This window comes from Prosthecobacter sp. (assembly GCF_044227185.1).
In the GTDB taxonomy this organism is placed as follows: domain Bacteria; phylum Verrucomicrobiota; class Verrucomicrobiia; order Verrucomicrobiales; family Verrucomicrobiaceae; genus Prosthecobacter.
Genome location: NZ_JBGAFO010000011.1, coordinates 1 through 115,343 on the forward strand (window position 1 = coordinate 1; position 115,343 = coordinate 115,343).

Annotated in this window: 86 protein-coding genes, 1 tRNA gene, 1 pseudogene and 1 CRISPR repeat array (1 of these 89 running past the window's edge); of the genes and pseudogenes, 48 read left to right on the plus strand and 40 right to left on the minus strand. The window is 62.3% G+C overall.

The features are described from left to right. Positions 1-289: 289 nt before the first annotated feature. The 6 genes from ACILSQ_RS23140 to ACILSQ_RS23165 form a co-directional block, all read right to left on the minus strand. Positions 290-1,963 (minus strand): autotransporter domain-containing protein, encoded by a 1,674-nt coding sequence (locus ACILSQ_RS23140; protein ID WP_395746044.1) that lies wholly within the window; start codon positions 1,961-1,963, stop codon positions 290-292. Positions 1,964-2,231: 268 nt separating this feature from the next. Continuing rightward, entirely contained in the window at positions 2,232-5,507 is a 3,276-nt protein-coding gene (locus ACILSQ_RS23145) for an autotransporter domain-containing protein (protein WP_395746045.1), read from the minus strand. A 102-nt stretch (positions 5,508-5,609) separates the two neighbouring features. Further along, positions 5,610-13,052: an autotransporter-associated beta strand repeat-containing protein gene (locus ACILSQ_RS23150; protein WP_395746046.1), complete on the minus strand. Its 7,443-nt coding sequence runs from the start codon at positions 13,050-13,052 to the stop codon at positions 5,610-5,612. 312 nt (positions 13,053-13,364) lie between these two features. After that, positions 13,365-14,018, minus strand: coding sequence for a DUF1801 domain-containing protein (locus ACILSQ_RS23155; protein ID WP_395746047.1), 654 nt, complete (start codon positions 14,016-14,018; stop codon positions 13,365-13,367). Positions 14,019-14,186: 168 nt separating this feature from the next. Next, positions 14,187-14,612, minus strand: a complete 426-nt coding sequence (locus tag ACILSQ_RS23160; RefSeq protein WP_395746048.1) for a hypothetical protein — start codon at positions 14,610-14,612, stop codon at positions 14,187-14,189. A gap of 66 nt (positions 14,613-14,678) precedes the next feature. Continuing rightward, complete coding sequence (locus ACILSQ_RS23165; protein WP_395746049.1) at positions 14,679-17,021, minus strand: acetylxylan esterase; 2,343 nt, start codon at positions 17,019-17,021, stop codon at positions 14,679-14,681. 147 nt (positions 17,022-17,168) lie between these two features. Between ACILSQ_RS23165 and ACILSQ_RS23170 the strand changes: the two genes are divergently transcribed. Then, positions 17,169-17,253: transfer RNA gene (locus tag ACILSQ_RS23170), tRNA-Leu, on the plus strand. Between the two features lie 426 nt (positions 17,254-17,679). Here the strand turns inward: ACILSQ_RS23170 and ACILSQ_RS23175 are convergent. The 6 genes from ACILSQ_RS23175 to ACILSQ_RS23200 all read right to left on the minus strand — a co-directional run bounded on the left by ACILSQ_RS23175 (position 17,680) and on the right by ACILSQ_RS23200 (position 25,578). Continuing rightward, positions 17,680-18,231, minus strand: coding sequence for a hypothetical protein (locus ACILSQ_RS23175; RefSeq protein ID WP_395746050.1), 552 nt, complete (start codon positions 18,229-18,231; stop codon positions 17,680-17,682). A gap of 154 nt (positions 18,232-18,385) precedes the next feature. Beyond that, positions 18,386-19,291, minus strand: a complete 906-nt coding sequence (locus ACILSQ_RS23180; protein ID WP_395746051.1) for a helix-turn-helix transcriptional regulator — start codon at positions 19,289-19,291, stop codon at positions 18,386-18,388. A gap of 123 nt (positions 19,292-19,414) precedes the next feature. Then, entirely contained in the window at positions 19,415-22,309 is a 2,895-nt protein-coding gene (locus tag ACILSQ_RS23185; RefSeq protein WP_395746052.1) for an exo-alpha-sialidase, read from the minus strand. A 21-nt stretch (positions 22,310-22,330) separates the two neighbouring features. After that, on the minus strand, positions 22,331-23,623 hold the full coding sequence (locus ACILSQ_RS23190) for a sialidase family protein (RefSeq protein WP_395746053.1): 1,293 nt from the start codon (positions 23,621-23,623) through the stop codon (positions 22,331-22,333). Further along, entirely contained in the window at positions 23,620-24,651 is a 1,032-nt protein-coding gene (locus ACILSQ_RS23195) for a bile acid:sodium symporter family protein (protein ID WP_395746054.1), read from the minus strand. The genes ACILSQ_RS23190 and ACILSQ_RS23195 overlap by 4 nt, the downstream gene beginning before the upstream one ends. 18 nt (positions 24,652-24,669) lie before the next feature. After that, on the minus strand, positions 24,670-25,578 hold the full coding sequence (locus ACILSQ_RS23200) for a dihydrodipicolinate synthase family protein (protein ID WP_395746055.1): 909 nt from the start codon (positions 25,576-25,578) through the stop codon (positions 24,670-24,672). Between the two features lie 158 nt (positions 25,579-25,736). Between ACILSQ_RS23200 and ACILSQ_RS23205 the strand changes: the two genes are divergently transcribed. Then, a complete protein-coding gene (locus tag ACILSQ_RS23205; protein ID WP_395746056.1) occupies positions 25,737-26,510 on the plus strand; it encodes a helix-turn-helix domain-containing protein in 774 nt (257 codons plus the stop codon). A 175-nt stretch (positions 26,511-26,685) separates the two neighbouring features. On the opposite strand, the gene ACILSQ_RS23210 is transcribed toward ACILSQ_RS23205, so the two are convergent. Then, positions 26,686-27,621: a GNAT family N-acetyltransferase gene (locus tag ACILSQ_RS23210; RefSeq protein WP_395746057.1), complete on the minus strand. Its 936-nt coding sequence runs from the start codon at positions 27,619-27,621 to the stop codon at positions 26,686-26,688. Positions 27,622-27,624: 3 nt separating this feature from the next. Further along, positions 27,625-29,028: a Gfo/Idh/MocA family protein gene (locus ACILSQ_RS23215; protein ID WP_395746058.1), complete on the minus strand. Its 1,404-nt coding sequence runs from the start codon at positions 29,026-29,028 to the stop codon at positions 27,625-27,627. Between the two features lie 99 nt (positions 29,029-29,127). On the opposite strand from ACILSQ_RS23215, the gene ACILSQ_RS23220 reads away from it, so the two are divergent. After that, positions 29,128-30,699: a hypothetical protein gene (locus ACILSQ_RS23220; protein WP_395746059.1), complete on the plus strand. Its 1,572-nt coding sequence runs from the start codon at positions 29,128-29,130 to the stop codon at positions 30,697-30,699. A gap of 313 nt (positions 30,700-31,012) precedes the next feature. Here ACILSQ_RS23220 and ACILSQ_RS23225 read toward each other — a convergent pair whose 3' ends face one another. Both ACILSQ_RS23225 and ACILSQ_RS23230 read right to left on the minus strand, forming a co-directional pair. Next, on the minus strand, positions 31,013-33,025 hold the full coding sequence (locus tag ACILSQ_RS23225) for an alpha/beta hydrolase domain-containing protein (protein WP_395746060.1): 2,013 nt from the start codon (positions 33,023-33,025) through the stop codon (positions 31,013-31,015). Further along, positions 33,025-34,197, minus strand: a complete 1,173-nt coding sequence (locus ACILSQ_RS23230) for an alpha/beta hydrolase family protein (protein ID WP_395746061.1) — start codon at positions 34,195-34,197, stop codon at positions 33,025-33,027. The genes ACILSQ_RS23225 and ACILSQ_RS23230 overlap by 1 nt, the downstream gene beginning before the upstream one ends. 224 nt (positions 34,198-34,421) lie before the next feature. On the opposite strand from ACILSQ_RS23230, the gene ACILSQ_RS23235 reads away from it, so the two are divergent. From ACILSQ_RS23235 to ACILSQ_RS23275, 9 genes are all read left to right on the plus strand, one after another. Then, positions 34,422-35,873 carry a hypothetical protein gene (locus ACILSQ_RS23235; protein ID WP_395746062.1) on the plus strand — a complete coding sequence of 484 codons (1,452 nt, stop codon included), beginning with the start codon at positions 34,422-34,424 and terminating at the stop codon, positions 35,871-35,873. Continuing rightward, the gene (locus ACILSQ_RS23240; RefSeq protein WP_395746063.1) at positions 35,870-36,964 is read left to right on the plus strand and encodes a dihydrodipicolinate synthase family protein; all 1,095 of its coding nucleotides are present in this window, start codon (positions 35,870-35,872) and stop codon (positions 36,962-36,964) included. The genes ACILSQ_RS23235 and ACILSQ_RS23240 overlap by 4 nt, the downstream gene beginning before the upstream one ends. 2 nt (positions 36,965-36,966) lie before the next feature. Then, on the plus strand, positions 36,967-37,764 hold the full coding sequence (locus ACILSQ_RS23245; protein ID WP_395746064.1) for a hypothetical protein: 798 nt from the start codon (positions 36,967-36,969) through the stop codon (positions 37,762-37,764). A 16-nt stretch (positions 37,765-37,780) separates the two neighbouring features. Continuing rightward, positions 37,781-39,190, plus strand: a complete 1,410-nt coding sequence (locus tag ACILSQ_RS23250; protein ID WP_395746065.1) for a hypothetical protein — start codon at positions 37,781-37,783, stop codon at positions 39,188-39,190. Between the two features lie 70 nt (positions 39,191-39,260). After that, complete coding sequence (locus tag ACILSQ_RS23255; RefSeq protein WP_395746066.1) at positions 39,261-40,034, plus strand: hypothetical protein; 774 nt, start codon at positions 39,261-39,263, stop codon at positions 40,032-40,034. Between the two features lie 106 nt (positions 40,035-40,140). Beyond that, positions 40,141-40,872 carry an HpcH/HpaI aldolase/citrate lyase family protein gene (locus ACILSQ_RS23260; RefSeq protein ID WP_395746067.1) on the plus strand — a complete coding sequence of 244 codons (732 nt, stop codon included), beginning with the start codon at positions 40,141-40,143 and terminating at the stop codon, positions 40,870-40,872. After that, positions 40,869-44,573 (plus strand): DUF1553 domain-containing protein, encoded by a 3,705-nt coding sequence (locus ACILSQ_RS23265; RefSeq protein ID WP_395746068.1) that lies wholly within the window; start codon positions 40,869-40,871, stop codon positions 44,571-44,573. Before ACILSQ_RS23260 ends, ACILSQ_RS23265 begins: the two co-directional genes overlap by 4 nt. 13 nt (positions 44,574-44,586) lie before the next feature. Further along, positions 44,587-45,864 carry a DUF1501 domain-containing protein gene (locus tag ACILSQ_RS23270; RefSeq protein WP_395746069.1) on the plus strand — a complete coding sequence of 426 codons (1,278 nt, stop codon included), beginning with the start codon at positions 44,587-44,589 and terminating at the stop codon, positions 45,862-45,864. 168 nt (positions 45,865-46,032) lie between these two features. Continuing rightward, positions 46,033-47,589 carry a N,N-dimethylformamidase beta subunit family domain-containing protein gene (locus ACILSQ_RS23275; protein WP_395746070.1) on the plus strand — a complete coding sequence of 519 codons (1,557 nt, stop codon included), beginning with the start codon at positions 46,033-46,035 and terminating at the stop codon, positions 47,587-47,589. 533 nt (positions 47,590-48,122) lie between these two features. Here ACILSQ_RS23275 and ACILSQ_RS23280 read toward each other — a convergent pair. Then, positions 48,123-48,470, minus strand: coding sequence for a hypothetical protein (locus ACILSQ_RS23280; protein WP_395746071.1), 348 nt, complete (start codon positions 48,468-48,470; stop codon positions 48,123-48,125). Positions 48,471-48,541: 71 nt separating this feature from the next. Between ACILSQ_RS23280 and ACILSQ_RS23285 the strand changes: the two genes are divergently transcribed. Then, positions 48,542-48,802 (plus strand): hypothetical protein, encoded by a 261-nt coding sequence (locus ACILSQ_RS23285; protein ID WP_395746072.1) that lies wholly within the window; start codon positions 48,542-48,544, stop codon positions 48,800-48,802. Between the two features lie 82 nt (positions 48,803-48,884). Here ACILSQ_RS23285 and ACILSQ_RS23290 read toward each other — a convergent pair whose 3' ends face one another. Further along, positions 48,885-49,919: a helix-turn-helix transcriptional regulator gene (locus ACILSQ_RS23290; RefSeq protein ID WP_395746073.1), complete on the minus strand. Its 1,035-nt coding sequence runs from the start codon at positions 49,917-49,919 to the stop codon at positions 48,885-48,887. A 97-nt stretch (positions 49,920-50,016) separates the two neighbouring features. Between ACILSQ_RS23290 and ACILSQ_RS23295 the strand changes: the two genes are divergently transcribed. Beyond that, the gene (locus tag ACILSQ_RS23295) at positions 50,017-50,694 is read left to right on the plus strand and encodes a hypothetical protein (RefSeq protein ID WP_395746074.1); all 678 of its coding nucleotides are present in this window, start codon (positions 50,017-50,019) and stop codon (positions 50,692-50,694) included. A gap of 190 nt (positions 50,695-50,884) precedes the next feature. Here the strand turns inward: ACILSQ_RS23295 and ACILSQ_RS23300 are convergent, their stop codons facing one another. After that, positions 50,885-51,376 (minus strand): hypothetical protein, encoded by a 492-nt coding sequence (locus ACILSQ_RS23300; protein ID WP_395746075.1) that lies wholly within the window; start codon positions 51,374-51,376, stop codon positions 50,885-50,887. Between ACILSQ_RS23300 and ACILSQ_RS23305 the strand changes: the two genes are divergently transcribed. From ACILSQ_RS23305 to cas2, 7 genes are all read left to right on the plus strand, one after another. Next, positions 51,375-51,641 carry a hypothetical protein gene (locus tag ACILSQ_RS23305; RefSeq protein WP_395746076.1) on the plus strand — a complete coding sequence of 89 codons (267 nt, stop codon included), beginning with the start codon at positions 51,375-51,377 and terminating at the stop codon, positions 51,639-51,641. The genes ACILSQ_RS23300 and ACILSQ_RS23305 overlap by 2 nt on opposite strands. Before the next feature lie 256 nt (positions 51,642-51,897). Continuing rightward, entirely contained in the window at positions 51,898-53,082 is a 1,185-nt protein-coding gene (cas7u, locus tag ACILSQ_RS23310) for a type I-U CRISPR-associated RAMP protein Csb1/Cas7u (protein WP_395746077.1), read from the plus strand. Positions 53,083-53,093: 11 nt separating this feature from the next. Beyond that, on the plus strand, positions 53,094-54,773 hold the full coding sequence (gene csb2, locus ACILSQ_RS23315; RefSeq protein WP_395746078.1) for a type I-U CRISPR-associated protein Csb2: 1,680 nt from the start codon (positions 53,094-53,096) through the stop codon (positions 54,771-54,773). Beyond that, positions 54,770-57,781 carry a type I-U CRISPR-associated helicase/endonuclease Cas3 gene (gene cas3u / locus ACILSQ_RS23320; protein WP_395746079.1) on the plus strand — a complete coding sequence of 1,004 codons (3,012 nt, stop codon included), beginning with the start codon at positions 54,770-54,772 and terminating at the stop codon, positions 57,779-57,781. Before csb2 ends, cas3u begins: the two co-directional genes overlap by 4 nt. 122 nt (positions 57,782-57,903) lie before the next feature. Then, on the plus strand, positions 57,904-58,704 hold the full coding sequence (locus tag ACILSQ_RS23325; RefSeq protein WP_395746080.1) for a hypothetical protein: 801 nt from the start codon (positions 57,904-57,906) through the stop codon (positions 58,702-58,704). Between the two features lie 145 nt (positions 58,705-58,849). Beyond that, on the plus strand, positions 58,850-61,075 hold the full coding sequence (gene cas1, locus ACILSQ_RS23330; RefSeq protein ID WP_395746081.1) for a CRISPR-associated endonuclease Cas1: 2,226 nt from the start codon (positions 58,850-58,852) through the stop codon (positions 61,073-61,075). A 24-nt stretch (positions 61,076-61,099) separates the two neighbouring features. Further along, positions 61,100-61,417: a CRISPR-associated endonuclease Cas2 gene (gene cas2, locus ACILSQ_RS23335; protein WP_395746082.1), complete on the plus strand. Its 318-nt coding sequence runs from the start codon at positions 61,100-61,102 to the stop codon at positions 61,415-61,417. A gap of 217 nt (positions 61,418-61,634) precedes the next feature. Next, positions 61,635-70,680: direct repeats of the CRISPR family, unit length 36 nt; unit sequence CTCTCCGCACTCCAACGAGTGCGGCTCCGTTGAAGT. Positions 70,681-70,689: 9 nt separating this feature from the next. On the opposite strand, the pseudogene ACILSQ_RS23340 reads toward cas2, so the two are convergent. Together ACILSQ_RS23340 and ACILSQ_RS23345 are read right to left on the minus strand one after the other, a co-directional pair. Next, positions 70,690-71,040, minus strand: a pseudogene (locus tag ACILSQ_RS23340) (hydrogenase); the annotation flags it as partial. Positions 71,041-71,085: 45 nt separating this feature from the next. Then, the gene (locus ACILSQ_RS23345) at positions 71,086-71,364 is read right to left on the minus strand and encodes a proton-conducting transporter membrane subunit (RefSeq protein WP_395746284.1); all 279 of its coding nucleotides are present in this window, start codon (positions 71,362-71,364) and stop codon (positions 71,086-71,088) included. Between ACILSQ_RS23345 and ACILSQ_RS23350 the strand changes: the two genes are divergently transcribed. Further along, complete coding sequence (locus tag ACILSQ_RS23350; RefSeq protein WP_395746286.1) at positions 71,278-71,553, plus strand: hypothetical protein; 276 nt, start codon at positions 71,278-71,280, stop codon at positions 71,551-71,553. The two genes, ACILSQ_RS23345 and ACILSQ_RS23350, sit on opposite strands and share 87 nt — an antisense overlap. Before the next feature lie 16 nt (positions 71,554-71,569). Here the strand turns inward: ACILSQ_RS23350 and ACILSQ_RS23355 are convergent, their stop codons facing one another. Both ACILSQ_RS23355 and ACILSQ_RS23360 read right to left on the minus strand, forming a co-directional pair. Then, positions 71,570-71,989: a hypothetical protein gene (locus ACILSQ_RS23355; protein ID WP_395746083.1), complete on the minus strand. Its 420-nt coding sequence runs from the start codon at positions 71,987-71,989 to the stop codon at positions 71,570-71,572. Between the two features lie 101 nt (positions 71,990-72,090). After that, positions 72,091-72,807: a class I SAM-dependent methyltransferase gene (locus ACILSQ_RS23360; protein WP_395746084.1), complete on the minus strand. Its 717-nt coding sequence runs from the start codon at positions 72,805-72,807 to the stop codon at positions 72,091-72,093. A 171-nt stretch (positions 72,808-72,978) separates the two neighbouring features. Between ACILSQ_RS23360 and ACILSQ_RS23365 the strand changes: the two genes are divergently transcribed. Next, positions 72,979-74,367 (plus strand): sigma-54-dependent transcriptional regulator, encoded by a 1,389-nt coding sequence (locus tag ACILSQ_RS23365; RefSeq protein WP_395746085.1) that lies wholly within the window; start codon positions 72,979-72,981, stop codon positions 74,365-74,367. Between the two features lie 27 nt (positions 74,368-74,394). Here ACILSQ_RS23365 and ACILSQ_RS23370 read toward each other — a convergent pair whose 3' ends face one another. Continuing rightward, entirely contained in the window at positions 74,395-75,120 is a 726-nt protein-coding gene (locus ACILSQ_RS23370) for a hypothetical protein (protein ID WP_395746086.1), read from the minus strand. A 64-nt stretch (positions 75,121-75,184) separates the two neighbouring features. Further along, positions 75,185-76,021: a nucleotide excision repair endonuclease gene (locus ACILSQ_RS23375; protein WP_395746087.1), complete on the minus strand. Its 837-nt coding sequence runs from the start codon at positions 76,019-76,021 to the stop codon at positions 75,185-75,187. A gap of 113 nt (positions 76,022-76,134) precedes the next feature. On the opposite strand from ACILSQ_RS23375, the gene ACILSQ_RS23380 reads away from it, so the two are divergent. The 8 genes from ACILSQ_RS23380 (at position 76,135) to ACILSQ_RS23415 (ending at position 83,258) form a co-directional block, all read left to right on the plus strand. Continuing rightward, positions 76,135-76,761: a hypothetical protein gene (locus ACILSQ_RS23380; protein WP_395746088.1), complete on the plus strand. Its 627-nt coding sequence runs from the start codon at positions 76,135-76,137 to the stop codon at positions 76,759-76,761. Between the two features lie 68 nt (positions 76,762-76,829). After that, positions 76,830-77,045, plus strand: coding sequence for a hypothetical protein (locus tag ACILSQ_RS23385; protein WP_395746089.1), 216 nt, complete (start codon positions 76,830-76,832; stop codon positions 77,043-77,045). 31 nt (positions 77,046-77,076) lie between these two features. Then, positions 77,077-77,364 carry a hypothetical protein gene (locus tag ACILSQ_RS23390; RefSeq protein ID WP_395746090.1) on the plus strand — a complete coding sequence of 96 codons (288 nt, stop codon included), beginning with the start codon at positions 77,077-77,079 and terminating at the stop codon, positions 77,362-77,364. A gap of 21 nt (positions 77,365-77,385) precedes the next feature. Continuing rightward, positions 77,386-77,805: an Hsp20/alpha crystallin family protein gene (locus ACILSQ_RS23395; RefSeq protein WP_395746091.1), complete on the plus strand. Its 420-nt coding sequence runs from the start codon at positions 77,386-77,388 to the stop codon at positions 77,803-77,805. Beyond that, positions 77,802-80,237, plus strand: a complete 2,436-nt coding sequence (gene lon / locus ACILSQ_RS23400) for an endopeptidase La (protein ID WP_395746092.1) — start codon at positions 77,802-77,804, stop codon at positions 80,235-80,237. Before ACILSQ_RS23395 ends, lon begins: the two co-directional genes overlap by 4 nt. Before the next feature lie 150 nt (positions 80,238-80,387). Then, positions 80,388-81,545: an ABC transporter permease gene (locus ACILSQ_RS23405; protein WP_395746093.1), complete on the plus strand. Its 1,158-nt coding sequence runs from the start codon at positions 80,388-80,390 to the stop codon at positions 81,543-81,545. Between the two features lie 11 nt (positions 81,546-81,556). Further along, positions 81,557-82,315, plus strand: coding sequence for an ABC transporter ATP-binding protein (locus ACILSQ_RS23410; protein ID WP_395746094.1), 759 nt, complete (start codon positions 81,557-81,559; stop codon positions 82,313-82,315). Positions 82,316-82,319: 4 nt separating this feature from the next. Beyond that, positions 82,320-83,258, plus strand: a complete 939-nt coding sequence (locus tag ACILSQ_RS23415; protein ID WP_395746095.1) for an efflux RND transporter periplasmic adaptor subunit — start codon at positions 82,320-82,322, stop codon at positions 83,256-83,258. A 35-nt stretch (positions 83,259-83,293) separates the two neighbouring features. Here the strand turns inward: ACILSQ_RS23415 and ACILSQ_RS23420 are convergent, their stop codons facing one another. The 6 genes from ACILSQ_RS23420 to ACILSQ_RS23445 form a co-directional block, all read right to left on the minus strand. After that, the gene (locus ACILSQ_RS23420; protein WP_395746096.1) at positions 83,294-84,136 is read right to left on the minus strand and encodes a sugar phosphate isomerase/epimerase family protein; all 843 of its coding nucleotides are present in this window, start codon (positions 84,134-84,136) and stop codon (positions 83,294-83,296) included. Beyond that, positions 84,133-85,533: a hypothetical protein gene (locus ACILSQ_RS23425; RefSeq protein WP_395746097.1), complete on the minus strand. Its 1,401-nt coding sequence runs from the start codon at positions 85,531-85,533 to the stop codon at positions 84,133-84,135. The genes ACILSQ_RS23420 and ACILSQ_RS23425 overlap by 4 nt, the downstream gene beginning before the upstream one ends. Positions 85,534-85,647: 114 nt before the next feature. Beyond that, positions 85,648-85,953, minus strand: coding sequence for a hypothetical protein (locus tag ACILSQ_RS23430; RefSeq protein WP_395746098.1), 306 nt, complete (start codon positions 85,951-85,953; stop codon positions 85,648-85,650). A gap of 92 nt (positions 85,954-86,045) precedes the next feature. Further along, positions 86,046-87,089 (minus strand): MlaD family protein, encoded by a 1,044-nt coding sequence (locus tag ACILSQ_RS23435; RefSeq protein WP_395746099.1) that lies wholly within the window; start codon positions 87,087-87,089, stop codon positions 86,046-86,048. Next, entirely contained in the window at positions 87,086-87,862 is a 777-nt protein-coding gene (locus ACILSQ_RS23440) for an ABC transporter ATP-binding protein (RefSeq protein ID WP_395746100.1), read from the minus strand. The genes ACILSQ_RS23435 and ACILSQ_RS23440 overlap by 4 nt, the downstream gene beginning before the upstream one ends. After that, complete coding sequence (locus ACILSQ_RS23445) at positions 87,859-88,653, minus strand: MlaE family ABC transporter permease (protein ID WP_395746101.1); 795 nt, start codon at positions 88,651-88,653, stop codon at positions 87,859-87,861. Before ACILSQ_RS23445 ends, ACILSQ_RS23440 begins: the two co-directional genes overlap by 4 nt. Positions 88,654-88,872: 219 nt before the next feature. Between ACILSQ_RS23445 and ACILSQ_RS23450 the strand changes: the two genes are divergently transcribed. Then, positions 88,873-89,376 carry a ferritin-like domain-containing protein gene (locus ACILSQ_RS23450; protein ID WP_395746102.1) on the plus strand — a complete coding sequence of 168 codons (504 nt, stop codon included), beginning with the start codon at positions 88,873-88,875 and terminating at the stop codon, positions 89,374-89,376. A 204-nt stretch (positions 89,377-89,580) separates the two neighbouring features. Then, complete coding sequence (locus ACILSQ_RS23455) at positions 89,581-90,717, plus strand: transposase (RefSeq protein WP_395746103.1); 1,137 nt, start codon at positions 89,581-89,583, stop codon at positions 90,715-90,717. A 29-nt stretch (positions 90,718-90,746) separates the two neighbouring features. Here ACILSQ_RS23455 and ACILSQ_RS23460 read toward each other — a convergent pair whose 3' ends face one another. The 3 genes from ACILSQ_RS23460 to ligD (ACILSQ_RS23470) all read right to left on the minus strand — a co-directional run bounded on the left by ACILSQ_RS23460 (position 90,747) and on the right by ligD (ACILSQ_RS23470) (position 95,016). Further along, positions 90,747-92,288: an FAD-dependent oxidoreductase gene (locus ACILSQ_RS23460; RefSeq protein ID WP_395746104.1), complete on the minus strand. Its 1,542-nt coding sequence runs from the start codon at positions 92,286-92,288 to the stop codon at positions 90,747-90,749. Positions 92,289-92,365: 77 nt separating this feature from the next. Then, the gene (gene ligD / locus ACILSQ_RS23465; protein ID WP_395746105.1) at positions 92,366-93,268 is read right to left on the minus strand and encodes a non-homologous end-joining DNA ligase; all 903 of its coding nucleotides are present in this window, start codon (positions 93,266-93,268) and stop codon (positions 92,366-92,368) included. Beyond that, complete coding sequence (gene ligD, locus ACILSQ_RS23470) at positions 93,265-95,016, minus strand: non-homologous end-joining DNA ligase (protein WP_395746106.1); 1,752 nt, start codon at positions 95,014-95,016, stop codon at positions 93,265-93,267. Before ligD (ACILSQ_RS23470) ends, ligD (ACILSQ_RS23465) begins: the two co-directional genes overlap by 4 nt. A 357-nt stretch (positions 95,017-95,373) precedes the next feature. On the opposite strand from ligD (ACILSQ_RS23470), the gene ACILSQ_RS23475 reads away from it, so the two are divergent. Then, positions 95,374-96,033: a hypothetical protein gene (locus ACILSQ_RS23475; RefSeq protein ID WP_395746107.1), complete on the plus strand. Its 660-nt coding sequence runs from the start codon at positions 95,374-95,376 to the stop codon at positions 96,031-96,033. 264 nt (positions 96,034-96,297) lie between these two features. Here the strand turns inward: ACILSQ_RS23475 and ACILSQ_RS23480 are convergent, their stop codons facing one another. After that, positions 96,298-98,628 carry an ATP-binding protein gene (locus tag ACILSQ_RS23480; protein WP_395746108.1) on the minus strand — a complete coding sequence of 777 codons (2,331 nt, stop codon included), beginning with the start codon at positions 98,626-98,628 and terminating at the stop codon, positions 96,298-96,300. A 643-nt stretch (positions 98,629-99,271) separates the two neighbouring features. Between ACILSQ_RS23480 and ACILSQ_RS23485 the strand changes: the two genes are divergently transcribed. The 3 genes from ACILSQ_RS23485 (at position 99,272) to ACILSQ_RS23495 (ending at position 101,313) form a co-directional block, all read left to right on the plus strand. Continuing rightward, on the plus strand, positions 99,272-100,009 hold the full coding sequence (locus tag ACILSQ_RS23485; protein WP_395746109.1) for an HAD family hydrolase: 738 nt from the start codon (positions 99,272-99,274) through the stop codon (positions 100,007-100,009). After that, on the plus strand, positions 100,006-100,782 hold the full coding sequence (locus ACILSQ_RS23490) for an ROK family protein (RefSeq protein WP_395746110.1): 777 nt from the start codon (positions 100,006-100,008) through the stop codon (positions 100,780-100,782). The genes ACILSQ_RS23485 and ACILSQ_RS23490 overlap by 4 nt, the downstream gene beginning before the upstream one ends. A gap of 372 nt (positions 100,783-101,154) precedes the next feature. Beyond that, positions 101,155-101,313 carry a hypothetical protein gene (locus ACILSQ_RS23495; protein ID WP_395746111.1) on the plus strand — a complete coding sequence of 53 codons (159 nt, stop codon included), beginning with the start codon at positions 101,155-101,157 and terminating at the stop codon, positions 101,311-101,313. A 187-nt stretch (positions 101,314-101,500) separates the two neighbouring features. Here ACILSQ_RS23495 and ACILSQ_RS23500 read toward each other — a convergent pair whose 3' ends face one another. Next, complete coding sequence (locus ACILSQ_RS23500) at positions 101,501-103,054, minus strand: cytochrome B6 (protein WP_395746112.1); 1,554 nt, start codon at positions 103,052-103,054, stop codon at positions 101,501-101,503. Positions 103,055-103,225: 171 nt separating this feature from the next. Here ACILSQ_RS23500 and ACILSQ_RS23505 point away from each other — a divergent pair, with 171 nt between their 5' ends. From ACILSQ_RS23505 to ACILSQ_RS23520, 4 genes are all read left to right on the plus strand, one after another. Beyond that, a complete protein-coding gene (locus tag ACILSQ_RS23505; protein ID WP_395746113.1) occupies positions 103,226-103,528 on the plus strand; it encodes a plasmid stabilization protein in 303 nt (100 codons plus the stop codon). A gap of 19 nt (positions 103,529-103,547) precedes the next feature. After that, complete coding sequence (locus ACILSQ_RS23510) at positions 103,548-104,195, plus strand: cysteine hydrolase family protein (protein WP_395746114.1); 648 nt, start codon at positions 103,548-103,550, stop codon at positions 104,193-104,195. Positions 104,196-104,292: 97 nt separating this feature from the next. Continuing rightward, entirely contained in the window at positions 104,293-105,624 is a 1,332-nt protein-coding gene (locus ACILSQ_RS23515) for an erythromycin esterase family protein (RefSeq protein WP_395746115.1), read from the plus strand. Positions 105,625-105,665: 41 nt separating this feature from the next. Then, on the plus strand, positions 105,666-106,313 hold the full coding sequence (locus tag ACILSQ_RS23520) for a phosphoribosyltransferase (protein ID WP_395746116.1): 648 nt from the start codon (positions 105,666-105,668) through the stop codon (positions 106,311-106,313). 166 nt (positions 106,314-106,479) lie between these two features. On the opposite strand, the gene ACILSQ_RS23525 is transcribed toward ACILSQ_RS23520, so the two are convergent. Further along, on the minus strand, positions 106,480-107,031 hold the full coding sequence (locus tag ACILSQ_RS23525; protein WP_395746117.1) for a ferritin-like domain-containing protein: 552 nt from the start codon (positions 107,029-107,031) through the stop codon (positions 106,480-106,482). 145 nt (positions 107,032-107,176) lie between these two features. On the opposite strand from ACILSQ_RS23525, the gene ACILSQ_RS23530 reads away from it, so the two are divergent. Continuing rightward, positions 107,177-107,746, plus strand: coding sequence for a ferritin-like domain-containing protein (locus tag ACILSQ_RS23530; RefSeq protein WP_395746118.1), 570 nt, complete (start codon positions 107,177-107,179; stop codon positions 107,744-107,746). Between the two features lie 301 nt (positions 107,747-108,047). Here the strand turns inward: ACILSQ_RS23530 and ACILSQ_RS23535 are convergent, their stop codons facing one another. Further along, the gene (locus tag ACILSQ_RS23535) at positions 108,048-108,233 is read right to left on the minus strand and encodes a CsbD family protein (RefSeq protein WP_395746119.1); all 186 of its coding nucleotides are present in this window, start codon (positions 108,231-108,233) and stop codon (positions 108,048-108,050) included. A gap of 83 nt (positions 108,234-108,316) precedes the next feature. Continuing rightward, complete coding sequence (locus ACILSQ_RS23540; protein ID WP_395746120.1) at positions 108,317-108,451, minus strand: hypothetical protein; 135 nt, start codon at positions 108,449-108,451, stop codon at positions 108,317-108,319. A gap of 392 nt (positions 108,452-108,843) precedes the next feature. On the opposite strand from ACILSQ_RS23540, the gene ACILSQ_RS23545 reads away from it, so the two are divergent. The 5 genes from ACILSQ_RS23545 (at position 108,844) to ACILSQ_RS23565 (ending at position 113,798) form a co-directional block, all read left to right on the plus strand. Continuing rightward, on the plus strand, positions 108,844-109,086 hold the full coding sequence (locus ACILSQ_RS23545) for a hypothetical protein (RefSeq protein WP_395746121.1): 243 nt from the start codon (positions 108,844-108,846) through the stop codon (positions 109,084-109,086). Between the two features lie 247 nt (positions 109,087-109,333). Continuing rightward, entirely contained in the window at positions 109,334-109,522 is a 189-nt protein-coding gene (locus ACILSQ_RS23550) for a hypothetical protein (RefSeq protein WP_395746122.1), read from the plus strand. Between the two features lie 1,602 nt (positions 109,523-111,124). Next, positions 111,125-111,943, plus strand: coding sequence for a hypothetical protein (locus ACILSQ_RS23555; RefSeq protein ID WP_395746123.1), 819 nt, complete (start codon positions 111,125-111,127; stop codon positions 111,941-111,943). A gap of 216 nt (positions 111,944-112,159) precedes the next feature. After that, positions 112,160-112,975 (plus strand): hypothetical protein, encoded by an 816-nt coding sequence (locus ACILSQ_RS23560; protein WP_395746124.1) that lies wholly within the window; start codon positions 112,160-112,162, stop codon positions 112,973-112,975. A gap of 220 nt (positions 112,976-113,195) precedes the next feature. Then, positions 113,196-113,798 carry a nuclease-related domain-containing protein gene (locus tag ACILSQ_RS23565; RefSeq protein WP_395746125.1) on the plus strand — a complete coding sequence of 201 codons (603 nt, stop codon included), beginning with the start codon at positions 113,196-113,198 and terminating at the stop codon, positions 113,796-113,798. Positions 113,799-114,034: 236 nt separating this feature from the next. On the opposite strand, the gene ACILSQ_RS23570 is transcribed toward ACILSQ_RS23565, so the two are convergent. After that, entirely contained in the window at positions 114,035-114,850 is an 816-nt protein-coding gene (locus ACILSQ_RS23570; RefSeq protein WP_395746126.1) for a carbonic anhydrase, read from the minus strand. A 160-nt stretch (positions 114,851-115,010) separates the two neighbouring features. Here ACILSQ_RS23570 and ACILSQ_RS23575 point away from each other — a divergent pair, with 160 nt between their 5' ends. Next, positions 115,011-115,343, plus strand: the 5' end (the start) of a protein-coding gene (locus ACILSQ_RS23575) for a LysR family transcriptional regulator (RefSeq protein WP_395746285.1). Its footprint extends 555 nt past the window's final position; 333 of the gene's 888 nt are visible here — the first part of the coding sequence; it begins with the start codon at positions 115,011-115,013; its stop codon lies off the right edge, out of view.

Sequence of the window (115,343 nt, forward strand, 5' to 3'; positions counted from 1 at the left end):
AAGTATGGGCTGATCACGCCAGCCGACCTGGCCTCGCGGGACAAGCCCCGCGTCGTCTCCAACCGCCGGATGCGGAAAACCGCACGTCCGGTGGTGTGGGAGCCTCGACGGGTCTAATCCCGTCGGGGCCACCCGATCCTCGCTGCAGGCATGCGAGTGCCCGGCGCAGGCAGGGGTAGGGCTGGCTGTCCTCAGCCAGCCGCCGTCGAAGCCCAAGATCCGCGATCAAGAAACAGCCGGCTCAACGGAAATGAGTTTTGCGAACCGCTAGAACTAACGGATCGTGGTATTAGAACCGATAGCCGAGGCGGACGCTGCCGAAGTGGGCCTGGAGATTGTTGCGGAAGATCTGGGTCTGATAGCCGAGCATGAGGCTGAAGGCGGGGGTGAACTGGAAGTTCACGCCGGTGCCGATGACCATGTAGTCCTGGCCGGGGCTTTGACTGCCGCGGGTGGCTGCAAAGGGGGCGTTGATGGCCTGCACGCTGGTGCCGTTGTTGGTGAGGTTCTGGCGCTCGTAGCTGAGGCGCACCTGCGGGGTGATGTCCGCCCAGTCGGTGTGGATTTTCTTCGTGGCGGACCAACCCACGCGTGTGACGAGAGATTGAAAGGTCTGGCGGCTGTAGCTGAGCGCGGCGAGGCCGGCGCCGCTTTCCGAGTAGCCCTGGATCGAACCATGGAGGTAGTCGATGCCGGCAAAGGGGCCGGTGATGAGGGTGTTGTTCAGGAAGCGGAGGTTCCAGCCGGTGTTGAACTGCACGGCGTTGGTGTACGCGGTGGTGGAGCCTTTGGCAAAGGGCAGGCCGCCGCCGGGATTGCGGGAGGAGTCGAGATCGTAGTCGCCGAAGCTGTAGAGGAGGCTGCCCCAGAAGTTTTTGCGGGCATAGGCGGCGTAGGCGGAGAGAGCGGGACCTTCCAGCGTGACGCTGCCGAGCCCGCCGGTGTAGTTCTGGCGGCTGCTGAGGAAGGACACCGAAAAGCCCAGCGTGAGGCCGCGGGAGAGGCGGCGCTGCAGGCCCACACCCGGAGCCCAGGAGTCCACCTGCACACCTGCCTGCGCGCCGATGGGGCTGAGGCGCAGGTTACCGTAGTTCACGGTGGTGAAGGCCTGCCACGGGCGGCTGCGCCGCACGCGCCGGAAGGCGGGGCTTTCGGGGCCGTCTCCCTGGCCCATGACGACGCCGTCATCCATGGAGGAGGCGAGGCTGCCGTCGCCATCGCCATCGCCGTCCTCCGCGCCATCGCCGCTGCGCAGACTGAAGAGATGATTGTTCACGTCATTGAGCACGGTCTGGCTGCCGCCGAAGAGGGCCTGGCCTTCGCCCAGGGCGAGCTGGAGGCCGCCGTTGACATCGATGGGCGTGGCATCCCAGGAGATGAGGGGGCCTGCGCCTCCGGCGTTGAAAAAGACGACGCTGCTGAGATCGAGCGGGCCGGGAAGATTGGGGCCGGCGAGGCCGTTTGCGATGACATAGACGTGCGAGCCGGTGCCGCCGGTGAGCCATGTGTAGGCGCCGCCACCTGACTGCACCTGCGCGACCACCACAAACTGGCTGTTTGCCGCCATGGGCGTGGAGCCGGTGTAGGTGTAGTCGCCCGCTGTGGCGGGATTGGCGGAGCCCGTGAGATTCTGCACCAGATTGAGCGAGAGAGAGCCGTCCAGGTTCGTCGTGAGCGTGCGCAGGCTCACCTCAAAGCTGCCGAGGGTGCTGCTGGCGTTTCCCATGGAGAGCGTGATCGAGTTCAGCAGGTAGTTCTGATCTGGCACCGTGAAGATGGCGACCTGTGTTCCCGGTCCGTCCGAAGTGAGCCAGGAAGCGATGGGGGTGCCCGCGGGGTAGGGCTCGACGCTGACGCTCTGGGCGGGTGCGGCCCGAAGCGAGGCCAGAAACGCGGCGGTGGAGAGCAGCGCGGCTGCGGTGAACGAGCGCAGGAAAGCTGGGGCATGAGAGCGGGACGTCATTGCGGGGCGAGGGAAGATGACAAGAAATGAGGACGAAAAGACAAGCGGGGGCGCGACAGGAGCGAGCCCTGCCGCGGCAGCAAGCGGCAGGTGAGCTTGGGGGGATTTATTTTTTCCGAGCGCTTCGAATGAGGGATGGCGGGCGGGGCGGGGACGCTCGAGAGCGGCGCTGAAGCGCCGGGGTCCGGGGCGTGGTTTGGGGGCGCAGGTGGGCGCGGTCGTGCCTCCCTGCGCGACCGCATTCGTCAAATGACTTCGTGCGCTTGGCTCAGAAGCGGTAGCCGAAGCGGACGCTGCCGAAGGTGGAGGTCATGTTGTTGCGGAAGATCTGGGTCTGGTAGCCGAGCTGCATGTTGAAGGCGGGGGTGAACTGGAAGTTCACACCGGCGCCGAGCACCATGTAGTCCTGGCCGGGGATTTGATTGCCGCCGGAGGCGCTGAAGGGGGCGGTGATGGACTGCACGCTGGTGCCGTTGTTTTTGAGGTTCTGACGCTCATAGCTGAGGCGGAACTGGGGGGTGATCTCGGCCCAGTCGGTGCGGAACTTCTTGGAGGCGGACCAGCCAACGCGGGTGACGAGGGACTGGAAGCTCTGCCTGCCGTAGCTGAGCGCGCCGAGACCGCCGCCGGTTTCCGTGTAGGCATTCACGGAGCCGTGGAGGTAGTCGATGCCGACAAAGGGACCAGTGACGAGGGTGTTGTTCTGGAAGCGGAAGTTCCAGCCGGTGTTGAACTGCACAGCATGGGTGTAGGCGCGGGTGTCACCGGATGCCACGGGAAGGCCGAAGCCGGGATTGCGCTGGGAGCTGAGGTCGTAGTCACCAAAGCTGTAGAGCAGGCTGCTCCAGAAGGCGTGGCGCACGTAGGAGGCGTAGGCGGAGAGGGTGGGGCCTTCCAGGTCCAGCTTGCCGAGGCCGCCGGTGTACACCTGATGACTGTTCAGGAAGGTGACGGCGAAGCCCACGGCGAGACCGCGGGAGAGATGCCTTTCCAGCCCGAGGCTGGTGGCCCAGGAGTCCACCTGCACGCCGGCCTGACTGCTGATGGGGCTGAGGCGGACGTTGCCATAGTTCACGGTGGTGAAGACCTCCCACTGGCGGCTGCGCTTCACGCGGCGGGCGATGGGGTCCTCAGGACCGTCGCCCTGGCCCATGACGACGCCTTCATCGAGCGAGGAGGCGATGCTGCCGTCGGAGGATTCTTCGCCGCCGCCGTTGCGGAGATTGAAGAGGTGGTTGTTCACGTCGCCCGTGGCGGCCTGCATGCTGCCGATGACGGCCTGGTTCTGGGAGTTGGCCATGGGCAGGCCGCTTTCGGTGGCGGAGAACTGGGCGCGATGGTCCTCAATGGTGACGATGCCGGTAGCGGAGTCTAACACGGCGATGTAGCCGAGGGCGGCGAGGCCGAGAGCGCCGTCATTGACGCCGAGGGTGCCGGTGATGGAGCCTTCGCCGCTGTTGAGATTGACGACCTTCCACTGGTCGCCGATGGCGAAGGCGGTCATGGCATTGGGATTGTGCAGGTAGAGGACGCCGCCGGCGGTGGCATCCAGCGTGCCGCGCAGGCTGAGCTGGTCGGAGGCGCCGGTGATGCCGGTGTTGTCGCCATTGCCCGCGCCGGTGAAGAGGTCCACGACGATGGCGCTGCCCGCGCCCATGACGATGCCGCCGGTGCCGGAGGTGGTGATCATGAGGGAGCTGGCGGTGCCGGGCGTGGCGGTGAAATCACCCACGCTGAGAACGCCGTTGAGGTACATGGAGTGGTCCGGCGTGATGGAGATGAAGCCTGTGCCCGCCAGGATGGCGCCGGAGGCGACGGTGAAGGTGGAGCTGCCCTTGACGTAGCTGTCCACGACGAGCGCGCCGGCTTTGACATCGGTGGTGCCTGAGTAGTCGTTCTTTGCGGTGAGGATGGTGGTGCCGGTGCCGTCCTGCTCCAGGGAGACCGTGCCGGTGATGGCGGGGCTGAAGGTGTAGGCGGTGTCGGTGTGGTTGAACTTGAGCACGGCGGTACCGGCGCCACCGGTGATGGTGGTCGCGGAGACCTGGCCTGCCGCAGCGCCATTGCCGATCTGCAGCGTGCCGGAGGAGCCGCTGTTTTCTGCGATGAGGATGTTTCCGCTGCCGGTGGTGGAGAGGCTGCCGCCGTCCGCCACCGTGAGCGTGTTGCCCGTGCCATTGCGGCCGATGGTGAGCTCTGTGGTGGTGAGGGTGGAACCGGCACCGGTGATGGTCAGAGTGTTGTTGTTGGAGCCGACATCGCGGCCGAGAAGGGTGAGGCCGGTGGTGACATTGACAGCGCCGCCGCTGGAGATGGTGACGGTGTTGCCGCTGCCGCCGGAGCCCACGCGGAACTGAGTGCCGGAGATATTCCAGACCGAGCCGCTGCCGCTGACGGTGGCGCTGTTGCTGTCGGAGCCGGCATTGCCGCCGAGGCGTACGTTATTGGTGGTCATGGTGCCGCCGTTCAGGACGCTGAGGGTATTGCCACCGCCGGACTTGCCGAGGTAGAAGGTGGCGGCATTGGAGAATTCGGAGCCCGCGCCGGTGACGGTGAGGCTGTTGCCCGTGGAGCCGGCCTGGTCTCCGACCACGGCGTCCTTGCCGGAACCGGTGACGGTGACTTTGCCGCCGTCGGAAACGGAGAGGCTGTTGCCGGTGCCGTATTCGCCGAGATAAAAGGTGCCGGTGTTCGTCCACAGCGAGCCGGGGCCGGTGACGGAGACGGAGTTGTCGTTGGAGGAGGAGGCCGCGTCAAAACGGAAGCCGACGAAGGCGTTCACGTTGGTGGCGGTGGCGCCGTCTGAGATGGTGAGAGTGTTGCCATTTCCACCATAACCTACCAGGAGATCATTCGTGCTGAGGAGCTGGGAGCCGGAGCCTGTGACGGTGACCACGTTTCCGGTGGAGCTGACGTAGCCGCCGATCTTGGTGAAATTGGCGGAGACCAGGCCGCCGTCTGAAATGGTGAGGGAGGTGTTTGCGCCCTGAAAGCCGACGTTGAGGTCCGCCGAGCTGTTCCACTGGGCGTCCGCGCCGGTGACGGTGACGCTGCCGCTCTGGCCGGGGTCCGTGCCGATGAGGCTGTTCACGCTGGAGAGGATGACGCCGGCATTGAGCGTCATGGAGCCGTTGTCCACACGGGTGTCTCCCGTGAGGGCCAGCTTGCTGCTGCCGCTGATGCTCATGGTGCCGTTCACGGTCAGGCTTTTGACGCTGAAGTTTTGATCGAGGGTGGTCGCCAGATTGGCGGCGCCGGCGGCGGAGAAAAAGACGTCCGTGGTGGATTCGGGTCCCAGATTGGTGGGAGTGCCGGCGCTGTCGGTGGCCCAGTTCTTGTTGCTCCAAAGGTTATTGGCCTGCCCGAGCCAGTAAACCGTGGGAAGGACCGGATGGTCCGCCATGGCGGTGCCTGCCAGAAGAGCGCACACGCCGAGAAGTCCTGCCTGCAGACGCAGGGCACGGGTGCGCAGGCGGTGGAGGAAGGGGCTGCCGGGCCGGGACAGGGCGGCGGCGGAGGGGAGGAGGGGATGGTGGCGTTTCATGTGTGTTTTGAGAATTTAATTTCTACCACTGGCTTGGATAAGGATGGCGGTGGAGGCACCGCCATGCGGGGACGTGTGATGTGGGGGGTGCCGCGGTAGTCTTCAGAAGCGGTAGCCGAAGCGGATGCTGCCGAACTGGGCGGTCATGTTGTTGCGGAAGAGCTGGAGCTGGTAGCCGAGCATGAGATTGAAGGCGGGGGAGAACTGGAAGTTCACGCCGCCGCCGAGCACCATGTAGTCCTGGCCGGGGCTTTGATTGCCGCCGGAGGCGCTGAAGGGAGCATTGATGAGGCTGACGCTGGTGCCGTTGTTTTTGAGGTTCTGGCGTTCGTAGCTGACGCGGATCTGAGGCGTGATGTCGGCCCACTCGGTTTCAAATTTTTTGGAGAGGGACCAGCCGACGCGGGTGACGAGGGACTCGAAGCTCTGGCGGTCGTAATGCAGCGCGCCGGCGCCGCCGCCGGTCTCATTGTAGGCGTCCACGCTGCCGTGGAGGTAGTCGATGCCGACAAAGGGGCCGGTGACGAGGGTGCGATTTTGAAAGCGGAAGTTCCAGCCGGTGTTGAACTGCACGGAGTTCACGTAGGAGGTGGTGTCGCCGGAGGCAACGGGGAGGCCGAGGCCGGGATTGCGCGAGGAGGAGAGATCGTAGTCGCCAAAGGAGTAGAGGAGGCTGGCCCAGAAGCTTTTCTTCACGTAGGCGAGATAGGCGGAGAGGCTGGGGCCTTCGAGATTGAGATGGCCGGCGCCGCCGGTGTAGGCCTGGTGGCTCTGGAGGAAGGTGGCGGCAAAGCCGAGCGTGACGCCGCGGGAGAGGTGGCGCTCGATGCCGATGCTGGAGGCCCAGGAGTCGATCTGCACGCCGGACTGATTGCTGATGGGATTGAGGCGCACATTGCCGTAGTTCACCGTGGTGAAGACCTCCCACTGGCGGGTGCGTTTGACGCGGCGGGCGATGGGGTCTTCGGGGCCGTCTCCCTGGCCCATGACGACGCCTTCATCGAGCGAGGAGGCGATGCTGCCGTCGCCGCCGCCCTCCTCGCCGCCGCCGCTGCGGAGATTGAAGAGGTGGTTGTTCACGTCGTTCGTTGCGGTCTGGCCGCCGGAGATGATGGACTGGTGCTGCGCATCGCTCATGGGGAGGCCGCTGGTCTGCGCGGTCATCTCAGGGCGGTGGTCCGCGATGGAGTACACGCCGGTGGCCGCATCAAAGCTGCCGGTAAAACCGGTGGCGAGACCGAGGGCGGTGTCATTTACCGCCAGCGAGCCGGAGATGCTGCCGGGCGTGCAGGCGCTGGTGTTCAGCTCCACCAGCTTCCACTGGTCGCCGCCGGCGTAGGCGCTCATGTGGTTTGGGTTGCTGATGACGAGGGTGCCGCCGGCGGTGGCGTCCAGCGTGCCGTGCAGGCTGAGCTGGTCTGCCGCGGCGGAGGTGGCGGTGTTGTCCCCGAGGCCTGCGCCGCTGTAGAGACTGACCATGAGCTCGCTGCCCGCGCCCATCACGACCGCGCCGGTGCCGCTGGTGCTGAGGGTCAGCACCTGGGCGGCGGGCACGAGGGCGCCGGGGTCTCCGACGCTGACGGCGCCATTGACGATGATGTTCTGATCCGCGGCCATCTGCACGCTACCAGATCCTGCCAGCGTGCCCGTGCTGCTGATGGTCAGGGCGCCGCCGCCATTCAGGGTCACGCCGCTTTCCAGGCCGAGGAGGGCGTTGACGGTGGTGGCGTTGTTCACGCTCAGCGTTGCAGGGTCCGTGGCGGAGATGGTGGTGTCGCTGTCGATGGTGAGGCTGTTGAGGGTGAAGCAGGCGTCCAGCACGGTCTGCTGCAGGCCGAGGCCGGAGGCGGAGAAGGTGACGTCCGTGGGGCTGTCTGGCAGGGCGCCGGTGTCGGTGAGGCCGTCCGCGGCGGTGGCCCAGTTTGTGGCGCCGGAGTTCAGGGTGGACCAGTTTGCGCCCTGGGCGCCCGTCCACCAGGCGGCGGCGGGAGCCGAGGAGGGCAGGAGGTCCAGCTCCAACGTGGTGCCAGTATATACCAGATGATAGCCGTCCGGCACGGTGGTGCCGCCGCCCAGGGTGAAGGAGCTCATCCCTCCGAACCCGCCGTCGGCGGTGATGAGGGTGTAGCTGCTTGCCGTGAGGGTGTCGTAGGTGTCGATGTAGAGGACGGCGCCCGGGTCGATGGTGACGGAGCCGGTGAGGTGGAGGGTGTTCATGGCGGAGCCGCCGACGAGGACGTGAAAGATGCTGTTTTCATCAAAGGTGGCGGTGGTGCCTGTGAGGGCGCCCAGGCCCTGGGTGTCTCCCGGGGTGAGCATGCCGCCGTTTTCCACATGGATGGCACCGCCCAGCGTGCCGGTGCCGCCCAGCGTGGCGCCGGACTGCACGGTGACCTGGCCCGTGGCGGCGGAGAAGTCCCCGTTGATGAAGAGCATGCCGCTGTTGACCACCGTCTCCCCGGTGTAGCTGCCGACGCCGTTGAGCAGGAGCGCGCCGGTGCCCGCCACGCGCAGGCCGCTGCCCTCGTAGTCCAGGATGGGCGTGGAGAGAGTCACCTGGGAGAAGTTGTAATTGTTGATCTGCAGCATGCCGCCCGCGGTGGCGGTGCTCAGGCCCCCATCCCCGGTGATTTCATACCCGCCGCCGTAGGCACCGCCGAAGTTCCACACGTCCGTGCTCACCGTCGCGCCCGGGTCCAGCGTCAGCACTCCTGAGCTGCTGGTGGTGTCCACGGTGATGCTGCGCGCCGTCTGGGAGAAAGGAATTTCCAGCGTGGCGCTGCCGGGTTCCAGGGAGCTTCCGGCGTTGTTGTCGATGCGGTAGTCCGTGCCTGCATCCGAACCGGCGGGGGACAGCAGCGGGGTGTCCGTGATGCGGACGATCTGGTTCTGCGCATTCACGGTGGCCAGGCCAAAGCCGGTGGCGTCCGTGACGGTGAAGCCGGGATTGATGGCCGCGCCCGGCGTCTGCCCGGTGAGAGTGATGATGCTGGTGCCCACGGTGGCGCCATCGGCATTGCCCGCGGAGGTGTCGAAATTCAGCGCGGAGCCTGTGCCCGCGGAGGTGAGCGCGCCCAGGTTCAGCGTCATTTTGGAGCCCAGCCAGATCTTGCTGCCGGTGCCCGCGGTGGTGGTGAGGCCGTTCAGGGTCTGCGTGCTGCCGCCGCGCTGCGCCACCAGGCTCAGCGTGCCGCCGCCCAGCGTCAGCGCGCTGCTGCTGGAGAGCAGATCCTCGGCGATCCTGCCGGAGAAGAAGTAGAGGTATAACGTGCCGGCATTCACGGTGGTGGCGCCGGTGTAGCTCTCCTGCGTGGCGAGGGTGAGCTGGCCGCCGCCGGTCTTGCTGAGAGCCAGGCCGCCCGTGAGCACCGGGGAGAACTGCAGCTCCGGCAGGTCCCGCGCGCTGAAGTTGAAATTGAGCTGCGCGCCGTTGCTGCCGGTGACCTTGCCGGCCAGCAGAGTGCCAATGCCCAGGCCGTTGCCCATGTTCAGCACGCCCTGCGCGCCCAGGGTGATGGTGCCGTTTTCCCGCTCGCCGCCCACGGTGAGGGCGCCGCCGGTGAAGTTCACCACGCCCGCGCCCTCCCCGCCGATGTGGAGGCCGCGGTTCATATACCACGTCCCACCAGACTCCAGATTTACCGTGCCGCTGGAGCCCGCGTACTGGCCCAGGAAGCTGTTTTGCGTCTGCACGGTGCCGCCGTCCATGATGTCCACCAGGCCGCTGCCGGATCTGCCCACGAAGAGGTCGCCATTGGGCTGGGTCCAGGTGCCGCCGGCGGCCAGGGCCACGGTGCCCAGCGCGCCGGCGGCATCGCCAATGACGCCGTCGGCGCCGGTGACGGTGCCCTGAAGGATGAAGAAGATGGCATTGTCCCCAATCTGGCTGCCGACGGTGGTGGTGCCCGTGTAGGAGTAGCTGCCGCCGTAGGCCACGGCCAGCACGCCGCTGGTGACCATGACATCCTTCAGCCCGGTGCTGGCGCCCTCCAGCAAGGTGATGCCGGGGCCCTGGAAGAGCAGCGTCATGCCGTCATTGTCCAGAAAGGGGGACTCGATGACGAGGAACTGGCGGTTGTAATTGTTGATCTGCAGGACGCCGCCTGGCGAGAGGGAGGTGAGCGCGCCGCCGGCGATGGAGAAGGAGTGTGCGTCTCCGATGCCCGCGCCGCCGAAGTTCCACACATCGGCGCCCAGCGTCACATCTGCTCCCAGCAGCAGCATGCTCTCGCCGCCGGTGGTGTCCACGGTGAGGCTGCGCATGGACTCGGAGGCGGTGACCTGCGTGACCTGTGCCGCGGTGGTGTCGATGAAGTAGTCGCCGTTTGTGGAGGCACCCTCGGCGGGGAGGAGATCCATGTTCATGGCGGTGAGGCGGTACACCTGACCGCTGTCATTCGCCGCGGCGAGACCAAAGCCCGTGGCATCCGTGACGGTGACGGCGAACTGCAAACTTTGGCCGACTGGCTGGCCGGCCAGCGTCATCACGCCGGTGCCCACGGTGGCGCCGCTGGCACCGCCGGCGGAGGTGTCGATGTTCAGCGCGGCGAAACGGCGCATGCCGCGGAGGTCGCTGGTGCTGAGTGTTTCGTTTTCCCCGAGCACGATGCTGGCGGCGCTGTAGCTGCGCACGCCGAGGCTGTTCAGGCTCTGCGTGCCGTCGCCGCTGAGGCGCAGGATGGCGCTGCCCAGCGCGAGGTCCGTGGTGGCGGGGAGGATGTCTGCCGTGGTGGCGGGGCTGAACTGCAGCACCAGCGTGCCGCCCAGCGGCGCGGTGACGCCGGTGTAGGTGCTGGCGGCGGTGAGGGTGGTGGTGCCGGGGCCGTAGAAGTTCACCGACAGCGGGCCGGTCATGGCCGCGCCAAAGGTGATGTCGTCCGTGTGATTGAAATTCACCACGCTTTCGCCGCCGCCGCCCGCGATGACGGCGGCATTCAGCGTGCCCGCGGTGCCACCCGTGCCGATGTTCAGGGTGCCGTGGCTGCCGTCATCAAAGGCCAGGTAGAGGGTGCGGTCTCCGGTGGCGCCGAGATTCAGCACGCCGGCATCGGTGAGGTTCACCACGCCGCTGCCGCCGTACACGCCGGCCGTGAGGTCATACTGCATCGTCATCTGGCCGCCGCTCACATTCAGGGTGCCGCTGCCGCCGGCATTGAGGCCGAGGTAGCCAAAGGTGCTGCTCACGCTGCCGCCGCTGAGGTTCAGCACGCCGGTGCCGTCGAGCCCGATCCGGAGATCTCCGATCATCTGCCAGGTGCCGCCGCTCATGTTCACCGTGCCGGTGCTGCCAGCGTAGTAGCCGAGCTGGGAGGCGGTGCTGTACAGCGTGCCGCCGCTGAGGTTCAGCACGCCGGCGCCGAAGTAGCCCACCATCAGGTTTCCGCCGGTGGACCAGGTGCCGCCGCTGACATTGGCCACGCCGCTGCTGGTGGCGAAGTAGCCGAAAACGCTGTCCTGGTTGCTGACGTTTCCGCCGGAGATGTTCAGCACGGCGGCGCCGCCGAGGCCGACGTAGAGATCGCCGGAGTTCATCCACTGCCCGCTGGTGATGGTGGCGCTGGCGCTGCTGTCCGGGCCGTTGGCAATGTAGGCGTAGGCATCGCTGAGAGTGCCGCCATGGATGACGAGGCCGGCGGCATTTCCCGGCATGTTTCCAATCATGAGATTGCCGTTGGTTTCGAAATCGGCGGTGTCCAGCAGGCCCAGGGTGCCGCTGAGGATGAATGTGGAGCCGGTGAAATAGCTGTAAGTGGTGAGCAGTGTGGTGCCCGGGCCGGCAAACTCGAGCGTCGTGCCGTCATTGGCCCAGATGGGGGTGTCCAGCGTCACGGGCGCGGAGTTGTAATTGTTGATGCGCAGCGTGCCGCCGGCCGTGGCGCTGGTGATGCCGCCCACGCCGCCGCCACTGGCGATCTCATAACTGTGGCCGCCGCTGCCGCTGCTGCCGAAATTCCACACGTCATTGGCCAGCAGCACGCCCGGGGCCAGGGTGAGCACGCCAGCGGCCGGCGTGGTGTCCACGGTGAGGCTGGAAAGCGACTCCGAGGCCGTGAGCACGAGCGTGGAGCTGCCCGCGGCGCTGCTGCCGCCGGCGTTGTTGTCGATGAGGTAGTCGCCCGAGCCCGCGCTGACGGCGGGCAGCAGCGCCTGTGTGGTCAGGCGCACGATCTGGTCCGCCGCATCCACTGTGGCCAGACCAAAGCCGGTGGAGTCCGTGACGGTGAAGTCCGCATTGATGGGGCTCCCCTGCGACTGTCCGGTAAGCACGAGGGTGCCGCTGCCCGCGCTGCCGCCGTCCGCGCCGCCAGCGGCGGTGTTGAAGTTCACGGCGGAGCCCGGCGTGAAAGTGCCCGGCGTGCCCAGAACCACCTGCTCACTGGCACCCAGCACCACGCTGCCCGCGCCGCCCAGGGTGCTGAAGCCGGCAAAGGTCTGGCTGGCAGCGCCGACGAGGCGCAGGGTGCCGCCGCCGAGCTGCAGTGCGGAGGCGCTGGAAATGATGTCCGTGCCGCCCACGTCCAGCCGCAGCTCCAGGGTGCCGCCCAGGAGCTGGGTGGCGCCGCTGTAGCTGTTCTGCGTGCTCAGTGTGGTGGTGCCGGGGCCGCTCAGCACCACGGAGAGGCTGCCGCCCATCGACGGGGTGAAATTCAGATCTCCCGTGTGGTTGAAGATGACGGTGGCAGTGCCGTCCCCGCCGGAGACGAGCCCTGCCTGCAGCGTGCCGGCCATGCCGCCGGTGCCGATGTACAAGGTGCCTGTGCTGCCGGGATTGTACCCCAGTTGCAGAATGCCCTGGCCGCCGCCGAGGCCCACTGTCATCACGCCGTGGTCGGTGAGCTTCAGCACGCCGGTGCCGTCGTAGCCCACGTAGGTGCCGTCTGTGGAGGTGAGGCTGCCGTCTCCGCTGACATTCACCGTTCCGGTGCCGCCGGCCACCCCCAGGTAGAGAGAGCCCATGGAGGCCGCGGCGTGGCCCAGGTTCAGCACGCCCGTGCCGCCATCGCCCAGGGTGGTGTCGTTGCTGGTGTACCAGTTTCCGCTGAGCACCGTCACCGTGCCGGTGGCCCCGGGGGCGGCGCCCAGGGTGGCGCTGACGGCGTTCACATTTCCGCCGCTGAGCAGCACGGTGCCGGTGCTGCCGCCGGCGTCTCCCACCACCACGCGGTTTGTGGCGGTGAGCACGCCGCCGTGGGTGAACTGCAGCGTGCCGGCATCCACGACGGTGTCTCCGCTGTAGGTGCTGATGCCGGAGAGGATGATGGTGCCGTCCCCTGTCTTGATGAGCAGGCCGCTGCCCGTGATGGCGCCGCTCTGCGTGGCCGTGCCGGAAAGGATGGTGAGCGTGGTGGGGTCGTTGTCGTCGGAGGTGTCGTAGGGGGTGTTGTTGATCTCCTTGTCAAAAAACTGCAAAATGGTGCCGCCACCGCCCGCGGCCGCCGGGCGCGCATGGGCCAGCAGCAGCGCGGCCACCGCCAGAGCCAGGCAGACGCGGATTTTCGTGACGACATCAGGACCCTGGGTGCGGAGGCGGCGTGCGTGGTGCATAAGCGGAGAGCAGGTGGTGGTATAGGCTGGTGGATGATGCTACCCCCCACGCCAGGCCCGAAACTGCTCCTCCCGGCATGTGGTGCCAGGTACGCTCTTATGGTATTTATGAAAATAAACTGGTGTTGAATAAGTGTATTCTTAGAGGGACGGCCTGATGGAGAGCAAGGCAGGGGGCTTCCTCTCGCTCCGCGAGAGAGGGGGAGGGCTTCGCAGCGGCGGAGGGTTTTTGGACTGCGGGGGCCCTGGGGTGCGGCGGGGCGCTGGGTCATCTCGCGGAGCGAGATGACTACTTTGGCCAGGCTTCGCCTGTCAGGGGCACTTGAAGTCGCCGGGGAAGGACTTATGCGAGCCGTCGCAGGCGGGGAATTTTTTGGAGTGGCCGCAGATGCAGTCGTGGATGCCTTTGCCGGCGAGGATGCGGGGCCTGCAGGCTTCGATGCGGGAGGCGCGGGTGGCGGACTGCTTGGCGGCGTTGAAGTGGAGGAGATAGGCGCGCCGGCGGCCGGGAGTGAGCGCGGTGAAGGCCTCCTCAAGCGCGGGGTCCTTGCTGAGCTTTGTCTCCAGCTCCTCGGGGAAGGGCTCGGAGGTGGTTTTATATTCGGGCTTCACGCCGGCCTTTTCGTTGGCGATGGCGTCGTGGATGAGGCGCGTGAGCTCGGGCTGCAGGGCTTTGATTTCCTTCACGCTGGTGAAGGGGATGTAGCGCCCGGCCTGGGTGTGCTCGCCGGGCTTTTGCAGGAGGTTTTGCGGATCTTTGAGCAGGGAGCCGTTGACGAACATGAGGCGGCAGTGGGCCTTGAAGCCGCCGAGGATGATGATGTTGTGCCCTTTATGCGTGTAGCAGGGCTGGCCCCACTTCAGCTCTTCGGTGAGGCCGCAGTCGAGGACGATGCGGCGCAGGGCTTTGAGCTCGGGCTGCCATTGGGGGGCCTCGGAGATGAAAGCGTCGATGGCGGGGTTCATGCGGGGCGAGGGAAAGACTGCAAACTGAGAACTGAAAAGTGAAAACTGAAAATTGGGGTGAGGTCAGGGAGCGGTGGGCCGCGAAGCGAACTACGAATTGCGAACGGAGAAGAGGGAGGGGCTTCCCTTCTTCTCCCTCTTCGAGCGACGAGGGACGAGAACACGCTATTACGGAGCGGAGCTGGCTGGCGCAGTCGAGGGAGGGCCGCTGTAAGTGAGGGCGGGAATGAAGGAACTCGCGAACCAGAGGATGGAAAGAAGACTGATGCAGGCGAGCCCGATGATGCCTGCCCAGCGGCGCGGGAAGAAGGTCCAGATCTGATACGGAACTTTGGGCAGGTTCATGGTGTCATAGACACGGATCGCGGAAAAACATACGGCATCAGATTCTCCTGCGGAGGCGTTTTGAGCGTCTGATTCGGAAAGGCCGGCGGCACGGTCTTCAGCTTCGATTGCGGCGACCGCCTCATCATGGTGCTTTTTGAGTTTTGCCTCGGCGTTCTGATTGCCGAAGGCCATGAGCCAAAACGTGATGGCGAAGGGCAGGAGGAGAAGCATGCCCACGAAAAAGGTGATGATTTTTGGGGCGATCATGAGGGGACGCGGGTGCGAGGGAGAATGGGAGAGCGCTGAGCGACGGTCAGGAGTGACCAGCGTCCCTCAGGGTCTCCTGGGGGTGTCCTTCTTTGGCCGCGGAGGTTTGGGAACGCGGTCTTTTTTGAAGGTGTCCTTTTTGTAGGTGTCTTTGCGCGGCGCGCTGGCGAGGGGGAGATTGGGAAGGGTGGCAGTGACTTCGGGAGTGGCTGCGGGGATGACGGAGGCGGACTTTTTGGGGGCTTCTTTTTTCTGAGGCGCTTCCTTTGGCTGTTCCTTCGGTGCTTCCTCGGGCTCCACGGGGGTGCGGATTTGGAGCTGGGTTTCTTTGCCGAGGTTCTTGGTGACGGTGACGGGGTAGTCCCAGGCGGCTTTGTCGGGGGCGTAGAGGATGAGGCGGGTGCGCATGGCGGCCATGGCGGCGGCCTGGGGGATGTCGAGGTATTTGAGGACGTTTAGCAGCGCGGGGCCGGGCGGGTTTTTGGGATCGCCGGAGACGGTGCCATTGTGGGTGAGTGGCATGTCGTGGAGGTCGAGGCGCTTGATGCTGTCTTCAAACAGCGAGGCGTAGAGGGAATCGACGGCCATGTCGCGGTGGGCCTGGATCCAGAGCGGGGTCTCGCCGAAGCCGGGGATGGCGCGGAAGGTCTGGATGGTGCGGCGGATGTCCCACACGCGCATGCCATCGAGCGTCTGGCCCAGCAGGTAGAAGCGGCGCAGGCGCTGCGTCTGCGCCTTCGGGCTGCCGGTCCAGGCGGTGGGGCCGATGCCGCGCGGGCAGATGTAGGCCATGCCCCATTTGAAGTTCGTGAACATTTTCTTTTCCTGCTCAAAGGCGGCGTCGTCCTTCGGCGCGCCGGGGAAGACTTCGATGAGCTTGCCAAAGCGGGAGTGGTAGGCGGCGCAGAATTCATCCCAGCCGGGTTCATCCAGCACATTGAGCGCGACGAGGTCGAGGTCTTCGGCGCGGAGGCCGTCGCGGTGCACGATGTAGAGGCGCAGGCGGAAGGGGGACTGGCTCTCGAAATCATAGGCGGTCATGCGGATGCCATCCACCTCGGCGCTGTTTTCCTTCTGCGGATTGACGGAGGCGATGTCCTTCGGCCAGCCATTGAAGACTTTGTCCTTGAGGGACTGCATCCAGCTTTCGCTTTGCTTGCTCCACTCGGCTTCATTCGTGGCGGGCGCGGGGGCCTTGGCCATGGGGACGAAGGTTTCATCGGCCTTGGTATTGATCTCGTCCTTCGGGATTTCGGAGAAGACGCGCAGCGAGGCGGGCTCGATGGTTTTCTTGGCACCATCGATGACGGCCATGGAGTCGGCGCCTTTGAGGTGGCGCTCGAACCAGTGGAAGGCGCCCATGTTGAGAGGCTGCAAATCTTTGTGCGGACCCTCGGCCACCTGGAGGCCGATGTTTCCCTCCTTGCCGAGCAGCGAGTACACTTTGCGCACGTTTTGATAAATGCGGAAGACGCCGTCGATGGGGAAGATGGCGTCTTTGTCGGTGTTGCAGATGAGCAGCGGGCGCGGTGCGGCGAGGGCGACCATGCGTTCGAAATTCCAGCGGTAGGTGTTCACGAAGAACATGCAGTCGCAGTGGCCCTCCACGCAGCCGTCGATGACCTGGTTCTGCATGTCCGTCACGCCGGCGGTGGGAGCGCTGGCCTTGATGCGCTCATCCAGCGCGGTGATCCACCAGGAGTAGGCGCCGCCGCCGCTGCGGCCCGTGACACCGAAGCGGGTGGCGTCCACCTCCTTGCGCGTCTCCAGGTAGTCGAGGGCGCGGATGCAGCTCCAGGCCTCCAGCCCGGCGGGCGTGTAGCCGCGGGAGAACCACCACCAGCGGCCTTTGCTGTAGGTGCCGTGGTGCTCGCCACGGATCTCGCCGAGCTGCACGGTGTCGATGATCAGGCAGGCGTAGCCGTGGCGGGCAAACCAGACGCCGTGGTGCTCGTAGCCCGTCTTGTTGCCGAGGCTGACGCCGTCCTTCATCATGTTTGAATGGCCGCAGACGTAGAGGATGGTGGGCAGCGGTTTTTCCACCTTCTCGGGAAGATAGAGATCGGCCGTCACATACAGGCCGGGCATGGACTGGAAGTGCATTTTTTCCACCACGTAGCCCTCGCCTTTGAGCTCGCCGGTCTTGGTCGCGTTGAGGGGTGTTTTTTCGGGGAGGGGATCGAGCCCCAGCATCTCAAACATCTGGCGGCGGTACTCGGGCGCCTGGGCCTTCCAGTCCTCCGCCGTGGTGATGTGGGCGAGGCCGTTTTCCGCGGTGATCTCGCGCGTCTGCTCGGCCATGTAACGGTCGATGAGCTTGTTTCCCGGGGTGTCGGGCGTCTTTTCCGGGTAGGGGGAGGCTGCGAAGAGCAGGGAGGGCAGCAGGCAGAGGAGCAGGGGAGAGCGCATGAGGAATGATGACAGCCAAAACGCACCGCAAAGGCAAGACTGATCCGTCTTTCGCGCGGAAACGGGGCGGGATGCAGAAAAACGTAAAACAGTGGTTGCATAAAAACCGAAGCGTCTATATTCGCGGCCCCTGTTTTTCACCCCCTTGCTCGGGTGGCGGAATTGGTATACGCGCAAGACTAAGGATCTTGTGCCGAAAGGCTTAAGGGTTCGAGTCCCTTCCCGAGCACCACCCCTCTCACGAGGGGTTCCCCCTTGGGGAATAAACAATTCAGTAGCAAAATTGAGGGGAGATTGACTCAAAAAATCGGCAATCGAGGAGGCTACAAAAAGGCCAAAATTGACCACAGATTGCCATCAAATTGACCACAACGGAAAAGTCCCATGTGGTTTGGAAGGGGAGAAGGTATGGCCTGACGCCTCATCGAGATGGTTTTCGCCCGAGGAGCCGCGCGCAGGGCGATGAAATCGACTGGGAATTTAGAGGCATGTCAGCTGCTGCTGTAGAAAAGCAGGCCATCCCATCAACTCCGCCGTGTGCTCTGCGGTGGCCATCTTTACTCGGAAGCTTAGGCCAAAGTATCTGGGGCAGGGGATCCAGATCCCGGAGAATGCCTCCATGGTGGAGTGTCGGATGCTATGACCGATAATCGCCCTATTATTTGATGAGTGACCGATATTCGTATGGCAACAAAGATTGAAGTTTGGCCTTTTTCTCATCCTCTCTTTTTTTCATTTCATCCGCTGAAAATGGACCCAACCCCAAGAACGCCGAAATTATCAGAAGCGGTCCAATGGATATAAACGACCATGCCAAAAGATGGGCCATGACCTTTTTTATCATTGGTATTTTTGACCTGAGAAAAGAAAAATTCCAATGAGTCGGCCATAGCCACGCGCTTAGCGCCCAGGTCGAAGACAATGCCAGCATCCAACCGAGAGATGGAGATTCACGTTCATTCGAAGCGTGGACCATGGAGGCGATGCAAATAACCAAAACTCCCGAACCGATGATTTTTTTCCTCGCCAAGCTCAGGTCTGGATTTGGGGAGAGAACCATCGGCTCATCAGGCTTATCAGGCTTAACCTGATTTTCCTTTGATGCCGCCATATGTTTTTTCCTCTCTGCGAATGGATCGAATGCCGTTCCGATTCTTGAAGGTGGCTCACCCGGAGTAACACGACGGATTGATATTGTCTCATCAGACATGCCCGCACCCTAGCCGAAAACCCCACTCGTCAAACGGCAATACAGCGGCAACTAAAATACACGTAATTGCTCACGGAAAGAGCCCGATGCCGGGTTGGCTGCGTGATTCAGAACGGAAAGAGGGGTGGCTATTTCCACCTCTCTTTTTTAGCTGTCACTCGGCGGTTCTCAGCATCGCCCTCAGCTCCTCCTGCACCCGTGTCTTGAGCTCCGCCGGTCCCAGCACCTTCGCTTTGCTGCCCCAGCTCAAGATCCACCGGGTGATTTCTTCCAGGCCGGACAGGTCTGCCTGAAACTCGATCACGCTGCCGTCGGGTTTCAGCTTGCGGATCGCCTGGGTCGGATGCAACTGCCGCTCTGCCACCACGCGGGCGGCGTAGCCTTCAAAGCGAATGAGGACTTCGTGTTTGCGGCGTTGGTCGCCGGTGTAGCTCCACACACCAAAGCCGCCGCCGAGATGGTCGCGGGCATTGAATCCTACCTCGCGTGTAAATTTGGATTTCAGCATCGTCAGGTGGGTGATGCGTTGCAGGGCAAAGGTGCGCATCGCCCCTCGCTCGAGATCAAACGCCAGCAAATACCAGCCATGTTCGATCTGGTCCACATGATGCGGCCGCACCGTGCGTGTCTCGGGCTTGCAGCCTGTGAGTTTGGGGTAGTCAAAACTCACCTCCCGGTTGGCACGAATAGCATCCAGCAAATCACCAAACAGCGTCACATCAGCCGCCAGCACGCCGGCCGCTTTCACGCTGAAGTCCTCGTCCAGCTCATGCCTGGCGATAGACACCTCCCCTGGGCATGTCTCGGCGATCTTGCTGAAGCTCTCGGAGGGCATCCGCTCAAGTCGGGTGCCGCGCAGCGGCTCCAGCGCATGCCGCGCCGGGAACTGCGCCGCCAGGTCATTACGGGAAAGCTGGAGCATGGGAAACTCATGCACCTCCTGTGTGTAAAAGTAGCCGTGCTTGATGGGGTGATACTCTAGCGGCAGCCCAAGCTGGTCGCGCATGAAGCTGATGTCACGCTGGATCGTCTTTGGTGTCACCTCGATCTCCTCCGCCATGGTTGAGCAGTTCGGAAAACGCCCTGCCCGGATGATCTTATGGATCTCCATCACCCGCCACATGGCTGGACGACTGGCTCCGGTTCGTGGGGGAGCTTCAGCCAAGGGAAAGAACCGCGCGCTTCACGGCGCGATACGCAGCTTGGAAACCGGGATGATGGCGAGTTCGTTCGCCGCGTGGCTTTTGTGTGTGTAGCCGACGTAGAGCTTGCCATCGTGCTCGATGGCGTAGGGGTAGCTGAAGTCGGCGCGCTCGTGGGAGACGCCGGGGCCTTCGGGGAAGATGGAGCGGCGGATGACGAAGACTTTGCTGAAGACCTGCTCGCCCGGCTTGCTCACCGCGATGGTCAAGGGCGAGCGCTTGCCGCCGGTGTCGGCGGTGGTGGTGCAGACGAGGTAGCGCTGGCCGGTGCTCAAGGTCCCCGCGTAGGGCTTGCTGGTCGCCATGGGCAGGTTCGAGGGAAGCATCGTGCTCCAGGTGCGGCCGAAGTCGTCGCTCGTGGAGATGAGCGCGAGCGCCTTGCCGCCATAGCGCGAGATGTTGGTGATGTGGCTGCCCTTCACGATGACGGTGGACTCGCCCCAGACGTTCCGCAGACGGTGGTCGAGTGGCAGGACGACGAGGTCCCACTTCGTGAAGTCATCGCCATGACTGATCGCCACGGCCGGCGGATCGCCGCTGAAATCATAGCCCTTCGCGACTCGGGCACCGGACATGATCCAATTGCCGTCGCCCATCTTCTGCGGCTCTTGCATCGGCCAGAATCCATCGTTGAGCACCACGCCCTTCGCCTGCCACTGGCCCGTCTTTTCATCGCGCAGATAAGCGCGGGTATGCGTGCGCTGAAAGCTGTCATAAAACGCGCCCATGAAGGCCCACAGCTTGTCTCCGTGCGAGAGGAAGACGCCATGGCTGACGCCGAGATTTCCCTCGCCGTGATCCATCACGACCGGTGCGCCCCAGGTCTTGCCGCCGTCGTCGCTCACGCGCACATGCGCTTCCTCGGTCTCCGTGTTTTCGTCGCCTTTGTTGAAGCCATACGAGGCGTAAAGCTTTCCTTGGTGCCAGGCGAGGCCGACACCGAGCGTCCAGTTTGCACCGTCCGTATCGGGCCGCTGCTTTTTGAGCACATGAAACTCTACGCCCTCCAGCACGGGCAAATCCGCCGCCTTCGGCAGCGGCACGCGTTCGTCCCACAGCGGCGTGTCCGACACCAGCGGTTTCGGCAATTCATGCGTGGCGCTGACTGGCCGATAGCTCGCCGCAACTTCCTCCGCTGAAAGCACCTGCGGTTCGAACCGCGCTTCATTGACCGCACCGGAAAAAGTCTGCTTCAAAACGCCGGCATCCATGATGCCACCGAGCGTGATGGGTGCCTGCGTTGCTGGCACCGGCTTCTTCAGTGCCGCTTCACCAACGTGTCTGCCATTCAAATACAGCGCCGCCTTGTCCGCGCCCACGCTGAGTGTCGCGAGATGCCAGTGACCGGCCCGCAGCGGCTCCTTGTCGCTGATCGTGCTCCAGCCCGTTTGCTGGATGAACGCTTTCAGCGTGCCGTTCGGCTCCAATGTGAGCGTCCATTGCCGCTCGTTCGACGAGTAGCGCGCCTTGCCCGCGATGACCTGCTGGCCGCTTGTGGGCGCATACGGATTGAACCACACGGAAAAAGTGAAGCCCGCCGTGCCCGCATTGAGCGCCGCACTTTCCTTCAGCTCGATGACCGAGCTGCCGTCCAGCGCCAACGACTTTCCGTGAACGCCGCTCGCCACCCTCGTTTTGCCCGACACCTTGACGCGAGCATCCACCGAATCCAGCAGCCAGGTCTGTGTGGTGACAGGCTGCTTTGGCTTCACACCGGTGGCCTTGTTCACCAGGACGCGCAGCCGGCTGTGGGGCGAGACGAGTTTGCCCGCGAGCACATCGGCTTCCGTGATCACGGCCATGAGGATTTCCTTGGCGCTGTCGGGGCCGCCGCGCTCGTGATCGTAGATGAGGTAAACGGAGCCGTCGGAAGCCTGCGCGCCGTCGGGATAGGATACGCGGAGACGTTCATCCAGCAGCAGGCCGCCCTTCCAGGTGCGTCCGCCGTCCTCGGAAAGGAACGCGCTCAAGTGCGAGCGGTCCTTCTTTCCGCCCGGCGGGTTTTGCCGCACGAGCAGCAGCCGCCCGCTGGCCAGCTTGCGAATGAAAAAGCGCGTGCCTGAATGCGGAATCGTCGTGGCCGTTACGTCGGACCATGTCCTGCCGCCGTCGGTGGAGATGCTTTCGCCGATGCCGGTGTAGTCTTTTTGAGCCGGGGGGAATTTCCCGCGCACCAGCATCCACAGCGATCCATCCTTGCGCTCCACGATCATGTGCTCATCGGCATTGCGCGATTTCCGATCTGCGATGCGGGCTGCGCCCAGTTCGGTAAAGGTCGCGCCACGATCCGTGGAAACGATCACCCGTGCGCTGGCCTCCGCAGCCCAGGCAGCCATCGGCAGCAACCACCGGCCATCTTTCGCCACCGTGGGCTTGTTCATCATCACGCCCTTCGCGATCTGCCGTGGTGCGGACCATTTGGCGTCGGCTTTGTCCGAGTCAGTCGTTGTGATGGCAAACGTGACGAAGCCACTGGTGTCGCGGCCTTTTGGCAGGGTTGCTTCCTGCGTCCAAAACAGCCAGAGCTTGCCGTCGGGATCGTGCCACAAGCACGGATCAAATGCCCGTACCGGCCCGTCGCCGTCTGGATCGAGCACCATCACACGCTGCCATGTCTTGCCGTCATCGTTGCTCGTGGAGAGCAGGATGTAATTCTGCCGGTCTTCGGTGACGCCACCACCATACCACGTCGCCCACAGTCGCCCATTCGCCGCGCGCTCGATGCCTGCCACACCTTGGAACAGGCGTGCGTTATCCGCATAGTTGGGCCCGGGAGTGAGATTCGGAACTGCCGGTGTGCTGGCAGGGCTGACATCAACGGCCCGAAGTTGCACCCAGGGCGCGATCAGGGTGCAGAGGATGGCGAGGTGTTTCATCGGATTTGTTTTGGATCAGCGTTATTGTATCGGCGACGTTTTGCCCTTGGGCAGCGACTTGTTCACTTCTTCTCGCATCTTCCGTTCATCGTCTTTCTTCAACTCGACGGTGTTGCCGCAGCCGGTGGCGCGGTTGACGACCTGATGCAGCCATGAGCCGGGCGACACGATTTTGCCAGCACGGATGTCTTCCTCGCGGATGACCGCCAGCGCGATCTCTTTGCCCGGCCCCGCGCCGGGATCGTAGCGGAAAAGGCCGGGGCGGCAGCCATAGCGCCAGCTATCATAGGCGATGTAGATACGCCCGTCCGCCGCTTGCGTCGCATCGGGATAGGAGCACTCGCGGGCGTCGAGGAGCAGCTTGTGCGGCCAGGTCCGGCCTTCGTCATCGGAGAGCCACACCGCGATTTGCGAGCGCGGATACATCGGCCTGCCTTTGGGGCCGAGTTGAAATTTGTCGCTCTCACCGAGATCGTGATACACGAGCAAAAAGGCTCCTGAAGCGAGCCGACGGACATGGGCCCGTGTGTTGGGGCCGTCGCGAAAAGGAATCGGATCGGTCCAGGTGCGGCCTCCATCGGTGGAGGTGCTTTCGCCGAGGCCCGCCATCGTGCGGATGACCATCCACAGGTCGCCGTTCTTTCTTCGGGCCAGAGTGTGCTCGCTGAAGTTGCGCTGGTCCTTCGGCACGCACGTGCCGCCAGAAAATTCCCACGAAGCGCCTTCGTTCGTGCTGCTCAACACCCCCGTTTCTTTCTCAGCTGGCTTGCCATCCACGTAGATGGGCGCAAGCCACTCGCCGCTCGCGCCGAGGATCGGTTTGCCAAACATGCGACCGCCGCTGAAGACGAGAAACGGCTCGGACCATTTCGGCGCGGTTTCATCCGGAGAATCCGTGCGGATCGCGTAAGTGCCGTAAGCCTTCGTCTTTCCGTCCGAATCACGCGTGGTCTGGACGTAGAACAGCCACAGGCGGCCCTTGGGATCGAGCCACGGCACCGGATCGAAAGTCGAGGACTGCGGTGTCGGCCCCTTGATCAGCAGCAACGGCGTCGACCACGTCATCCCATCATCACCACTGGAGGCGACGACGCAGTAATTGCCCGGCAACCCCTCGCTCAAGGCTCCGCTATACCAAATCGACCAGAGCCGCCCGTTCGGCGCGCGCTCAATGCCGGGAATGCCCTGCCAGGTGCGAGCGCCGTCTTCGGCTTCCACGCCGGGTGAAAAGTTCACCACCGACGGCATGGCGGCGTGAAGGTGGCAGGTGAGGAAGATCAGTGCGCAGATGGAAAAAAGACGCGGAGGAATCATGGGGGCAAAGTTTCTGAAGGATGAATTACGGAGGGTGAACAGGCTGGCCGCCGCCACCACGAGGCGAGCGCGGAGCTGCTGATGGCGCTCCAGGGACCGAACACGGCTGCGGCGAGCGCAGCGGCGGGACTGTGCAGGACGTTGAAGGCGAGGCCGGTGGCCATGCCGCCGTTTTGAATGCCGACTTCCAGGGCGCAGGTGCGGGCGTCGGTTTGATTCAAGCCCGCCAGCCGTCCGCCCCAATAGCCGAGCACATAGCCGGTCGCATTGTGGCACGCCGAGGCGGCGAAGATCGCGAGGCCCACGGTGAGCAGTTGCTCATGCGAGAGCGCGATGGTGACGCCAATGATGGCGCAGATGGCGAACATCGCGATGTAAGGCAGCACGCCCGCCAAACGCCGCGCCACGCCGGGAAGCAGCCGCTGCATCACGAGCCCTGCCGCGAGCGGCGTGATGATCATTTTAAAAATGGAAATCATCATTGCCCAGGCATCGATGGGCGCCTCCGTGCCCGCGAGCAGCTTCATCGCGAAGGGCGTGATGAGTGGCGAGAGCAGCGTGGACACCGCCGTGACCGTGACGGAGAGCGGCACATTCACGCGGGCGAGCAGCGAGATGACATTCGACGACGTGCCACTCGGGACCGAGCCGATGAGGATGAGGCCCGTCGCCGCCGCACCCTGCAATCCAAACAAATGCGCGAAGCCCCATCCGGCGAGCGGCATGATGGTGTAATGCAGCGCGCAGCAGAGGATGACTCCGCGCGGCATCGTGACCACGCGGCGGAAGTCGTCAAGCGTGAGCGTGAGCCCCATGCCGAGCAGGATCACCTGCACGAGCGGTGTGATGGCGGTCTTCAACTCAAAGCCGCCCCAAGACACGAACGCCGCCGGAAAAGTCATCGCCGCACCTCCCGTCGCGAGCACCACAAACGTGAAGCCCTGGCCCTTCATCGGGCACAACCGGCGCGAGGCGAACGCCAGCGCCAGAAACGCGATGATGAAGAAGATGCCGACGGTGGGGAACATGCCGCGATGCAGGTGGAGTTAGCCGAGGGAGTCCGCGAGCTTCAGCACCGCTTCGAGCGCGGGCTTGATCTTCGCCTTCTGCGCATCGGTGGCGGGACGCATCGGCATGCGCGGGAAGCCGGCGTCCACGCCTTGCAACGATTGCGCGTAGCGGATGCAGGCGGGCAGGTTGTAGTGGTCGGTGGCATTCCAGAAACGCAGGATGGCTTCGTGCAGTCGCAACGCATTGGTGTGATCGCCCTTGGCCACGGCATCGCGCAGCAGGGCGGTGGCGCGAGGGATGCCGGAGGGCGTGGCGGCGATGACACCCGGCGCGCCGAGGCAGAAGGACGGATACATCAGCGCATCGACTGCGCTGTAGATTTTACGATCCTTCGGCGCGTTGATCATGAGATCGGCGAATAGCTTCAGGTCGCCCGCGCTTTGCTTGATGCCCATCACGCCCGGCACTTCGTTCATCAGTCGCACGGTCAGCTCCGGCGAGAGATAGCACCAATGCACCACATTGTAGATGATGAGCGGCATGCCGGTCTCCTCGTGGATGACGCGGAAGTGCTCGATCATCATCTCGTCGTCCGGGCGGAAGAGGTAATGCACCGGCGTGAGCTGGATGGCGTCCACGCCGAGGCCCGCGATGGCTTTGATCGCGCGAATCGCCTGCCGCGTGCTGTCACAAATCGTGCTGGCGACGAGCGGCATGCCCGCCGGCAGCGCGGCGCGTGTCTCGCTCACGCAGGCGCGGAGTTCATCGGGGTCCAGTGTCTGACCCTCACCCGTGGAACCGCCCACGGCGAGGCTGTCCGCCCGCTCTCGCACGAGGAAATCCACCTGGCTGCGGATGGCTTTGGCGTTCAGTTCGCCATCGGCGGTGAAAGGTGTCGTCATCGGCGCGATGACACCAAAAGGAACTTTGTCGGGAATGATCATGGGTGGTTGCGGTTCTGTGTTTGATTTGGCATAAATGCCGTCCTGATTGACGATCAAACGCCTCCCGGTGATTTGTTTCAACTAAAGTGCCAAAATCCATCCGCCTTTGCCGTGTGCCGCATACTCGCAGGCCTGATTTCGCATACACATCACCCCACATGACCCTCGCCGAACTCCGCAAACTTTCCGAACTTCGCTCCGTGCTGGAAGGTTTCGCAGCGCGCCATGCCGCCACGAATGCCGCCGCTTCACCGGATGCGCTCAAGCAACTGCGCACCATCCTCAAGCGCGTCACCCGCTCCGTGCGCGAACGCGACTACGCCTCGTTTCGTCGCGCCGACTTCGAACTGCACGACACCATCATCCAGCTCGCCGCCGTGCCCTGGCTCCGCGAAACCTGGCGCACCATCTGGGACAGTTTGCAAGCCTTCCATAAACAGGGTTTCGACGACTACTTTCCCGACGCCCGCGTGCTGGCCGACGAACACGAGCACCTCGTCGAAACCATTGCGCTCGGCGATCCCGCCGCCGCTGAAGACGCCGCCCGCAATCATGTCGAGGCCGTCTGGTTCCGACTCGCCGAACGCAAGCAAACCGCCGCTGATCCCCACGGTGATCCTTTGCAACGCACCACAGCGCATCTGCCCTTCCGTTTGCATTGCCCGCTTAAGCTCACTGACGTGGCAAACAAGATCGCCTTCACCAGCCCCGGCAACCTCAGCCGCCTCTTCCGTCAGCGCCACGGTCTCAGCTTCCAGGCTTACCTGCAAAAGCTCCGCCTCGAAAAAGCCGCCGAACTCCTCCGCACCACTCAGCTTCCCATCTCCCGAATCGCGAAACGTGTCGGCTACAACGACGTCTCCCGCTTCGGCCAGCACTTCAAAAGGATGTTCGATTCATCACCCAAGACATATCGATCCTCTCGCAGTTGACGCGGGGAACATCGGCTGGCCCGGAGCGGTCTGGTGCGAACGTGCAGCCAGTTGAGAAAATTCACGACTGCTGGTGACGCAGCCTGGGCGATAAGGCCGTAAGTGTGCGGATGAGATCAGTGGCGGAAAGGTGGCCATGCACCTGTGTCTCCTGGCTCAATGCGCTGCCATAATCTCACGCGGTCTCCGGCATGAAGGTCGGAAAGACGATGCCTTTCGCACCAGCGGCGGGAGCGGTGGATTGCGCAACGTGCAGCTCCACGTTGCGGGCTCCCCAGGAGTAAGCGGCGCGCACGAGTTCGGAGGCTGCACAGGGGGCGAGGAAGACGAGCGTTTGACCCCGCAGGCTGTCGAGCGCTCGCCAGAGCAAGGCGATGGCGGTTGTCTCATCGATGGCGACACCCGGACCGATCATGGTGAACGAGGGGTGTACGCTCATGGCGAGGAAACCGTTTACGGAGCCATTCGCGGCCTCGGAAATGAGCACACGCCAGGCGCCGACCTCGTTACGGATGAAAAAGGCGAAGTCCTTTTCGCGACGAATGCCCTGCTGGGCGTGCTCGAAGTCGGCGATGCGCGGCGCATCGGCCAGGACGGCATCACGCACATGCTCGATGCCCGCAGGCGCGGTGGCTGCCAGGCCGGTTTCGGGAACGGTGATGAGCAAATCTTGATACATGGACCCCGGGACGAATCCGAGCCGCGTGTAGAGCGAGAATGAGTCGAGGTTCAGCAGGCTCGAAACAAGCCGGGCGGGCTTGCCCAGGCGTTTCGCCTTGTCCAAGACGAGCGACATCATCCTCTTCGCGATCCCACGCCCGCCTGCGTCTGGCGAGGTGGCGACGATGCCCACGGAGACATGCGTTTCACGCTCGTGCGAAAAGCACACGCCGACGATCTCGCCGCTGGCCGTGCGTGCGGTGACGCATTCGCCGGGATCGAGCGCCTCATAGACGTCAGGAAAGAGCGTGAAGGGCTCGTGGCTACCGCCAAAGCGTGAACCCTGGCCGAGGCGGCTCTCATACCAATGAACCAGCGCCCGGTGCAGCAGGCGTGCGATGGGTTCGCGGTCGGATGCGGTGAGGGCCGTGAAGGCAATGTGTTCGCTCATGGCTTAGACGATCTCCCAGCCTTTGCGGTACTGTTCTTTGATGAAGGCGTCTGCGGCAGGCAGGCCTTTGGCCTTCATCGCTACGGCATCCCACTCGATGGGCTTTTGCGCGCGCAGCGAGAGCACGCCCAGCAGGGCGATCTCCGTGAGATGAGCCGCGTAGGCGAAGGGACTCGTCGCGGGTTCGCCGCCTTTGCAAGCATCGATCCAGTCGCGGTGGTGGCCGTTGGAGCGTTTCAGTCGTGGCGCGGGTTTCTGGTATTCCACGCGGCGTTTTTCGGGGAAGAGACGGGGAGGTCCGCCGCCGCCATCGCACTGGATCACACCCTTTTCGCCGATGAAAAGACAGCCGCGTTTTGGCAATGGGAAACCTCCCAGCGCCTCGGGCGTTGGCGGCATCATGCCGCCGTCATACCAGGTCATGCGGATCTCGGGCCGCGAGCCCGCAGCGGGGAATGTGTAATAAATAAGCGCGCCATGCCCAGCGATGTCGCTCGTCATCAAACCGGCTGCGTGTGCCTCGATGCGTGATGGCACCGGCAGATCAAAGGCGCGCACGGCGGTGTTCATGTCGTGGCAGGCGAAGTCGCCGATGCCCGTGCAGCCAAAGTCCCAGAAGTCACGCCAGGCGACCGGGAAGTAGGCCGGGTGAAACGGCCGCTCCTGACGCGGGCCAAGCCACAGGTCCCAGTTCAGGCCCGCAGGCACTGGCGGTGTGTCGGTGGGCTTTCCGGTGAGCGTGGGATTCCAGCGCTTTGCGCCCACCCAGACATGGATCTCCTTCACCGCGCCGATCGCGCCGTCCTGGATGTATTCGATGGTCTCGCGTGTGCCGAGAGAGGAATGCCCCTGGCTGCCAAGCTGCGTGGCCACGCCTGTTTCGGCCGCCACTTTGGCCACATGGCGTGCCTCCCAGATGTTGTGCGTGAGCGGCTTCTCACAATAAACGTGCTTCCCTGCCCGCATGGCGATCACCGAGCAGTAGGCATGCAGATGATCCGGCGTTGCAATGAGCACGGCGTCGATGGATTTCTCCTTCTCCAGCATCTCGCGGAAGTCCACATAGTCCGCGCAGCGGAAGTTGGGCGTCTTTTGCGCATAATGCTTCTCGATCTCCGCCTTCACCGGCAGGCGGCCGCCCATGCCCTTGAAGTAAAAGTTTTCAAGGCTGAACGACTCCGCCGGATCGGCCACGGCGATGATCTGGCAATCGTCAAGCGGCAGGAGATTGCGCACATTGGTGCGGCCCTGCCCGCCGGTGCCGATGATGGCCACGTTCACCTTCTCGCTCGGCGGCACAAAGCGTGGCCCGCCCAGAACATGCCGGGGGACGATGTTGAAAGCAGTCACCGCAGCGGCGGTGGTTTTGAGAAAATGTCGGCGTGAGGAGCTCGGAGCGGGATTCATGTCGTAGTGATGCAATACGACTCCCTGCGCCGCATTCTTCAGACGTATTGGCACCGATGACAGGTGAAAGGATTGCAGCGTCGCTGCCGACTTGCTTGGATGAACCGCCGCAAGCTCCTCGCCACTCTCGCCGCCATGCCCGCCACCTCGTGGAGCGCGGGCACGGGTCGTGAGCTGGACAATCCGTATGCGGCGGTGGATTGGGACACCTGGGATTGCGTGCACTCGATGTCACACCAGCATCAGGGGCAGAATGATGCCTCGCGCGATGGCTTCCTCGGCATGGGCTATGGCCATTTTGCCTTTAGCAATTACTACCCCTCCGCGCCGACCTATCCGCTGCCTGCCGAGTATACGGCGAAGCATCCGCAACTCATCGCCGCGCCCAATGCGGAGCATCATTCCTACACGGACACGGGCCTGCATGCCAATGCGCTGGGGAGCCTGCTCGCCACGGGCTACGGCGGTTCGGTGAGCGCTGCAAAATGTGCGGCAGCGCCTGTGTTGCACCGCTTTGAAAACCTGAGTGTGTTCGATGCACAAAAGCCCTGGCTGGGTGTTTACCGGCTGGACCTGCGGCTCGCCGCCAAAGATGTCAAAGCAATAGCCACGCTCAGTCTCGAAGGAGCGAATGAGTGCGATTTTCGCAATGGCTTCGCGGACAAAGGGCCGGTGCAGGATCGCAAACTCCCGTCCGGCAGCCACACGATTTATCTGCGTGCCACGAGGGAAAGCATTGATGCCAGGCTCGATTTTGATGCCGCCGCCATGTCCGTGACGCAGTACCGCCTCATGCAGGGCACGAACCGGCCATGGAGGGATGTCTTCCGTGAAGCCTTCAACAAGCTGCAATACGCCGATGGCGGAGGCATGACGCTGAATCATCCCACCGGAAAGCTGGCGGACTATCTGCCGATGCTGGACTTTGATCCCCGGGTGCTCGGCATTGAGGTGTGGAACCAACTGACCTCCGGCTTTGGCTCCAGCCGTGGCTTCTATGACGACAGCGGCGAGCCCAATCTGCACTTCTACCAGCTCTGGGATGAGATCCTGCGCACAGGACGGCGCTGCTGGGGCTTCTTTGTCAAAGACCACAACACTTACGGCCGTGGCCGGAATGTGCTGCTCGTGCCAAAGCTCGACGCCATGCCCGCTGCCAAGCGCGAATCCGCCGCACTGCGTGCGTATCGCCAGGGAACGTTCTTTGGCTCCGTGGCCTCGCTCGCAGCCAGCGAGGCGGGGGAAGTGGTGGTGCCGTATGATCGCAGCGGTTTTTGCTTCAGCCGTATCGTGGTGCAAAACGACACCCTGCACGTGGCCGTGGCTGGCAACGACGCCAAACGCCCCAAGCTGCAGATCCGCTTCATCACGGATCAAGGCATCGCCAGCATCGTGGATGGCGCGCAAGCGGAGTTTCCGCTCAAACGAGATGGCAGCGGCCGGATCGAAGCGGCTTTTGTACGTGTGGAGGCCTTCGCTTATCCCGAGACCCATCAGCGCGGCCAGCCTCTCACTGCGGACCTGCTGCGCGGCATGAGCGTGCATGACATCTCACTGCTCCATGACCAGAAAGCCCTGCGCGGCCCTGCCTTCGCCAATACAGCTCCCGCCATGCGTACGCCCATCCCGATTGTGGACATGATCTTTTCCCAGCCGCTGCGCCGGGTGTAGAGCATTTTGAATTATTTCATAGCCTTACTTCTCACACATGGCGAGGCGCGCTTAAAAGCGAATCCCCTCTCCCCCGCGAGGGCGAGATATCGCCCAGCATATAATTGGGGGAGAGGTTAGGGTGAGGGGGCCGCGCCGTATGCCTGCGAAGCCGCCGGGCTTCCCCTCACCCCAGCCCTCTCCCCGAAGAGAAAATGGGTTGGTTGTCGTTTTTTATGGGCGGGGAGAGGGAGAACCGCGTTTGCCGCCCAGGATTTGTAGGACACGAAATAATTTTAAATCCTCTAAGTTGTATCTGAAAGCAACAAGATGGCTACGGGGCTGAGGCACGTTCAATGATCCTCGCCACGTCCTCCTCCAGCAAAAAGCCCTCTTCCTGAAGCTTCTTTGCCGCTTTCTCGATTCGGGCAAGGTAGGCTTCTCGTGTCGGGTAGCGTTCTTCGAGCGAGAGACGCGGATCGCCGGTCTTTTCGCGTTCGGCTTTGGTTTTGGCAAAGGGGATGAACATGCCATCGAGCGGCGAGAGCATCGTTTCAGCGCCCGCCTGTGGCGAGCGGAGGTTCCAGCCGGTGTAGGTGCCGCGCGGCACGGCGACCTCCGGAAGCACGATGCCGCTCGTTTCATTGCCATCGGCATTCACGGCGGGCAGCAGCGTGCGAAACGGTTTCCCGACTTTGGGCGGGATGATGTCGGCGATGCCTTCGCTGTGAAAACGCAGTCCGAAATCAAGCCTTGGAGGCTGATAGGCCTGCGTGGGCAGTTGGCAGCCCGGGATCTTGGGGAACTGCGACTTCCATGCATCGAAGCTCACCAATGTGTGATCTTCCATGCGCGGATGACGGCTTGGCGGCGGTGTTTTGCCATGCTTCACCCAATCGACGAGGTGCAGCAGCATCGCCCGCAGGACGGGGCCACGATCATCAAGCGTGTTGCGCGGCTGCTGGCAGATGCCTGGGGTGCCGTCGCTCTTGCCGAGGTGCTGCGCTCCGGCCACGAGATACACGCGCACATCGTCGGGCAGCGTGAGATCACTTTTCCCCTCAACATCGGTGTGCAGCAGCGAGGCGGAGCGGCTCCAGTACTCGGTGGAGGTTTGCGTGAAAAGCAGACGCGGCGTGTGGCCGGACTTTCGGGAACGGGCCAGCGAGTCGCCCGATGCGCCCGTGATGGGGTCCGTCTGCGGTAGCGGGGCGAGCGGGAAGAATTCGCTGCCGGAAAGATGCCCTTCGTGCTGCGTGCCAAACTCCGTGCTCATGCGAAAGCGATGATTGAACATGCCCTTTCCGGAGCCTGCAACATGGATCAAAGCGCCGTCGAAGACCGCGCGTCCCTGCTCGTCGGTGTTCAGCCCCTCATAAAGGAAGTGATGAATGACGCGGCCCGACTGGGAGATGCCGAACACGCAGGCTTTTTGCACCGCGCCCGCCAGCGGATTTTCCTTCGCCGCCCCATGGCGAAAAAACGCCACGCAGTCTCGCAGAGCCGTGAGACCGAGTCCGGTCACCCGAGGCTCCTTCGCTGTGTAAACGAGATCGTAGAGCCAGCCGGGGCGCAGACCGGCTTTCACATAAACATGCGTGGCATCCGGGATGAGCCTGCCCTCCTCCATGCGACCAAACGCCCACTCGCCATGTGGAATCTCGACGCCTTCAGCATCGCGCTGCGGGCGCATCGTGAGCGTCGCGTCCGTGTTGTCGAGGCTCACGGACGGAAACGCCGCGCCGATACCCCAGGGGCTCCATGAAAAGGCCCGGCTGAAGACTTTTTCCGTGGTGCTGATCTCCAGATGCGCCCGCCCGGTGATCGTCCGGCCGTCCTCGGTGGCCACCGGCAGTCCGCAGAGCAGACGCCGTGTGTCATCGGCCTGCACCTCGCCGTTCCAGCCACACCACAGCACGGAAAAGCCGTGCTTCATGAGAAAGCCATGGCCCGCATGCGACTCGGACTTCGGATCATTCGTGCGCTCGCCATCATTGAAGGTCCAAAGGGCGAGCATGTTGCCGCGATTGTTCACGTCATAGAGCAGCACGCAGTTGCCCTTCGATGCGTCGGTCGGTTTCAGCAGGAAGAAGTCCGCCCAGCTCTCCACGCGCCCACCGGCGTTGCGCGGCGCCCGCCGGAGGTCGCTGATGCGTTCGTTGGCCGCGTTGCGCGGGTCTGTTTCAAAATACATCCGCCCTTCAATGCGCTCATAAGCGCCCACGGCGCCAAAAACCTTGCCCGCTGCAAATGGCGAGCGTCCTGTAATCTCGATGCGGGTGACTTCCGCATGAGCCAGGCCGATGAAAAAAGCGGCGACGATGATTAGGGAGAGAAAGAGGCGCATCAGAAGGGCAGTGGGGAGTTGGGTGCCACGGAGTCTTTCGGCCAGGGGTTGGCGGCATTGAAGACGAGCATCTCTTCCTCGGTCTCCACCTTGGCAAAGGTTTCGTTGATCTGCTCTTCCTTGGCCCAGGCGCGCAGGCTGTTGAGTCCGAGGTGACGGATGAAAAACGGATAGGCGGCCAGCCGCTTGCTCGGCCCATAGTCGTGCCCCTCCAGCGGGAAATGAGCGTTCACGACCTTGTCCTCGGCTCCGTAGAGGCTGTAGATGTGCTGGATGTAGCGGAACTCCACCTCCGGCGTGTGCTGGGTGTAGTCTGCGCCATTCGAAATGACGAGCTGAGGCCGCGGCGCGGTCATCGCAGCGATCTCGGCGTTGTTCGTCTTGTGGTTCGGCCCCCAATGAATCGGCATGCCGCTTTCACACGGGCAGCCGCCAAAGAAATGCGCGGACACCTGGCAGCTCGGCACCGCCACGGCGATGCGCTCATCCAGGGCGGAGGTGAGGAACGTCTGCGTGGCGCCGCCGGAGTTGCCGGTCATGCCGATGCGCTTGGGATCGACCCCTTCGATGGACGAGACGAAATCCAGGGCGCGAATGCAGTTCCACATGATCAAACGCTGAATCTCAGGCACTTTGCCATGATCCCAGCCGGCCTTTTTTGAGTCACCATAACCTACCATGTCATAGTGGAACACCACAGCGCCCATGCGGGCCAGCACCGCACAGCGGGTCTGGCGCGATGGGAGGAAGCGGCCACCATGCCCGTGTGCGGACACGATGCCTGCATACGGCGGCTTCATGTCGAGAGGCCGATACAGCGTGCCGGTGATGTAGAAGCCGGGCCAGCTGCGGATGTACACGCTCTCCGCCGTGTAGCCCTCGTAGGTCCGCTTGTTGGAGTACACAGGGTCCAGCGGCGGCTTTTCCGGTGGATTTGCCAGCCGTGCTCCTTCGAGGATGCCGCGACGAATGGCTGCCTTGCGCTTCTCCCAGCTCGCCAGATCAGGGGTGGCTTTCTTGAAAGCCTCCAGCTCGGCGATGGCTTCCGCCGGTGTCTGGGCCTGGCCCATCCGCAGATGCCACCCCTCGGGCAGCGGCTTCTGACTCTCCGCTCCGAAGATGGACGGCCCGCACAAGCCGGACAGCAGCGCCGCCCCTGACTTTGTGATCATAGAACGACGTGTAAGTGGAGTCGATGCAGGGGCTTGATTCATGATGAGCAATGATTTTTTGAGCAGCGAGCAGACAAGATCGTGACGGCTGGTCATGAGGAGACATGACTCTACGCGCCGTGTTGATGATGCTTATCGTGTCTATTGGAGCCGCTGCAGATTGTGGTATCGGCCGCGAAGCAAAAACGATGACAAAAATCTTGCCGATGCGGGGTATTACCCCAATGCGTCTTTTCCTGTCCTCTCTTTGCATCGTCAGCTTTGCCGCTGCTGCCTCCGCCTCAGACCTTCATGTGGGCGCGGCCACGGTGGACATCACACCAGACCGCCCCGTGGCGCTGGATGGACAAATGCATGTGCGCATCTCTGAAAAACCAGAGACACACATCTATGCCACCGCACTGGGATTGGAGTCGCGCGAGGGAGACCGGGTGCTGGATCAGGCCATCATGATTTCCTGTGACATCGTGGCCATCCGCGAGGGGCTCATGGAGCTGGTGCGCGAGAGGGCCAAGGACAAGCTGCCTGGATTTGATCTCAACAAGCTCGTCCTCAATGCCACGCACACTCACACCGCGCCGGTGACGATGAAGGGGGATCGCTACAGCCTGCTCGGCAAAAATGTGATGCTGCCCATGGAATACACCGACTTCTTGGTGGAGCGCATCGTGGCGGCTGCGGCGCAAAGCTGGGAGCAGCGCAAGCCCGCCAAAGCAGGCTGGGGACAGGGACAGGCGGTGATCGCTCAGAACCGCCGTGCGACCTACGCGGATGGAACCGCGAAAATGTATGGCCCCACCAACGTGCCCGAGTTTCGCGGCATCGAAGGATATGAGGATCACAATCTCGAAGTGCTGTTCTTCTGGGATCTCAATGACACGCTGATCGCCACGGCGGTGAACGTCCCATGCCCTTCGCAGGAAGTCGAAGGGCTCAAAGTGATCCACGCCGACTTCTGGGATCCGGTGCGCCGCCAGCTGCGCGAGCGTCATGGCAAGGATCTCCACATCCTCGCCTGGACCGGAGCCGGAGGAGACCAGGTGCCGCGCCCGATGTATGGCAAGGCGGCGGATGAGCGCATGCGCCGTCTGCGCGGCCTCACACGGCTGGAAGAAGTCGCCCGGCGTGTCGTGCGTGGCTGGGAGGAGGCGTATGAAGGCGCCAAACTGGAGCCGGTGACCGGCGCGGTGCTGCAGCACCAGACGAAGAAGATTGACCTCCCCTGGCGCAAAGTGACGGAGAAGGAGCTGGCCGATGCGCAGAAGGCCGTCGAGCAATACAAAGACGACCCCAAGGAGCAGTGGAAGTACCTTTGGAATCAGGGCGTGGTGGACCGCTACGAAGTAGAGAAATCCGGGAAGGCAGGTGTCTTCCAGATGGAGCTGCATGCCCTGCGCCTCGGAGATGTGGCCATCGCCACCAATGAGTTTGAACTCTTCACCGACTACGGCGTGCAGATGAAGGCCCGCAGCCCTGCGGTGCAGACCTTTCTCATTCAGCTGACCGGCTCAGGCGGCTACCTGCCGACACCCCGCGCCGTGGCCGGAGGCAGCTACAGTGCCATCATCCAAAGCAGCCGGGTCGGCCCCGAAGGCGGCCAGGCGCTGGTGGATGAAACCGTGAAGGCCTTCAACGATCTGTGGCCTGCGCCAGAAACCACCAAGGCCGGTAAATGAAGCCATCAGCCCATCCTCTTTCCCGGCGGCAGCTCCTCGGCACTGCGCTCTCCGGTGCCGCGGTGCTTTGGAATGAAACGCGCCTGCACGCCGCCGATGCCGACCCGCGAGTGCGCGGACCGTTTCCGATTCTCTCGACACCCTTCACGGAAAGCGGTGCGGTGGACTATGCGGTGCTGGCGAATCAGGCGCGGTTCGTGGACTGGGGCGGATGTCCTGGCATGATCTGGCCGCAGTCCGGCGACAGCGTGGACCTGCTGACGATGGAGGAGAAACTGCGAGGCATGGAGGTGCTGGCGGAGACTTCGCGCAGCTTCAAGACATCAGCGCTGTGCCTCGGCGTGCAGGGCAAAGATACAGCGGAGATGCTCGTGTATGCACGTCATGCTGAAAAGCTCGCGCCTGCAGCCATCATCTCACGTCCGCCAGACTCGGGACGCACGGAGGAGGATCTGCGGCAGTACTGGCGTGCTCTGGCAGAGGTGGCGCAGCGGCCCGTCATTTTTCAAACGACAGGTGGCGTGGCTTACAAAGGGCCGGTGCCGTCCGTGAAGCTCATGATCGAGCTAGCCAAGGAGTTTTCACACTTCGGCTACATCAAGGAAGAGGCCGCGCCGATCATCGCTCGCACACGCGAACTGTGCGCGGCGAAACCGGTGATCCGCCGCGTCTTCAGCGCCCGTGGAGCGCATGGCTGGCTCTTCGAGTCCCACCTTGGCACCGAGGGGCTCATCACAGAGCGTGCGGTGTATGCGGATGTGCTCACGCGGCTCTGGCAGCTCATGGACAGCGGCAAAGACGCCGACACGGTGCGCGACATCCACGCAAAACTGCTGCTGCTCTTCAACCTGGGCCAGCATCTCCCCGGCGGCGATCTGCGCGGCTTCCAGCTCCATCTGTGGAAGAAGCGCGGTGTTTTCAAAAACATGATCTCCCGCCAGTACGGCCCCGGGCGCAGCATCCCGGACAAACCCATCTTCACCGAGCTGGCGCTCACGCCCGACGAGATCGCGGAGATTGATTTCCGCTTCGAAGCCTTGAGTCCGTATTTGAAACCCAATCCGCCGCGCTTCGACGCCGCCAACCAATGACCATGTACCTGAGGCTTCTCCTTTTTATTTCCGTTCTTTTCGGCCTGCACGGCCTTCGTGCCGCTGATGACTTTCATGCCACGGCCTGCGAGGGCTCCTACCCGCGCCATCTCCAGGGCATCTGCACCGATGGCAAGGACAGCATCTACTGGTGCTGGACCGATGCGCTGGTGAAGACCGACGCCAACGGCCACGTGCTCAAGAAAGTGCCTGTGGCCAATCATCACGGAGATCTCTGCTATCACGATGGCCGCGTCTATGTGGCGACGAACCTCGGTAAATTCAACCAGCCAGCCGGTGCGGCGGACTCCTGGGTCTATGTCTATGATGCCGACACCCTCACCGAGTTGGCGAAGCATCGCCTGCCCGAGTTGGTGCACGGCGCGGGCGGCATGGAGTATCACAACGGGAAGTTCATCGTCATCGGCGGGCTGCCACCCGGCGTGAACGAAAACTACCTCTACGAATACGACGAAAATTTCCGCTTTCAGAAACGCCACGTGCTCGCCAGCGGCTACACGCTCATGGGCATCCAGACGGTGGCCTATGCCAATGGCGCGTGGTGGTTTGGCTGCTATGGCAAGCCTGCGGTGCTGCTGCGCGCAGATGAAAAATTCCAGTTCACCGGCAGATGGGATTTCAACGCCTCCGTCGGCATCGCACCCATCAGCGGCGGCCGCTTCCTCATGGCCCAAAACACAGCCATCAAAGGCGACGATGGCAAAACCAAGGCCAATCAGGCCAGCGTCGTCATCGCCCGTCCCGATGAAAAGACCGGGATGGTCATCGACAAGCCATGAACGCATTAACTCAACCATGAAAAACACGCTCCTCTTCTGCCTCGCCCTTCTGCCCATCTTCACCTCGGCGCAGGACAAAGTCTTCAAAGCCGGTGCCGCCACCAGCAACATCACGCCGCCGATCGGCATGACGATCGTGGGCAACTTTGCGCCGCAGCCCATCTCAAAGCACGTGCACGATGAGCTGCATGTGCGCTGTCTGGCGCTTGATGATGGCAAGACGAAGCTCGTCTTTGCCGTGGTGGACAATCTTCATTTGTCACGCGATGTCTGGGACGAAGCCAAGAAGAAGCTGGAGGCCGACACGGGGATCCCGGCCTCTCACATGATGTTCTCCGCCACCCACACACACTCTAGTGTGTCGGCCATCAACAACAAAGAGGCAGGCTTCGACTACCGCAGCCTCGTCATCTCCCGTGTGGTGGATGGCGTGAAGCGCGCGCTGAACAACCTGGAGCCTGCCCGCATCGCCTGGGGCACGGGCAAACTGCCGCAGTGGGTCGGCAACCGCCGCTGGATTCTGAAGGAGGGCGTCACGAATCCCAATCCGTTTGGCGGACAAGACCGCGCTGTGATGAATCCGAGCAGCATGCTCATTCCGCGCCTGGAAGGCCCCGCCGGCCCGACGAACCCCGAGGTCTACTGCCTCTCGCTGCAGACCCCCGATGGAGACCAGATCGCGCTGCTGGCCAACTACTGGCTGCACTATGTCGGCGGCGTGCCACGCGAAGATTTGTCGGCGGATTATTTCGGCGAGTTCTGCCGCCGCATCGAGCAGTCTCTCGGAGCACCGTGCGTCGGTCTCCTTGCCAACGGTCCCTGCGGTGACGTGAACAGCAACGACTACAGCGGCAAGACGCCCGCCGTGAATTACAAGCCGTATGAAAAGATCAAAGCCGTCGCTGGCGACCTTGCGCAGGAGGTGCTGCGTGTGCGCCAGACACTCAAGCATCAAGACTGGGTGCCGCTGCAAGCCGCCGCCAGCGATCTGGAGCTCGCCGTGCGCCGCCCGACTCCGGAGATGGTCAAGTGGGCCGAAGGGGTGCTCGCCAAGCCGAAAGACGCCACGCCCGTGCACCGCCTCGAACAGCCCTACGCCGAGCGTGTGATGGATGTGAAGAGAGCCAAGCCCGACACGATCCAGGCTTACCTTCAGGCTTTCCGCATTGGCGATCTCGGCATCACGTCCATTCCCTTCGAGGTCTTCACCGAAACTGGCCTCGAAATCAAAGCGAAGAGCCCCTTCAAGGACACCTTCACCATCGAACTTGCCTCAGGTGCGAACGGTTATCTCCCCACGCCGCGTCAGCACGACCTCGGCGGCTACGAAACCTGGCTCGGCACCAATCGCGTCGAACGCGAGGCGTCCGTCAAGATCACCGCAAAAGCCCTGGAGCTGCTGCAGAGCGTTCATGCCGCGCCATGAGACCCAGATGACGCACGCCGTGCGTTGATCTGCGAATGAACAGAACGTGTTTGATTGGAAAACCACAAGAATGAAGTCCTTCCTTTATGCTCTCCTCGTGCTCGTGACCGGTGCTCTCCCCACCTTCGCGGCACAACCCATCACCTGCCAGGCCGAAGCAAGCGGGCATCTTCAGGGCTTCGATGCCGATGGCTCGTTCATCTACTGGTCGATGTTCACCAATCTCGTCAAGACGGACTTTACCGGGCGCGTGGTTGCTCAGCGGGCTGTCGATCCGCATCATGGCGACTGCTGTGTTCACAACGGCAAAGTCTATGTGGCGACGCAGAACCGGACGAAGGAAAGGCACGGAGTCTTCATCAACGTCTATTCGTGTGACGACCTTCGGCCTGCGGGGGAGTTTACGATCAACTTCCCCTTTGAGGGCGGAATCGACGGCATCACCTATGCGGACGGCTTCTTCTACGTCGGAGAGGGCAAGCCGAAGGACAGCATGCAGCCTTTCAACTGGGTCCACAAGTTCACGCCCGAATTCGTGGCCGTTGATAAGATCAAGGTTCCCGGTCAAACGACGTATGGCATTCAGACCATCACCTTTGCCCACGGATTCTTCTGGCTGGGCACCTACAGCAAGGAGCGGACCTACCAGTGCGCCCCCGGCGACTTCAAACTCGTCACGCATCACGAAGTTGACATCTCTGTCGGCGCTTTTGCCCTGCCGAAAGGTCCCGGTGGTGAACCCCGGCTGATGGTGGCTAGAAACATCAAGAAGGAGAACGGCCTTTGGACGGCCTCGGCTGCTCCGGCGATCCTGAAAGACGGACGGCTCGTGATGGAAAAGTAGGCCCCGCGAGAATTCACGTGCTCGACAGAAGCAAGGGCCGCAAACTCTGTCGGGCACGGTTTTACGCACCAGCATCCATTCTTCTTCAACATCTCCCCGATTCCTCATGCAAACTGAAGCACGCAGCTCTGACCTCCAGCTCGGCACCTGGCTGCAGACCGGCTCTCCCATCGTCGCCGAGCTCGCTGATTTGAGCGGCTTCGACTGGTTGCTCATCGACCTTGAGCATGGCTGCGGCACAGAGGCGGCGGTGCTTTCACAGATCCAGGTGATTCGCCATGCCGCTGCCATCGTCAGGGTCGGCGCACCGCATCCTGAACTCATCGCGCGTTCGCTGGACTGGGGGGCGGCTGGCATCATGGTGCCGATGGTGTCCACCGCAGAGAAGGCGGCCAGCTGTGTGCGTGCCATGCGTTATCCACCGCGTGGCGACCGCGGCTTGGCTGGCATGGTGAGAGCCTATGGCTACGGCCTCCATCGCGAAATGCCGCAGCCTGTTTTCTATGCGCAGATCGAGACCATCGAAGGCGTGGAAAACGCGCGGGCCATAGCCGCCGTAGATGGGGTGGATGTGCTCTTCATCGGGCCGATGGATTTGAAACTCCAGCTTCAGTCCTACCCAGAGCGCGTCCGTCTCGACTTTGCCGCGTGTCTGCGTGAGGTCGCGTCCGCAGCCCGGGAGGCTGGCAAGGCCTGTGGTCTGCTCTGCCGGCAGACGGATGATTTCTCCGAGCTGCAAGCACTCGGCTTCACCCACCTCGCCATCGAGACGGACATCACGCTCCTGCGTGAGAGCTACCGCAACGTCATTCAACCCCTTCGCGCAAAGAAAGCATGAATCTGAGAGCCCTGATGGTCTTATCCGCCCTGTGGCACGCCTCAGGCATGGGGCTGCACGCGAACGATGCCAGCCCCGTGCTGCAACTCGACTTTGGCCAAGAGGAGTCGGCTCCCTTGATCGCGGTGGGCGGGGTGGTGCGGGATCAGGCGGGGCCGCGTCCGCCGGATTTTCCGGACTTTGAGGCGGACAACACGGCCATTCAATTGCAGGGGAAAGGCTCGCGCTATGAGATCAAGGACACGGGAGCGCAGAGCCCGTTCGATTTCACGAACGGCGATGCCATCACACTGGAGACGTGGGTGAAGCTGGACAAGATCAGCCCCGGGCAGCCGGTTTATCTGATCGGCAAGGGGCGGACCAACTCGCCGCATTTCGCGCGCAACAATCAGAACTGGTCGCTGCGGGTCATCGGCGGCAGCGAGGGGCTGGCTCACCTGAGTTTTCTTTTTGCCAGCGCCCCTGCTCCAGGCGGTGGAAACACCTGGCATCTCTGGAACTCAGCGGCCTCCTTTCAGGTCAAAACGGGCTGGCATCATGTGGCGGTGGCCTACGAGTTTGGCAGGCCGGAAACCATGCGCGGATGGATCGACGGAGTGGTCACTGACGGAGTGTGGAGCGTGGACGGAGCCACCACGAAGGCACCCGTGGTGGATGATGACGATGTCTGGATCGGCTCATCGCTGGGCGGCAGCGCGGGGAACAGCCTTCAGGGCTTTCTGGATGATCTGGCCATCCATCGCCGCGCTCTGAGCGATGCGGAGATCGCGAAACACTGCCGTCGCACGGGCGGCCCGCTGGTGGTGCTGCCTGAGAAACCGGCGATGCCAAAGCTGGGGCCTGTTGCTGATGGAAAGGTGCTCGTGCAGTTCAGCGAGGGGCTCTCTGCCTTTAACCGCTGGCCCGCCAAGGCCGAGCTGCCTGCGGAGACGGACCGCTGGATGAGCGATGCGTTCCTGCTGCCGCGTGTACCGCTGCGCTACGATGACTGGGGCATCCGCTCAGAGTGGAAATCGCCGCTGCTGCTGCGCATGGCCGCAGATGTGGCGCTGCCAGAAGGATCGCGGCGGTTTCTGCTGCGTGCCCGTGCGCTGGCCCGGCTGTGGGTGGATGGCGTGATGATCGCCGAGACGAAACCAGCCGATGGGAGCACGCCCAACGGACACGATGACGTCACGCCGCTGGCGACTCCTCCGCTGCCTGGCCTGCGTGTGAAGGACTATCATCATCAGGAAGTGTTTGGAACGGCGCAGCTTCGCGGAGGCAAAAGTCGCATTGTTCTGGAAGTGGTGGTCGGTGGCAAAAACCAGCGCACTGAAACCGGCGAGCTGTGCGTGGCCATCGAGACCGAGGACGGCAAGTCATTTTCCATTCTCGGCGCTGGCAGCAAACCCGGTCTGCCATTGACCGATGCAGCCGTGGAGCCTGTGCTGGCGCAGATGGAGAAAGCCTTGTCTGATCTGGATGACACACATCGGCGGACTGCGGCACGCTCCCGCGATGCATTCTGGCAAAAGCGCCACGACCTCGCCCGCGAGTGGGTGGCGCAAAATCCCGCGCCTGCTCCACCCAAAGGCGGGCACCCCATTGATGCCTTCATCGAGGCAAAGATCGCCGCCGCCGTCGCATCAAACGCCGCAGCAACGGGTGACGCGGGCGCTTTTCAAAAAGACATCCTGCCCATCCTCCAGGAGAAGTGCTTCCGCTGCCACGGCGAGAAGGACAAAGGCGGGCTGAAGCTGACCTCGCGTGCAGCAGCCGTGCGCGGAGGCGATTCGGAGATTTCCTCGATCGTGCCGGGCAAACCGGAGGCCAGCGAGATGATCGTGCGCCTGCGCTCTGAGGACGATTCGCTCGTCATGCCACCGTCTGGCGAACCGCTGGGCAAGGCGCAGATCGAGAAGCTGGAGACGTGGATTCGCGATGGAGCTGTCTGGCCCGCCACGCCGGTCGCGCCCGAGAAGCTCACCAAGTCAGCGCTCGCCAGCGACGAGGCCTTTCTCCGCCGCCTCAGCCTCGATCTCATCGGCCTGCCGCCCACGGCTGCGGAAGCGCGTGCATTTCTCGCTGACTCCGCGCCTGACAAGCGTACGCGCCTGATCGAGCGCCTGCTCTCAGACGCACGCGGTGCGGAGCACCAGATGGCCGACTGGCTCGATGTTCTCGCGGAAAATCCGACGCTCATCAATGCCTCACTCAACAGCACCGGACCGTTTCGGTGGTTCCTGCTCGATGCCTTGCGCGATGGCAAAAGCCTCGACCGCATGGTCACGGAGCTGATGATGATGCGCGGCGATGTCGGGCGCGGCGGCAGCGCGGGATTCGCTCTCGCCGGGGAGAATGACGCACCCTTTGCCGCAAAGGGCCACATCATCGCCTCCGCGTTTCTGGGCGTCGAATTGCAGTGCGCGCGCTGCCACGATTCGCCCTACCACAGCACCACGCAGCGCGATCTTTATTCGCTCGCGGCGATGCTCTCGCGCAAGACGGTGACGGTCCCCGTCACGAGCCGTGTGCCCGCCGGTTTCTTCGAGAAGAAAGGCCGCGAGTCTCTCATCAAAGTCACGCTCAAGCCCGATGAACCTGTCACGCCCGAGTGGCCCTTTGCCGCCGCCACGGGCACGGCGGATGGCAGCCGCATCGACCGCCTGATGGACGATCCTAAGGACACGCGGGAGCGTTTTGCCGCGCTCGTCACCGCGCCGGAGAACCGGCGCTTTGCGCGTGTCTTTGTGAACCGCACATGGAAGCGGCTCATGGGCGCAGGCTTTGTCGAGCCTGCCCACGACTGGGAAGGCCGCGATGCCAGCCACCCTGAGCTGCTCGACTGGCTGGCCGCTGATTTTGTCGCCCACGATTATGATCTCCGGCATCTGCTGCGGCTCATGGTGACCTCTGCCGCCTATCAGCGCGAACCCACGACGAACAACCTCGTCGCGCTGTCTGCCAACGAGCGTTTTTTCAGCGCGCCGGGACGGCGGCGGCTCACGGCGGAAGAGGTCGTGGACTCTCTGCACACCGCCGCAGGAAAGGCCATCGACTCCGAGGAAATCACCTTCGTCCACGATGGGCGTCATGCGCTGGACCGCAGGCAGACGCTCGGCGTGCCGCATCGCGCGTGGATGTTCGCCAGTCTGAACAATGAACGCGACCGCCCGAGCTTGGCCCTGCCTCACGCGCAAACAACGGTGGACGTGCTGGAGGCCTTTGGCTGGAACGGCTCGCGGCAGATGCCCATCTTTGATCGTCCTACGGACCCAAATCTTCTCCAGCCTGGCATCCTCGCGAATGGCACGCTGGTGCAAGCGCTCTCCCGCGCCTCATGGCGCAGCGAGCTGGCCGATCTCGCGGTGCAGGCGAAGTCACCCGAAGCGCTCATCGAGGAAGTCTTCCTGCGCTTCCTCAGCCGCAAGCCGCGCACTGCGGAGCGCGATGCCTTCCTGCCCGCGCTGCGCGAGGGCTTCGCCACGCGGCTCGTCCCTGCCGCCGAGCAATCCACGCCCAAAGCCGCCGAACCGCTGCCACAGGTGACGTGGCTGAATCACGTGAGTCCCGAAGCCAACTCCATCCAGATCGAAGTCGAAAAGCGCGTCCGCCAAGGCCCGCCGCCTGACCCACGACTGCGCAGCACCTGGCGGGAGATTTACGAAGACCTCGTCTGGAGTCTGATCAATGACCGCGAGTTCGTGTGGAAACCTTGAGCTTACATTTTTGATGAACCGCCGACACTTCCTCAGCTCCACCGCCTCGCTCGCAGGCGCAGCCGCGTTTTCCCGCCCGCTCATCGCCGCACCGGCGCCACCGCTCATCCAGGGCAAAGCCGAGCACGTCATCTCCATCTGGCTCGGGGGTGGCATGGCGCAGACGGACACCTTTGATCCCAAACGGCGCGGCGATCCACTGGCGAAAAAGGCGGGCTCCTACTACGACTCCATCGACACGGCAGTGCGCGGCGTGCGTGTGTGCGAGCATCTGCACAGGCTCGCGCCGTTCATGGATCGCGTGACGGCGGTGCGCACCGTGCATCACGATGTCATTGATGAACACGCCGCAGCCACCAACCGCATGCACACCGGCCGTCCGATCAGCGGCACGATCAGCTACCCCTCCATCGGCTCGATCATCACCCACCAGCGCGGCCCCGCCTCAGACAAAGCGCCGCCGTATGTGCTCATCGGCTATCCGAACGTCACTCGTGGTCCCGGCTTCCTCGGCGCGCAGTCTGGCTATCTTTATCTCACGGACACCAGTCGCGGGCCGGCAGGCCTATCCCGCCCGCTTGATGTCAACGCCGCGCGTCAGCAGCGCCGGGGCCAGTTCCTCTCCGCGCTGCAAGCCAGCGCACCTCCGACCAGCGACCCGAGGCTGAAGAGCTACGATGCCGCCATCGAGCAAAGCCTGAGGTTCAGCGGCCCGGCGTTCAATCGCGTCTTCCAGCTCGATGAGGAGCCCGCTGCACTGCGCCAGAGCTACGGCGGTGAGTTTGGCCAGCGCTGCCTGCTCAGCCGCAGACTGGTCGAGCAGGGGGTGCGTTTCGTCGAAGTCTCGCACAACTTGAACTTCCTCAACGGCACCGGCTGGGACGCGCACAACCAAGGCATCTTGAAACAGCACGAGCTGATCAAGGAACTCGACGGCGCCGTCGCCGCGCTCATCACCGATCTCGAAAGCCGCAGGCTGCTCGACAAGACACTCATCGTCATCACCACCGAGTTCGGTCGTCCGCCCGAGTTTGACGGCGGTGGTGGCCGTGGTCATCAGGGCAGCGCCTTCAGCTGCGTGCTGGCCGGAGGCGGCCTGCGCCACTGCGGAGCCTGGGGTGATACCGACGACCTCGCCAAAAAGATCGTCAAGAATCCCGTCAGCGTGCCCGACTTCTTTGCCACCATCTGCGCCGCTGTCGGCGTGGATTACACCGCCAGCCTCCACGACGGCGACCGCCCCGTGCCGATCACCGATCAGGGCAGTCCGATTGCAGCACTGTTCGCTTAGCAGGCTGAATTAACACGCACAATTGCCCCCGCCGGGCACGTAGGTAGCACTCGCCATGTGTTCGGAGTTTCCAACCTCAACATGCATTCGCTACGCAGGACCGCAGACTTCCCGGCATGACTGCATGCAGATTAGACCGCGTAGACCGAGCGGCATGGCAATCACCTCATGACACCCGACAATCCAACCCCATCCGATTTCTCCCGCCGTGCCTTTTTGAAGACCTCCGCCACCAGCGCGCTTGGTGGTGGCCTGCTCGCTGGAGCCCCCGGGCCCGCGCGTGCTGCCCAGTCCGCGCGGAGCAATGTCATCGCCATGGAGAATGCCAAGGAAGGCACGCTCGACTGGCAGCTCTCCCGGGTGCGGCTGGACAAGTCGGATGGCTTTCGCTCGTCGTGGATCGAGGGCTATTGCTCGCGGCAAAGCGTGAAGGCGGGCGAGACGATCGACATCATGGTCTCGACAGCGCCTGCGGCGAAGTTCATGATCGAGATCTTCCGCACCGGTTACTACGGCGGCAAAGGGGCACGGCTGATGAAAGTGCTCGGGCCTTTCGATGGCAAGGCGCAGCCGATGCCAAAGCCTGGCGAAAAGGACCTCCACGAATGCCGGTGGGAGCCCACCACGACACTCGCCATTCCCGAGGACTGGGTCAGTGGAGTCTATCTGGGCCGGCTCACCACGCTGCCGGAGCAGCCTGACAAGCCCTACTGGCAGAGCTACGTCATCTTCATCGTGCGCGATGAGCGGCCTGCGGACATTCTGTTTCAGTGCTCGGACAACACCTGGCAGGCCTACAACCGCTGGCCCACTCATTACTCCGTCTACACGCATCCAAAGGGCAACCAGGGGCCGTGGGCGGATGTGAGCTTTGACCGGCCTTACGGGCGGCAGTCGCAGTACACCGGCATCGTCAATGACCCGCTCTCGGTCGGCTCTGGCGAGTTCACCTCCTTCGAGCAGCCGCTCTCCTACTGGCTGGAACAGCACGGCTACGATGTGAGCTATTGCTCCAACAGCGACATGCTCACACCAGATCGTGGACTGAAGTGCCGGACATTCATCAGCGTCGGCCACGATGAGTATTGGGACATCCGCCAGTTCCGCAGCGTCGAGAAGATGCGCGATGCGGGTGTGAATCTGATGTTCCTCTCCGGCAACGCCGTATGCTGGGTGACGCCTATGCGCGCGGGCTTCGATGGGCGTGAAAACCGCATCATGTTCCGCGGTGGCCCCTACGGCGGCAATCAGGACTATGTGAGGGACCGTGAGGAAAACAACGGCCCCTTCCCGGAGCATGGCCCCGACGAGGGCCTGCTGATGGGTGCACGCAACGGCCGCCCCATCAACGGCGGTGGCGACTGGATCGTGACCAATCCCGGCCACTGGATCTTCGAAGGCACGGGCATGAAAAAGGGCGACCGCATTCCCGGCCTCGTCGGCTGGGAGTATCACAACCTCGCCGCGACCGAGATCCCCGGCCTGGAGATCATTGCCGAGGGGCCTGTGTGGGTCGGCGGTGAAACGCTTTCCAATTACACCGCCACCGTTTACCCCGGACCGAAAGACAACTTCATCTTCAATGCCGCGACCATCTTCTGGTGCCAGGGACTCAGCCATCCGCCCGGCCACACCCTGCCGTGGTCCCACTGGTCCCGCCCATTTGGCCCCGATGAGCGCGTGCAGCAGATCACCCGGAACTTTTTGAACAAGGTCCTGGCATAAAAATCCGCAGCGTCTCCGCTTTTTTCTTCAGTCTTCCATCTTATAGCCCCTGCTGTCGCAAAACAGCTCATCGGCTCGGCACTGCGGACCTGACGCTGGACCAGCCCTTGGCGCTGCCGAGCAATAGGAGGATGCGCATTATTTTGTCTCACCACAGGCATCGCTTGTCGTCCCTCACTTGCTGTGACGAAGCACTGTCAGAACCGTCTTGGTGTTTGCAGGAAAGAGGTCCGTGATCTTGCAATCAAGGATTTTGGCTAGCATCATGACCTCTGCGTCGTTCACTCGTCGCAAACAGGCTTCGACTGGGCCTCCCGGGACAGAGTACGATCGGCGGACGGACACAGCCATTGGACCAAAAGATCTTTTCAGGCTGACTTGCAAACCATCACATAATCGGAATCGTATTGCGGCCAATGCCAATCTTTCGAGCCAATTCGGCCGCTGAAATGCGCTGCCTCACTCGTTCTTTTTTGAGGGCCAAAATGACGGAGCACTCTCGGGGATCAATCTGAGATGGGTGTTCCATCCGCTCAAACATCCCCCAGTTGACCCAACAGAGGGCGAATTCGCCGGAAGAATGGGCGGTGGACATGAGGAACCTGGCACGCGACAACAGCGATGAGACGGACACGGTGCTGCTCAAGCAAAAGTCTGCCGAGATGCTGCACAACGCCGGCTGGCGTGCGGCGCTTTCCGCGGGCTACCTGCAGGCCTTCGAGGTCATCGTCCACACCGCGCTGCTGCCCGATCTGCTGAACCTGTGTGATGAGCGCCGCCAGCAGGCCGTGCGGCATGCGGCATTTCTCACTCTGGAGAGGCTGGCGCTGAAGCAGCCCGCCCAGGTGCTGCCGATGCTGGGGCAGTTTGCCAGCAGGCATCAGCAGAGCGGCCTCATGATCTCCAACATGATCGCCCCGGCGACGTGCGGGATGCCGCGCAGCGCCGGGCCGTGGAATCTTATTTGCTCGATGACAAGCGAACCCCGGAGGAGCTGCGAGGGTTTGCGGGCGTCTTCCCCAATGCGAATGTGGCGGTGTCGGACAATCTGCTCACTCCTTCAGCCTCCCTCAAAGGAGACGAGCTTGCCGCGAAAGACCGGGCCGCGCTCGAGATTCTGGCCGGCTGGCTCAGCAATCCGGCCTTCTCCCGGAGTCATCCCATGCTGCTGCGAACGTATCAGCGCCTGCGCGGCTTTGTGGGGCCACCGTAACGCAAGGCATATCGCCTTTGGGATTGGTGCTCTGGTAAACAAGGCTGTTGCGGACCGCATGTTCGGAAACTGGCTGACTAACTCATCCACAGTCCTGCATCATTGCTTGCAGCTCCTCCTGCACGCGGGCCTTGAGCTCCGGCGGGCCCAGCACCTGGGCGCGGCTGCCCCAGCTCAGCACCCAGCGGGTGATCTCCTCCAGGCCGGCCAGATCTGCCTGAAACTCGATCACGCTGCCATCCGGCTCCAGTTTGCGAATTGCCTGCGTGGGGTGCCACTGGCGCTCAGCCACCACGCGGGCGGCGTAGCCTTCAAAGCGGATGTGCACCTCGTGCAGGGGCTTCTCTCCGCTGCCGTAGCTCCATACCCCAAAGCCGCCACCCAGGTGGTCCCGTGCGTTAAAGCCCGGGTCCCGGGTGAATCTTTCCTCCAGCACCTTGAGGTTCATGATGCGCTGCAGCGCAAAGGTGCGCACCGCACCGCGCATGGGATCATATCCCAGAAGATACCATCCGTGCTCGATCTGCCCCACATGGTAGGGGTGCACCGTGCGCTGCTCCGCGCCGGTGCCGGTCAGCTTGTGGTAGTCAAAGCAAACCTCCCGGCAGGCGCGTACTGCATCCAGCAGATCGCCAAAGAGCGTCACATCCGCCGCCAGCACCCCGGAGGCCTTCACGGAAAAGGCCGCGTCCAGCTCATGCCAGGCGATGGAGATCTGCCCTGGGCAGGCATCGGCAATTTTGCTGAAGCTTTCCGCCAGCATGCGCTCCATGAGTGTGCCCCGCAGTGGTTCCAGCGCGTGCCGCGCCAGGAAGAGCGCCACCAGGTCATTGCGGGAAAGATGCAGCATGGGGAAGTCATGCACCGGTGCCGTGTAGTGGTAGCCGTGCCGCACCGCGTCATACTCCAGTGGCAGCCCCATCTGATCTCGCATGAAACTGATGTCGCGCTGGATCGTCTTGGGCGTCAGCTCCGTCTCCCGGGCCAGCGTGGAGCAGTTCGGGTATTTGCCCAGCGAGATGATTTTGTGGATCTCGAGCATCCGCCAAAAGGCCGGGCGGCTGGCACCGGAGCGCATGGCGGGTGTCTTCTGGGTGGAGCGGGGAAGGGGAGGCATGAAGAAGAATATTTGGGAGCCTTAACGAATATTTTTGCAAATCTTTTCCCGGTACCCCTGCGGATGTCCCACCCCCTGTGGGAAGAATTCGCCGCTTATGAATTCCCATCTCACCGAAATCGCCTACATCCTCGACCGCTCCGGCTCCATGCAGTCCATGCAGGAGCCCGCCGTCGCCGCGTTCAATCACTTCATCAAAACCCAGCTCGACGTGCCCGGAGACGCGCGGCTCACGCTGGTGCTCTTTGATGACGCCTACGAGGTGCCCGTCTCCGCCATGCCCATCCAGGAGGTGCCGCAGCTCACCGCCGCCACCTTCGTGCCCCGTGGCAGCACAGCGCTGCTGGACGCCATTGGCCGCACCATCAAAGAAACCAGCCAGCGCATCGCCGCCCTCCCCGCCGCGCAAAAGCCCGGCAAGGTCATCGTCACCATCTTCACCGATGGCGAAGAAAACGCCTCCCAGGAATACACCGCCAAGCACATTGCCGACCTCATCCGCCTTTATCGCGATGAAAAAGGCTGGGAGTTCCTCTTCCTCGCCGCCAACCAAGACGCCATCGCCAGCGCCGCCGCCATGCAGATGGACGCCCACACCAGCAGCGGGGTGCCATTCACCGCCCAAGGCCTCAAATCCACCGGCGGCGCCATCTCCCGCAAAGTCCGCGCCATGCGCATGAAATCCAGCGGCACCATGGACGCCCAGGCCCTGGCGGACGACGCCATGCCCATGGAGCAGATCATGAAGGAGGAGGAGGGAAAGCAGGAGAAGTAACAGCAGCCGCAGACGTCCTTGATCGGCGAAAAAGGCCACCAAGTGTACCTCTGTGACTGGATAATACGAATTACTCAGTGTTTGTGAGAAAAAGAATGACTGGTTTAATAATTTACCATTAAATGAAGCGATGAGTTTAATATGCGCCATGCATCCAAACGGCCTCGTTAGCCGGGCCATGCGCTGGCTCTCAGGTTGGAAGGGCGATATTGCGGCGGTGAACGTCGAGATAGTAAATTCCCAGTCCCTCCAGAGCACTCAGCAGTCGTTGGACCCGCGGCCAGTCATCACCGTACGTGTCGCGCCATTTTTGCAGCGTCTCTTCCCACACTTCCTCGGAGAAATCCGGTGGCCAGTCGAGGCAGGCCTGGGCAAAATCCAGGATGTAAGGTGGCTGGACAAGGCCCAGCTCGATGGCCAGCCAGCGCTCATCATGCCGCAGCATCACTGGGATGTTGAAGCCCTCCAGGCTGAAAATGGGGCGCAACCGCTCGTAAACCGCCACCTCTGCGCGGTAAGCCTTGATGGAAGCATGAATTTTCAGCGCCCGCTGATGCAGCTTTCCCTTGTCTCTCACTCTCCATACCATACCCTGAGTGCCGTCTCCCAGAGAGCCCAGAATTTCGAGACCATGCAGCCATGCATAAGACTCGGCGTTCTGCAGCAGTTCCTCCTTTCTCATGCTTCCTCATTCCTCCAACGGATACTCGGCCCAGGTTCGCATGTCGCTCCTCGTGGGCGGGCATGCTGTGCGGGTGGGACAGATGGGGCCCGGCTTCCTGATTCTGGAAGAGCCGTTTTCATCCCAGGCGCGCCAGGGCATCGTCAGACTGACCGTGGACGGAGTCACCGAGGAAATCCCCGTGCTCCTGCCAAAAGGCATCCCGCCAGGAACCGACAGGATCGAGATCGCCGAAGCCGAGACCCGCGAACTGGCCGCCGCCTGAGTCAGGTCCGGGCCGTTCACGGCATCATGATAAAGGGGCCGCGCTCCCGGAGGAGCGCGGAACAAGCGCGTGCTCACCTGCACACTCTGCAGTTGATCATGCTTCAACGGAGGATCAATAAGGCGATTGCGCTTTAAAGCCTTCATGATTAAAAGAAGAGTATGATTGAAAAGAAAGAGAAGAATAACAAGCTAATCTTCAGAACTGATTCACTCAAACGCCAAATTCATTTTTGACCACCCAACCAACAGCGACCATGACACTCAAAGAACTCACCAATGCCATTAGCAGCTCCGCCGCCGCTTTCCGCTGCCGCACTCGTCTTCAGCCTGCGGGCGGCGTGGGCGATAAAGTGTTTCCTCCCACTTATTCCGGCGCTCGTTATGCCAAGGAGGAACGCCAGATCTTCGATGGAAGAGGTGAAAATCCGCAAACCAAGACCTGTGTGGTTTTGGACTCGGTGCAGGCGCAGGCCAATCGCATGGAAGATGCGCTGCAGGCTGCTCTCGACAGCAACAAAGTCAAAGTGCCCGTGCTAAGCGTGGACTTTAGCGGATTGGGGTTGTTGGATGAAGTAAGACGTGTGACCAGCCTCGAGGCTCCTCACCGGGTGGCGGATGCAATCCTTCGTGACAGTCTTTACGAAGGGCAGCCATTCCGAAAAAGTGATCTCGGCAAACAACTCGATGCCGCCAGCCTGCAGAACGCCACGCCGCTCTACCAACTCTGCCCCACAGCGCTTGTTCTTGGAATTTGGGATTCTACCGGGCCAAAGGGTGGACTGGGAGCCAAGTTTCAGCGGGCTCTGGTGTCTGAGATCATCGGAGTGAATGCCCAGATCGGCATAAAGACCAGCAGCCGCATTGATCCGCTGGGAATGCGTGCGGCCGCCAAGGTCGTTAAGAAGGATGGCACTTATGAGCTTGCCGCCACGGAAAAGACCCCTGGGGCAGTGTCGCCATCTGAGGTCAATCACGGCAACATCACACCAGACATCACCGAGGGCGGTGCAACTATCGACTACGCCGAGCAAACCATTGTGCTCTCGCTTCCGGCGCTGCGCAGGCTTCGCTTCCCTGTCAATGGCAAGGCCACTCTTGAACGTGACAATGCAGCTCGCACAGTGCTGGTGGCGCTTGCTCTGACCGCTGCGGCTCTAGCTGCTGAAAGCGGGTTTGATCTGCGCTCCCGCTGCCTGCTCTGGCCCACCGGACCGCTGATGTGGGAACTCCTAGCTGTCCCGGGACAGACACCGGAGAAATACACCCTCACTTCAGAGGTGGCGATTTCGCTTTTAAATGATGCTGTTGCTGCCGCTGAAAAGGAGGGGCTCAAATGGCACAGCGATCCCATCACATTGAAGCCCGCGCCCAATTTGGTTGCGCTGCTCAAACGATCCCAAGAAATTTCCGCCACCGCTCCAGAAACCGGCGGTAACTAATCTCATCTCCTATGTTTGCCCTTGGCATTGAGTTCCTCACCGGCACGGCGGTGATGACCTCTGTAGACAGCCGTGAAACAGCGGAGTGGCCACCTCATCCCGCGCGTGTTTTTATGGCGCTTGTCGCGGCGTACCATGAAACACGCCCCTTGCCTGAAGACGGCCCGGAAGCTCTTGCCGTGTGGACGGAGGAACGTCTATGCCTGGAATGGCTTGAGCAGCAGCCTCCTCCAGCCATGCATTGCGCCCAGGTGCCAAAGGAGCAGCGTCGCTCTGTAGTGAAGTTTTATGTTCCTGTGAATGACACCGCGCTCACAGCAAAACCCGCCAGTGTGAAGGCTGTCGAAATGCGCAGCGCTTTGGGGATTATGCCCGCCTTTAGAAGCAGGCAGGAGCGCACCTTTCCAGCCATCAGTCTTGGGATTGGGCAGCAACGCAACCAAGTGCACCTTATCTGGCATGATGTGCATTTGCCCGCCGATCTTGAGCCTGCCTTTCATCGGCTTGTGGCCAAGGTTGTTCGCGTTGGTCACTCATCTTCACTGACCATGATCTGGGTCGCTGAAGAATCATCTGTCCCTCAGGCCAACCTCTTGCCGGACTCATCTTTCAAATTATCTCGCAGTGGAATCAAGCTTCGCAGCATTGCCCCCGGCTTTTTGGCCGACCTCGACAAGCGCTTCAATGCCGATGAGATAGATACGTTCTTTGAATTGAGCGGAAAAATTGAAGCGGCCACTGGTGCGGCGAAGAAGAAGGCCAAAGACGCCTTCAAAGAACGCTTTGGTGAAGACTGGAGGGCTTCCCTTCAGCCCCCCCTACGTCGTCGCCCTTTTGTGGGTGCCAGTCATGCCTACTCCGAAATGCAAAACGCAGAGGTGCCATCCATTCCCACTATTTTCGATCCTGACATCTTCGTGCTCACAAAGCTAGATGGGCCTGTGCTAGGCCTGGAGTCCACCAACCTATTGGTTGAGTCGCTTCGAGGCGCTCTACTGAAAGGCAGTGAAGATGCTCCCTCTTGGTTCACTGGTCACCGTGCCTTGAACGAGCCTGCCGATTCGCCGCACCTGGCATTGTTTCCCCTGGCATTTGTGGGCAATGAACATGCGGATGGACACATCTTAGGCCTTGGCCTGGCATTTCCGCGCTCAATTCCGGCGGAAGAACGCGGGAAGCAATTGCAGCGCGTGCTTTTCACGGTCACAGGCGAAGATCGCGAGCTTGTTTTAAATTTCGGCAGACAAGGCACCTGGTCTTTACAGCGTGAAGACCGCAGCGCCCGCCCTTTAGCTTTGCGTCCAGAAACATGGACGGAAGCTTCGTCCGTATGGGCAAGTGTCACGCCTGTCGTTCTGGACCGCCATCCAAAGCATGATCCAACCGATGTCGAAGAACGCTCTGCCTGGCGGCAGGAAGTGGCGGCATCCATCAGTGCCAGTTGCGAGCGCATTGGGCTGCCTAAGCCCCGAGCCGTGGACATCGATAAGACATCCTGGCATCGCGGTGCACCGCGCTCGCGACCCGGTCCCAATGGCATGCCTTGGCTTCCCAGCAAAACGGGCGGCTCTCGCCAGCAGGTGCATGTGCTTATCGAGTTTGACTGTGAAGTCGAAGGTCCAGTGCTGATTGGTGCAGGACGGTATCGTGGTTACGGCCTTTGCAAACCCCTCGGCCATTCACCCAAATGAGTGTTCTTCCTGTTCTTTCGCCTGAAATGTTTGGTGTTTTTTTCAAAGCCCTCTGGGGTTTTGATCCCTTTCCCTGGCAGCAAGACTTCGCCAACTGTCTCTGCGCTGGGAAAGCCCCTGACTATGTCACAGTGCCGACAGGCAGCGGGAAAACTGCCTGCCTGGATGCTGCCGTGTTTGCTTTGGCCGTTCAGTCTGCGCAACCGTTCGCTAAGCGTACGGTAGGCCGTCGCATCTTCTTCATCGTTAACCGACGAATCATCGTAGATGAAGCCTATGACAGAGCTCAAAAGCTTGCCTTAAAACTTGAAGCCTCCCACAAGGAAGGAAGTGATCCATCTGGGATCATTGCAAAGGTGGCGGTGTGCCTAAGGTACCTTGCTGGAGAGCAGAGCGGCGGTGGGCAGGTTGAAGCGCCACTGCTTTGTGTTCAGTTGAGGGGTGGAATTTTTCGTGACCGTGCTTGGGCGAAGTCCATCATCCAACCCATGATCCTCTGCAGTACGGTCGATCAAGCGGGGTCACGCCTGCTCTTCCGAGGATATGGGGTGAGCAACGAAGCCAGGCCCATTCATGCCGCGCTCGTGTCACAAGACAGCCTGCTGCTTATTGACGAAGCGCATATCAGTCAGCCTTTTTTACAAACCCTTGACTGGGTGAAACTCTATCGAGTGTGCCAACCGAATGGGACGGAGCCCGTCTCACTGCCGTTTGGTATCGTGCGGATGACGGCAACTCCCCCAAAGAATGAGAAAGCCACCATGCTCGAACTCAGCGATAAGGATCGAGCTCATCCGGTTCTCAAGCAAAGATTGGTGGCATCAAAGCCTGTTCGCCTTGTGCTGGCAGCTAAAGCCAAAGGGAAAGCGGCCATCGAAGAACTGGTAAAAGTGCTCGAAACGGAAGCCAGCAGGATAATCGCACAGAATCCGCAGGCCCGCTCTGTTGCTGTCATGGTCAACCGTGTGCGAACCGCGCGCGACCTTGCCAAGCTGTTGATAAAAAAGCACAGCGCGGCCAACGTCACCTTACTTATCGGTAGAATGCGTCCGCTTGATCGAGATGAAGTCACCGGGGAACTTCAATCTTATTTAAAGACAGGCGGCGAACGAAAAACAGACAGCCAGCTCCAAATCGTCGTCTCCACGCAATGCCTGGAAGTCGGAGCAGATTTCGACTTCGATGTTCTCATTAGCGAGTGCGCAAGCCTGGACGCCCTGCGTCAGCGCTTCGGCCGGCTCAATCGTGGAGGCAGGCCCATCTCAGCACAAGGCGTTATCGTCTTGCCAGAAGAGAGAAATATTGAGGAAAACAAGCTCAACGACGACAAGCTCGACGATCCTATCTACGGAAATGCCATTCCGCGAACATGGCGCTGGCTCAAAGATCAAGCCGTCAATGACACGGTGGACTTTGGACTCAACTCAATGACCATGGCTGTAAATGCTGCTCGAGAGGCAAATGATGAGGCGTTCAGCCACCTCCTGATGCCTCGTGCGAGCGCCCCGGTTCTGCTGCCAGCTTACCTTGACTGCTGGGTCCAGACCAATCCATCACCGGCAGCTGATCCAGAAATCTCTCTATTTCTTCATGGTCCCCAACGGGATATGGCAGAGGTGCAAGTCTGCTGGCGTGCGGATCTCCCTGAGGATGCGGGGCAATGGCCCGAGATTCTCGCGCTTTGCCCGCCCACAAATCTGGAGTGCTTGCCGGTGCCGCTGCACTTCATGCGCCAATGGTTGGAAAAAGGTGACAACAGTGAAGACATTACAGGTGACGCGCCTGCTGCAACGGAGGAAGAAGAGGCCGATTACCGGAAAAAAGACAGATCTTTGAAGAAGACTGGACTCATCTGGAAAGGTGAGGAAAGCGCCATCATTCAGTCAGCGGCGACCCTCCGTCCCGGGCAAACGATTGTTCTTCGTGCTCAGGACGGCGGCTGGGAAACTCTAGGCCATTTACCTGTCAAGGATAGCACTGATCCAAAATGCATTGACCTTGGTGATGAAGGTCAAGCCAAGCTCAAACGGCGAGCCATTGTGCGTTTGCATCCAAACATTTTTTGGCCAGATGGCGACACATATGCTGGCCAGCTAAAAGGTTGGGTCACAAATGCAGAGTTTGACTGGAATTCCCCGGAGGTAAGGACCGTCCTAAAATCAGTCGCTGAATGCAACACTGATAAAGCCTCACTCAAGGAAAGGCTCTGCTTTATCGCTCAAACCAAACGATTTGATGTCGAACCATACCCCGACAGGTCAGGAGTTGTGCTCACCGCTCGTGCGCTGCTTCCTCCGATAACGGGCACCGCAGATGAACCAAATGACGACGGTCCTGGCGATCCCTTGTTGTTACGCCCTCATAAGCAAACCTTGGAAGCGCATACGAGCCAGGTTGGCAAACTTGCTGTTAAATACGCTGCCGCCTTGGGGTTGATGAACTATAATGAGGCTATCGCGTGTGCTGCAAAGCTGCATGACATTGGCAAAGCGGATCCACGATTCCAAGCCTTGCTGCTTCAAAGTAGCGTAAGCGCGGCTTTTTCGCAGCCAGTACTATGGGCCAAGTCCGACAATATCCCAAGTTCGACCGCCGCCTATGAAAAGGCGCGTGAACGGGCCACACTGCCGAAGTTCTTTCGCCACGAAATGCTTTCCGTTCATTTGGCCGACCTGCCGGAAGCCAGGTCGAAACTGCCCTTGGACGTCCTAAGTGCAGCTCTCGTCCTGCACCTTATAGCCAGCCATCACGGCCATGGCCGACCTTTCGCGCCTGTGGTGGTCGATGAAGAGCCACCATCTATCGAATTCAACGTAGACGAATTGAAACTGATTCTGAGCTCCGAAGCACGCAAAAAGGCTCCTGCACACTCCATTGACTCTGGCATTGCAGAACGTTTCTGGCTACTCACCCGGCATCACGGCTGGTGGGGGCTTGCAATGCTTGAAGCTGTTCTACGCCTCGCCGATCAAACAGCCAGCGCCAAACCCGAAACGCCAACAGTCTGATGAACTCTATCAAGACCGAATACACTTTCACTGCCTTGGATGGAAGCAGTCTGCTTGGATTCATGGCCGCCATAGGCGCCTTTCACACCCTAGCGAGAACGGACTCACTCGCATCGAGTCGCATGAAATGGATTCCGAATGGGGGCACATATTACCCAGTTATCGAACTTCCTGCAGACTTCGACCAAGAAACCTTGTTGACCACACTCCACGAATCTCTGGTTTCAGTCGCTGGGCACCGAACCATCACTTTTGACAAAGACCTCAAAGTCAGTCAGCAAACCTTCAAGTGCCTCTCAATGGAGATGGTGAACAATTACGTGGAAGGAAGCGATGCATTTGGTTGTTCCATGGTGGCGGCATTTGGCTGTGACGCCGTCCTCAACGAGGAAGGACAGATCGAAGACACTGCCTTTCGCACAATGAGCGGAGCAGGGCATCAACATTTCTTGGAGTTCATGAATGAACTTGCAAAGCAAACCAATTTGGAACACCTCAGAGAAGCGCTCTTTGGGCCCTGGCGTTACCGCGATCCCAGTCCCATCATGCGTTGGGACGATGCGGATGATCGTCGCTATGCACTTCGCTGGGACGAGCCTTCGAAAGATCCTGTTCGAACAGTCCGGGGAGCGAATCGCCTAGCTGTCGCCGCATTGCCATTGTTTCCCACCGTGCCGATTAAAGATGGCCTTGCAACTACCTCCTTTAAAGGAAGCAAGAGCAACGACACTTTCATAACTTGGCCTCTTTGGAGTGGCTGGCTAACTCTTGACGTCGTCAGGTCAGTATTGGCCATTCCTGGCCTGCTCGCCAATAATCCAGATGCGATCGAATTCTCAGCACGTGGTATCACGGCCATGTTCCGCAGCCAACGCATCACACTTGGTAAATACAGGAATTTCACACCTGCGAAGAGTCTTTAATTCACTCACCTTCCAAGATCTGACAGGGCGGATCTCGGTGTGCGACGTAACTTATATTTACGAATCATGCTTATGTGTTAGAATGAGGGCCTTTCTGATTCACTTTTTACAAAGCCGCGCGGGTTGACTGTTGCGGGCCACTTTTATGAATCTGCCCGCCTACCGTACTGCACGTGCTCTCTACCCGCATCGTCCGGAGATGTGGGAGCCGGAGTATCTCTATGAGCCTCTGCCTGACCCGCTAGACCACCCGGAGCTGGATCTCTGGGGCATCGGGCGGTTGCGGCGGGAGAATGAGGCGGCGGATGTGCTGATGCCTGGTCGGGCGCGCTTGGCTGAGCCGGGGCCGGAGGCTGAAAGCGCGAGCACGACAGCGGAGGAGCCGATGCGGGCGCGCATGCTCAATGAGTTTGTCTATTGCCCGCGCCTTTTTTATTACGAGCAGGTGGAGGGCGTGTTTGTCAGCAATGCGGACACGGAGCGTGGCTCGGCAATTCACGAGAAGGTGGACCGGGGCAGGGGAGCGCTGCCACGGGCGGCCAAGAAGAAAAAGGCCGAAGCCGAAGAGGTTGCCCCCGACGCTGATGCTGCCACGCAGGCGGTTGTGACGACGGAGGGTGGGGAGCCGGATCTCTCCGACCTGAAAATGCATGAGCCGGAGCAGGAGGCGCCGAGCGCGGAGGAGACGATCCACTCGCGCTCCGTGATGCTGAGCTCCACGCGCCTGGGCGTGGTGGCGAAGATGGACCTGATCGAGGTGAAGATGGCGGTGCGCGGTGCGGATGATCTCTTCAGCACGGCAGGAGGTCGCGCACTAGCGGAGGTGCAGAGAGTGACGCCGGTGGATTACAAAGCAGGTGCGCCCAAGCAGGGCGTGGAGACGAACGAGTTGTGGGATGCGGACAAGATGCAGCTGGGCCTGCAGATTCTGGTGCTGCGCGACAATGGCTACGCCTGCGAGGAGGGTGTGATCTATTACCGCGCCACACGGCAGCGCGTGCCGCTGCGCATGACGCCACAGATCGAGTCGTGGATCATCACCAAGATCGCCGAGGCGCGCGTGGTGGCGGCCTCGCCAGAGATCCCGCCGCCGCTGGTGAACAGTCCCAAGTGCGTGCGCTGCTCCCTCGCCCCCGTTTGCCTGCCGGATGAGACGCGCCTGCTCTCCACCGAGCGCGGGGGCGCTGGTGGGGGCGCTTTGGGGGTGAAGCCTGCTGCCGTGATGCCTGCACGCGCGCCTGCGGCTGCCTCTTCCCCTGCGGCTGCGCCACCGCGACGGCTCATCGCGGCGCGTGACGATGAGCGTGCGCTGTACCTGAACACGCAAGGCTGCCGCATTGGCATCAAGTCCGAGCGGTTGATCGTGAAAGATGGCGACAGCGTGCTGGACGAGGTGAGGCTGAACGACGTGACGCATGTGGCGCTCTTTGGCAACATCCAGCTCAGCACCCAGGCCGTGCAGGAGCTGTGCGAGCAAGAGATCCCCGTGGCGTACTTCAGCATGGGCGGGTGGTTTTACGGCCTCACGCGCGGGCATGGCCTGAAAAACGTACACACGCGCATCCAGCAGTTTGCGGCGGCGGCCAATCCGCTGCAATGCCTGGCCATCGCGCAAAAGATGGTGCAGGCGAAGATACGCAATCACCGCACGATGCTGATGCGCCTGCACTCCCAGCCGCCTGCGGCCGCCGTGGTGGGGCTGCGGGAGATCTCCGGGCGGGTGCCGAATGCGCGCGGGCTGGACGAGCTGCTGGGCATGGAGGGCGCTGCCGCCGCGCTCTACTTCCAGCACTTTGCCGGCATGATCAAAGTAGGCGAGGACGATCTGGATGACGAGATCCCCGGACTGGAGATCACGGGCCGGGCGCAGGAGCGGCGCAAGGCGGAGACGGAGGCCTTCACCTTTGATTTCACTCAACGCCGCCGCCGGCCGCCCACTGACCCGGTGAACGCGCTGCTGTCGCTTGCTTACAGCCTGCTGGCCAAGGATTGCACCATCGCCGCGCTGGCGGTGGGTTTTGACCCCTACGTGGGTTTTTACCACCAACCGCGCCACGGTCGCCCCGCGCTGGCGCTGGACCTGATGGAGGAGTTTCGCCCGCTGGTGGCGGAAAGCGCGGTGCTCACGGCGATCAACAATCGCATGGTCACGGCAGTGCACTTTGTGCGCGCCGGAGAGGCGGTGAACCTCACGCAGCAGGGACGGCGTGCCTTTTTTCACGCCTATGAGCAGCGGATGAACACGCTGATCACCCACCCCGTCTTTGATTACAAGGTGAGCTATCGCCGCGTGCTGGAGCTGCAGGCGCGGCTGATGGCCCGCCACCTGACCGGGGAGATCCCCGACTACGTGCCGATGGTGACGCGCTGACGAACCCCACGCCTCCCACTTCCGATGTCTGACCGCAACGTGATCGTAAGCGCCCGCCACACCTACCTGGTGTGCTACGACATTGCCAATGACCGGCGACTTAAGAAAGTCTTCAAGGTGTGCAAAAACCACGGCACCCACCTGCAGTTCTCCGTTTTCGAGTGTGACCTAAACCCGCGTGAACTGGTGCAACTGCAGCGCGAGCTGAAGACGTTGATCAAGCACGATGAGGACCAGGTGCTGTTTGTCTCGCTCGGGCCGGCGGAGGGCAGGGGAGACCGCGTGATTTCATCCTTGGGATTGCCGTATTCCAAGTTTGATGCGCCGTGCTACGTGGTGTAGAACACTCCGCGTCCGTTTTTGATCTTTTACATTTTCCAAAATTTAGACCGCGAGCGGTTCGGTGCCGCGTCTGGGGTGCTCAGGCGCTCGCGTGTTGAAAACCAATGCCTTCGCACGCATCCCCTCCATGCCGCCCCTGCCTCCCCTAGTCATCTCCGCTCCACCGCTCGCCAAGTGCAGCTGGAGTGATTGAATTTGCGGGGGGCCAGAGGCGACACTCTCCGCACTCCAACGAGTGCGGCTCCGTTGAAGTTGAAACACCGCCAAGATTGCTGACAGCCTTTGTGCCCTCTCCGCACTCCAACGAGTGCGGCTCCGTTGAAGTTGGTCAGCGCCGGGGCGGTCAGCGTCGCTCCCTCCTGGACCTCTCCGCACTCCAACGAGTGCGGCTCCGTTGAAGTTGGACTTCGGCGAGGGTGTAGTCGGTGCCGTTGGCTGCTCTCCGCACTCCAACGAGTGCGGCTCCGTTGAAGTGGGGCTCATGACCTCGCGGGCATCCTCGCAGGTGCCGACTCTCCGCACTCCAACGAGTGCGGCTCCGTTGAAGTAACGCCTTCACCAATGCTCGATATGAGCGCGACGTGGCGGCTCTCCGCACTCCAACGAGTGCGGCTCCGTTGAAGTAAAATCGGGCGGAAGAAAGAGGTTCATCTTTTCCTACTCTCTCCGCACTCCAACGAGTGCGGCTCCGTTGAAGTACGCCAGCGTCCGCTTCTGGGCTCAGGACAGCGTCGAGTTCTCTCCGCACTCCAACGAGTGCGGCTCCGTTGAAGTCGCGCCCGCCGCCCGCCGCATCTCCCCGGTAAACCGTGCTCTCCGCACTCCAACGAGTGCGGCTCCGTTGAAGTCAGGAGGTCGTGGACCAGTGGCGCGAGGCCAATCCTGACTCTCCGCACTCCAACGAGTGCGGCTCCGTTGAAGTAAATAAAACGTGGTCCACTCCGGGGAGGCGGCCAAGGAACTCTCCGCACTCCAACGAGTGCGGCTCCGTTGAAGTACCGTTCAGCGTCACTTGCTGCCCCGGAAATATGCGCCTCTCCGCACTCCAACGAGTGCGGCTCCGTTGAAGTTCGTGATGTCGCCGATTATGGCCGTTGTCATTTGGTGCTCTCCGCACTCCAACGAGTGCGGCTCCGTTGAAGTCCTCTGCATCGCATCAGCGGCATTTTCTCAAGTGGCTCTCCGCACTCCAACGAGTGCGGCTCCGTTGAAGTTTGTAAATAGCAGTGAAGCCAGTAAATAAAATACCAACTCTCCGCACTCCAACGAGTGCGGCTCCGTTGAAGTAGAGCTGGAGCCTGCGGGGGAAGTCCTGGCCGCTGGCTCTCCGCACTCCAACGAGTGCGGCTCCGTTGAAGTTTCGCGAGCTGTCCCAGGTAGGAGCGCTGACCGCGCTCTCTCCGCACTCCAACGAGTGCGGCTCCGTTGAAGTCCTGCTCAGCTCCGCCCTCACCAGCCAGAGCCGCCTTCCTCTCCGCACTCCAACGAGTGCGGCTCCGTTGAAGTGCGTCGGTGGGGTGGCGGCATGTAAGGCCGTTGCCGCCTCTCCGCACTCCAACGAGTGCGGCTCCGTTGAAGTACTACATCCAGGGCGGCGGCGGCTCTGGAGCGGTAGCTCTCCGCACTCCAACGAGTGCGGCTCCGTTGAAGTTATTGGTGTGGGTGATTTTAGGTTCGTTCATATTGTTTCTCTCCGCACTCCAACGAGTGCGGCTCCGTTGAAGTTGACGGGGCCGGCGGGCTGTGGGAAGAACCGGCTGCCTCTCCGCACTCCAACGAGTGCGGCTCCGTTGAAGTTTGGAGCCCCCGCCCGCCACCACGCTGTAGGCTGTGCTCTCCGCACTCCAACGAGTGCGGCTCCGTTGAAGTTCACCGATCAGCACTTGCTTGATGCCATAGGGTGCAAGCTCTCCGCACTCCAACGAGTGCGGCTCCGTTGAAGTGCTGGCAAGTTCCCCCAGGTCTGGTTTCTCCACCACGGGCTCTCCGCACTCCAACGAGTGCGGCTCCGTTGAAGTGCGATCAGATAGCGACTCGCTTAGCGACAGTTGAGCGACTCTCCGCACTCCAACGAGTGCGGCTCCGTTGAAGTGTGGCTCTGGCATGGTGGGTGCGGATCAGGGGATAGCGGAACTCTCCGCACTCCAACGAGTGCGGCTCCGTTGAAGTACAGAACTTGACCTGCACGCCCGAGAATCTCCCGCCACCTCTCCGCACTCCAACGAGTGCGGCTCCGTTGAAGTACCGTCATGCGCTATACCCAGCGCTCCACTCTCGTTCCTCTCCGCACTCCAACGAGTGCGGCTCCGTTGAAGTCAGATGGTGCTCGTGTCCTTTTCACCCTCGTACTTGGTGCTCTCCGCACTCCAACGAGTGCGGCTCCGTTGAAGTAGGACGCGGGAGAAGGCGGAGGCTTGGCTGGCGGCGGCTCTCCGCACTCCAACGAGTGCGGCTCCGTTGAAGTTGGAATGCGACGGCCCCAATGAGCAAGCACAGGTGTCCTCTCCGCACTCCAACGAGTGCGGCTCCGTTGAAGTACTGGCTACTGTCCGCCTGGCGGGAGCCAGCCGAGTTTCTCTCCGCACTCCAACGAGTGCGGCTCCGTTGAAGTAAGCCGGGGCCCTGCTGGGCGACCTCATAGGCGTGGACTCTCCGCACTCCAACGAGTGCGGCTCCGTTGAAGTTTCATCGAATGCGAGCACGCCGACTGCCGCTGCCGCCTCTCCGCACTCCAACGAGTGCGGCTCCGTTGAAGTTGCGCTCGAACCGCAGGAGCCAAATACCTGTTTGCCCTCTCCGCACTCCAACGAGTGCGGCTCCGTTGAAGTCAGCGGAGGGAATGGCTCTGCGGACACGGGGAAGATTCTCTCCGCACTCCAACGAGTGCGGCTCCGTTGAAGTCGCACGGCCATGCTGTCTTGCCGTCGGTTCGCATGGCTCTCCGCACTCCAACGAGTGCGGCTCCGTTGAAGTAAAAAGACGGTGGACGAATGCGGGCAGAATGTGCACTCTCCGCACTCCAACGAGTGCGGCTCCGTTGAAGTCTCTTCGCTTCCTTCATCCCCCGCCGTGGAGGTGTTGACTCTCCGCACTCCAACGAGTGCGGCTCCGTTGAAGTTGAAAATGAAATGCCCTGCCTTTTGAGGGGCAGGGCGTCTCTCCGCACTCCAACGAGTGCGGCTCCGTTGAAGTGCAATGCGGCGCTTTCAGGGCCTCGCAAATGGAACGAGCTCTCCGCACTCCAACGAGTGCGGCTCCGTTGAAGTCATGAATCAGGCCACCGACAAGAGCTTTTTGCAAGGGCCTCTCCGCACTCCAACGAGTGCGGCTCCGTTGAAGTGATGATCCTTCGACTCTGGCTCTGCCTGGCTCGTCTGGACTCTCCGCACTCCAACGAGTGCGGCTCCGTTGAAGTGATCTTGGTGGTCAGATCGGTCATGGCTTTGGCGGTCGTCTCTCCGCACTCCAACGAGTGCGGCTCCGTTGAAGTTTGCTAGCGGCCAAGCGCACCGATGGCTTCGGCGCCCTCTCCGCACTCCAACGAGTGCGGCTCCGTTGAAGTCGCTCCCTGCTCTCTCCAGATCCCGATGCCGTCGCCACTCTCCGCACTCCAACGAGTGCGGCTCCGTTGAAGTAATGCGCTGGAAAGACATGTGCCATGCTTGATTCCACTCTCCGCACTCCAACGAGTGCGGCTCCGTTGAAGTCTGCCAGCCGGGCCCCGGTCCAGAGCAGGCGAATGACTCTCCGCACTCCAACGAGTGCGGCTCCGTTGAAGTTGGTGGACCCCCTGGATCTATGGGGAACACGTTAGCTCTCCGCACTCCAACGAGTGCGGCTCCGTTGAAGTATGTGCGGCGACATGGTCTGGCGCGATGAGGCGCGCTCTCCGCACTCCAACGAGTGCGGCTCCGTTGAAGTGTGGTGGTGGCGTTCATGGTAGGGGTAAGGGTAGGGGCTCTCCGCACTCCAACGAGTGCGGCTCCGTTGAAGTTAAGCCTCTGGAAGGCCTCTTAAACCGCCTTTGAGGACTCTCCGCACTCCAACGAGTGCGGCTCCGTTGAAGTTCGGAAAGAAAGATGCAAGCGCTTCGCAAGTTATTGTGCTCTCCGCACTCCAACGAGTGCGGCTCCGTTGAAGTGCGCCGATGCCGGAGAGGCTGGGGACGCTCACGCCTTCTCTCCGCACTCCAACGAGTGCGGCTCCGTTGAAGTGGTTTTATTGTCCGGCGATGATGCCTTTTTCCACCAGAGTGGCTCTCCGCACTCCAACGAGTGCGGCTCCGTTGAAGTGAGGCCGGGGCCAAGGCCGTCATGAAGCTGTCCGAGCAGCTCTCCGCACTCCAACGAGTGCGGCTCCGTTGAAGTAGGCCGGTTACGACCATGCCGCCGTGGCACTGCGTCTTGCTCTCCGCACTCCAACGAGTGCGGCTCCGTTGAAGTTGGGAAGTGATCGCAAAATTCGCCTTTGGCGCGAGCATCTCTCCGCACTCCAACGAGTGCGGCTCCGTTGAAGTCTTTTCACGCCGCCGATGTGCGCACGGCCGGTCTTCTGCTCTCCGCACTCCAACGAGTGCGGCTCCGTTGAAGTCCGTCTATCAACGTACGGCCTTCCGTCCCCTTTCGTCCTCTCCGCACTCCAACGAGTGCGGCTCCGTTGAAGTTCGGAGGAACGCTGAGGGAACGCTGAGGAGTGTGTTTCTCTCCGCACTCCAACGAGTGCGGCTCCGTTGAAGTGATCCTAGTTGGAGCCTCAGACCTTGCGGTCTGACATGCTCTCCGCACTCCAACGAGTGCGGCTCCGTTGAAGTTTGGCGAGGTTGAACCAGGTGTTTTTCACGCGGTTCCTCTCCGCACTCCAACGAGTGCGGCTCCGTTGAAGTTATCCTCCGCTTCGTCACATCTGTTATTTCTCCCCGCCCTCTCCGCACTCCAACGAGTGCGGCTCCGTTGAAGTTTCAGGAAGTCAGGCACATGATCACTCGGCCCCTCCTTCTCTCCGCACTCCAACGAGTGCGGCTCCGTTGAAGTAGGTGTAGGTGAGCAGCGTGGCATTCACCCCATTGTCCTCTCCGCACTCCAACGAGTGCGGCTCCGTTGAAGTACGATGTCCTGCTGCAGCTCGCGTTTCCGCCGCTCGATCTCTCCGCACTCCAACGAGTGCGGCTCCGTTGAAGTTCAGCCAGCACGCGCACCACTGCCCCAGTTGCCTGCTTCTCTCCGCACTCCAACGAGTGCGGCTCCGTTGAAGTTTTTCAAACGGACGCACTGCCCCTTCAGACGCCTTCTCTCCGCACTCCAACGAGTGCGGCTCCGTTGAAGTACACTGAAATTCACCGTCACTTACCTGAGCAGCTTTCTTCTCTCCGCACTCCAACGAGTGCGGCTCCGTTGAAGTCGTGCGGCCTGCCAGGCTTTCCACGCAAGATCCATCTCTCCGCACTCCAACGAGTGCGGCTCCGTTGAAGTCACGACCGTTGACAATCTCGTTGATGAGATCGACCTCTCTCCGCACTCCAACGAGTGCGGCTCCGTTGAAGTACTGCGTCAATCCGCACGGATGCCCGCTTATCATCTCTCCGCACTCCAACGAGTGCGGCTCCGTTGAAGTATTTCCTCGCATGCCCTGATATGGTCGTCTGCGTAGCTCTCCGCACTCCAACGAGTGCGGCTCCGTTGAAGGGCATTTGGCTGGCCGTGGCTGTCACCTTGCTCGTAGTCTCTCCGCACTCCAACGAGTGCGGCTCCGTTGAAGGTTGGTGGGATCGTTGCGGGCGGCCTTTTCCTCGGCTTCTCTCCGCACTCCAACGAGTGCGGCTCCGTTGAAGGTTCACCAAATTCGAGGCCCGTCCTGAGATCGCAGGCGCTCTCCGCACTCCAACGAGTGCGGCTCCGTTGAAGGTTGGTCACTTTCCTGCGATTTTGTCGCGAAATCGGCCACCTCTCCGCACTCCAACGAGTGCGGCTCCGTTGAAGGATGGCCACTGCGTTCTCGCCTGTGGCGCTGGATGCTGACTCTCCGCACTCCAACGAGTGCGGCTCCGTTGAAGGATCACGTCCGCCGTTCGCAGATCGCCGTTGACGAGCGTCTCTCCGCACTCCAACGAGTGCGGCTCCGTTGAAGGGAGAAGCATCTGGATGGCGACGGCAACAGCCAGATCCTCTCTCCGCACTCCAACGAGTGCGGCTCCGTTGAAGGATCTCCGCTACCAGTGCCCGCAGCATTTCAATGTTGCTCTCCGCACTCCAACGAGTGCGGCTCCGTTGAAGGGTGGTGCGGCGGGGCAAGGGCTTTGATGTGCGGCTGCCTCTCCGCACTCCAACGAGTGCGGCTCCGTTGAAGGCGCTTCTCCGCCGCCATCCACGCCTCCGCCTTCTCCCCTCTCCGCACTCCAACGAGTGCGGCTCCGTTGAAGGGGCACCTTCGGGAGTGCCAGCGGGGCACCGCCAAACTCTCCGCACTCCAACGAGTGCGGCTCCGTTGAAGGTTCTTCGGTCATGTCGTGGTGTCGTTGGTGGTTGGTTCTCTCCGCACTCCAACGAGTGCGGCTCCGTTGAAGGTGGTGGTTCCTGGTTTGAGTTGGTATTACCGAGGCGCCTCTCCGCACTCCAACGAGTGCGGCTCCGTTGAAGGTGACCGTTCTGGCGAACGCTGGTAGCGGGGCGGCAGACTCTCCGCACTCCAACGAGTGCGGCTCCGTTGAAGGATTTGCGGCGGTTTCTAGAGGGGTGTAAACAGGCTTGCTCTCCGCACTCCAACGAGTGCGGCTCCGTTGAAGGCGTGGGGTTGCCGAGGGCTGCCGTTAAATCGTTTCCATCTCTCCGCACTCCAACGAGTGCGGCTCCGTTGAAGGAGGGGTCAAGCTGGCAAGGAGCTCGCAACACACTCTTCTCTCCGCACTCCAACGAGTGCGGCTCCGTTGAAGGTCCCCATGGCGGAAGATGTGTCGCCTAGAACGCGGACTCTCCGCACTCCAACGAGTGCGGCTCCGTTGAAGGCACAGGTCGGACGCCTCAGCGGCTGCACGTCTCCGACTCTCCGCACTCCAACGAGTGCGGCTCCGTTGAAGGCTGAATTTTCAGCATTTCGCCGGGGCTGATGGATGCGACTCTCCGCACTCCAACGAGTGCGGCTCCGTTGAAGGGCGGTCGAAATAGCCGTGCTTATCACCCCATGCGACAACTCTCCGCACTCCAACGAGTGCGGCTCCGTTGAAGGTCGAGCCGTTCGAGCTCGAAAATCATCTGCTGTTCGATCTCTCCGCACTCCAACGAGTGCGGCTCCGTTGAAGGCAGGACTACGCCACCGAAGCCGACGAAATCCGCGACTCTCCGCACTCCAACGAGTGCGGCTCCGTTGAAGGTTGTAGTCGACGGGCTTTTTCGGCTGCTCACCACCGAGCTCTCCGCACTCCAACGAGTGCGGCTCCGTTGAAGGCACGCCTCGCGCCTGTGGTTTGCTGGCACCTCCACCAACTCTCCGCACTCCAACGAGTGCGGCTCCGTTGAAGGAAACACTGCCACCCGGACTGCAGCACCGAAGCCAGACGCTCTCCGCACTCCAACGAGTGCGGCTCCGTTGAAGGGTGATGAGCAGGGGTTAGATTTTGCCGTTTTTCGCCGCTCTCCGCACTCCAACGAGTGCGGCTCCGTTGAAGGCATCTGAGGCGCACGGCGTTCTCAGAGTTCGAGCTGCCTCTCCGCACTCCAACGAGTGCGGCTCCGTTGAAGGCTGGAAATCGTCGAGGGTGATTTCGGACAGCGGTTTACTCTCCGCACTCCAACGAGTGCGGCTCCGTTGAAGGTCTGCCGGGGTAATCGTTCAGACGGATGCATCCCACTCTCCGCACTCCAACGAGTGCGGCTCCGTTGAAGGGTCCAGTCTTCCGCTGCTTTGCACTTCGTCACATGATGCTCTCCGCACTCCAACGAGTGCGGCTCCGTTGAAGGCTTGGCTGGCGTCTGAGGAGGATGGGGCCAAGCCTGTTTACCTCTCCGCACTCCAACGAGTGCGGCTCCGTTGAAGGAAAATACTGCGGTTCTGCATCTTCCGACTCTGCAATGCTCTCCGCACTCCAACGAGTGCGGCTCCGTTGAAGGATCCCCGCCGCGTAATTTCTACACCCCGGCCCCATTCGCTCTCCGCACTCCAACGAGTGCGGCTCCGTTGAAGGGACATCAGTTTGAAAAACGGCCTTCGTGGGAAAGACTGCTCTCCGCACTCCAACGAGTGCGGCTCCGTTGAAGGCCAGCATGCCGCCGCTAGTGGCTACTGGCGCAAGGCTGCTCTCCGCACTCCAACGAGTGCGGCTCCGTTGAAGGGACCGCATCTGCAACCCCACCGACCCGCTCAACAGCCTCTCCGCACTCCAACGAGTGCGGCTCCGTTGAAGGGACCGCATCTGCAACCCCACCGACCCGCTCAACAGCCTCTCCGCACTCCAACGAGTGCGGCTCCGTTGAAGGAACCAATGCTGAAAAATGTAGGCGTCCACGCTTGTCTCTCCGCACTCCAACGAGTGCGGCTCCGTTGAAGGCTGCAGATCGGCAATCTTCCGGGCCACCTCTTCACCCCTCTCCGCACTCCAACGAGTGCGGCTCCGTTGAAGGCTCTTCTGTGAGGGTCTGGCCGGGCACGGGAATTTCTTCTCTCCGCACTCCAACGAGTGCGGCTCCGTTGAAGGCATCCCCGGTTGCATCCCTCTCGCCCTCCCCTTCGCTGCTCTCCGCACTCCAACGAGTGCGGCTCCGTTGAAGGTTCGCCGAGGCCGAGAAGAAACACGCTGAACATGTCTCTCCGCACTCCAACGAGTGCGGCTCCGTTGAAGGCTGGGGCGAGAGGTCCAGCCCGCAGTGTTTTTTGGCCTCTCCGCACTCCAACGAGTGCGGCTCCGTTGAAGGTGTGCACGAGCTGGATGAGGGCCTCATCGTAGATGCTCTCCGCACTCCAACGAGTGCGGCTCCGTTGAAGGTTGTCAGCGACTCGCCGCGTACGTTGATCACTTCGGCCCTCTCCGCACTCCAACGAGTGCGGCTCCGTTGAAGGACCGAGGTGGGCTGGCGGCTCTGCGCGATTTGCTCACCTCTCCGCACTCCAACGAGTGCGGCTCCGTTGAAGGATCGAGAAGCGGGACGCGACTTTGCGCGGCGGCAAGCTCTCCGCACTCCAACGAGTGCGGCTCCGTTGAAGGACGGCGTTACGAAGAATAGACGATCAAGGGTATCATGCTCTCCGCACTCCAACGAGTGCGGCTCCGTTGAAGGAACTCGGCAGGATTCCATGACAGTCGCATGTGCGGTTGCGTGGGCGATGGTGGTGTCACCAGCTATGGTCTCCATCTGGATCATGGGCGTGCGATGCGGGCCGCCTACGAGCGAAGATTCGATGCCGCGATGTTGATAGCCGAGCGCGATTTCCAAGTGCAACACTTCTTCGCCAGCACATTGAAAACGGAAGTGGCCCGGCTCGATGATGCCCGCGTGAACGGGACCGACGGCGACTTCGTGAATCTCACCGCCATCGACCCGGAAGAATTCACCGTTGGCAGGTGCGTTGCCGTTGGTGCGCCGCACGGGCTTGAGCCATGGATGACCTTTGGGTGTCACGCCATGCTGCTCCCATATCAGTGGCGGCACCATGGCCGGTTTCCAGGCCAGCGCGGATGATTTTCAGCTCACTAAAAACGGACCGAATGGAGGCAGCGCCGTGACGGCAAACATGCTGGTCACAAAGAGCGCTGCCGAGTGTGGCGTCAACGAGGCCATGCCGCGAACTGCATCCATGGAAGGTGATCCGGCACCGCGGCGGATGTTGCCCGCGCTGAGAAACAAGGCGCCCTTGGTCAGACTGTTGCTCCACACATGAAAAAGCGCCGCCGCGACACCAGTCTGACCGAGGGAAGCACCAATGGCGAGTATGCCCAACCGACCGTGCCGTGGAGCACGCACAGCGCCGCAGCCAGGGCAGCGATGGAGCCGATCAAGATCAGTGCAAGCCATGTCCGTGACTGCTTCATGCCCACGACGACTCCCGTCGAGAGAGCCGTGCCAGCCAGGGACAGCAATGATCCTACCATCATGCCTCACCCTCCTTCTGAGCTTCAGCCAGCAAATCTCCTGTATCACGCCCCTGCGTAATGATTTGAGGAACCATTCAGCTTTCGGTCTTTGTTTTGCTCTTGCGCGGTTTTTTGCCCATAGTTGGCGCGGACTCTACCGCCTCTGCCTCGGCAGCGGCGGCGGGCTGCGAGAGCTCTGGCAGCAAGAAGACGCTGCAATAACCACAGACCTGCAGAATTGCGTTCTCACGCCGCAAATCGGATAGCTGTCCGCTGGGCAGCGAGAGATGGCAGCCGCCGCAGGTGTTGTTACGCACCCGGGCTGCTCCGCGTTTTCCTTTGGAAACCAGAAGATCGTAGTGGTGCAGAATGGCTGTGGGCAGGCGCTCGCGCACGTTTTCGGCCTCCAGCACCAGCTCTTGGTAACGCGGGATTTGGGGCTGCAAGCGGCGCTTTGCGGCATCCAGCTCGATGAGCTGGGAGAGATCGTCGAAGAGAGTAACGGTGGACTTCATAGGTTGATCGGGGGCGGTTGGGTTGTCAAAAAGGAGGGGGTAAGTGGAGGATGACTCATCGAGAGGTCGGTGTAAGACCTCCAGCCAGGCCAGCGCAGACTTCATGCGTAAACCATTCCTCCGGCTCTAGCTGGGACGCCGTTTTCATTGTCGGCATGTGCTGCTTCATAGGCGTAGTCGAGTGACGGGTGCTTTTTCACCCATAGCTTTAGCTGGTTCGTGAAAGCTGTTTTCACGCAGACGTAGCAGGCTGGTATCTCCAGGCACTCGCCGCAATAAGTGACCACGCGTGTGTCAAGCGGCATGCGTAGAAGCTGCTGCTGCACATGCGCCGTGTAATCCGTATAAAGACGTGCCTTTAGTTCCACTTCATAGTCGATGCGCAGCGAAGGCAGGACGTTTTCCTCGAATGGATTGAAGAGATAGAAGGCGTCGAAATCGCGAAAGTTCATGTCCTGAATGTTGCCATGGACGATGTCCACACGGGGAATATGATTTTTTTCGATCACGTTCTTGGCGACGCGGACTAGCTTTGCCCGTTGCTCCACCCCAGTGAAGTGGCCCTGAGTGGTCGTGGCACCGATGATGCAGAATTTTCCCGGACCGCAGCCGATGTCCAGCACCTTGGCGCCGGGTTCGGAGGCAAGCATCTGTGCAGCCGTGCGGCAGACATTGGCCGGGCTCCAATGGCAGGCGGAAAGCTTGCTGATGGCGACGGGGAATATTTGGTCAAATTCGTGGTCTTTGTGTGCATGCAGAAATTCGTTGTCAGACTGGACACGGATAGGAGTGGTGCGTTGAAAGAGGGATTCGAGCATAACGAACGGTAATATTGCATTTCAGGGGCCAAGAGGTCAGGAAAACGCCCCAGTCCTTGTATATCAAGGCCTCCAACATCACGATCATCCCGTCAGTTTTTCCGCAAAAACGCAATTTGTGCAATTTATGCACTTGTTATGACGAATGAGTGCAGCATTGATTCGAACCATATGGAACCCGCCAACATCCACATCCTTGTTCTCGACCGAGATGCGGCTTCAGCCCGCGTCATTCGCGATGCGCTGACAAAAATCGGCTATAAAATCTCCGTGGCCTCCCACGAAACCGATGCCTTGAACCTGGCCGCTGGCGAACTGTTCAATGTCGTCGTCAAATCTTTCGACGCCCAGCGAATCGATGCCGTGGCCCTTATGGAAAAGGTGCGCGGCATCACACCAGACACACAGTTCATTTTCCTCACCGAGAAAGGTACCATCCACACGGCGGTGGAAGCTATGCGCAAAGGTGCCTTTGATTACCTTTCGAAGCCCTTCAATCCAGAACAACTCATTGAATCCGTTCGAAAGGCCTTGGATTATCAGTCGCTGGTGGCCGAGGACCAGCGGATCAAGCAGCGTCTGCGTCGCCGTTCTGACCCCGACATCTTCGCTGGCAGCAATGCCGCCATGAAAGAAATCAATCTTCTGATCCAGCAGATCGCTCCCACGGATGTCACCGTTCTCATCGGTGGCGAAAGCGGCACTGGCAAGGAAGTCGTGGCTCGCGCCATTCATGAAAAGAGCCGTCGTAAAAACCAGCCCTTCATCGCCGTGAACTGCGCTGCCCTGCCCGAGAACTTGATTGAAGCAGAGCTCTTCGGCCATGTGCGTGGGGCATTCACGGGTGCCATCAGCGACCGCAAAGGACGTTTCCAACTCGCTCAGGGAGGCACGCTGTTTCTCGATGAGATAGGCGATCTCTCCCGCAAAGGCCAGGGCGACCTTCTGCGAGTGCTAGAAGACGGCATCTACCGACCTGTGGGCAGTCAAAAAGTCGAGCGTGCAAACGCCCGAATTATCGCCGCCACGAACAAGGATCTCGAAGCCGAGGCCGTCACGGGCGGCACGTTTCGCGAAGACCTGTTTTACCGGCTCAACATAGTTTCCGTGATGATGCCGCCGCTGCGTGAACGTGCCGAGGATATCGCGCCGCTGGTAAAATCGTTCACGGATCACTTTTGCGCAAAACACCGCAGGCGGGCCAAAAAATTCAAACCCGAAACATTGAGCCTCTTCCAAACCCTGCGCTGGCCTGGGAACGTCCGGCAGCTACGCAATCTCGTAGAACGTCTTGTGGTTACGGTGCCGCACGCGGCTGTTGGCCTGAATGATCTGCCTCCCTCCCTGCATCAGGGCAGATGCGAGCCGCATGCCATCACCATTCAGCCCGGCATGACGCTTGCACAGGTTGAGGCTGAACTTATTCGCCAAACTCTGCTCAAAGTGACTTCCAACCGCGAGGAGGCGGCAAAAAACCTCGGCATCAGCCGCCGTGCTCTGCAGTATAAGATTCAGCGTTACGAGCTCAACAGACTGCCGAAGCGGGTCCCCGCCGATTAATCACTTGAAGCCTCGCGCGTGTTTTTTTCAATACAATATTACTGCTGAGACAGGTATTCTAATGAACCTGACGGCTTGGATGCTCGGCACGTTGTTGAAATTTTGAATGTCGTCGCCATAGGAGCTCTTTGAGTTCATTTCAGGAGTTGTCATCGCGGTTCCGAGACGCCTGCTCGGCGAAAAGGGCTTGTGGATATGTGCAGGAACGGCGAATGCATCGGTAGCGTGTGTGCCTGAGGAGAACGCCCAGGCGACGCTCGTCCACTGCTGGCTGGTCTCCAATTCTTCGATTTCACTCGCGATTTGCCGTATCGAGTTCGCATAGTTCGTAAAGGTGCTCGCGCGAAATCCTGTCGTGGATTTTACCGCATCGAGCCAAGCTCCGATGGTCGCTGTCTTTTTCGTGGGCACCGACCGGGGCTTAAATTTTTGGAGGGTGGCTTCCCAACCGTGCGCAACAAGGTGTAGGTATCGTTCACGTGCACGTTCAGACGCAATGCTCTTGTCTGCCGTCTCCAGTGGAAAGCGGTGGCGTTGTCCTCGGTGTTTGATTTGAATGTTGAAATGAGGGCTGTTACCCGGTTTGTGGACCTTGTTTAGCCAATAGGCCGCTGCAGTTTTAGGAACTGCCTTCTTGGGCTTGCTGTGCACTTTTTGTGCACTTTTTTGGTTCTCTGAAGGTGTCTCTTGTTCGCCTATGAGTGTAGGACCTGAGGCTGGAGGCCCTGATTTTCCTCGGCTGGAGGCGATCATGAGCGAACCATAGCGAACAATTGAAAACCCGCAAAGATGGAACTAAGGATCTGTGCCGAAAGGCTTAAGGGTTCGAGTCCCTTCCCGAGCACCACTCTTTGAGGTACAAAGAGGCAGCCGGTGGCGCAGGAGAGACCGGCGGTGAGGCGGGCATGCTGGCATTCTTCGCCGCGTATTTGATCAGCCTTTCGAGTTCCTCCTGCCAGTATTCCTGCTCCCACAAGGATGCGCCCCGGGGCATGGATTCGAGTTTGGAGAGAAGAGTTTCGGGAGCGCCTGTGGCGTAGCTGCGGAGTGTCTCCGCGGCTTCGGCGATGTCTGGAAGGCAGAGGGAAAGGGTGAGCGGCACGGAGGCATCGAACAGACGATGGGGGTAGGCGGAAAGGGGGGCCTGGGGGCAGGCGCTGCGGTAGAGGCAGCGGACGAGACTGCCAAGCACATAGCGAAACGCCGGTGGGTGCGGGCCGGTGCCGGAGGCCTCGCGGGTGAGCTCCAGATGGAGCTTGTCGGATGAGATTTCGATCTTGAACCACCAGGGATCGCCTTTCCACACGCCGGCGCGGTTGAAGGGCGGGCGGTGTTCGAGCAGGAGCACACGCTCCAGCTCGATGGCCTCCGCGGGCAGCGCGCACTCCCGCCACTCGATTTTGAAAATGCGGTGCACCAGCCGCAGCGTGCGCCTGGGATTTTTCTCCGGGGTCACGTGGCGGTAGCTGCCGATGCGGGCCTTCAGGTCCGAGGACTGGCCGATGTAGAGCAGCTCGCCGGCCTGCCCGTAGAAAAAGTAAACTCCGGGAACGGCGGGCAGGGAGCGGAAGAAATCATTCCCCAGCCGCACCGAGAGAGGATTCTCGAGGTGGAAAAACTTGAGCTGGCGGGATGATGTTCTGACGGCCTCCATGCGCGGGGCGGAACATCGTGCCGGGGCGGCGGCGGTTCAACCGGGAGGAGCGGCGGACTTTCCGCAAGGAATAGTGCGTGTGTCGTCCGGGCAGAACTGCTTATTTATGGTGCATGAACGAGAAACTCGAGACGCTGCTGGAGCGGATGCATTCGCTGGAGAAGGAAATCGTGCGGGAGATGCAACGGAAGGAGGCGGAGTTTTTCTATGAGGTGCGGCAGGGGAAGATCCGCTTCACGGCGGAGGCGCGCGCGCAGCACAAGCGGCTGATGAAGCGCTTCACCAGCTACATCCGGGATTCGCGCTTCATGATACTGCTGACCACGCCGGTGATCTGGGCCTGCGCGCTGCCCATCGCGCTGCTGGATCTGTTCATGGTGGTTTATCAGGGCATCTGCTTTCCCATCTACGGGATCCCGAAGGTGAAGCGGGGCGACTACATCAAGCTGGACCGGAGGCACCTGGCGTACCTGAACTGGGCGGAGAAGTTCAACTGCGAGTACTGCGGCTATGCCAATGGCGTGCTGGCCTGCGCCACGGAGATCGCCGCGCGCACGGAGCAGTACTGGTGCCCGATCAAGCATGCGCTGCGGATGAAGTCCAGGCACAGCCGCTACCGTTATTTCTTTGAGTATGGAGATGCGGAGGGCTACCGGCGGCAGATTGAGGCCGTGAGGCGTTCATTTGAAGACATCAAAAACGACCCGGACGCGCAGACCACCTCCGCGACCGGCACATGATCTGACCGGCAATCACCAAACCATGGGCAGCGGCAGGTGCGTAATGATGTCAGAGTGACTTTACTTCCATGAAAACGAAATCCGCCTCTGCCTCCCCCACCACCGCCGCCGAAGCCCCGGCCAGGCCCCTGCCGCGCAAGCTGGGGGCAAACCACAGCGAGACCGCCAGCCGGCCGCGCAAGCATGACAACAACTTCAAGCAGTCCAAGGACCTGCGCGAGGACCGCGGCATCCGCCAGCTGAAGGCGGGGCCGAAAGCCCAGTCCGCACGCGGCGGGCGCTGAGACCTCTGGAACCAACCCTAGTGCCACCGCCATGAATGATCCTGCCACCATCCACCCCGTCGAGCTCAGCGTGAGGCGTACGCTGCAGAACGCTGAAGCTTATGTGCGCCGCGAACCCGTGAAGGCCGTGGGCACCGCGCTGGGCATCGGCCTGGTGCTCACCATGCTGCCCCTGCGCAGCCTGACGAAACCTGCCGCCCTGCTGGGCTCGGCGCTGCTGCAGCCCACGCTACTGGGGCTGGGCCTGATCAAGGCCTTTGAGCTCTGCTGCCAGACCGCCGACGTCAAAGCGGCGCCACCTCCGCCTGATTCTCCTTAAACCCACGCAATCCCGCACGCCATGCCGCGCAGCATCCGTCTCAGCCGCTTGTTTTCGATGGCCGACCAACTGGCGGCCCAGCTCCAGGGCCTGCAGTTTGCCGGCTGGAAATCTCCGGAAGCCCTGTGGAGGCCGGATGTGAACGTGTATGCGCATTCGGACCGGCTGGAGGTGTGCGTGGACCTGGCCGGGGTGAACAAGCAGGAGATCCAGGTGGAGGCGGAGCCGCGGCGGCTCGTGGTGCGCGGGCAGCGCCAGACGCCGGACGGCAGGTGCGATGCGGAAGCCTGCTGCCGCATCCTGGTCATGGAAATCCCGGAGGGAAATTTTGAGCGTGTGCTGGAGTTTCCCGTGGCGGTGGACACGGAGCGTGTGACCGCGAAGCAGGAAAACGGGTGGCTGTGGATCACCCTGCCCATTCAAATGGAGGAAGTGTCATGATGGAGAATCTGTTATTGAAAGCAGCGGAAGGAAACGCCGAGCCGGTGAATGCGCCGGCTTCCGCCACCAGCACGGGCGGAGAGACGGACAAGCCGGTGACTGTGCCGGGGCCGGTGGAGGTGCTGCCCATCCTGCCGCTGCGTGACACGGTGCTGTTTCCAGACACGGTGATGCCGCTGAGCATCGGGCGTGCCTCCAGCCTGCAACTGCTGGAGCAGAGCCTGCCGCAGAGCAAGCTGCTGGGGCTGGTGCTGCAGAAGGACAAGGAGAGCGACAATCCCACGCTGGAGCAACTGCACGAGCAGGGCGTGATCGGCCGCGTGGTGCGCATGATGCGGCAGGAGAGCGGCGTGGTGATCCTGGTGCGCGGCGAGCAGCGCATGCGCATCAAGAACGTGGTGCAGCAGGAGCCGTACATGAAGGCGGAGGTGGAGACGCTGAGCAGCGTGATGCCGGCGAAGGAGGACGACATGGCGGAGGCCGCCGTGCGCAATCTGCGCGAGTCCGCCACGAAGCTGCTGGGCCTGCGGCCGGAGGTGTCAGAGGAGGTGAAGGCGCTGTTTTCCTCGATCGAGAACGCCGGCACGCTGACGGACATCCTGGCGGCGAACCTGAGCATCGAGACAGAGGCGAAGCAGAAGCTGCTGGAGGAGACGCATGTGGCGCGGCGCGTGGCGGCGCTGGAGGTGCACCTGAACAACCAGCTCCACATCGCGGATCTGCAGAGCAAGCTGCGGGAAAATGTGAGCAGCGAATTTTCCGAGGCGCAGAAGCGCGCGTATCTGCGCGAGCAGCTCCGCGCCATTCAGAAGGAGCTGGGAGAGGACGGCAGCGGCGAGGAGCAGGTGGAGGACATCCGCCAGCGCCTGGACAAGGCCGGACTGCCGGAGAAGGCCCGCGCGCAGGCGGACCGCGAGCTGAAGCGGCTGGAGATCATTCCGCCGCAGAGCCCGGACCACTCCGTGATCGTGAACTACCTGGAGACGCTGGCCGAACTGCCATGGAATGTGCTGAGCGAGGAGAAGGTGGACCTGCACAAGGCGCAGGAGATTCTGGACCGCGACCACTACGGCCTGACGAAGGTGAAGAAGCGCCTCATTGAGTATCTGGCGGTGCGCAAGCTCAATCCCACCGGGCGCGGCCCCATCCTGTGCTTCCTCGGCCCGCCGGGCGTGGGGAAAACGAGCCTGGGGCAGTCGATTGCGGAGGCGCTGGGCCGCAAGTTTGCGCGCATCAGCCTGGGCGGCCTGCGGGATGAGACGGAGATCCGCGGCCACCGCCGCACCTACATCGGCTCCATGCCGGGGCGTTTGATCCAGGAGCTCAAGCGCCTGGGCACGCGCAATCCGGTGCTGATGCTGGATGAGATCGACAAGCTGGGCGCCGACTTCCGCGGCGATCCGGCGAGCGCGCTGCTGGAGGTGCTGGACCCGCGGCAGAACCAGGAGTTCACGGACCGCTACATCGATGTGCCGTTTGACCTCTCGCAGATCATCTTCATCGCCACGTGCAACACGCTGGACACCATTCCCGCGCCGCTGCGCGACCGCATGGAGATCGTGGAGCTCACGGGCTACACGGAGCGCGAGAAGCTGAGCATCGCGAAGAACTACCTCATCAAGCGCCAGCTCGGCGAGCATGGGCTGACGGAGGAGCAGTGCACGTGGAGCGACGAGGCGGTGGAGCGCGTGATCGAAGACTACACGCGCGAGGCGGGGGTGCGAAATCTGGAGCGGCAGATCGCCTCGGTGACGCGGCACATCGCGGCCAGCATCGCGAAGGAAGAAATGGCGAAGGCGCATGTGACGCCGGGCATCGTGCGCGAGGCGCTGGGGCCGGCGGCGTTTGTGCGTGAGAGCAAGCTGCAGACCAGCGCGCCCGGAGTGGTCACCGGTCTGGCTTACACCACGGCCGGCGGCGAGGTGCTGCACATCGAGGCGCTGCGGTTTCCCGGCAAAGGCGGCTTCACGCTCACGGGACAACTGGGAGACGTGATGAAGGAGTCCGTGCGCGCCGCGCTGAGCCTGGTGCGCAGCCGTGCGGTGCAGCTCGGGATTGATCCGGAGACTTTTGACAAAAACGAGGTGCATGTGCATGTGCCCGCCGGCGCCGTGCCGAAGGACGGCCCCTCCGCGGGCATCGCGATGTTCACCGCGCTGGCCTCGCTTTTCTCCAACCGCTCCGTGAGCAAGGACGTGGGCATGACGGGGGAGGTGACGCTGCGCGGGCTGGTGCTGCCCATCGGCGGGCTGAAGGAGAAATCCATCGCCGCGCTGCGCGCCGGACTGAAGACCATCCTCATTCCGAAGCTCAATGAGAAAGATCTGCCGGATCTGCCTGAAGAAGTGCGGCAGCGCCTGAAGATCATTCCCGTGGAGACGGTGGATGAGGTGCTGGCGGCCGCGCTGGAACCGGCTGCGGAGAAGGCGTGAGGCACGCGGGGGCGGCTGACGCTTTTTTGCCGTGATGCCACGGGATCTCCCTGGCGGAGAGGGAGACTTGCGTTTGCTGAATGATGCGCCGCGCAAGAATGGCGGGCTTTTGCGCATTGTGGCGGCGGGGGGTGAACCCACTGTGGGGGCGTGTATTACTACGCCTTGAAAATGCTGATCGGTGACCGCGCCAAATACATTGGCATCATCATCGGGCTGACCTTTGCCTCGCTGCTGATCACGCAGCAGTCGGCGATTTTTGCGGGCGTGATGTCGCGCACGTTCAGCTTTCTCACGGATGTGGCGCTGCCGGACATCTGGGTGGTGGACCCGCAGGTGCAGTACATTGATGACATCAAGCCGATGCAGGACACAAGGGTGCTGCGCGTGCGGGGCGTGGCGGGGGTGGAATGGGCGGTGCCGCTGTACAAAGGCGCGCTGCGGGCGCGGCTGGACAACGGCACTTTCCAAACCTGCATCGCCATCGGGCTGGATGATGAAACGCTCATTGGCGGGCCGCCGCAGATGATCAGCGGCAGCATCTCGGACCTGCGCCGCAGCGATGGTGTGATCGTGGATGAGGCCGGAGCGCGCGGCAAGCTGGCCCGGCGCGCGCCGGACGGCACGCTGGTGCCGCTGAAAGTGGGAGACACGCTGGAGCTGAACGACCACCGCGTGTTTGTGGTGGGCATCTGCCGCGTGACGCAGACCTTTCAGGCGAATCCGGTGATCTACACCACCTATTCGCGCGCGACGACCTTTGCGCCGCAGGAGCGCAAGCTGCTGTCCTTTGTGGTGGCGAAGGCGCAGGCCGGCGAGGATGTGGAGGCGGTGTGCGCCCGCATCCGGGAGGTGACGGGGCTGATGGCCTACACGCCCGCGAAGTTCAAGGAGCTGACCTTCTACTACTATCTCAGGTTCACCGGCATGCCGATCAACTTTCTCACCGCGGTGGCGCTGGGCTTCATTGTGGGCATCACCATCTCCGGGCAGACCTTCTACAATTTCACCCTGGACAACCTGCGCTACTTCGGAACGCTCAAGGCGATGGGCACCACGAACCGGACGCTGCTCCGGATGATCCTGTTTCAGGCGGTGATCGTGGGTGCCATCGGCTACGGCCTGGGCGTGGGCCTGGCCTCGGCCTGGGGCGGGCTGCTCAGCGGGCGCACGCAGATCGCCTTTCTGCTGCCCTGGCAGCTTCTGCTGATCTCGGCGGTGGCGGTGATGTTCATCTGTCTTTCCGCTGCGGCGCTGAGCATCCGCAAAGTGATGAAACTGGAGCCCGCGGTGGTGTTCCGCAGTTGATGACCTTCCTCATGAGCACCGTTTTTCAAGCCTCCCCGTCAAACCAGACCGCCGTGCGCTGCCGTGGTCTGACGAAGACCTTTGGCAGCGGGGCGGCGGCGGTGCAGGCGCTGCGCGGGGTGGACCTGGAAGTGCGCACCGGCGAGCTGCTGATGCTGGTGGGGCCCTCCGGCTGCGGCAAGACGACGCTGATCTCGGTGATCGCCGGCGTGCTCAGCCGCGATGGCGGAGACTGCGCGGTCTTCGGCCGTGATTACCTGACGATGACGGAGCAGGAGACGACGCGCTTCCGCGGTGAGCACATCGGCTTTGTGTTTCAGGCGTTCAACCTGATCCCCACATTGACCGCGGCGGAGAATGTCTCCGCGCCGCTGGTGATCAAGGGCATGAAGCGCAGGCCGGCGGTGGCGCAGGCGCGCGAGGTGCTGCGGCAGGTGGGGTTTGACGAACGCATGCAGGAGTCCTCCCCGGTGGACCTCTCCGGCGGGCAGCAGCAGCGCGTGGCCATCGCGCGGGCGCTGGTGCATCAGCCGGATTTGATCGTGTGTGACGAACCGACGAGCGCGCTGGACAGCGAGACGGGCTGGAAGGTCATGGAGCTCATGCGCAACCTCGCCCTGGCCACCAACCGCGCGCTGGTCGTCGTCACGCATGACGCGCGCATCTTTGAATTTGCCGACCGCATCGCGCGCATGGAGGACGGGCGCATCACCGGCATCGAAACTCCCTTGAAGCCCGCCGCCGGCGCGGCTGAACCCCGAACCCTCTGAAGCCATGATCCGCAAATACCTGCTCCCGATTCTTGCCCTTGCCGGCATTGTGCTCGGCATTGCCGTCGCCATCCAGGGTGCGAAACAGGTGACGCCCGCCGCGCCTGTGTCGCAGCCCGCGCATTCGCCGTACCGGATTTTTGTGGCGGGGTCCGGGCTGATCGAGGCGAGTTCGGAAAACATCGCGATCGGCACGACGGTGGGCGGCGTGGTGGCGCGCATCTATGTGCAGATCGGCAGCCAGGTGAAGGCGGGAGAGCCGCTCTTCACGCTGGATGACCGCACGCACCGCGCGGAGATAGCGCTGCGCGAAAATGCGGTGAAGGTGGTGGAGGCGCAACTGGCCGATGCGAGGGATGAGCTGGCCTTCAACGAAGGCCTCAGCAACACGGGGGCGGTGAGCGTGGAGGACACGAACAAGCGCCGCAACACGGTGCGCGTGGTGGAGGCGCAACTGGCGCAGACGAAGGCGCAGCTCTCCAGCGCCATGACGGAGCTGGAGAAGCTGACGGTGCGCGCGCCGGTGGACGGGCAGGTGCTGCAGCTCAAGGTGCACCTGGGCGAGTACGCGCCGGCGGGCATTCTGGGCACGCCGCTCATCATGCTGGGGAATGTGACGCCGCTGCATGTGCGCGTGGATGTGGATGAGGACGACGCGTGGCGCATCCGCTCCGGCGCGGCGGCCACGGCCTGCCTGCGGGGAAACAAGGACATCAGCACGCCGCTGAAGTTTGTGCGCTTTGAGCCCTACGTGCTCCCCAAGCGCTCTCTCACAGGGGACAGCACGGAGCGGGTGGACACGCGCGTGCTGCAGGTGATCTTCAGCTTCACGCGCGGAGACCTGCCGCTGTTTGTGGGGCAGCAGATGGATGTGTTCATCGACGCGCCCACGCGCAGCTTTTCCGCCGCGCCGGACAAGGCTGCGAAGGAAGCAGCGCCCTGAAGGCGCAGTGCGGTGCGGTGCGGTGCGGAACCGGCTCAATGAGAGGACTGCGCACAAATGCGGTCCAGGAACTCGCGGGCGCGGACGGCGCGGGCGAGCACGGTTTCCACGGAGTCGTTTCCAGAGCCCTGAAGCTCCAGCACCAGCACGCCGTGGAAATCATTGCGGCGCAGCTCTGCGACGACCCAGGGCCAGTCGATGCTGCCTTCACCAGGGGGAAGGTGGGCGTCCCAGTCGCCGTGGTTGTCATTGATGTGGACGAGTTTCAGATGGCCGGAGAGCTTCTGAATGACGAGGCCCATCTCGCGCGCGAGGTGCGCATGGCCGGTGTCCAGGCAGGTGCCGACATTGCAGGTGTTGATTTCGCCGAGAAGGTACATCACGTCCCGCACATGGCCGAAGAGCAGGTGGGCCAGCATGTTTTCCAGCAGGAGCTGCACGCCGAGCTCGCAGCAGCGCGCGGCCACCACATTGAGAGACTCCGCGGCATGGTGCATGTGCTGGAGGAACTCCGCCTCCGGCGGGCGGCCCGGGCGCTCCGGGCCGGGGTGCAGCACCACCTGGGCGCAGTCCAGCGCGGCGGCGGCCTCGCAGGCACGGAGCAGCTCTTGCAGAGAGGCCTCACGCAGGGAGCGATCCAGGGAGGTGATGTCGAGGCGGTCGGTAAAGGGGGCGTGGAAGGAGTGGGGGACCAGCCCGAGCTCGCGCATGCGGGCGCGGGCCTGGCAGACCTGCTCCATGTTGTGGTAGTCGAGATGGCGGGGCGAGGAGCAGACCTCGATCTCGCGAAATCCGGCCTCGCTCACGGAGGGCAGGATGTCGAAGATGCTGCGCTGGTAGAAGCAGCCGGTGGAAAGAGCAATGGGCCAGGGGGTCATGGAAGGAGTTTGGCCAGAAGCTTCTGGCGTGAGGGCTCGAGATCGCAGGTGCCCGCGGAGGGAGGAAAGCAGAAGCCTTTCTCGCGCGTGGAGGTGCAGTTCAGATCCACCAGGCGGTCGAGTCCGGTGAGGTGCAGGCAGGCAAAGAGCCGGGTGTAGAAGTCCGCGCGCGTGGCGGCCTCGTAGTCGTTCCAGTCGATGCCCCAGCCATAAGAGGGGTCTTCAAACTTGGAGCGGATCAATCCGGCGATGTGGCGCGGGTGCCAGCCCTGGGCGAGCAGGCAGCGGGTGACGAGCTGCATGCCGGCGGGCTTGAGCAGGAGGTCATTGGGACACTCCAGAACATGCCGCGCGCAGTGTGGCAGATGCTCCAGCGGCGTGCGGCCGTAGGTCTCAGGCCAGCGCTCGCGCGGATCATGCTGCGCGGAATAATAAAACTCATGGAAGCGGCGCAGGCGGGAGGCGAGGTAGTGCTCCAGCAGGCGCTGGGTGCCCTCCTCCTGCAGCGGGATGCGCACGCAGGCGCGCTGCGCGAGGTCCCGCACCTCGTCATCCACCTGGCGGACTTTGATGGCCTGGCGGAAGTCCATTTCATGAAGGGGAATGGAGCGGATGGCGGGAAGCTCCTCCTCAATCTGAAAGCGGCTGGCGATGCCGGTCTGCCAGGGCTTGCGGTAATTGGTGAAGGGCATGCGGATGGTGCGCGTGTGCAGCGGGTCGCCGTATTCGGAGATGTCGATGGAGATCATCTCGCGCTGGGCGGTGGCGCAGGGGCCCACATGCACGGCGGTGATCTCCACGGGCAGGTCGGAAAAGGCGGTGGCTCTTTCCTTGATGCCATGGGCGAGGAATTCGATGAGCAGCGCGATGGCCGTGAAGGCGGCCTGGTCCGCCGCGAGGATGCTGCCGGTGAGCACGGGAGGCACGCGCTCCATGCAGGGGGCGATGAGCTCAGGCGCGGGACACAGCGCGCCGATGCGCGCGGCGATCTCCGAGTCGCGCCGGATGCGCCAGACGAAATGGTGGCCCTGGCCGGTGATGAGATGGAGAGGCTGGATGCCGAGCTCGAGCAGCAGAGACTCGATGACATTGACGACGGGCTCCTGGAGTTCAAAACAGCGCCAGGGATCGACAAAGGCCTCGGCGGGGGAGTCGAAGTTCACATACTCCACATCGAGATGCAGCAGGTGCGATTCGGAGTCTGCGAGGGAGCGGGCGACGTCCATGTCGCGCTCGAGAAACCAGTCCAGCTCCGCGGCGGGGCGCAGATCCCTGCGGTCAAAGGGGCGGCCGTCCGTGTGGGTGAGGAAGGCCGCGGTGGCGTGGTCAAGAGTGTCGCCGCCAAGAAACTCGACGAACCTCTGCCGCACGGCGGGATCTGAAACGAAGGGGTTCATGAGAATGCCTCGGTGGGACGAGACACCCTAACTGCGGCGCGGGCGCGGGCTACGCATGCGGTGGCATCGTTGGACTGTATCTTGCCCGGTGGGTGTGGGGCATGCGCGGGCGCGTCACAGCATCTGCATGGGCAGGGCGCGGATGACGATCTCGGCCTGGTGGAAGCGGGCTTCGAGCTCGCGGCGGTAGGCGTGCCACCAGGCGGGATCCAGCGTGTCGGTCATGACTTCGTAGATGATGATCTCATCGCGCACTTCATTGCCTGCTTCTTTCCAGCGGCCCTCGGCGGGGGAGCGGATGTGCGCGGTGAGGCCGCCGTACTGCTCGGTGAGCTCCGCCTTGACCTCCGCGTAGAGCGCGGCGTCCAGCTTTTCGTGCTGGTTGTCATAGAGCGGGAGGAGGATCTGGACCAGGTGCATGAGACGGGGGCAGGGAGGGAGGAGGACGTCACGAATGAATCGCCGCTGTGCGCGGCGGCGGATGTTTGCGCCTGCTCTCCTCTCCAGAAGGCTCAGGGCTGAGTGGAGTGGAATCTGAAGAGCGGGTGGCCGGAGGGGGATTCGGATTTTCTGACGGAGGTCCCGCGTGAATCGTGAGTCTCTTCCGGATATTTTTTCGTGCCGGGCCAGACGAGACGCCAGGGCTGGTGCTTGAGCGTGTCGCTGGCTTCTTCGAGATTGGCCGCAGTGGCGGTCAGCTTGCTGGCAAACTGCTTGAACTGGCGATCGAGTGTCTCGCTGGCGATGCGGAGATTGTGCAGGGTGGCCTCGAGGTCCTGGTTTTTCTCCATGCTGCCGGTCATTTTTTCCGCGTGCGCCAGGGTCTTGGCCAGGTCGCTGTCCGGGCCGGTGAGCCTGGCCATTTGATCAAAGGCAGCCGCGAGCTTGCCGTCGTCTGCGGTGAGGTGGCGGATGTTTTCCAGGGAGCCGCGCAGCGCGCCATCCGGGCCGATGACTTCATTGAGATGGATGGTGAATTTTTTGAACTCCTCCAGCGCCTTGGGCAGGTCTGAGTTTTGCTCCGTGAGCTTGTTGAGATTGGCCGCGGTCTTCTGCAGGCCGTCAAAGGTCTCGGTGGCCTTCTTCAGCGCGGGATCGAGCTTTTCCAGCAGGGTGGGAACGGCATCCGCGAGGCCGGGGTCGCGCTCGCCGACGAAGGAGGTGCCTTCCGGGGCGAGACCGCTGGACTCCTGGCCGGTGGTGAAATCGATGACCGGTTTGCCGAGGAGGCTGGGCAGCGTCATGCGGGCTTTGACCTTGTTGAAGATCTTCGCGGACTTGTCCACCTGGATGTCCACCACGGTCTCGTATTTGGGTTCCGGACGCTCCTTTTCGGGAACGGGGGAGTGGAGCTCCGTGACCTGGCCGATCCGGCGCCCGGCCAGCAGCACGGGCGCGCCAGGCGCAAGGCTGGAGGCGTTTTCCAGATAGATGCGGAATTTCTTCTGCGGCACGAAGACCCCGGGCGCGCCGAGGTAGAGCAGCAGGCTGACGAGGGCTGCGAGCGTCACGACGACGAGCACGCCGGTGCGGATTTCATTGCGGAAGACAGTCATGATGGTGTGGCCTGAAGGATGGGACCCTGGGTGTCTCCAGCGATGAACTGGGCGACGACGGGATGGGTGGATGCTTTGAAATTTTCCGGGGTGTCGCTGGCGATGATGCGGCCCTGGTAGAGCATGGCCATGTGCGTGGCGACCTTGAAGGCGCTGCCCATTTCATGGGTGACGATGATGGAGGTGGCGCCGATCTTTTCGCTGAGGCTGATGATGAGCTCGTCAATGACGGCGCTGATGACGGGATCAAGCCCGGCGGTGGGCTCATCGTAGAGGATGAGCTCGGGGTCCATGATGATGCCACGGGCGAGGCCGATGCGCTTGCGCATGCCGCCGCTGAGCTCCGCGGGCATCTTGTCGCGCGCGTCAGACATGCCGACGAGGGCGAGCTTTTCCTCCACCAGGTGGTCGATTTCTGAGCGCGACTTGGTGGTGAGCTCCTCCAGGGGGAGGGCGAGATTGTCCCGCACGCTGAGGGAGCTGATGAGGGCGCTGTATTGATAGACCATGCCGATCTTCTGGCGCATGCGGTTGAGCCGCAGGCGGCCCATGCGGGTGACTTTGAGGCTGTTGAAAAGGATCTCTCCGCTGCTGGGCCTGAGCAGGCCGAGAATGAGGCGGAGCAGGGTGCTCTTGCCACCGCCGGACTGGCCGAGCACCACGAGGCGCGAGCGCGGGGGCACACTGAGGCTGACGCCAGCCAGCACCTCCTTCTCATCGAAGGAGAGGCGCACGTCACGCAGTTCCACGGTGGGTTTGGCGGCATCGCTCATGGGTTGAAGAGTGAGACGAGGACGATGTTGGAGAGGGTGTCGAACGCGATGACGACGGTGATGGCGGTGACGACACTCTGGGTGGTGGCGGCGCCCACGCCGGCGGCGCCGCCGCGGACGGAGAGGCCTTTGTAACAGGCGACGATGCCGATGATGAGGCCGAAGAGGCAGCTCTTCACCGTGCCGGCGATGATGTCCCGCACGAGCATGCTCTCCAGCGAGGCATCGACGAAGCGGCGGATGGGAATGTCAAAGGCCCAGCGGGAGATGAGCGCGGCGCCCACCATGGCGGTGAAGTTTGAAACGACGACGAGGCAGGGCAGCAGAAGCAAAACGGCGAGCACGCGCGGCCCCACGAGGAAGCGCAGCGGGCCGATGCCCATGGACTCGATGGCCTCCACCTCCTCCGAGACGACCATGGTGCCGAGCTCGGCGGTGTAGGCGGCGCCGATGCGCGCGGCCACCATGATGCCCGTCATCAGCGGGCCGAGCTCGCGGGTGAAGGAGATGGCCACCAGGCCGGGGACCATGCGCTCCTGCCCGAAGGTCTGAAGCTGGTAGCCGGTGAGCAGCGCCATGGTGAGCCCGATGAAAAAGGAGACGAGCGAGACGAGGCCGATGGAGCCCACGCCGGTGCGGTCTGTCTGCTCAAAAAAGATGGAGAGGCGGAAGGGCAGGCGGCCGCGCACCATGCGGTCTGCCATTTCCTGCACGGTGTCCACGAGAAGCCATACGACGCTGCTGAGATGCTGGAGCGACGTGCGGATGGCGGACCAGGGACCAAAAGACATACGCTCAAAGCATCGTTCACGGGGAGGGTAGTGGATGTTCTTTATTGCCGGGTCAGGGCCGGGTGGGAGCCGCAGAGGGTTCGAAATCAGCCACTTGCTGGAGCTCCCGGGCCCGCGCTTCCCGGGCCCGGCAGGATGAGGCTGGAGTCAGGATTTGCCCGAAGGCCGCGTCCAGCGCGGGGCTCGAAACATGAGTGACCCCCAAACCCCATCCCCCTTATGAAACTCAACACCCTCCACGATCTTTTCGTTCAAGAACTCAAGGACCTCTACAGTGCTGAAACGCAACTGGTGAAGGCTCTGCCGAAAATGGCCAAGGCCGCGTCCAACGACGAACTGCGCAACGGCTTTGAAGAACACCTGAAACAAACGCGCAACCACGTCACGCGGCTGGAGAACATCGCGAAGGCGGGCGACTTCAAGCTGACGGGGCACCGCTGCAAGGCGATGGAAGGCCTGATCACCGAAGGCAGCGAGCTCATCAGCGAAGATGCGGAGGACGCGGTGCGGGATGCCGGGCTCATCGGCGCCGCGCAGCGTGTGGAGCACTATGAAATCGCCGGCTACGGCACGGCCCGCGCGCTGGCGGTGAAGCTGGGCTATGACGATGCGGCGGACACGCTGAGCCAGACCCTGGAGGAAGAAAAGGAAACCGACATCAAGCTGACCGACCTGGCCACCTCGACGATCAATGACGAAGCGGCGGCGCTGGCGGAAGCGTGAGGCTTTTTCGTTCTTCTTTTCCCATTCCCACGCTCGTTATTCCCATTCACACACACACCGTACTGTCGCGCTAGCGGTGGCACGGTGTGATGTGGCGTAGGAGGCCAGCACTCTACGGGTACCTGACTGGTGTCCGCTGCGCTTTAACATAATGCCAGGCATTATGTGATTGCACGCTCAGCCTTTTTCGCCATCTTGGCGGTTATGAAGCATGCTCAATCCTCTCATTCCCAGCGCTTGGCGATTGAAGAACAGCTCGTCGGGGTGAATGCCAAAACCGGGCTCTTTCCTGGCGCGCGTTCTTGGTCTGGGGGCAGGCATCGCATTCTTGGGAAGGGGCCGCTGGAGTCGTATTGTTATCATGTGATGTCGCGCACCTCCGGCGGGGAGGTGCATTTCGATGAGGTGGAGAAGGAGGCGCTGCGGCGCGTCATCTGGCGGATGGCGGAGTTTTCTGGCATCAAGGTGGTGACTTACTGCATCATGCGGAATCATTTTCATCTTCTCGCGGAGGTGCCGCACCGGCAGACGTGGCTGGAGCGTTTCGAGGGGAAAGATGGTGAGGCGAAGCTTTTCGATCATCTCCAAACCCTCTACAGCCGTGCGTATCTGGGCCTGCTGCGCGATGAACTTGCCGATCTTCGCGCCCGCGGGATGCATGCTTTGGCAGCGCAGCGCATCGAAAACATCAAGAAGCGTTTCTGCGATCTGTCGCTCTTCGTCAAAGAAATCAAAGAGCGTTTCAGCCGCTGGTACAACAAGCGCCATGAGCGCCGGGGCACGCTGTGGATGGACCGTTTCAAAAGCGTGCTGGTCGAAGGCAAAGGGGAGCCGCTGCGCACCATGGCGGCGTACATCGATCTCAACCCGGTGCGTGCCGGCCTGGTCAAAGACCCGAAGGACTATCGCTGGAGCGGCTACGCCGAGGCGCTGAGCGGCAGCCGCAGGGCGCAGCGCGGTGTGTGCAAAGCTCTGGGCAAACCGGTGGATGGATGGAAGAGCGCCGGCGCTGCGGAAGCCTACCGCTGTCTGCTGCATGATGAAGGGCGCGAAGTGCGTGATGCGCAAAACGAAGCCGTGGTGCGTCGCGGCATCACCGTCGAATCCGCACGAGCCGTGCTGGCCGCCAAGGGCAAGCTCAGTCCTGCAGAGCTCGTGCGTCTGCGCGTGCGCTACTTCACCGATGGTGTGGTGCTTGGCAGCAAAGCTTTCGTCGAAGACGTCTTTCAGACGCAGCGAGAATCCTTCGGCCCGAAGCGCAAAGGCGGTGCCAGACGCATGCCCGCGTCTGATGCAGACTTCTACACCCTGCGGCAGTTGCGTGTACGGCCTTTGGGATGAGAAAGAAGTGACGGGACCCGTGAGCTTGGTTACATGCCCAAGGCGGGAGGCGGCCAGTCGGGGGAGAGATCGTCGGGGTCGACGGGTTCCAGCGGGGTCTCGGCGGGGCCGGTGAGGACTTTGCCTTCGGGAGTGAAGGTGGAGCCGTGGCAGGGGCACTCCCAGAGCTGGTCGGCGTGGTTCCAGCCGACGACGCAGCCCATGTGCGGGCAGATGGCGCTGAGGAGCGTGAGCCCGCCCTGCTTGTCCCTGGCGGCGGCGACTTTTTTGCCGTTCATGCGGAGGATGGCGCCATGGCCTTCGCCGAGTTCTTCGGGCTTGCGGCTGCTGCCCATGAAGAGGCTTTTGGTGAGGTAGTAGGGGTAGTCTTTGTTCTCCTTCAGGTAGTCCCAGGTGCTGGAGAGCTCCTTGCGCTCCACGTGGAAAAGACTCTTCCAGGGGCTGGCGATGCCCTGCACGTGCTCGGCAAACATCATGCCGGAGAGGGTGCCGAAGGTCATGCCGGTGCCGGAGAAGCCGGTGGCCACAAACTGCCCGGCGTATTCGCCGATGTAGGGCAGGCCATCCACGGTTTCGATGACCTGGCCGGACCAGCGGCGGAGAAAACGGGCGCTGGGGAACCACTTCTGAACACGCTGCATCAGCGCGGTGTAGCGTGCATCTGTGTCCTCCTCCTGGCCGGTTTTGTTGTCCTCGCCGCCGGCGATGATGCGCAGGGTGTCTCCCACTTTGTCAGTGCGGAAGTAAAAGTACGGATCTGCGGTGTCCCACCAGAGGGCCTCGGGCACGACGGTGTCCGGCAGCTCTGCCTCCATGGCGTAGGTGGTGTATCCGGCGAGCTTGGTCTGCAGCAGGGTGGAGCTGAGCATGCCGGCGGTGCCCTGCAGCGGCACATGCGTGGCGATGAAGACGTGCTGGTAGGAAATGGTGTGGCCGTTGCAGCGCACGGTGCGCTTTTCAGGGTCGAACTCCCAGGCCTCGCAGTTTTCATGAATCTGCGCGCCCTTTTTTTGCGCCGCCTCCGCCAGGGCGAGCAGGTACTTGAGCGGGTGGAATTTCAGCAGGTTGGAAAAGAGCACCGCGGGCTGATGAGTGACGGGGCACTGCGAAATGAAGCGCGCGTCAAAACCCATCCACGAGGCGAGGGAGGCGTCCTCATGCAGGGCGGGAGTCTCGTCTTTTTCGGCACCCTCCGCGGCGTAGAGATACGCGGGCACATGGCTGAAGTCGCAGTCGATGGATTCGGCGCAGACGTTGCGGCGGATTTGATCGGAGGAGGCCTTGCAGGCATCCCACACGGCCTCGGCATGCTCGCGGCCAAAGGTTTTCACGAGGTCGCGCAGGCGCTCGTCGGTCGGATAGCTGATGTGGGCGGTGGTGCAGAAGGTCTGGCCGCTGCCGAGCCTGTCCTTTTCCACCAGGATCACCGAGCAGCCGGCCTGGGCGAGCAAGTAGGCGGCGGTGACACCCGAGATGCCGCCGCCGATGACGAGGGCTTCAGTGCTGGCATCCTGATCGAGCGCGGGAAAAGAGGGGACGGATGCGAGCTTCCATGGAGATTCGTGTTTCATAGGAACGAAGAAAAGGCGGAGGCCTATGGATGTATTCGCAGGAAGCGGCGCGAACAGCCGTGGGGAACTCCAGCCACCTAGCGAATCGCCGGAAGCTTTTGCTTCAGCGTGAGCACGGGGGCGAAGAGGTCGCCGTGTTTTTTGACGCGCTGGAGGACTTCCTTCGCTTCAAAGCTGAGCTTCTTTTTGCGCTTCACGGCGGCGGCGACTTCGTCCCAGGTGACAGGAGTGGAGACGGTGGGGTGATCCTTGGCGCGGAGGGAGTAGGCGCAGACGGTGGTCTTATGGTCGTCGTTCTGGCTCCAGTCCACGAGGACCTTTCCCTTGCGGAGCTTTTTGAGCATGTTCGAGACCACGAGGTCGGGGCACTGGCTTTCCAAGGTCTGCGCGATGGTGCGGGCGAATTCCTTGGTGCGGTCGTAAGTCACGGGCGTGTTCAGCGGCACATAAACCTGCAGGCCTTTGGAGCCGGAGGTTTTGGGGAAGGACTGCAGGCCGAGGGAGTCAAAGCAGTCCTTCAGCAGCAGGCCCACCTTGCAGCAGGTGAGGATGTCCGCGGGCGCGCCGGGATCGAGATCAAAGGCGAGCGCGGCGGGGCGCTTCGGCGCGGTCTTGCGGTGGAGGAAGGTGTGAAACTCCAGATTTGCCAGGTTCGCGGCCCAGACGAGGGAGGGCAGGTCGTTGATGATGCAGTAATTGATCATGCCCTCCGACTTCGCCACCTTCGTGGTCTTGACCCATTTCGGGCGGTGCTCGGGGCACTCCTTTTCATAGAAGAAGAAACCCTTCACGCCATCCGGGTAGCGCTTCAGCGTCAGCGCGCGGGCCTGCAGGTGCGGCAGGAGCTGCTCCGCGATGCTGATGTAGTAGTGGATGACATCGCTCTTGGTGAAGCCGACGTCGGGATACATGACCTTGTCCAGATTGCTCACCGGGACCGGCATACCATTCACATCAAGCTGGGTTTTCTGGCTGCTCATGACTCCTGGATGCGTTCGCGGGTGACCTCGCCGGCGCGCTTGTCCTGGCGCAGGCCGAGGAAGACGGGGTGGCGCAGGCGGCCGTCCTGCGTCCACTCGGTGAACTTCACCTGGCAGACGAGCCTGGGCTTGAGCCAGGTGCATTTCTTCATCTCGGATCTGGTGATGCCCTGGCCCCAGCGCCCGCTGGTATCTGCTGGTAGGTTGGCAAAGGGGCACTTCTCCTGCACCAGGGGCTGAAACTGGCGGTGAAGGGTCCGCAGCATCTCGGTGTCAAAGCCGGTGCCCACCTTCCCGGCGCACTGCAGTTTGCCATCCGCATGCACGCCGATGATGAGGGCGCCGATGTGCTTGCGGCTGCCGGTGGGGTCGGTGTACCCGCCGATGACCACCTCCTGCTCGCGGTTCAGCTTCAGCTTCACCCACTGGCCGCTGCGGCGGCCGACTTCATAGGTGGATTCGGGGCGTTTGCCGATGAGGCCTTCCAGGCCGAGCTTCTTCGCCTGCTTGAGCAGTTCATTCACATCTCCTTCGAGGGAGTCGGAGTAGCGGATGACGTCCGAGCCTTTGAGGAGGGCGCGCAGGGCTTCCTTGCGCTTGAGCAGGGGCTCGCCGGTGAGGTCGCGTTTTTTCAGGCGCAGCAAATCAAAGACGTAGTAGCACAGCGGCGGGCGCTCCTGGCCGAGGTCGTAGGCCTGCAGGCGCTGGAAGGAGGAGAGTCCTTTGTCATCAAGCGCCACGATCTCGCCGTCGAGGACGCAGTCCGGCAGCGAGAGCTCGCGCAGGGCGTCGGTGATCTCGGGAAATTTTTGCGTCATGTCCTTTTCCGTGCGGGAGACGAGGGCGGGGTGGCGGCCGTGGTTGATGGCGAGGGCGCGGAAGCCGTCGAACTTCACTTCGTAAACCCAGTTGTCATCGGTGGGTGGAGAACTGAGCGCCTTGGCCTTCATGGGCTCGACAAACCAGGACATGGCGGCGCGGGAGGCGGGCGGTGGATCTTCTGAGGCTGGGTCAGCGGCTGCGGAGGCTGCATTGCTCTTGCTCTTGGTTTTCGCTTTGCCCTTCGCTGACTTCTTGGCGCGGCTGCTTTTCTTGCTGCTCTCCTCTTCCTCTTCCTCTTCCTCCTCCTCGTGATGGTGGTGGGCGGGAGGGAGTTTGTCCTTGCCCTTGCCCTGGCTGCGGTTGCTGATCCAGGGCTCGGCATCGGCCAGGTCCTTCATGTGGCGGCCGGAGATGGCGGAGGTGTCGTCCATGCGCTTGCTCACGGGCTTCAGGTCCTCTCCGCCGCGGATGAGAAGCCACTGTGGTTTGCCTTCCTTACCGTGCAGGCGCACGAGGTACCATTCGCCTTTGAGCTTTTTGCCGTGGAGCGTGAAGTGGAGCTTGCCGCCCTGCAGCTCCTTCAGCGGAGTCTTCGAGGCGGGCTCGTAGGTCCCGGTGTCCCAGACCATGACGGTGCCGCCGCCGTACTGGCCCTGGGGAATGGGGCCTTCAAAATGGATGTAGGAGAGCGGGTGGTCCTCCACCTCCACGGCCAGGCGCTTCTCTCCTTTGGCATAAGGGACGCCCTTGGGCACGGCCCAGGATTTCAGCGTGCCGTCGAGCTCCAGGCGGAAGTCATAGTGCAGGTGGGAGGCGGCGTGCTTCTGAATGACGAAGCGGAGCGCGCCGCCGCGCCTCTCCTTTTTGCCACGGGGCTCGGCGGTTTTTTTGAAGTCCCGCTTTTTCTGGTACTCGCGCAAAGACATGGGGCATGATCATGCCGCCTTTCTCCGGCAGTTGCTGAGGACATCCTGGCAAAAAGTTCTCATGGGCTGCTCATGTATCGCACGCGTGGGAGGCGGTGCGCTTGTGGTTTTGCGGGAGCATGGCGGCCGCCTGCGTGCTCCGTGTGGTTTAGGGAGTGATGAAGCCTGAGTTTATGTCGGACAAAACCCTTTGATTGGGCGTGGTCGTTCTTCTCTTCACCCGCCTGTGGCGTCCGCGGCACATCTGCTGTGAGGCACCTGCGGTGACGAAGGACGAATCGACAGGGAGGCATGCTTTGGGTTGCGGGCGGATCATGAAACGGTCATCTACATGCGATCCCACCGAAACCAGCACCTATGAAATTACGTCGCTTCATTCAGCAGCATGCCCGGCTGGCCGCCCTGGCTGGCCTGGCCGTCAGTGGTGTTGATGCCCAGACGGTTCCGGAGCTCCCACCGCCCATGCGACCGGAAGTCCGGGCCCTGCTTGAAGAATATGGGACGGATGCGCCCTATGCCAACGTCAAGCGTTACATGGAGGTGGAGAGAGAGCTTGCCACACGCCCGGATATCAAGCAGGACCTGATGGATGATTTCAAGCGCTCGCTCGTACGGGATCGTCGGAATCCAGGCCAGGTGGCGGCATCCATGTCTCCGGGGCTGCCGCTGCGGGCGGACTTGACGGATGAGGAGCAGAAGCTCGTCACCGATGAGCTGGAACGAGTGATTGAATTTCCAAGCGCGGATTATTTTATCGGCCCGGCCATCCACATGCTGCGCCACTACCCCAGTCCGGAACATGAAGCTCTGGTGCTGCGATTTTTGCAGCGGGACGATCGGGAGTATCACACCCTTTTGGCCGCTTTTCGAACTCTAAGCGTCATCGGAAGCCCGAAGTCACTGGAGGTCATGCGGCAGATGGAGGCCCGTTTTGCAGCCATAAATCCGAAATATGTCTTCCTGAAGGAGATGCATGATCACATAGGCGCTTTGGAAACGCGGATGCAGAAGAGGTAGTCCGATGCCTGTGATCTTGTTTGTTGAGTCTCGCACAATAGCAGAGAGCCTTGCCCGCCTGAGAGACAGAGACAGACCCGTTTTCAATGAATTGTGGTATAAGAGGAAGCGATGAAGCAGTCTTTGCAGCAGTGTTTTGTACTGGCCTGAGCAAGTGCAGGCGATGAGGAGTGAAGGCTTTCGCGGCTTTGGGCCGCGGCAGTGCGGATGCTGTGAGGAGATAAGAGGCATGCGTGGCTGCCCCATGGAAGCATCATGGCTGCTTCAACTCATGGTCCGCCGTGCGGTATGCCCGAGCGTGTGCAGCGCGCGGTTGAGCTCGGCAAAACGGATGGGTTTCACCAGGTGGGCCACGAAGCCGGCGTCGCGTGAGTTTTGCTGGTCCACATCGGTGCCGTAGCCGCTGAGGGCGATGCCTTTCAGCCCGCGCTGATCGCGCAGGAGCTTCATGAGTTCGTGGCCGGTGCCGTCTGGCAGGCCGAGGTCTGAGACGACGCCGTCAAAGTCGGTCTCGCTGGCGCGGGCGAGGGCGTCTGCCTTGGTGCCGACGCCGACGACGGAATGCCCGGCGCGCACGAGCAGGCGGGAGAGCACCTGGAGGCTCTGCTCATGGTCTTCCACCAGCAGGAGGCGCAGGGGGGACTCCAGATCATGCCGCGCGGGACCGCCGCCGGGGGCGTCTGCCTCCATGCCGGGAGATTCCGGCACGGCGCCGGGGAGTGTGACGGTGAAGAGCGCGCCTTTTCCGGGCCCTTCGCTGTGGGCCTCCACGGTGCCGTGGTGGAGGGTGACGATGGCGCGGGTGATGGCGAGGCCCAGCCCGAGGCCGGGATAGCGTGAGTCGCGCCCGGTGGGGCCCTGCTCGAAGGGCTCAAACATGCGCTCTTTCACGGTGTCATCAAAACCCATGCCCTGGTCCTCGATCTCGATGACGAGGGAGTCGGAGGAACCCTGCGGCGAAGGAAGATCCGTGGAGCGGATGTGAACGGCGGTGCCGCGCGGGGAGAACTTCACGGCATTGCGCAGGATGTTCCAGAAGACCTGCTGCAGGCGTGTGGAGTCTCCGGGGAGCTGCGGTCGGGTGGCGCGCAGATCCAGGGTGATCCGCACGCCGCGCTCCTCGGCCTCGTCCTGCACGATCTCCACCACGTTGCGCAGCAGGGTGTGCGCGTTGCAGGGCTCGGAGCGCAGGGAAAGCTTGCCATGGGTGATGCGCGTGATGTCGAGGAGGTCATCAATGAGGCGGGCCTCGAGCGCGACATTGCGCTCCACCATGCGGAGCTGCTGGCGCACATCGTCCGAGAGGGCGGGGTCCTCCTGCAGCGCGCCGGCGGTCATGAGCACCGGGGTGAGGGGCGTGCGCAGCTCATGCGAGAGCTGGGCGATGAAGGCGTCCTTTGCGGCGGAGGCGGCACGGGCGGCGATTTCGCTTTCGCGCAGAACGGATTCCACACGGCGGTTTTCGGTGATGTCAAAGGTGGCGCCGTCAAAACGGAGCGGTGTGCCGTCCGCGGCATAGAAGGCGCAGCCGATGGCGCGGATCCACTTGATGCGGCCGTCTTCGGGCGAGACGGTGCGGTAGTCCATCTCAAAACGCTCCCGGGTGGAGATGGCGTGCTCGATCCTGCGGCGCGTGCGCTCGCGGTCGTCCGGATGCAGAAGTTCATAGAACAGCTCGATGCTCACCTGGGCGTCTGGCGGGAGCCAGAAGTGTTCTTTGACCATGCTGTCCCACTCCAGCGTGCCGAAGGGGAGATCGCAGAACCAGAAGCCGACTTCGGCGATGTCTTTGACGATCTCGATGCGCTGGGTGGAGCGGTGCAGGGCGTCCTCGGCGGCCTTGCGCTCGGTGATGTCCTGCACGGTGCCGCGCAGGCCGGTGATGGTGCCGTCGGGATCCTGCACGCGCTCACCGCGCGCGGTGACCCAGATGCTTTTGCCGTCGCGGAGGGCTTCGAGCTCCATGTTGTAGCCGATGCCGGTCTGCAAAGTCTGCTGCACGGCGCGGTTCAGGCGCTCCCAGGCCTCCACAGGGTAGAAGGTGCCGCGCTGGCCGGTGAAGGTGGGCAGGGGATCCGAGGCGGGGTCCAGGCCATAGATGCGGTAGAGCTCCTCGGAGCCGGTGGAGGCGTCCGTCCGCGCGTCCCAATACCAGCTTCCAATATGAGAGAGCTGCTGGGCCTCGCGGAGCTGGCGGGTCTGCTCGATGAGGGAGCGCTCGCGCTTTTCACGTTCGGCCAGCTCCAGGGCCACGCGCTCGCGCGAGCGGTGGAGCATTTCGCCGAGGGCGACGATGCCGGAGGTGAGGATGACAAAGCCGGTGAAGCCGATGGTCCAGGTGTACATGGACAGGCCGGTGTAGCGCGGGGTGACAAAGAGATACGCGGTGAGGACGAAGCCGATCAAGGCGGCCACGGAGACGGCGGGCCAGCGGCAGAAGCGGGCGGCCACGGCGATGCCGACAAAGAGGGTGAGGAAGGGCAGGCGGCCCTCCAGCCAGGGCTCGAGCAAGGCTCTGACGCCAGTGGCACCGAGCACAATGAGCATGGCGATGCCAAAGGACTTCAGGAAGGCGATGACACGTTGTCGCGACATGGGGGAGGCTGGCAGGAGAAGCCTAGCGGAAAGCCAGACGCCAGCAAGACGGAATGGCGCGGCGCGGCTTCAGGCACAGGGCTTACGCATGAAGCGGCCAGCCAGGGGACGGAGTCTTCTGTGACAGCCAGGCTTTTTGCCGGTGTTCATCGGTATAGGCGTTTGCAAAATTGATTTCCGAAAAGCACGCATGGAGACGTTCGGCGAAGGCTGGAGGACCAGCCTCCCCTGCCGTGCGCTGAGCGTGCGCATGTCCAGCGCGAGGCAAAGCGGGGCGGGGCGTGCCCATCCACCGTCGAAGTTCCAAGACTGCGGGGCAAGAAACAGCAGGCCTCCCGGAAATGAATTTTGCAAACCGCCATAGGCCCTGCCGACATGCCGGAGGGATGTGACTTCCCACCTGGCGGACTGTTCGCGTATATCCAGGCGTTGAAATAGTTGAAACGGTTGAAGTTTCGGCGCTGCCCTTCGTCATCTATTATGGCATTTTGTACAGCGGAAGCATTCCAAGACGCCAAATTCTACTCCTCATACTCAGGCGTTTCATTCATGCGCAGGCCCTGCTTCAGGCACTCGTAGGCAGCGGCGAACTAGGCGCGGCGCCGAGGAAAGACACGGCCAGCTTCGTGGCGGGCACGATTTAATGGCATCTGTGGAAAACAACGAGATCGCAGCCACGAAAAACGCCACCCCATGCCTGCCACCGGGAGGCCTGAGGGCCCTTGCCACGGATTTTGACGGCACGCTGGCGCATGATGGCAAGGTGAGCGAGCCGGCGCTGCAGAGCGTGCTGCGCCTGAAGCGCGCGGACTGGCGGCTGATCATGGTGACAGGGCGCGAGCTGAACAGCCTGAAGGCCACGTTTCCGCAGCTCGGGCTCTTTGACCTGGTGGTGCTGGAAAACGGCGCGGTGCTGCATGAGCCGGCCACGGGCAGGACGGAGGCGCTGGCCGCGCTGCCGCCGCCGGAATTCATCACAAGGCTGATCGGAAAAGGCATGCCGGTGGAGGTGGGAAAGGTCATCGTGGCCACCTGGGAGCCGCATGAGGCGGAGGTGCTGGCGGCGATCAAGGAGCTGGGGCTGGACCTGCAGGTGATTTTTAACAAAGGCGCGGTGATGGTGCTGCCCAGCGGGGTGAACAAAGCCACTGGACTGCGCGCGGCGCTGGGCGTGCTGGGCCTGGAGCTTTCGCAGGTGGCGGGCGTGGGCGATGCGGAAAACGACCACGCGTTTCTGGACATCTGCGGCTGGTCCGTGGCGGTGGCGAATGCGCTGCCGGCCGTGCGCGCGAAAGTGAACCACGTCACCGAGGCAGGCCATGGTGACGGCGTGGCGGAGCTCATCGAATGCCTGCTAACCCCTCATCCCATTCAAGCATGAAAGTACTGATGATCGATGTCGGCGGAACGAATGTGAAACTCATGGCCAGCGGGCATGAGGGCTTCCGGCGCTTTCCCTCCGGGCGCGGGCTCACCGCGGCGAAAATGGTGCAGGGCGTGCAGGAGCACACGGCGGACTGGGACTATGAGGCGGTGTCGCTGGGCTTCCCGGGGCTGGTGAAGCACGGGAAGATCGCGCGGGATCCGCTGAACCTCTCCGGCGGGTGGATGAACCATGATTTTGAAAAGGCCTTTGGGAAGCCGGTGCGCATCATCAATGACGCGGCGATGCAGGCGCTGGCGAACTACGACAGCGGCCGCCTGCTGTTTCTCGGCCTCGGCACGAGCGTGGGCGCGACGCTGATCGCGGATGATGTGGTGGTGCCGCTGGAGATCGGCATCATGCCGCTGTCGAAGTCGGAGCTCTTCATGGACCGGCTGAGCAAGAAGGCGCTGAACTCGTATGGGAAGCGCCGCTGGCAGAAGGCGGTGAACCGCGCGGTGTTTCTGCTGAAGGACATTTTCTGGCCGGATCACTTCCAGCTCGGCGGCGGCAACACAAAGCACCTGGACCCGATTCCGGATGGCTGCGTGGCGGGGACGAACCAGGACGCCTTCCGCGGCGCGCTGCGCCTGTGGCCAGGCGCGGACATGCTGGCGGAGCCTCACGCGACGACGCTGAGGATTGTGCGCACACCCGCGCCGGAGAAGGAGGATGAGGGGAAGAAGGCGAAGGGGAAGGAGAAGGAGAAACAAAAGGACAAGGAGAAGTGAGGGCGTGCGCGGTGGCAAGCGAGCGCCGAAGGAGCGCGGGCCTCCGAGCCCGCAGCGCTCCGCAAGCAAGTGACGCTCCGCTTCTGCCGTTCGCTTTTTGGGGAGGCGCGCCACTCCACGAGTCAGCGTGCCCAGCGCCGAAGGAGCGCGGGCCTCCGAGCCCGCAGCACTCCGCAAACAAGTTGACGCTCCGCTTCTGCCATTCGCTTTTTGGGGAGGCGCGCCACTCCACGAGTCAGCGTGCCCAGCGCCGAAGGAGCGCGGGCCTCCGAGCCCGCAGCGCTCCGCAAACAAGTTGACGCTCCGCTTCTGCCATTCGCTTCTTGGGGGAGGCGCGCCACTCCACGAGTCAGCGTGCTTGCGACGTGTTGCATGAAGGAACACCTGCTTTGCGTGGACGACCTGCTGCGGGCTCGGAGGGCCCGCGCTCCTTGGGCGCTTTCATCCGCCGGGCGTTTTTGTGTGGCGGTGGTTGTCCTGATTGATGGATCGTGGTATGAACTGGTAATGGAAATGATGGTGGCGATTTGAGGGCTTCGGCGCGGGTTGCTGGTTCGTTCATTTTGGGCTTGGCGGGGCGTCAAGGCTGGGGAGGGATAAGAGACTGGGGTGTGGCGGAGTGCTGCGGACTGAAGTCCGCGCTCCAAAGGGGCAAAAAAAAGCCCGGGCCTTTTGGGGGCGCCGGGCTCTGGTTTTGGGGTGGGAAAGATGGGGGCTCTTACAGGGTCCTCAGGAAGTCGGCGAGGTCCTTCTTTTCGTCTTCGGTGAGGTGGGTCTGGAGCACGAGATTGAAGAACTCGACGGTGTCTTCCAGCGTGAGGCAGCGGCCGTCGTGGAGATAAGGCGGGCTTTCCTTGATGCCGCGCAGGGTGAAGCTCTTGATGGGGCCGAGCGGGGCTTCATTGATGAAGCGCTCGGTCTTCAGGTCGTGATAGAGCTGGTCGAGATAGAAGGGCGCGGGGTGGCAGTTCGCGCACTGGGCTTTGCCAAAGAAGAGCTGCTCGCCGCGGAGCTCGGACTCGGAGGCCTTGGACTTGTCCAGGCGGCCGGTGACTGGGTCGAGCTTCGGCGCGGGCGGAAAATCAAACATGTTCTGCATCTGCGCCATGTGGCTGACCTGCACGCGGTCCAGGATCATGGCGCCTTTTTTGAAGGCGTGGATCTCGTCGCCATTGAAATAGGCGGTGCGCTGCTCGAACTCGGTGAAGTCCTCCACGGAGCGCAGGCTGCGCTTGGAGCCGTGGATCTGCTGATTGAAGACGCCGCGCAGGCTCACGGTGTCCAGGCGCATGCGGCGCTGCTGCGGGCGGTCGTCGGGATTGAGATGGAACTGGCCGGTGGTGTGGCCGTTCACATGGCAGTCAAAGCAGGTGACGCCGAGGCTGGGCTGCTCGGACTTGCGGTCGTCGGTGGCGTTGAACTCCTCCTGCGGCATGGGCGTCAGCAGCAGGCGGAGGCCATCGAGCTGCACGGGGGTGAGGATGTCTTTGAAGAGCTTGTAGTAGTTGTTGATGGAGATGACCTCGCCGCGGGAGACGTCTCCCAGCTCAGGGCGGCTCTGCAGGAAGATGGCGGGCGGGAACTCGGGCAGGAAGGCGTCCGGGAGGTCGAAGTCCACATCGTAGCGCTGGAGGCGCGGGAACATCTCGATCTGCATCGCGGGAAACACCATGCCGCCGGCCACCTGCTTGGGATGAGGCAGAGCAGGGTAGGGGAAGGCATCGTTTTGTTTGATGTCCTCGGGCTTCATGGTGTCCAGATCCGCCCAGGTTTTGCCGTCCTTGAGTCTGGCGGTGGGACCCATGGGCACGGGTTTGCCACGGCTCATTTTTTCCGTGGGGTGGGCCTTGGGCTGGAGGTTGTAGCGGGACTCGAGGAGCTTTTTCTGCGCGTCCATGATGGCGGCTTTGTCATGCTTGTCCGCGGTCATGATCTCCCCGAGGGTCTGCATGGGCTTGTCGGCATTGAGCGGATCGCGGTAGAAGTCAAAGCCGGTGATGGCGCCTCCCTTGGGCTGGTCTTTGACGGCGGCATTGACGAGCGGGGCCTTGTCGGGCTTGAACTTGTCGGGGTCGGCATCGTGGGAGGTCTTGGTCTGCTCAGGGCGGGTGGATTCCACCACGCGGGGTGTCTGGGCCTCTTCGGCGGCGTCTGGCAGGGGATGCGCGCCCTTCTTGGCGGCGTCCTTTTTGGACTGCGCCATCAGGGTGCCCATGGCCAGGAGGACCACCACCACGGCGGGCTGCAAAATGGGGAGTAGGATGGGTTTCATGACCAGCGTTCGGGCGGCGGGAAGACGGCGGTCGTTTTTATCAGCGTGCCACGGCCCGGCCTGAGAGGAAGTTCAGTGCATTCCCTGAGGAGAGCGCAGCGCGGGAGGAGGATGCGTACGTCCGTGGCGTGGTTTGAAACGATCTGAACCTCAACAACCAACATTCAAACCATGCCACGCGGAGACAAATCCAGCTATACCGACAAGCAGAAGCGCAAAGCCGAGCACATCGAGGAGGGCTACGAGAAGCGCGGTGTCTCAAAGAAGACGGCCGAGCAGCGCGCCTGGGCCACGGTGAACAAGAGCTCCGGCGGCGGCAAAAAAAGCGGTTCTGGAAGAGGCAAGGCGGAGAACAAGGCCCCCGCGCGCAAAGGTGGAAAGAAGGGCGGCAAGGCAGCGGCCGCGCGCCCTGCCGCGAAGCGCTCGGCTTCCGCACGCAAGGCCGCCGCGACGCGGAAGGCGAAGAAGTCCTAGCTCCTGCTCCAAGAAGGCCGTGAAGCCGCACCGGAAGAATCTGCACGGCAGCGCGCCGGACAGCGCGCCGGTGGCGCTGGTGCTGATCGATGTGATCAACGCGCTGGATTTTCCGGGCAGCACGCGGCTGCTGCGGCATGCGCTGCCGGCGGCGCGGCGCATCGCCCGGCTGAAGGCGCGCGCGCGGGAGGCGGGCGTGCCGGTGATCTATGTGAATGACAACTTCGGCCGCTGGCGCTCCGACTTCAAAGCGCATGTGCGCCACTGCCTGGAGAATGACACCGTGGGTGGGCCGCTGGTGCGGCTGCTGGTGCCGGAGGACGAGGACTACTTTGTGCTGAAGCCGAAGCACTCAGGCTTTTACTCCACGTCTCTGGACATCCTGCTGGAGCATCTGGGCGCGCGGAGGCTGATCCTGGCCGGCTTTGCGGGAAACCTGTGTGTTTTATACACTGCGAATGACGCCTACATGCGCGACTACGAGCTGATGGTGCCGCGTGACTGCGTGGCGTCTGAGACGATGGAGGCGAATGATCACGCGCTGAACCAGATGCGGGACCACCTGCGTGCGGACATCCGGCAGGGGGCGCGGATTTCGTTTGAAGAGCTGATGCGAGGAAAAGAGGACGGGATGGTGAAGAAGAGGAGGCAAGGCAGCGGAAAGTAGTCCTGTCTCCCGCACCGCGAGAGAGACGGAGGAGCGGGTTTTTTAAATGGGGGGATCGAGACGGCTGGGGGCGGATGAGATGCGATGTGAATGGGAAATGAGCACTGCAGCGTTAGAACGAGACGCGGCGGCGGTCCGGGCGGCCGCGCGGGAGATCACGAGCTGCAGGGACTATGATGAGCTGCTGGAGCTGGCAGGTGCGGCGGAGGTGGTGCTGCTGGGGGAGGCGACGCACGGAACGGAGGAGTTTTACGCGGTGCGCGCGGAGCTGACGCGGCGGCTGATCGTGGAGAAGGGCTTCCATGCAGTGGCGGTGGAGGGGGACTGGCCGGACAGCTTTCGCGTGCACCGCCATGTGACGGGGCGCGGGGCGGACAAGTCCGCGGCGGAGGCGCTGGGAGACTTCCGCCGTTTTCCGGCGTGGATGTGGCGGAACACGGTGGTGGAGGAGTTTGTGGAGTGGCTGCGGCAGTGGAACCTGCACGCGAGCGGCGGACGCGGCACGGCGGGCTTTTACGGCATGGATTTGTACAGCCTGCACACGTCCATCGAGTCGGTGCTGAAGTACCTGGAGGAGGTGGACCCGGCGGCGGCGAAGCGGGCGCGGGGGCGGTATGCGTGCTTTGACCACTTCAGCGTGGAGCCGCAGGAGTACGGACTGGCGACGACGCGGCATGGGAAGGAGCCGTGCGAGGAAAAGGTGATCATGCAACTGCTGGAGCTGCGGCAGCGGCAGGAGGAGATGCTGCGGCACGGGGGGCAGCATGAGAAGGAGGATTTTTTCTCCGCGGAGCAGAATGCGCGGCTGGTGATGAATGCGGAGAGGTACTACCGGGCGATGTTTTACGGGAGGGATGAGTCGTGGAACCTAAGGGATACACATATGTTTGAGACATTGGAGGAGCTGCACCAGCACCTGGGGAAGGCAAAGATGGTGGTGTGGGCGCACAACTCCCACCTGGGGGATGCGCGGGCCACGGAGATGGGCAGGCACGGGGAGCTGAATGTGGGGGAGCTGGTGCGGGAGCGCTTTCAGGGGCGGAGCCTGGCGGTGGGCTTCAGCACGTACACGGGCAGTGTGACGGCGGCGTCTGACTGGGGGGAGCCGGCCGAGCGCAAACGGGTGCGCCCGGCCATGCGCGGCAGCTATGAGGCGCTGTTTCACGCCACGGGCCTGCCGCGCTTCTGGCTGAACCTGCGGGAGGACAATGCGGCGACGAAGCTGCTGGAAAAGGAGCGGCTGGAGCGCGCGATAGGCGTGATCTACCGGCCGGAGACGGAGCGCACGAGCCACTACTTTGAGGCCTGCCTGCCGGGGCAGTTTGATGTGATGATCCACATCGACGAGACGCATGCGCTGCAGCCGCTGGAGAGCAGCTCGGAGTGGGACAGCGGGGAGTTTCCGGAGACGTACCCGAGCGCGCTGTGACCGGCGGCCGCTTTTCCCCAAACCCTCCGGCCGCAAACGCGATGAAACCGATCTTTCAAAACCGGAGGGAGGCGGGGCAGAGGCTGGCGGAGCGGCTGGTGCAGCATGCGGGGAGCGCGGGGCTCATCGTGCTGGGGCTGCCGCGCGGCGGGGTGCCGGTGGCGTTTGAGGTGGCGAGCAGGCTGGGGGCGCCGCTGGATGTGATGATCGTGCGGAAGCTGGGGGTGCCGGGCTTTGAAGAAGTGGCGATGGGGGCGCTGGCCTCGGGCGGGCTGCGGGTGCTGAATCCGGAGGTGCTGCGGCGGATACCAGAGGCTGCCAGTGTGGTGGAGGAGGTGACGACGAGGGAAAGCGCGGAGCTCGAGCGGCGGGAGCAGGCCTACCGCGGGGGGCGGGAGGCGCCTGACCTGAACGACCGCGTGGTGATCCTGGTGGACGACGGCCTGGCCACCGGAGCCACGATGCGCGCGGCGGTGCGGGCGCTGCGCGAGCGCACAGCGGTGAGGAAGATCGTGGTGGCGGTGCCGGTGGGCTCCGAGGAGACGTGCGGGGAAATGGCCCGGGAGGCGGACGAATGCGTGTGCCTGCTGATGCCACGGAATTTCCGCTCCGTGGGGGAGCACTATGAGGACTTTTCCCAGACGACGGACGAGGAGGTGCGGCGCTGCCTGGCGGATGCGAGCACCTGAGCTCAAAGCAGCTGGCTTTGGGAAAGAGGGGTGACTCTCATGGAGCTCGCTTTCAGAAAGCTGCTCAGTGCGTGTGGGCGGCCTGGGGGTGACTCGGGAATGTGATTCCGAGTTGCAGGCGTCGCGGTATCGGAATACCGCGCTACATGCCCTGGCGGCCAGGGGGTCAATAGTCGCGGTGCCTGAGGTGGATGAAGTCGATGAACTGGCGCGCCTTTTTGGCGGGAGATTTTTCCATCTCCCGCAGGTCCAGGCAGGCGCTGACGATTTTTGGCAGGTGCTGCTCCAGCCAGGCGGCCATGCGCTTTTCCTCGCGGATGATCTCGCCGCAGGTGAGCGCGAACTGGGAGAGGCCCAGGCGCTGCGCGCAGGTGCGCAGGGCGGAGAAGCAGGCGATCTCAAAGTGCTCGGAGGCGCAGGCGGAGAGCAGGGCGCTGATGTGGCGGTCTCCGGTGGTGTGGCGCGCGGCGTTTTTCATGCGGGCCACTCCGCGGGCCAGGGTGTTGCGAAGGGAGGAGGCGCTGGCGCCGAGATCGTGCAGGCATGCGGCCACGATGGCGGCATGGCGCTGGGTGTCGAGGAGGTGGCGGGCCGCCTGCTGGCGGAAGAGGGGCGGGGCTTTTTCGTCATCGCGCTGGCGGGCGAGGACGAGCTCGCGCGCCTTTTCCATGGCATAGGCGCTGCGCAGCCAGTGAATGAATTCTGTTTGAGCCTTCATAGGGGGTGGATGAATGGATCAGCAGGAGGGGTGCATAGAGGACATCGGCGCCCGGGCAGCAGCCGGGCATCAGGCGCGGTGCTGGAGGTGGATTCAGGCTGGCCGGGTACATCCGGCGGGCGGTGTCACGGCGATAAGATGGCGCATGAAATCCAACCCTCTTGAAGACCTTTTTCACCAGGAACTGCGGAGCCTGTACAGCGCTGAGAAACAACTGCTGAAGGCATGGATGAAGATGAGCCAGGAAGCGCGGCATCCGAAGCTGCGCGCGGTGTTTCAGACGCGGCTGCGGGAGACGGAAGGGCAGATCCGGCGGCTGGAAGAAATGGCCAGTCTGCTGGGGAAATCGATCCACTCGGCGCGCTGCGTCGGGATGGAGCAGATGATCCGCGAGGGCGAGAGCCTGAAGGTGGCGGATGCAGGAGACGCCGGGTGGGACGCGAGCCTGGTGGCCGCGGCGCAGCATCTGCAGGACTATGAGATCGAGCGCTGCTGCGTGGCGCTGGCGCTGGCCTGCCGGGTGGGGCAGCACGAGATCGAGGTGCTGCTGGAAAAGAACCTGAAGGAAGAAAAAGCGGCGGCGGTGAGGCTGGGCAAGGTGGCGAAGACGCTGAAGTATCGCGAGCCTGCAGTGCGCGAGCGTGCGCGCAGCCGCAGGGAGGAGGAGATGTGCGTGTCTTTCCCGGAATCGCTGCTGTGGGCGGGGGCGTTTTGAAGGGCGCGGGGGCTTTCGAGCGTGCAGTGCTCTCCGCATGCGTTGCAGTCTACTGGGCATCGCGAAGGCGACAGCAAAGTGGTCCGCACAGTCCTCTGTGCGGTATCTGGGCCGCCGTGCACGCTCGAACCGCACAGAGGACTGTGCGGACCACTATGTGCGCCAGCCTTTGGCTTGGAAAAGCCTGTGCAATTCCGCAAGGCTATGAAATAATTTAAAATGCTCTAGCGGGTGTTTGCCACCTGCTGCGGGCTCCATGGGCTGCTGGCGCAGGGCTGGTTCAGCAGGTTTTCGACAGGGACTAGAGGCGCTCGATGGTGTCGCGGATCTTCTCTTTGGTGTCGCCGAGTTTGGCGTGGAGGCGGCCGAGGAGTTCTTCGTCCTTGCCTTCGGAGAAGAGCAGGTCGTCGTCTGTGAGCTGGGCGTACTTTTGCTTGAGCTTGCCTTTGATTTCGTGCCAGGTGCCGTTGAATTTGAGCTTGGTCATAGGGGTGTGGGGGTTGAGGGTTAATGGTTAAAAGCTAAAGGGGTGTTTGATGAGTTCAGGCGTGCCGGGGGCGGAGGTTTGTTTTATTTGCCGGCGCAGGTTTGCAGCGCGTGCTCTTCGGAGAAATGTTTGTCGTGCACGACGGCGGGGGGCTGCTCGGGCTCCAGCGGCGGGGGTGTGATGGGCGGCTGGGGCGGCTGCGGAGGCTCAGGTTTCACGGGAGGGGGCGCGGGGTTTTGCATGGATGGAGACATGGATAAGAGAAGCCGCATGTGTGACAACCCGAGGGCGCCCTGTACCGGGTGTCAGGGGATGCCTGAGGAAGATGCGCGCTCGGTGAGATGCCGGGGGCATGAAGGACGGCGGGCCTGTGGTTCAACACCAGGAACGTGAAGATCATCACCACCGAGGCGGGCGGCAGGAAGAGAGGATGGCGGCGGCCGAGTCTGCGGCCAGGAGCGGAGCTGCTGGCCTGAACGGCTTCTTAAGATAAGAAGCGGCTGTGAACAAAGATTTACAGGTCTGAACCTGATGGGGACTTCAGGAAGAGGAAGAGCGTGGACCGAGACCTGCCGCGGGGCGTATCTGAGAAGCATTGGAGGTTAGGTTTATGCATCGATACAAGATTCATTTCACCGTGGGGGGTGCGTCCATGAAGGAGGCGGACCGCTGCACGCTTGATGGTCCGCTGGTGTGTTTGTACCGCGGGGATTCGCTGACGGCGGTGATCCCGCGCCGGATGGTGACGCGGATCGAGGAGCAGGCGGGAGAGGACGCCGCGGAGGGGGATCCTTTGTTTAACTGGATGAATGTGCTGGGACAGATGCCGCCGGGGCCGCCGCTGGGGCAGTGAGGTTTGGTTTTTGTTCTCTGTTCTCTGTTCTCTGTTCTCGGTTCTCGGTTCTCGGTTCTTTGTTCTTTGTTCTTTGTTCTTTGTTCTCTGTTCTCTGTTCTCTGTTCTCTGTTCTCTGTTCTCTGTTCTCGGTTCTTTTTTTCGGAGGATCGGAGATTTGGATGAGGGTGGGAGGGAGACATGGGGGATCTCCTGATGTGGCGCTCGGGTGGCGCGTTTGATGAAGGCATGCGATAGGACAAGCACTATGAAACCTTCTTCTGATCCACTTGTCCTGAAATCGCATCCTGGTGTTGGTGATCGTCATCCGAAGGCGCCGCAATGGCGCGCGGTGAATGTGCGGCTGATGGAGAGCGCGGACATCGAGGGCAAGGTGGTGTACCAAGGCCCGAAGGGGCAGGTGGTGGAGGCGTTTGTGCTGCGGCCGGCGGCGTGAGGTGCTTTCTTTTTCCTTCCTTCGCGCGTGAGGGCTGCAGAGGCCGGAGCTGAGCGGGGGGAAAGCGCTGATGAAAGAGGAAGGGCCGGGCTGCGGGAAGCGCCGCAGCGGCCCTGGGGAGGGTGCGGCGGAGCGCTTGGGCGGCGCTGCTGGCACCCGGCAGACTGCGGGGGAGCGCTGGCCTTGCCTCCCGAATTGCTCATGGAAACCGGGGGAGCTTCGCCCAGGCTCGACACCCTGGGCTGTATTCCGCAGCCCCTTCAGGGCTCAGACAGGATCGAAAACGATTTTCGCCCAGGGAGGTCCTGCTTATGAGGACACGATGCGAGGGGAGATGAAATCCCCATGATGCGTGGCTTTAGCCGAGCGCCATTGAAGGGATGTCCATGTGGCAGCCGCAGGCTCGCTCTCAACGTGGTCCGCTCAGTCCTCTGAGCGGAACGCTGGCGGCAAAGCCGGCGCATGTCTCCCTGACACTTGCAGTCCGAACTTCTTCTTTTCTGGCTTGTGCGCCGCAGGCTCGCTCGTTCCGCTCAGGGGACTGAGCGGGCCACTTTGGCTGGTGCTCTTGCGCTGCCATGGGGGTCTCACGGTCCGAAGCTCTTCTTTTCTGGCTTGTGCGCCACACGCTCGCTCGTTCCGCTCAGGGGACTGAGCGGGCCACTTTGGCTGGTGCTCTTGCGCTGGCATGGGGGTCTCACGGTCCGAAGCTCTTCTTTTTTGGCTTGTGCGCCACAGGCTCGCTCGTTCCGCTCAGGGGACTGAGCGGGCCACTTTGGCTGGTGCTCTTGCGCTGCCATGGGGGTCTCACGGTCCGAAGCTCTTCTTTTTTGGCTTGTTCGCCACAGGCGCGCTCGTTCCGCTCAGGGGACTGAGCGGGCCACTTTGGCTGGTGCTCTTGCGCTGCCATGGGGGTCTCACGGTCCGAACCTCTTCTTTTCTGGCTTGTGCGCCACAGGCTCGCTCGTTCCGCTCAGGGGACTGAGCGGGCCACTTTGGCTGGTGCTCTTGCGCTGCCATGGGGGGGTCACGGTCCGAAGCTCTTCTTTTCTGGTTTGTTCGCCACAGGCGCGCTCGTTCCGCTCAGGGGACTGAGCGGGCCACTTTGGCTGGTGCTCTGGCGCTGCCATGGGGGTCTCACGGTCCGAAGCTCTTCTTTTCTGGTTTGTTCGCCACAGGCTCGCTCGTTCCGCTCAGGGGACTGAGCGGGCCACTTTGGCTGGTGCTCATGCGCTGCCATGGGGGTCTCACGGTCCGAACCTTTTCTTTTCTGGTTTGTTTGCCACAGGCTCGCTCGTTCCGCTCAGGGGACTGAGGGGGCCACTTTGGCTGGTGCTCTTGCGCTGCCATGGGGGTCTTGCTCCCTGAGGATGGGGCTCTAGCGATTCGCGAAACTGATTTCCGGCCGGAGAGGCTGGCGTTGCCTGGTCATCTTGGGCTTCGGCGGCGGCGGGCTGAGGACAGCCACGCCCTACCTACCTACCTGCGCTGGGTTTGCGCATGCCGCGCCGTGGACGAAGGCTGGTTTTCAACGGTTCATGGTATTAGAGGCTTGATCTTGATCGGACCTTCGGTATCCCTCGGGCCACTACCCATCCGAAGATGAAACACCTACACACCCTCCCTCTTCTTGCCGCGTTTGCGGCTGTGACCGTGACCCAGCTTCAGGCCGGTGCTCCTGCGCCGGGCATCGCAGCGGCGGCTTCCGAGCCGGCTGTGTCTGCGATCAATGGCAAGCTGGATGCCAACTATGGCGCCATCAACCGCAGCTCCACGCGAGGAGTGGGCGGCACGATCTCGCTGCCGGTGGGGCACCGATTCGGGGCGCAGTTTGACGGATTGTATCAGCACGGGTTTTCCACGAACATCTTCGGCCTGGGCTCGCACTTCTTTGCGCGTGATCCGAGCAAGGGGCTGCTGGGCCTGGCCTTCAGCGGGGTGATGAGCCAGAAGTTTGACGACTTCATCTTCGGCGTGGAAGGGGAGTACTACCTCAAGCAGGTGACGCTGGGCGCAGTGGTGGGGTATGACAACTACAACTCCCGTGTGCCGACGACCTTCCCGGGGCTGGCAACGCACCAGAACTTTGTGGCTGCGCGTGTGTATGCGGCGATCTACCCGATGGACAACCTGATGATCAGCCTGGAGTACCAGAGCCGCTTCAACCACAACTTCTACCTGGCCAATGTGGAATGGCAGACGCCGATCAACGGGGTGGCGCTGTTTGCCAGCGGCGGCGTGGGCGAGCACAACTTTGCTCAGCTTCTGGGCGGGGTGCGGGTGTACTTTGGTGGCAGCAAGCCGCTGAAGGACCGCCACCGCAAGGATGACCCGAGCAACATCGGCAGCTCGTTCATCGGCTCGAACAGCGGCGGCTCCACGGACGCGAGCCAGCCAGCGGGTGTGAAAAAGGAGAACTGATGCTGAGGGCCGCGCCACCGGCCTGGTGGTGTGAGATTTGAAAAACGTCCGGCAGGGATACCCGCCGGGCGTTTTTTTTGGGGGGGGAAGCGCCAAGTGGGGGCGGGCGAAGCCTCGGGAGCCGTCGGCGGGGGAGGGCCGAATGTGAATGTGTCAACTTACGGGCTTGATCTTCGCCGGAGTTTTAGTATCGCTCGGGCCACGACAAGCTTCCCCATGAAACACCTACACATCCTCCCACTAATCGCCGCCGTGGCGGCAGTCAGCGCGACTCCGCTTAGCGCCAAATCGCCTGTGCCAGGCATCGCCGAGGCGGCCTCCGAGCCTGCTGTGTCCGCCATCAATGGCAAGCTGGACGCCAACTATGGCGCCATCAACCGCAGCTCCACGCGAGGGGTGGGCGGGACGATCTCGCTGCCGGTGGGGCACCGATTCGGAGCGCAGTTTGACGGATTGTACCAGCACGGCTTTTCCACGAACATCTATGGTCTGGGCTCGCACTTCTTTGCGCGTGATCCGAGCAAGGGGCTGCTGGGCCTGGCCGTGAGCGGGGTGATGAGCCAGAAGTTTGACGACTTCATCTTCGGCGTGGAAGGGGAGTACTACCTCAAGCAGGTGACGCTGGGCGCGGTGGTGGGGTATGACAACTACAACTCCCGCGTGCCGACGACCTTCCCGGGGCTGGCGACGCACCAGAACTTTGTGGCTGCGCGCGTGTATGCGGCGATCTACCCGATGGACAACCTGATGATCAGCCTGGAGTACCAGAGCCGCTTCAACCACAACTTCTACCTGGCCAATGTGGAGTGGCAGACGCCGATCAACGGGGTGGCGCTGTTTGCCAGCGGTGGCGTGGGCGAGCATGCCTTTGCGCAGCTTCTGGGCGGGGTGCGTGTGTACTTTGGTGGCAGCAAGCCGCTGAAGGACCGCCACCGCAAGGATGACCCGAGCAACATCGGCAGCTCGTTCATCGGCTCCAACAGCGGCGGCTCCACTGACACGAGCCAGCCAAAGAGCGGCGGCATAAAGTAGGATACCTGATGCTGGGGGGCCGCGCTGCCGGTCCTGGTGTGTCTGAGATTTGAAAAACGTCCGGCGGGAGCTTCCTGCCGGGCGTTTTTTTTGGCCCTGGTGCTGCTCTGATGCCGGATCTTCGGGCGCCGGGGAACGGGGAAAGGAGGAGGGCGTGATTTAAGGCGGAGAGAGGCGGACGGTGGTTGCGGGGCGGGCGGGGCTGCGGAGAGTCGGGGGCATGACGGATGCCGGGGATGTTTTTACCACGCTGATCAAGCCGAACCTGCCGCTCTTCGGGGCGGTGGCGGGGCTGTATGCGGTGCTGTTTCTCTACCGGAGGTTCAAGCCGGCGCTGAGGGGGACGCTGCGGGAGATGCTGGTGGTGCAGGGGACGTTTCGCCTGCTGAAGCCGGAGGGATATGGCTGCTTTACGGATGTGCGCGTGCCGCGGCCGGATGGCGGGGGCACGCTGCGGGTGGACCACGTGGTGGTGTCTCCGCATGGGATCTTTGTGATCGAGACGAAGCCCTGCACGGGCGCGGTGCAGGGGGCGGAGGATGAGGCGCAGTGGGTGCAGACCTTTGCCACGGGGAGCCGGGTGGCATTTCCAAATCTGATCTGGCAGAGCCGGCGGCACATCGCGGCGCTGGCGCAGTTTTTGAAGCTGCCGGAGGCGAAGTTTCGGCCGGTGATTTTTTTGATGGGGGGCGGCACGCTGAAGCCGGGGCTGCCGGAGCCTGTGATCAATGACGGGCTGACCGCGTATATCACCGGCTTTGAGGAGGTGGTGCTGGAGCCCGCGGAGGTGGAGCGGGTGAAGGCGGCGCTGGGAGGGAAGTGAGGGGGCGGGGGACAGGCGCGTGGCGAAAAAGGCGCATGTGGAGGGAGTGAGGCGCCGGGTGGCGGCGAAGCAGAGGTGATGATCAGGGGGGAACGTGCGTGCTGGCATCGCTACGCGATGCGAGGGAGTGAGAGGACGTGACGAGGGGACGAACAAGGGGTGTCGCTGCGCTCAACCCCTTGCTACAGGCTTTGATGGCTCCGCCATCAGCAGATGGGCAGAGGTCACTCGGGAGATCACTCGATGAACTCGAGGGTGCCATCCGTGAGGCGGTAGAAGGCGCCGACGATCTTGATCTCTTTTTTGTCCTCCATCTCTTTGAGGATGGGGCTCTGGGTGCGGATCTGGGAGAGGGCGTGGCGGACGTTGTTGCGGGCGACGTGGCGGACGTAGAGGGGATTGGCGGAGATGGCGCCGCAGTGCTGGTGGCCCATGACGAGGATCATCTTGGCGCCGGCGACTTTGCAGGCGAACTCCATGCTGCCGAGGATGTCTTCATTGACGAGGTTTCCGGCGACGCGGGCGACGAAGACATCGCCGATGCCCTGATCGAAAACGTCCTCCACGGGGACGCGGCTGTCCAGGCAGCTGAGGACGACGGCCTTGGGATACTGGCCGACGGCGGACTTGCGGACCTGCTCTGGGTGATTGCGGCGGGTGGTCTGGCCGCTGCGGAAGCGGCGGTTGCCGTCTTTGAACTGCTGGAGGACTTCGTCCGGGGTGAGGCGGGCCTGCTCCTCTGCGGTGGTGACGTGGCTGCACGCGGCTTCTTCCTCGGGCACGTCGCTCTCATACGCGGCGATGGAGGAGGAGGCGGTGAGGAGATCGCTCTGGAGACGGTGGAGGAGGGTGTCGGCGCGGGAGGAGTCGAGGGTGGTCTCGATCTGGAGCTTGGTGGTTTCAGCATCTGTGCCGGCGGTGAGGGGATCGATGCCGCGCACGGGAACGGTCATGTGGCCCTCGGCGCCGATCTCTTCGAGCAGGGCTGCGACGTGCTCTTCGGCGGAGGGATCGCAGATGATGGAGACGCGTTTCAGGGGGAGGGGAGTCATGCTGGATGCTGGATGCTGGATGCTGGATGCTGGATGCTGGATGCTGGATGCTGGATGCTGGATATGGGTGATTCGGAGATGTGGTTTTTATCTGCCGGGGAAACGATTCGTTCCAATTCAAGAATTGGCAGACATCGTTCGCTTTGGTATATGGGTGGGCATGGGTTTTTTGAATTATCATCATCTGCGCTACTTTCGTGCCATTGCGATGGAGGGGAGTCTGACGAAGGCGGCGGGGCATCTCAAAATTTCGCAGTCGGCGCTGAGCGTGCAGCTTCGCAGCCTGGAGGAGAGCCTGGGGCAGGTGCTGTTTGAGCGGAAGCACAAGGCGCTGGTGCTGACGGAGGCGGGGAGGATCGCGCTGGAGTATGCGCATGGGATTTTCCGCAGCGGGGAGGAGCTGACGGATCTGATGAAAAACCGCGCGGGGCGGAGCCGCGGGCTGCTGCGGGTGGGTGCGGCCACGAACGTTTCGCGGAATTTTCAACTGAGC

Bases quoted from the DNA above. Each gene is read 5' to 3' on its own strand.
- ACILSQ_RS23255 (WP_395746066.1), top strand. From the start codon at position 39,261: ATGAAGTCCTTCCTTTATGCTCTCCTCGTGCTCGTGACCGGTGCTCTC.
- ACILSQ_RS23355 (WP_395746083.1), bottom strand. From the start codon at position 71,989: ATGAAGTCCACCGTTACTCTCTTCGACGATCTCTCCCAGCTCATCGAG.
- ACILSQ_RS23280 (WP_395746071.1), bottom strand. From the start codon at position 48,470: ATGCCTGCTGGCAAACTGCCCCAGCATCGGCAGCACCTGGGCGGGCTG.
- csb2 (WP_395746078.1), top strand. From the start codon at position 53,094: ATGTTTGCCCTTGGCATTGAGTTCCTCACCGGCACGGCGGTGATGACC.
- ACILSQ_RS23555 (WP_395746123.1), top strand. From the start codon at position 111,125: ATGAAACACCTACACACCCTCCCTCTTCTTGCCGCGTTTGCGGCTGTG.
- ACILSQ_RS23485 (WP_395746109.1), top strand. From the start codon at position 99,272: ATGGCATCTGTGGAAAACAACGAGATCGCAGCCACGAAAAACGCCACC.
- ACILSQ_RS23395 (WP_395746091.1), top strand. From the start codon at position 77,386: ATGCCGCGCAGCATCCGTCTCAGCCGCTTGTTTTCGATGGCCGACCAA.
- ACILSQ_RS23385 (WP_395746089.1), top strand. From the start codon at position 76,830: ATGAAAACGAAATCCGCCTCTGCCTCCCCCACCACCGCCGCCGAAGCC.
- ACILSQ_RS23225 (WP_395746060.1), bottom strand. From the start codon at position 33,025: ATGCGCCTCTTTCTCTCCCTAATCATCGTCGCCGCTTTTTTCATCGGC.
- ACILSQ_RS23325 (WP_395746080.1), top strand. From the start codon at position 57,904: ATGAAATGGATTCCGAATGGGGGCACATATTACCCAGTTATCGAACTT.
- ACILSQ_RS23180 (WP_395746051.1), bottom strand. From the start codon at position 19,291: ATGGCGGAGGAGATCGAGGTGACACCAAAGACGATCCAGCGTGACATC.
- ACILSQ_RS23185 (WP_395746052.1), bottom strand. From the start codon at position 22,309: ATGAAACACCTCGCCATCCTCTGCACCCTGATCGCGCCCTGGGTGCAA.
- ACILSQ_RS23265 (WP_395746068.1), top strand. From the start codon at position 40,869: ATGAATCTGAGAGCCCTGATGGTCTTATCCGCCCTGTGGCACGCCTCA.
- ACILSQ_RS23530 (WP_395746118.1), top strand. From the start codon at position 107,177: ATGAAATCCAACCCTCTTGAAGACCTTTTTCACCAGGAACTGCGGAGC.
- ACILSQ_RS23160 (WP_395746048.1), bottom strand. From the start codon at position 14,612: ATGATCGCCCCAAAAATCATCACCTTTTTCGTGGGCATGCTTCTCCTC.
- ACILSQ_RS23245 (WP_395746064.1), top strand. From the start codon at position 36,967: ATGTACCTGAGGCTTCTCCTTTTTATTTCCGTTCTTTTCGGCCTGCAC.
- ACILSQ_RS23445 (WP_395746101.1), bottom strand. From the start codon at position 88,653: ATGTCTTTTGGTCCCTGGTCCGCCATCCGCACGTCGCTCCAGCATCTC.
- ACILSQ_RS23165 (WP_395746049.1), bottom strand. From the start codon at position 17,021: ATGCGCTCTCCCCTGCTCCTCTGCCTGCTGCCCTCCCTGCTCTTCGCA.
- ACILSQ_RS23350 (WP_395746286.1), top strand. From the start codon at position 71,278: ATGAAAAAGCGCCGCCGCGACACCAGTCTGACCGAGGGAAGCACCAAT.
- ACILSQ_RS23270 (WP_395746069.1), top strand. From the start codon at position 44,587: ATGAACCGCCGACACTTCCTCAGCTCCACCGCCTCGCTCGCAGGCGCA.
- ACILSQ_RS23190 (WP_395746053.1), bottom strand. From the start codon at position 23,623: ATGATTCCTCCGCGTCTTTTTTCCATCTGCGCACTGATCTTCCTCACC.
- ACILSQ_RS23560 (WP_395746124.1), top strand. From the start codon at position 112,160: ATGAAACACCTACACATCCTCCCACTAATCGCCGCCGTGGCGGCAGTC.
- ACILSQ_RS23205 (WP_395746056.1), top strand. From the start codon at position 25,737: ATGACCCTCGCCGAACTCCGCAAACTTTCCGAACTTCGCTCCGTGCTG.
- cas3u (WP_395746079.1), top strand. From the start codon at position 54,770: ATGAGTGTTCTTCCTGTTCTTTCGCCTGAAATGTTTGGTGTTTTTTTC.
- ACILSQ_RS23145 (WP_395746045.1), bottom strand. From the start codon at position 5,507: ATGAAACGCCACCATCCCCTCCTCCCCTCCGCCGCCGCCCTGTCCCGG.
- ACILSQ_RS23425 (WP_395746097.1), bottom strand. From the start codon at position 85,533: ATGAACCCCTTCGTTTCAGATCCCGCCGTGCGGCAGAGGTTCGTCGAG.
- ACILSQ_RS23525 (WP_395746117.1), bottom strand. From the start codon at position 107,031: ATGAAGGCTCAAACAGAATTCATTCACTGGCTGCGCAGCGCCTATGCC.
- ACILSQ_RS23375 (WP_395746087.1), bottom strand. From the start codon at position 76,021: ATGGAGGCCGTCAGAACATCATCCCGCCAGCTCAAGTTTTTCCACCTC.
- cas2 (WP_395746082.1), top strand. From the start codon at position 61,100: ATGTCTGACCGCAACGTGATCGTAAGCGCCCGCCACACCTACCTGGTG.
- ACILSQ_RS23550 (WP_395746122.1), top strand. From the start codon at position 109,334: ATGAAACCTTCTTCTGATCCACTTGTCCTGAAATCGCATCCTGGTGTT.
- ACILSQ_RS23440 (WP_395746100.1), bottom strand. From the start codon at position 87,862: ATGAGCGATGCCGCCAAACCCACCGTGGAACTGCGTGACGTGCGCCTC.
- ACILSQ_RS23240 (WP_395746063.1), top strand. From the start codon at position 35,870: ATGAAGCCATCAGCCCATCCTCTTTCCCGGCGGCAGCTCCTCGGCACT.
- ACILSQ_RS23480 (WP_395746108.1), bottom strand. From the start codon at position 98,628: ATGTCGCGACAACGTGTCATCGCCTTCCTGAAGTCCTTTGGCATCGCC.
- ACILSQ_RS23460 (WP_395746104.1), bottom strand. From the start codon at position 92,288: ATGAAACACGAATCTCCATGGAAGCTCGCATCCGTCCCCTCTTTTCCC.
- ACILSQ_RS23230 (WP_395746061.1), bottom strand. From the start codon at position 34,197: ATGATCACAAAGTCAGGGGCGGCGCTGCTGTCCGGCTTGTGCGGGCCG.
- ACILSQ_RS23565 (WP_395746125.1), top strand. From the start codon at position 113,196: ATGACGGATGCCGGGGATGTTTTTACCACGCTGATCAAGCCGAACCTG.
- ACILSQ_RS23450 (WP_395746102.1), top strand. From the start codon at position 88,873: ATGAAACTCAACACCCTCCACGATCTTTTCGTTCAAGAACTCAAGGAC.
- ACILSQ_RS23415 (WP_395746095.1), top strand. From the start codon at position 82,320: ATGATCCGCAAATACCTGCTCCCGATTCTTGCCCTTGCCGGCATTGTG.
- ligD (WP_395746105.1), bottom strand. From the start codon at position 93,268: ATGAGCAGCCAGAAAACCCAGCTTGATGTGAATGGTATGCCGGTCCCG.
- ACILSQ_RS23365 (WP_395746085.1), top strand. From the start codon at position 72,979: ATGGAACCCGCCAACATCCACATCCTTGTTCTCGACCGAGATGCGGCT.
- ACILSQ_RS23215 (WP_395746058.1), bottom strand. From the start codon at position 29,028: ATGAATCCCGCTCCGAGCTCCTCACGCCGACATTTTCTCAAAACCACC.
- ACILSQ_RS23250 (WP_395746065.1), top strand. From the start codon at position 37,781: ATGAAAAACACGCTCCTCTTCTGCCTCGCCCTTCTGCCCATCTTCACC.
- ACILSQ_RS23535 (WP_395746119.1), bottom strand. From the start codon at position 108,233: ATGACCAAGCTCAAATTCAACGGCACCTGGCACGAAATCAAAGGCAAG.
- ACILSQ_RS23455 (WP_395746103.1), top strand. From the start codon at position 89,581: ATGAAGCATGCTCAATCCTCTCATTCCCAGCGCTTGGCGATTGAAGAA.
- lon (WP_395746092.1), top strand. From the start codon at position 77,802: ATGATGGAGAATCTGTTATTGAAAGCAGCGGAAGGAAACGCCGAGCCG.
- cas1 (WP_395746081.1), top strand. From the start codon at position 58,850: ATGAATCTGCCCGCCTACCGTACTGCACGTGCTCTCTACCCGCATCGT.
- ACILSQ_RS23360 (WP_395746084.1), bottom strand. From the start codon at position 72,807: ATGCTCGAATCCCTCTTTCAACGCACCACTCCTATCCGTGTCCAGTCT.
- ACILSQ_RS23295 (WP_395746074.1), top strand. From the start codon at position 50,017: ATGAATTCCCATCTCACCGAAATCGCCTACATCCTCGACCGCTCCGGC.
- ACILSQ_RS23260 (WP_395746067.1), top strand. From the start codon at position 40,141: ATGCAAACTGAAGCACGCAGCTCTGACCTCCAGCTCGGCACCTGGCTG.
- ACILSQ_RS23380 (WP_395746088.1), top strand. From the start codon at position 76,135: ATGAACGAGAAACTCGAGACGCTGCTGGAGCGGATGCATTCGCTGGAG.
- ACILSQ_RS23420 (WP_395746096.1), bottom strand. From the start codon at position 84,136: ATGACCCCCTGGCCCATTGCTCTTTCCACCGGCTGCTTCTACCAGCGC.
- ACILSQ_RS23500 (WP_395746112.1), bottom strand. From the start codon at position 103,054: ATGAAACCCATCCTACTCCCCATTTTGCAGCCCGCCGTGGTGGTGGTC.
- ACILSQ_RS23155 (WP_395746047.1), bottom strand. From the start codon at position 14,018: ATGAACCCCGCCATCGACGCTTTCATCTCCGAGGCCCCCCAATGGCAG.
- ACILSQ_RS23210 (WP_395746057.1), bottom strand. From the start codon at position 27,621: ATGAGCGAACACATTGCCTTCACGGCCCTCACCGCATCCGACCGCGAA.
- ACILSQ_RS23520 (WP_395746116.1), top strand. From the start codon at position 105,666: ATGAAACCGATCTTTCAAAACCGGAGGGAGGCGGGGCAGAGGCTGGCG.
- ACILSQ_RS23390 (WP_395746090.1), top strand. From the start codon at position 77,077: ATGAATGATCCTGCCACCATCCACCCCGTCGAGCTCAGCGTGAGGCGT.
- ACILSQ_RS23305 (WP_395746076.1), top strand. From the start codon at position 51,375: ATGCTTCCTCATTCCTCCAACGGATACTCGGCCCAGGTTCGCATGTCG.
- ACILSQ_RS23435 (WP_395746099.1), bottom strand. From the start codon at position 87,089: ATGACTGTCTTCCGCAATGAAATCCGCACCGGCGTGCTCGTCGTCGTG.
- ACILSQ_RS23410 (WP_395746094.1), top strand. From the start codon at position 81,557: ATGAGCACCGTTTTTCAAGCCTCCCCGTCAAACCAGACCGCCGTGCGC.
- ACILSQ_RS23545 (WP_395746121.1), top strand. From the start codon at position 108,844: ATGCATCGATACAAGATTCATTTCACCGTGGGGGGTGCGTCCATGAAG.
- ACILSQ_RS23220 (WP_395746059.1), top strand. From the start codon at position 29,128: ATGAACCGCCGCAAGCTCCTCGCCACTCTCGCCGCCATGCCCGCCACC.
- ACILSQ_RS23505 (WP_395746113.1), top strand. From the start codon at position 103,226: ATGCCACGCGGAGACAAATCCAGCTATACCGACAAGCAGAAGCGCAAA.
- ACILSQ_RS23495 (WP_395746111.1), top strand. From the start codon at position 101,155: ATGAAGGAACACCTGCTTTGCGTGGACGACCTGCTGCGGGCTCGGAGG.
- ACILSQ_RS23290 (WP_395746073.1), bottom strand. From the start codon at position 49,919: ATGCCTCCCCTTCCCCGCTCCACCCAGAAGACACCCGCCATGCGCTCC.
- ACILSQ_RS23515 (WP_395746115.1), top strand. From the start codon at position 104,293: ATGAGCACTGCAGCGTTAGAACGAGACGCGGCGGCGGTCCGGGCGGCC.
- ligD (WP_395746106.1), bottom strand. From the start codon at position 95,016: ATGTCTTTGCGCGAGTACCAGAAAAAGCGGGACTTCAAAAAAACCGCC.
- ACILSQ_RS23200 (WP_395746055.1), bottom strand. From the start codon at position 25,578: ATGATCATTCCCGACAAAGTTCCTTTTGGTGTCATCGCGCCGATGACG.
- ACILSQ_RS23475 (WP_395746107.1), top strand. From the start codon at position 95,374: ATGAAATTACGTCGCTTCATTCAGCAGCATGCCCGGCTGGCCGCCCTG.
- ACILSQ_RS23370 (WP_395746086.1), bottom strand. From the start codon at position 75,120: ATGATCGCCTCCAGCCGAGGAAAATCAGGGCCTCCAGCCTCAGGTCCT.
- ACILSQ_RS23235 (WP_395746062.1), top strand. From the start codon at position 34,422: ATGCGTCTTTTCCTGTCCTCTCTTTGCATCGTCAGCTTTGCCGCTGCT.
- cas7u (WP_395746077.1), top strand. From the start codon at position 51,898: ATGACACTCAAAGAACTCACCAATGCCATTAGCAGCTCCGCCGCCGCT.
- ACILSQ_RS23570 (WP_395746126.1), bottom strand. From the start codon at position 114,850: ATGACTCCCCTCCCCCTGAAACGCGTCTCCATCATCTGCGATCCCTCC.
- ACILSQ_RS23150 (WP_395746046.1), bottom strand. From the start codon at position 13,052: ATGCACCACGCACGCCGCCTCCGCACCCAGGGTCCTGATGTCGTCACG.
- ACILSQ_RS23175 (WP_395746050.1), bottom strand. From the start codon at position 18,231: ATGTCTGATGAGACAATATCAATCCGTCGTGTTACTCCGGGTGAGCCA.
- ACILSQ_RS23300 (WP_395746075.1), bottom strand. From the start codon at position 51,376: ATGAGAAAGGAGGAACTGCTGCAGAACGCCGAGTCTTATGCATGGCTG.
- ACILSQ_RS23430 (WP_395746098.1), bottom strand. From the start codon at position 85,953: ATGCACCTGGTCCAGATCCTCCTCCCGCTCTATGACAACCAGCACGAA.
- ACILSQ_RS23275 (WP_395746070.1), top strand. From the start codon at position 46,033: ATGACACCCGACAATCCAACCCCATCCGATTTCTCCCGCCGTGCCTTT.
- ACILSQ_RS23490 (WP_395746110.1), top strand. From the start codon at position 100,006: ATGAAAGTACTGATGATCGATGTCGGCGGAACGAATGTGAAACTCATG.
- ACILSQ_RS23140 (WP_395746044.1), bottom strand. From the start codon at position 1,963: ATGACGTCCCGCTCTCATGCCCCAGCTTTCCTGCGCTCGTTCACCGCA.
- ACILSQ_RS23195 (WP_395746054.1), bottom strand. From the start codon at position 24,651: ATGTTCCCCACCGTCGGCATCTTCTTCATCATCGCGTTTCTGGCGCTG.